Genomic DNA, 115,343 nt, shown 5'->3' with positions numbered 1-115,343 from the left:
AGCTTCACCTGCGCCGAGGACGTGGACTGACTGTCCTTCATGGCCTCCCGCTCGGCGGGCCAGTACGACAGCAGCTTCTCCTTCAGCTCCGCCGGGTCGTGGGGCAGGTCAAGGATCTCCCTCACGCTCAGCTTCGAGGTCGACTGTTCGAGGCCCTCTTCCTTACCGGTGACGAGGTATCGGGTCTTCCCTATGGGAATCATGTCGTTGCGGCAGTCGGTGTCCGATCCGCAGAGCCAGGGCGAGCCCGCCTTCTCCCACTCGGCCCTGTCGGCGGCGGTGAAGGGCCGGGTGCCGAGCCCGCTGAACACCATGACCTTGTTCCGGTCGATCCCGTTCCACAGGACATCCCTGACGCGGTCCTCGGCGACGAACTCGCGTCCCCCGACGCTGATCCGTTGCCGGTAGACCTGTTCCATCTCCCTGCGCCAGTACCGGCCGCCGGTCGCCTCCTGCCGACGGGCCATCCGGTCGGCGGCGGCGGAGAGCACCTCCTCGGCACTCGTCTGGGTCACCGTGGCGACCGGGCCGCCCCCCAGCCTGGGAACGACCGCGATCGCGCCGATCACGGCGACGGTCGCGGCCGACGCGACCAGGACCCCCGTCCACGCGGAGACCCGCCGGCGCCGCCCGCCGTTCAGCACCCTGGCCCTGGCCTCGGCGACCTTCCCCGGGTCGGAGGACGGCATATCCGGCATCACCGCGTCGATGAGCTCGAACTCGTTCATCGGATCTCCACTCCCAGCGACTTGTGCAGCTTGGCTCTGGCCCGGCTGAGCCGGGAGGCGACGGTGCCGTAGGCGACCCCGAGCGCCTCGGCGACCTCGTCATAGGTCAGCCCGCCGTAGGCGACGAGCAGCACCACGTCGCGCTCGCCCTTGGACAGCCCCGCCAGCGCCCCCGAGAGCCGGCCGACCGTCACCCCCGCCGCGACGCGGTCGACGACCCGCTGGTCGTGGGCGTCGTCGTCGGGTGGCGGGCCCGTCCTGGCCAGCGCCCGGTAGCGGCGCAGCTCGGCCCTGCGGTGGCGGCCGATCAGGTTGGTGGCGATGCCGTACAGCCAGGGCCGGATCGCGCCCCGGGCGGGGTCGAACCGGCTGCGCCGGCGGAAGGCGATCAGGAAGGTCTCGGCGGCCAGGTCCTCGGCGGTGTCGAGGTCGAGCCGCCGTCCGATGTAGCGGCGGATCTCCTCGTAGTGCGCGTCGAAGACGGTGCCGAACCGCTCGGGATCGACGACCGAGGCGGCGTCAGGGACAGCGATCATGCAAGGGTCTCCCCTGCCGGAAGGATCAGGACATCCCTTCTTGCCCGATGGTCGCACCCCCCTTCCCTGTTTTCCGGACCAGGACCTGTCCCCGGACATCGCCGGAGTCCGGCCGTCGTGAAGCGCCTCCTGACAAGGCATGCAGATTGCACACGGAAGACCGTGCAATCGCCGTGTCCGTGTACTTCATTAGTGCATGTCAGGAGGTGCGCCAGGCACTGGTGGGCAGCGGGCGCCGGGGAGCACGATGAACGTCATGAACGTTGACATCACCCCGTTCCGCATCGAGATCCCGCAAGCCGACCTTGACGATCTGCGGGAGCGGCTGCGCCGTACCCGCTGGAGCGGGGAGATCGGCGGGCAGGGCTGGAGCCGCGGAGTGCCCGTCGACTACCTCAGGCAGCTCGCCGACTACTGGGCTGACGGCTACGACTGGCGCAAGCAGGAGGCCAGGCTGAACGACCTGCCCCAGTTCACCACTGAGATCGACGGGCAGCGCCTGCACTTCGCGCACGTCCGCTCGGCCAACCCCGACGCCGTCCCGTTGCTGCTCACCCATGACTGGCCGGGCTCGTTCGTCCTGTTCCTCCAGGCTGTCGAGCCGCTCTCGCGGGACTTTCACCTGGTCCTGACCACCCTGCCCGGCATCGCCTTCTCCGGGCCGCTGGCTGGGCCGGGCTGGAACACCGGCAAGATCGCGGGCGCGTTCGTCGAGTTGATGGGGCGCCTCGGCTACGACCGCTATGGCGTTCAGGGGTCCGGCGGCGGCGCTGCGGTCGCCATCGAGATGGGCCGCCAGGCACCGGAGCAGGTGATCGGCGTCCACGGCAACGGTCACATCACCTTCCCCTCGGACGACCCGGCCGACTTCGCCGACCTGACCGAGGCCGAGCAGCAGCGCCTGGCCAGGCTGCAGAACTTCCGCGACGACAAGATGGGTTTCAACGTCATCTCCGCCACCAGGCCGCAGACCCTGGCCTACGGCCTGCACGACTCCCCGGTCGGCCAGCTGGCCTGGATCACCGAGAAGTTCAAGGAGTGGACCGACGACTCGGCCGATCTGCCCGAGGACGCGGTCGACCGGGACATCCTGCTGACCAATGTCAGCCTGTACTGGTTCACCGGCACCGCGGGCTCGTCCGCCAACCTGTACTACGAGGCGTCCCACGACCCCGACGCCTGGACGCCCAAGCCACGCAGCGGCGTTCCGACCGGCTTCACGGTGGCCATGAGCACCGACGTGACCATCCGCCGCTTCGCCGAACGCGACAGCGACGTGGTCCACTGGAGCGAACTCGAACGCGGCGGCAACTTCCTCGCCCTCGAACAGCCGGCCGCCTACGCCGCGGATGTCAAGAAGTTCTTCGACAGCCTCTGACTCCGCCCCGGCGGGGTACGCGCCGTGGTTGCGCGGCAGCCTGGCCGGCGACCTGACCCGGCCCTCCGCTCGGGTCCGTGGCACCAGTGGTGATAGCGGCCCGAGCACCGGGCCTGATCGTTCTGTTCCGCACCTAACTGTTCCGTTTCACACCTGACTGGAGTACATCACCATGACTTTCCTCGTCACCGGAGCCACGGGAACCGTCGGCCGCCTCGTCGTCGCCGAGCTGCTCGAAGCCGGTCAGCGGGTGCGCGCGCTCACCCGGAACCCGGCCAAGGCCGACCTGCCCGCGGGCGTCGAGGTGGTCGGCGGCGACCTGGGCGACCCCGGCACCCTGGGCCGGGCGTTCGACGGCGTCACCGGCGTTCACCTGATCAACTTCGCCGGTGACGACTACGCGCCCCTGCGGCACGGCGAGCAGATCGTGGAGCTGCTCGCCGAGGCGGGCGTCAAGCGGGTCACCGTGCTCGGCGGGCGGGTGGACGGTCCGCTGGAGACCGCGCTGGCCGCGAGCGAGCTGGAGTGGACGCTGCTCAACCCGGTGGAGTTCATGTCCAACACGCTCAAGTGGTGGGCCGACGGCGTGCGCTACCAGGGCGTCATCCGCGAGCCGTTCGGCGGGCGGCTCAGCGCGACGGTCCACGAGCGCGACATCGCGGCCGTGGCCGCCAGGGTGCTCGTCGAGGGTGGGCACGGTGGGCGCACCTACACGCTGACCGGCCCCGAGGCGCTGCGCACCACCGAGAAGGTCGAGCGGCTCGGCGTGGCGATCGGCAAGGAGATCGGCTTCGAGGAGCTGACCGAGGCGCAGGCGCGTGAGATGTGGGCCGGGTTCGGTATGGGTCAGGAGACGATCGAGTTCCTGATCGACGCGCTCGGCAACACCCCGGAGGTCGGCTACACCGTGGTGCCGACCGTCGAGGAGGTCACCGGGCGTCCGGCTCGGTCCTTCGCCGAGTGGGCGCGCGAGAACGCCGCGTCGTTCCGCTGAAGCCGGTGCCACGTGTCCATGACGTTCAGGACCTGGCCCGTACGGGCCAGGTCCTGTCCCCGGACATCGCCGGGGTCCGAGACCGCCGGAGGCGGGAGGGGGCCGCGCGGCGACCGCACGGTCTCGGACGCCATCACCGATCCACGGTCCGGCGGGGGTGGGTCAGCCGCTGAAGGACCACCTCTGCCCGGCCTCGCCGTCGCACTCCAGCAGATGGACCTCGGTGGCGGGCCGTTCGAGGGTGGCCGGGTCCGCGGTCAGGCACTTGTCCGGACGGATCCGGCTGTGGACCGTGCCGTCGCCCGGCATGTCCCACTTCTGCCGGGCCTCGTCGTCACACTCCAGTAGCTGGACCTTCGTGGCGGGACTGTTGAGGGTGCCCGGGTCCGCGGTCAGGCACTTGCCCGGAAGGATGCGGCTGTGGAGCGTGCCGTCGGTCGTCATGAACCACTTCTGCTGGGGCTGTTCGTTGCACTCCTCCCACAGCCGGACCGCCGTGGCGGGGTCTTCGAGGGTGGCCGGGTCCGCGTCCAGGCACTTGCCCGGAAGGATCTCGTTGCGGACCGTGACGTCGACGTCGGCCTCACGCGTGGGCCCCGTGTCCCCCAGGGCGGTGCCCGTGGTGAGGAGGGTCAGCGCCGAGACGGCGGTGGCGGCGGTGATGCGCGCGAAGCGATGACGTGCAGTGAGCCTTCGCATCTGGACCTCGTTCCTTCTGTCGCACTTACCGGAGAGGCGCGGAGTGCCGGGCAACGGAACGTCCGGCAGAGGAAACGGTGTCAGGAGCCACTGTCGCGCCGGTCACCTTACGGTCACTTATTGCTCACGCACCGTCATCAACAGGCGGCCGAACGCCAAGGATAAGTAACGTAACGTGATGTGACGGATGCGCAGCGGGAGAGCCCCCCGCCGGGGCCGGGTTTCGAGTTCGGGGTCCTGGGACCGCTCAGGGCGCTGCGCGGCGGCGATCCCGTGGCGATCGGGGCGGCCAAGCAGCGGGTGCTGCTGGCCTCGTTGCTGATCGACGCCAACCGGGTCGTCCCCGTCGAGACGCTGACGGCCCGGCTGTGGGGGGAGGCCCCACCCTGCGGCGCCCGGAACGCCCTGCAGAACTACGTGATGCGGTTACGCCGCGTGCTGGGCGGCGCCGGCGGGAGCGATCCGGTGCTGACCCGTCCGCAGGGCTACCTGATCGGCGTGGCCGACGAGGCGGTCGACCTGCACCGCTTCGACGCCCTGGTGCGCCGCGCCAGGACGGCCGTCGCCGCCGGCGGGGCGGAACAGGCGTCGGCGCTGCTGCGGGAGGCGCTGGGGCTGTGGCGCGGGCAGCCGCTCTCTGATGTGCCGTCGGAGCTGTTGCAGCGGGAGGTCGCGCCGGCGCTGGCCGAGCGCCGGCTGGGCGCCGTCGAGCTGCGCATCCAGGCGGACCTGGCCCTGGGGCGGCACGGGGACGTGCTCCCGGAGTTGCGGGAGCTGACCGCCGCGCACCCGCTGAGGGAGCGGTTCTGGGCACAGCGGATGCTGGCGCTGTATCGGTCGGGGCGCCGGGGCGAGGCCCTCCAGTGCTATCGCACCGTCGGCGAGCTCCTCTCGGAGGAGCTGGGCATCGACCCCGGCGCGGAGCTGCGGGAGCTGCACCGGCGGCTGCTGGACGCCGACCCCGCGCTCGCCGGCTCGGATCCGTCCGGTGGCGGCGCGCCCATCCGCCCGGGGGCGGGCGACGGTGACGCGCGGCCGGCCGGCGACCTTCCCGCCGGGATGACGACGTTCGCCGGGCGCGAGCGGCAGCTCGCGGAGGCCCAGCGGCTGCTGGCGCAGGCGCGGGACCGGTTCCGGCGGGACGGCGAGGTCGGCGACGCCCACACGGCCACGACGATGCGGGCCATGGCCGCGGCCCTCCTCGGCGCCTGGGCCCACATGGCCGCCTTCGAGCACGGCGCCCACCCCGATGACGTCATCGGCCCGCCCCTGGGCGAGCACCCGATCAGCGGGGGGCCGCCGGCCGGGAACCAGTAAAAACAGCTCCAACAGTTCACAAGCCAGACGGAGCCACTCTTAGTCACGGGAACACCTCATAATGTGATCAATCCACCGGACTGCAGCGTGGTCGTCATCACCTACAACGACGCCGTACGGCTGCCCAGGGCCGTGCGGTCCGTGCTCGGCCAGTCGCTGCGGAACATCGAGGTGATCATCTCCGACGACGCGAGCACGGACGACACCGAGCGGGTCGTGCGGGAGCTCCAGCGGGAGGACCCCCGGATCCGCTACCTGCGCGCCGACGTCAACAGCGGCGGCTGCGGCGGGCCGCGCAACAGCGGGGTGGCGGCGGCCCGCGCGCCGTACGTCATGTTCCTCGACAGCGACGACCGGCTGACCAGGCACGCCTGCAAGAGCATGGTGCTGGAGATCGAGCGGACCGGCGCCGACTTCGTCACCGGGCAGATCTCCCGGCTGTACGAATGGAGCGGCAGGACCCAGCGCTACTACCCCGACCTGTACGCCAGGCGCAGGACCGTCGAGGGGATCGCCCAGGAGCCCGAGCTGTTCCTCGACTCCTTCAGCACCAACAAGCTCTACCCGGCCGAGCTGCTGCGGCGGCTGCCCTTCCGGGAGGACCTGTACTACGAGGACCACGTCTTCACCACCGAACTCCTCTGCGCGACGCGGCGGTTCGCCGTGGTCCCGTGGGTCGTCTACCTCTGGCACCGGGCCCTGGAGAAGAACGAGGCGCGGCTGTCGATCTCGCTGAGCATCAAGGAGATGGACAACGTCCGGCACCGGATCAGGGCGGCTCGGCTGAGTGACGACATCCTGCGCGGCAACGGCCTCGCCCACCTGGTGCCCGAGCGCCAGCGCCGCTTCCTCCGCCAGGACCTGCGGGTCTACCTGAACCCGCTGCCCTCGCGTGATCCGGCGTGGGCCGAGGAGTTCTCCTCGCTGGTCCGGCCCTACCTGGCGGAGATCGACCCCGAGGCCTTCAGGCTGGCCGAGCCGGTCACCCGGGTCTGCTGCGGCCTGATCCTCGACGGCCGGAGCGACGAGCTCATGGTCGCCGCCCGGTCCTTGAACGGGCCGTATGCCGCGCCGCGGCGCGCCGTGCGGCAGGACGGCCGGACCTACTGGGGCAGCGCCCCCGCCGAGAAGATGGACATCACCCCGCTCCGGCTGGCCGAGCTGCCCTTCACCTCGGCCCGGCTCCGCCACGAGGCCGCCTTCACCGGCGAGGGCACCAGGGTCACGCTGACGATCAGGACCTACGACCCGTTCGGGGTGCTCGCCGCCAACCCGGGCTGGACCGCGTTCCTGCGGGTCAAGGACCACCAGGTGCCGCTGACGCCGCACGAGCAGGACGACGGCAGCCATCTGAGCGAGGCGACCGTCGACCTCGCCGCGTTCAGGCACGGCCCCCTGGGCTTCGGCGGCCACCACGACCCGCTGGTCGGGATCGTCCGCGCCGACGGCCGGGTCACCACCGACCAGCTGCTCGTCGAACCGTCCTGCGAGCCGTTCACCGCCGCCGTCCCCGGGCACCGGGTCACGGTCCGGGCGGAGGGGCCGGCCGCGTTCCTCCGGGTGCGGTGGCAGCGCGCGGGCCTGCTCCGGCCGGTGCCCCGGCTGGGCCGGATCGCCCGCAAGGTGATCCGGCGGGCGGGCCGGGCGGACGTGAAGCTCCGCGTCTACAAGGGCCTGATCAAGGTCGTGCCGCCCCGCCGGGACCTGGCGCTGTTCGAGTCCGACGTCGGCGCCGGATACACCGGCAACCCGCGCTACGTCTACGAGGAGCTCAGGCGGCGGCAGGCGCCCCTCGACATGGTCTGGTCCGTCGCCAGGGCCAGGCGGAACTTCCCCGGGGACGCCAGGCTGGTGCGGCGGATGAGCTGGCGCCACCTGTGGACCATGGCCAGAGCGGGCTACTGGGTGGACAGCCACGGCATGCCGCTGGCCTACCCCAAACCGGCCCGGACCCGCTACCTGCAGACCTGGCACGGCCAGGGCATCAAGTCGGTCGGCTTCAACTCGCCCGACCTGCGGGCCGACTTCCCCGGGCCGCGCGAGCAGTGGCGGGCGGCGGTGGCGCGCTGGGACGCGCTGGTCTCGCCGAGCGCCGAGTTCGAGCGGGTCTTCCTGCCCTCCCACGGGTACGAGGGGCCGGTGCTGCGCTACGGCTCGCCCCGGTGCGACGTGCTCGTCCACGGCGACGACGAGGCGGTACGGCGGGCCAGGGACAGCCTGGAGATCCCGCCGGGACGCAGGGTGCTGCTGTACGCCCCCACCTACCGGGACCAGGCCAGGTTCTCGGGGCGGTCGATCCGCGCCGACCTGGCCATGATGGCCGAGGCTCTGGCCGGCGAGTGGGTGGTGATCCTGCGCCCCCATCCGGTCGAGCGCTACCAGGTCCCCCAGCACCTGCGCCACTTCGTCCGCCCGGCCGGGAGCTACCCCGAGGTCAACGACCTGATGCTGGCCTCGGACGCGCTGCTGACCGACTACTCCTCGCTGATGTGCGACTACGCGATCACCGGCCGGCCGATGCTGTTCCTGATCGACGACTGGGAGGAGTACCGGCATGTCGAGCGGGGCGTCTACCACGACCTGCCGTCGATCGCCCCCGGCCCCTGCCTGGCCACCACGGAGGAGCTGATCGACGCGCTGCGCGACCTCGACGGCGTGGCCGCGTCGTTCGCCGCCAGATACATCGAGTTCCGCAGGATGTGGTGCGCCGACGAGAAGGGCCATGCCTCGGCGAAGGTGGTGGACGCCTTCTTCGGCCCGGCGCGGCCCGGGGCCGGGGCGCCGGCCACCCCGCCCTTCACCGCGCGGCGGCCGATCCGGCTGCCCCGGCCGGATCGGTCACCGGTCCGGCTCTCCCTGCCGGGATGGCTGATGCGGCTGTCCCTGCCGGAACGGCCGAGGTGAGCGGCCGATGAGTTCCGTGATGTTCGCCTGCATGGACGCCGACACGCTCGGCGGTACGCAGCGGGTCACCCACACCGTGGCGCAGGGCCTGGCCGAACGGGGACACGACGTGCACGTGGTGGGGCTGCACCGGGCCGAGAGCCCGTTCCGCTACGTGGACCGGCCCGGCTACCGGCACCACGTGATCCACCGCACGCCGGTCGGCAGGCTCTCCCGGCTGGGCGCGCGCCGGGAGCGCCGCAGGCTCGCCGAGCTGTTCCGGGAGTTGGGGGCGGGCTTCGCCGTCCTCGCCTCGCCGGGCGTGGTGACCCGGCTCGCGCCCCTGCTCCCGGAGCGCCTGCTCCCGATCGGGCAGTACCACGGGTCCTACGAGCACGCGCGGGGCTCCTGGCACCTCGGCTCGGTCCGGAGCCACTACGGCGGGCTGGAGAAGGCGGTGTTCCTCAGCGAGGACGACGCCCGGCTGTTCTCCGAGCACGCGCTGCTGCCCAACACCTGGGCCATCCCGAACCCGCTGCCCGCCTGGCCGTCGCGGACCGCCGAGCTGACCGGCCACCGGATGCTCGGGGTCGGCAGGCTGGAGGGGGTCAAGCGGTTCGACCGGCTGATCTCGGCCTTCGCGGAGGCCGGCCGTACGGCGGGCGAGGACTGGGAGCTGCACCTGATCGGCGAGGGCGACGAGCTGGAGCGGCTCCGCTCGCACGCGCGGGCGTGCGGGGTGGCGGACCGGGTGGTGTTCCGCGGCGGGGTGCCCGCCGCAGAGATGGGCCGCGAGTATCTGCGCGGGTCGCTGCTCGGGCTGGCCAGCGAGCACGAGGGACTGCCACTGGTGCTCGGCGAGGCCGCCTCCTACGGCGTGCCCTCGGTGGCCTTCGACGTGTCGGGCGGGGTGCGGTCGCTGATCCTCCACCAGGAGACCGGCCTGCTGGCGCCGCCGGCCGACGTGCCGGCCCTCGCCGCGGCCCTGGCCGGGCTGATGGCCTCCGTGGAGGAGCGGCGGCGGCTGGGCACCGCCGCTCGCGCGCACGTCGAGTCGTTCCGGCCGGAGCGGGTCATGGACCGGTGGGAGGCTCTGTTCGAGCAGGTCAGCCGCTGACCGCCGGTCCGGGGGGAATCCATGCCCGGCCGGGCGGCCGTCGGGGCGTCCGCGCCCGAGCGGGTCAGCCGCTGACCTTGACGGGCTCGGTGCGCGGCAGGGGCACCCCGGCCAGCACGAGCTGACCGGTGGTGAGCCGGGCGCCCAGCGGGTTCGGCTCGCGGAGCCGTGTCAACCGGTCGAAGGCCACCCGCTTGAACCGGGCCAGCTTCCGCTTGGCCGCGGTCCGCTCGTAGGCGACCATCCGCGAGGTTTCCGTCTTCGGCGCGCCGCTGAGCTCGTAGCCGTAGGTCTCCAGCCGGTCTCCGAGGACGCTCTCGCACAGCGAGATCTCCCAGGGGTCGAGCCGCTTCTTCCACGAGCCCGAGCGCGCGGTGGTCACATCCTCGTGCGTGCGCGAGTGCCAGGTCTTGTGCGCGGGGCAGGCGATGTCGGCCACCAGCTTCGGCTCGCACATGACCGGGTCGAAGTCCTCGCCGAGGAAATCGCACAGCCTGCGCAGATGGGCCTCGGGGTCCGTCGTCAGATCCTCGTAGCGCAGTTCGTGGTAGCTGCCCTCGGGGAGCTTCGGCGCGCCGTGCCGGGCGAAGTCGATCGCCTCGGCCCAGGCGGCGACCGCGCTGTAGACGCTCCCGCTGTACCAGGGCATCTCCTTCAGCGACGCCACGCAGTCACGGCCGTCCCTGATCAGGTGGATGAACTGGGCGTCGGGGAAGAGCCGCAGCAGCACGTCGATGTGCTGGAAGTACGACGGTCGCTTGTCACCCCAGCGCGGCTTGCCGTGCCGGGCCGCGTAGGCGCGGAGCACGATGCCCAGCGCCGAGCCGAGCGTCGACGGCCCGGCGACGATCTGCTCGATGACCTCCTCGCCGTCCAGCCCCAGGTCGTGGAAGCGCGACTGGCGGCGGTTGACCACCCACTCCGCCAGCTCGCGCCTGTGTGCCGGATCGTTCAGATCGCCGAAATGCAGCCGTCGCTGGTAGGCGGCGACCATGAACCGGGTCTCCGGAGGAATCGCGATGCGGGGGTGGGCGTGCGTCATGAGCTGCAGCATCGTCGTCCCCGAGCGGGGACAGCCTACGATGAAGATCGGTCGATCCGATTGCATGGTCAGACCTTCGCCAGCTCGCCCAGCTGCCGGGTGGTGAGCTGCGCGGCCACCGGACTCGGCTCGCGGAACCGGTTGATGCGGTCCCGGAACTCCTTGCGCCGGCGGGCCCAGCGCCGCTTGGACGCCGCGTTCTCGCACGCCTCGACATGCTCCTTGGCCGCCTTGGGGGCGCCGCTCAGCTCGTAGCCGTTGGCGGTCAGCCGTTCGGCCAGGACGGTCTCGCAGACCGACACCTCCCAGGGCTCCAGCCTGGACTTCCACGAGCCGGACCGGGCGGTGGTCACGTCGCCGTGGGTGTTCTGGTGCCAGACCTTGTGCTCCGGGATCGCCACCCGGGCCACGTGCTGCGGCTCGCTCATCGCCGGGTCGTAGTCCTCGCCGAGGAAGTCGCACAGCTTGCCGAGCTCGGTCTCCGGGTAGGCGGTCAGGTCCTCGTAGCGCATCTCGTAGTAGCTGTCGGCCGGGAGGTTCTTGGCGTGCCGGCGGCCGTAGTCGATCGCCTCGGCCCAGTTGGTCACCGCGTGGAAGACGTCCTTGGTGTACCAGGGCATCTCCTTCAGCGACGCCACGCAGTCACGGCCGTCCCTGATCAGGTGGACGAACTGGGCGTCCGGGAAGAGCCGCAGCAGCAGGTCCACGTGATGGAAGTAGCTCGGCCGCTTGTCGCCCCAGCGGGACTTGCTGTGCTGCTCGGCGTAGGAGCGGAAGGTGATGCCCATCGCCGAGCCCAGCGTCGGCGGCCCGGCGGCGATGTTCTCGATCAGCTCTTCCCCGTCGAGCTTGAGCTCCTTGAACTTGGTGTCCTTGTCGCTCACGATCCATCGGCCCAGCCTGCGCCGGTTCCCCTGCTCGCGCAGGTCACCGAAGACGAACCTGCGGTAGTAGCCGGGCACCAGGAACCGTGTCTCCGGAGGCACCGCGATGCGCGGATGCGAATGCAGCATGAGCTGCAACATGGTGGTGCCTGAGCGTGGGCAGCCGATCACAAAGATCGGTCGGTCGGACTGCATGACAACGAACCCCCGTAGAAGATGATCAAACAGGTACACGCTGCGCGTTTTCCGAGCGCGGCGCGGCGGGCGCGGCCCGGGTGAACAGCCACATTCGGTAGATCAGAAAGACCTCGTTGAGCAGGAGCAGCGCTCCTGCCACGATCGAGACGGGCAGCAGCGCCGCCACCCCGATCAGCGGGGCGACCACGAACACCGCCGCGTGAAACTCGATACCGCTGATCAGGTGCGTCCGCACCCGGTGGCGGATGAGGAACCGGCCGAGCCTGCGCCGCAGGGTGAGCGACCGGGGCGCCCTGGGCATCCGGGGATCCCTGGGCTCCCGGGGCGGCACCGGCCCGATCCTCACCGGGGGTTCCGGCCTGTTCTCCCTGACCACCTCGCGGACGCGCTTCATCTGCGGCGCGTTGACGTAGCGGAACAGGTCGAGGACGGCGACCCCGGCGCCGAGCATGATGTAGGCGACGTCCCCCGTCGCCATGTACTGCCCGAACGCCAGCCCGATCGCGCAGCAGACCACCCGGATCCGGTCGCCCACGTAGTCGAGCCACAGCCCGAACGCGGTCCCGGTCTCCTTGAGCCGTGCGATCTTCCCGTCCATGCAGTCGACCATGAAGCTCACGTAGAACAGCGCGGCCCCCGCCACGAGCTGTCCGAACGCGAAGCAGACCGCCGACACCATGCCGAGAACCAGCGACAGACGCGTGAGCCCGTTGGGCGTGATGGCTGTGTGGTTGGCGACGAGCAGTGTGAGCCTGCAAGCCACCGGATCGACCACGAAAACCGTCCACCAGGAGTCTCTTCGTTTGCGGGTCGCGTGAACGTCGTTCAACGAATAGGCCCTCATGCCTTCCAGCATGACCACCCTGCGTGATCGAAGGCTGACACTCGGGAGCCAAGAGAGAATCTCCATACCGGTTCTTGACCAGCAGCGTCAGTCAGGGGCTCCCGAAGGCGTGGCGGCGTCGGTCAGGGGCTCCCGAAGACGTGGTCGACGACGCGGGCGGCGGCCCGCCCGTCGTCGAGATGGCAGAAACGTTCCCTGAAGGCGCCGTAGGCGGAGGCGTAGGCCGGCACGATCCCGTCGAGACCGGCCAGCGCGTCGATCACCTCGTCGGAGGTCATCAGCAGGGGACCCGGAGCGTGCCCGGCCGGATCGAGGTAGAAGCCGCGCACCCGGTCGCGGTAGTGCTCCAGATCGTAGGTAAAGAAGATCATCGGACGGCCGGTGCCGGCGTAGTCGAACATGAGCGACGAGTAGTCGGTGACGAGGACGTCGGCGACGAGCAGCAGGTCCGTGACGTCCGGATACCCGGTGACGTCGACGCCCCCCCGGGTACGGCAGGCGGGCTTCAGCGCCTCGGACGTGTGCGGATGGCCCCGCAGGAGGAAGACGTGGCCGTCGCCGAGCGCCTGGAGCGCCCGGTCGAAGTCCAGCCGGATGTCCAGGTGGTACCTGCCTCCCGGAAGGACCTGGTCGTCCCGCCAGGTCGGCGCGTACAGCACCACGCGCCTGTCCGGGGAGAGCCCCAGGGCCCGTCGCACCCGCTCGACCTCCTGCCGGCTCCCGGGCCCGTGCAGCAGGTCGTTCCGGGGACGTCCGGCCTCCAGGACGGGCCCGCCGTACCGGAACGCGCCCGGCAGGATCGAGGTGCTGAAGGAGCTGGACGAGATCAGCAGATCCCAGGTCGCCACCTCCTGGGCGAGCCGCCGCCGATGGTCGGCTCCGCTGCCGAAACGGCCGTCGGCGATGTCGTGGCCGATCCGCTTGAGCGGGGTGCCCTGTCCCGTCTGCACGTAGAGCTGGCCCTCACGCCCGGTGAACCAGCCCGGCGCTCTCTCGTTGGAGAAGATGTGGCCGGCGCGGGCCAGCGCCTCGTAGTGGTCCCGGCTGTCGCGCAGCACGACCCGCGCGTCTCCGGGGGGCCGCAGCCGGCCGTCGGCGGAGATCCAGACGCACTCCCGGCCGTCGCCCCTGCGCCGCAGTTCCTCGTAGATCGCACGCGGGCCGTCGGAGTAGCGCCGCCCCCGCCAGGAGTCGAACACCACGAGCTCCCGGAGCGGCTCCTTCACGAAGGCCGGGTAGTCCCGCTCCATGAGACACCGCTGGGCGTGTGCCCCCCGGTCGGCGCCGAGCGCCGGCTGGACGTCGATGGCGACGCCGTTCGAGCGGTGGGTCCGCACCCGGAACGTCTGCATCCCGGCCGTCTGCACGGCGGGCAGGTCGGCGAGCAGGCTCCTGGTCGCCCTGACGGGAGACAGGTCCGCCCCGGACTCGACCAGGACCTCCCACCGGCCACCGGCGAGCGGCACGTGCTCGCCGTACAGCTCGAACCGGGTCAGCGGGATGACGCAGGAGAACCGCTCCTCCTCCTGCTCCAGCGGCACGTGATGGACCTCGCCGCCGCCCGCCTTCCGCAGGACGAGCCGGGCCTGCGGGCCCATCGCCCCGGTGCGCCGTCCCGTCAGGTGGAGGCTGTCGCCCGCCTCCGGCCGGATGCCGGTCACCGTCGGCCGGACCGGGCGGACCACCGCGCCGAGGGGGCCGAGCCTGGTCGCGGCCACACCGACCTCACGGTCCCCCACGGTCACGTACGCCTCGACGGCCGCGAGACCGGCGGTCAGCCTGCGGAGCTTGCCGTCGCCCACGACGACGAACAGGTCCCACCTGGGGTCGGGGTCGATCTGCGGGCCGGTCGTGTCGCCGGCCGTGTCGCCGGCCGGCAGGTCGGCCGGGAGCAGTTCCGCGGCGGGGAGGCGGGCGCTGAACCCGACCCGGCCGCCGCCGAGGGGCGCGCAGGAGGCGGGGACGCTCAGCTCCCCGCCGCCCCGGCGCAGCCGTGCCAGCAGCGTCACGCCCGCGTCGGCCGGGGCGTCGGAGGCCGTCCAGCCCGACACCTCGATCATGCCCTCCCCGACCGGCCGGGGCTCCGCCACGGTGTGGACCCGCTGGACCTTGAACAGGACCTCGTCGTCGGGGTTCACGTCCACGTACAGGCTGACCTGCGGGGTGACCGGGATGCCGGGGAAGCGGCGGACGTCACTGCCGGTGGTGGCGGTCAGCGGGCCGGACCGCCGCACGTCCTGCGCGACGACCTCGACCTCCAGCTGCCACCGGGCCTTCCGGGCGGCCCCGGCCAGCACCGCGAGATCGATGTCGACCTCGAAGCCCGACCAGTCGTAGCAGGTCGTGTCGCGGCCGGAGGCGGCGGTCACGTCCGGGCGGAGCAGCCGCCGGACCGGCAGCTCGACCACGCGCTGGTTCCGGGTGTTGCGCAGCGTCATCGTGATCTCCGACGAGTCCTCCGCCGGCAGGCCGATGCCCTTGATGTGGGCGCGACCGGTCACGCGGAGGCGGTCGCCGTCCTCCCAGTCGAGCCGGTCGACCCGGCAGACCAGGGTGAAGTCGCCGTCGCCCGCGCGGAAGACCTTCCGTGGCAGCACACCCCTGTGCATCATCGGGTGGTCGGCGTACCAGCCGAACACCCGGCGCGTCAGGCCGTGGAAGGCGCCCTCCCGCCGGTCGGCCAGCACCTCGATGACGTCGTCCGACTGCCGGCGCTTCAGCAGCTCGAACACCAGGCGCTGCTCCCAGGGGAGTTCGGCCAGGAGGTCGGGGTCCATGCGCTCGACGAGCGAGCCGGCGTTCTCCATCAGGCGCCCGCGGTAGTCCTCGCCGGCGTCCAGCGCCGCGTTGACATAGAGGGTGAGGTCGCTGCGGAGGACGAACTCGTCGAACTGGCGCCGGAGCGCGGGGGACGCGTGAGCGGCCAGGAAATCCCGGACCCGCGTGATCGACGCGATCCGGTCCTCCAGGTTGCCGGGCTCGGTCCGGCGCTGCGTGATCGACGGATCCCCCGGCTCCCGCTGCCGCCAGTAATAGATCACGTCGCTGAGCACGTCGACCGAGCGCGCCAGCACGTGGGCCGGGATGGTGACGGGCGCGTCCTCGTAGAGTCCCCCGGGAAAGCTGAACCCGTGCTCCCGGTAGAAATCGTGACGGAACACCTTGTTCCATGCCGTGCGGTCCAGGAGAAGTTCGGGACGTGTATTCACGTGAGTCCGCTGCACGGTCTCCCTGAAAGGCCGGGAGTGCAGGCCGGACCGCCAGGTCTCGGTCGAGTTGAGATAGAGGACATTACCGCACGCGAAATCGGAGTCCGACTCCGACAGCGAGGAGACCAGCAGCCCGTAGGCGTCGGCGGGCAGCACGTCGTCGCTGTCCATGAAGCACAGGTACCGGCCGGTCGCGTGGAGCGCGCCGGCGTTCCTGGCCGCTCCCAGCCCGGCGTTCTCCTGGTGGATCACCCGGAAGCGGCCGTCCTTGCCGGCGAACTCCTTGGCGATGACAGCGCTGCCGTCGAGCGATCCGTCATCCACGCAGATGACCTCCAGATCGCGGAGCGTCTGCCTGGCGATCGACGCCAGGCAGGCCCCGAAATAGGGTTCCACGTTAAAGAAAGGGACGATAACGCTCAGCAGCGGCGACAAAATGCCAGCCTCCAACATCGTCGAAATCCGGAATGACCGAAGTGATCCCATGAAAGGATCCGGAGCGGGTCCGGAGACGCTCCATCTCAATGAGATTGAGAATGAGGAGAAGGTCCGATAGACGCACGGGCCATGCGTTTAAATGACGCGGCTCTTGTCGAGCCTTGACCGCCTCGGACAGCCCGGCGGCTTGTCCGTGGGCACGGGCCGCCCGCGGTCGCCGTGACGCGCCGAGGCCCGCGGGCCGGCGGATTCGCCGGCCCGCGGGCCTCGGAACGCGCCGGATCGGCGCCGTGCATGGGCCGGATCAGATCCCAGGTGACATGTGTGGGTCGGATCAGATCCCGGGAGACATGCGTGGGTCGGATCAGATCCCGGGAGACATGCGTGGGTCAGATCAGATCCCAGGTGACGTGCGTGGGTCGGATCAGATCCCGGGAGACATGCGTGGGTCAGATCAGATCCCAGGTGAGCGGAGTGCCCCGCGGGGTGTCACGGTGAAAGGTCCGGCCGGCGACCGTCGTGATCGCGTCCGGCGGGAGCCCCCCGGCGGGGCGGATCGAGCGGACGTTGCTCGCCGACACCGTGTCACCGGCCCGGACGTCGGCCACGACGTACAGGGACCGGCGGAAGCGCATCCCCTCGCTCTCCGCGGAGACGGGGCGGACCGCCGCGCTGCCGAGCGCCTGCCACGCGCGGCCGCTCTCGACGACGAGCGCCGACAGCTCGTCCGGCTCCAGCGAGAACGCCGCGTCGACGCCCCCGCCCGCCCTGTCGAGGGTCACGTGCTTCTCGATCACGCACGCGCCGAGCGCGACCGCGGCCACCGCGGCGCCGATGCCCGGGGTGTGATCCGACAGCCCGACCGGCAGCCCGAACGCCTCCGCCAGCACGGGAAGCCTGCGCAGGTTGCTGTCGGAGACCGCCGCGGGATAGGCCGCCGTGCATCCCAGCAGGACCAGGTGCTCGCAGCCGGCTCCCCTGGCCGCCTGGACCGCGGCGTCCATCTCCCCCAGGCTCGCCATCCCGGTCGAGATGATCAGTGGCCTTCCGGTCCGCGCGACACGGCGGATCAGCGGCAGGTCCACGATCTCCGACGACGCGATCTTGTAGGCGGGCGCTCCCAGGCTCTCCAGCAGGTCCACGGCCGTCGGGTCGAACGGGCTGGAGAAGACGGTCAGCCCCGCCGACCGGGCCCGCTCGAAGATCGGCTCGTGCCACTCCCAGGGCGTGTGCGCGCGTTCGTAGAGGTCGTAGAGGCGCTCACCGCCCCACAGGTCGTGCCCTTCGGACAGCCGGAACGACGGCCCGTCCGCATCGATGGTGATCGTGTCCGCGCGGTAGGTCTGGAGTTTGAGCGCGTGCGCCCCGGACTCCGCCACCGCGTCGACGATCTTCAGTGCCCTGGCGAGATCCCCGTCGTGGTTACCGGACATCTCCGCGATGACGTACGGCGGGGCATCGGCACCGACGGGCCGCCCATTAATGATCATCTTCACTCCGTTGGACTCTCAGCGCCATGTTTCCGCGCGATGTGCGCGCCATCTGCATCTCCCACCCGTCCAGCTCCCACTCGGGGAGCTCGTGGAGGGCCACGGGCATCCGCAGCGGCCTGCCGTCGGCCATCCCGGACAGGTACATGTTCCAGACGGCCGTCTCCTCCTCGGGCCGCAGGTCCTCGACGGGAACGTCCACGGCGAACTCCCGCCGGTCCTCCCGCGCCGGGGCGGTCGTGACGGGGTAGGAACGCTCGGGACCGTCCAGGACGCCCATCACCAGGGTGACGCCCGCGGCGCTCTCCTGCTCGGCGTGCCACCCGAGGATCCGCAGCCGGCCCTCGGACGCCTCGCACCCGGTCACCGCCGCCCGCGGGCGCTTGACGGTGAGGACGGCGAACCCCTTGTCGTCCACGAGCGGCTGGATCCACATCCCGTCGTCCGTCTCACCGGGACCGAGCGCCGGAGTGTTCCCCCTCAGCCGCGCCTCCCGGACGATGCCGTCCACGGTGAGCCTGACCCACACCTCCCACTTGGAGGCCCGTACGGGAAGCGTGCCGGGATCGCAGACGAAGCCGAACCCCAGGTCGTAGCGCTCCACGGGCAGCTCCAGCACCGTGCCGCTCGCGCGCTCGCGTAGCCACAGGCTGATCGCGCAGGACGGAGCCGCCCCGACCATGACACCCGGCAGCCGCACCCCGCCCTCGCCGTGCAGCCGGCCCGCGCGCCACTCCCAGCCTTCCAGCCGGCCGACCATCGTGAGCTCTCGCGAGACGTCGAAGACCCAGCGGGGGATCCCGTAGCCGCGCCGGAAGGGATATTCGGCATACCACTTGCGCCGCGACAGCAGGCCCCGCCGCAGCCGGGCCTCGTCCATGCTCTCCCGCTCGAACCGGACCGCCTCGGCCAGCTCCGTGACCAGGCGCCGGTGCATCAGCTGGAGCTGCAGCCTGCGGATCGCGGGCAGCTCCAGATACGACCTCCGCTTCACCGTGTCGAGGTAGGAGCAGGCGGCGTCCAGCAGGAGATCGGGCTCGACGCCCGCCGCCAGCGCCTCGACCGCCACCCGCAGGTCGTTGTGGAGCGTGTCCCGCTCGTAGACACGGCGCAGCCCGGGGGCGTGCTCTTCGAGGAAGCGCGCGGTCTCCGCGACGGAGATCACGAGGTCGGTGACGTTCTCCGCGCGGAAGCGGCGCTCGGTGATGGACCCCTCGCGCAGGCGCCAGATGTAGACGACCTCGGAGAGCACGTCCACGGCCCGCGCGCGCACGTGGGCGGGGACGGTCACCGGCATGTCCTCGTACAGCCGGGCGGGGAACTCCATGCCCAGCTCGTCCCAGAACGAGCGCCGGAAGACCTTGTTCCACACCGACCGGTCGAACAGGAGGTGCACGTTCCGGGTGATGTGCGTGCCCACCTGGGTCTTCCTGAAGGCGTTGCGGTGCGCCCAGGACTGGACCAGCCCCTCGGAAGTGAGCCGCTGCACGTTGCCCGACGCGATGTCGGACCCGCTCCGCTCCAGGGAGCCCACCAGGAGCTCGTAGGCGCGCGGGGGGACGATGTCGTCGCTGTCGGCGAAGGCCAGGTAGTGCCCCGACGCGTGCGTCACACCGGTGTTCCTCGCCGGGCCGAGGCCCTGGTTCTCCTGGACCACCACCCGGAAGCGCGGGTCTCGTGACGCGTAGTCCTTGGCGATGACCGCGCTCGCGTCCATCGATCCGTCATCCACGCAGATGACCTCAAGGTCGCCGAGCGTCTGGCCCTGGATCGAGGCCAGGCAGGCGTCGAAATACCGTTCGACGTTGTAGTACGGAACAACCACGCTGAGTCGTGGCATACGGATCACCCCCAGAGATGTCGAACTAGCGTGCGGCGCTTCCATCCGATCCGGTGCCGAACATCCGCCGTACCGGCCGGAGAGCCGCCACCGGGGCCGTGATCACGCGCCCCAGCCGGGAGCCGTTCGGAGGCCGGGGCCTCTCGTCGCGCCGTTGCGCCTGCTTGGCGGCACGGACGGCCTTCGCCAGCTTGGCCTCGGCGGTCTCCAGATCGCGCTCAAGCATCGTGATCTTCTGCTGGGCCTCCTCCAGCCGCGCGCGGAGCCGCCCCCGGGCGGCGTACAGCTCCCGGTAGCTCTCCCGCCACTCCCCCGGCCCGCCCTCGCTCCCGTGCCGGCCCGGTCCGGCCCGGCCGGGCACGTCCGCGCCGATCTCCGCGTCCAGCTCGGCGCCCCGGCGGACGGTCTCCCTGTCGGCCGTGCCGCCCGCCATCGCCAGCAGCGTCAGCGTCAGCCGGTCGGCCCCGATCTGCCAGGACCACGGATGCCACTGCCCCGAATCGAGCAGGCGCGCGGCGAAGTGACGCAGGATCCTGGCCAGGGCCACGTCGAGGTCGAGCTCACCGGGGAGCTGCCAGCTCGCGTCGAGCATCGCGAACCCGGTGCCGTCGAAGACCACGTTGTCGGCCACGGCGAAGGCCGTCGACGCGGGCACCCGCCCGCCGGTGCCGTGCCCCTCCACCCACCGCCGGAAGAGGACGAGGAGCTCACGGATCGCGACGACGTCGTTGCGCGCGCAGGCCGCCATGAGGATCTCGGCCAGGAAACGGCCCTCGGGGACCGGCCCGTCGAGCAGCTCGGGTGTCCGTGTCACCCGCCCCGACACGCGTAGCGTCCGGTCCCCGCGCGCCCTGCGGGTCCACCCGCCCCGGGCCGCCGGAACCAGCTCGCAGGCGAGCCGCCAGCAGGCAGCGGCGTCGGCGTCGGCGGTCAGCGCCACCGGCGAGGTCACGGGGCGGCCGCCGGCGGCGTGCGCCATGACCACCCAGCGCGTCGCGACCCTGGCCCCGAGCCCGCCGGCTATCGCCATACGCCCCAGATGCCGGGCGTCGTAGCCCGCCGCGGGCGTGCCGAAGACCCCGACGCAGGCGGCCACGGCGAGGGCCGTCGGCGCCGAGGCGGTCTCCAGGACCGAGACGTCCAGCAGCAGGTGCGGTCCGGCCGGATGGCCGTACGCCGCGTAGCTCCTGCCCACCGTGAGGCCGGAGTCGTTCAGGAGGCCCGCGAGCCGCTCCAGGTTCACCGGGCGGGACTGGTCCAGCTCCACCGCGGCCCAGTCGTCGTCCGCGCGCTGATGGACCTCCGAGGGATCTCCGGCGAACCGGTGGACGCCCAGCGGGTTCTCCACGCCCAGCACGAGCGTTCCGCCGGGGGCGAGCATCGCGGTGAGCCGTCCCAGCGACTCGGCCCAGGAGCCGGCCGCGTGGTCGGAGGAGGTGAGGCGCTCGACCCCGTCGAGCGCGATCACCACGTCGAACGCCTCGGGGAACGCCGCCTTCTCCAGGCTGCCGCAGTAGACCGTCGCCTCGTACTGCTCCGCCAGGTGGCAGGCGTCGGAGTGGGAGCGCAGCAGCACGCTCAGCTCGCACGCGCCGGCGGCCGCCGCGTCGAGGAGCTCGGCGGGGTGCGGCCCCGCCACCAGGACCCGGCCGCCGGTGAGAAGGGGGCGCAGCAGCTCGCCGAGCACCTCCGCCCCGGGAGATCCGTCCGGTCCGGCGTCGGACCACTCAAGCATCTCTCCCCCCAGGAGGCGTATTCGGGCCGCCGCGTCGTCACAGGTCATTTGTCTCCCCCGACCATCCGAAAACGGTTCTGATCTCCTCGGGGGACACCCGGTACCTGACCCCCAGCTCCTCTGCCGCGATCTGCCGCGCGGTGACGAGATCGACCTCCGCGCCGTGCAGCTCCGGCCACAGCCGCCGGACGCGCGCGACTCCGCCGTGCATCGGGTCCTCCTCCGCCAGGACCATGGGGTCGCCGTAGACGGCGGGTTCGCATCCGGCCGCGATGCCGTGGAAGACGGCGGTGCTCAACCGGTTGGACGCCACCCGCCGGTGCCGGCGGAGCTCGGCGAGCTGCCTGTGCGGGAAGAGCGGGTCGGTCCCCTTCTTCATCCAGCCCCGGGCTCCGTGGCTGATCACCCGGAAGCCGGCGTTCTCGTAGACGCTCCGGATCTCGGGCTCGCCGAACTCCAGCCAGTAGAGGCAGACGGTGACCGGCCCCCGCTCGACCTCCCGGATCTCGTCGATCAGCCGCCGGTGGTCACCGTCCACGTGCTGGCGCTCCCAGCCGTGGAAGGGGTACCAGATCGTCCCCTCCCGCTCCGCCTCCGGCACGGCGGGGGGCTCCATCTGCGTCAGGTAGAGCCACGGGGCGCCGATCGGGTAGTAGTCGCGGCGCCCGCGCGCCCAGCCCCGGCGGCGCATCGTGTCCGTCCAGACGAACTTCGGCGTCACCGGGACGTATTTCTCGCGGGGGCCGAACCCGTCCAGGGCGTTCCATCCGTGCTGGAGGTAGCCGTTGATACGCGGCGGCCTCCGCCGGTCCAGTCCGCAGTACCGGGCGAAGATGTGGGCATGCCCGTAGAAGTGATTCGTGTGGTGCATCGTTTCTCCGCTCAGCCGAGAATGGCGTGGAGAGCTTCGATGACCCGGTCCTGGTCCGAGTCGGTGAGGTCGGGGAACAGGGGCAGCGACAGTTGCCGCGCGTAGAACTCCTCGGCCGCCGGGCACATGCCGCGCCGGTAGCCCATGTCCGCGAAGACGGGGTGCCGGTAGGCGGGCAGGTAGTTCACCTGGACCCCGATGCCCGACTGCCGCATCCGCTCGTAGACCTCGCGCCGCCGCCCGTCGAGGACCCCCACGGCGTACAGGTGCCAGGCGGGGTCCACGTGGGGGCGCCGGGCGGGCAGCCGCAGGCCGGCCAGGCCGGAGAGGGCCTCGTTGTAGCGCGCGACGAGCCGGGCCCGGCGCGCCTTGAACTCGCCCAGCCGCCGCACCTGGCTGACGCCGAGGGCGCAGAGCACGTCGGGCAGGCGGTAGTTCAGGCCGAACGCGTGGACCTCCTGGTGCCAGTGGCCCTCATCCGGCTCGCGCTGCTCCTCCGGGTCCCTGACCAGCCCGTGGTTCCTGAACCGCCGGGCACGCCGGAGAAGCTCCTCGTCGGCCGTGGCGACGGCGCCGCCCTCGGCCGTCGTGATCGTCTTGGTCGGGAAGAAGGAGAAGGTCGTCAGGTCCGCGAGCGCGCCGACCGGCCGGCCGCGGTAGCTCGACCCGACGGAATGGGCCGCGTCGCCCACGACCACGGCCCCGGCGCGCGCGGCGATCTCGCGCAGCGCGTCGTACTCGGCCGGGTGGCCGGCGTAGTCGACGGCGGTGACGGCCCGCGTGCGCGGGCCGGTCACCGCCTCCACGGCCGCGGGGTCGAGGTTGGCGGTGTCCTCCTCCACGTCGGCGAAGACGACACGGGCGCCGAGCATCGCGGCCGTGGCCGCGGTGGCGACGAAGGTGATCGGCGAGGTGACGACCTCGTCCCCCGGGCCGACCCCGGCTGCCGCGTAGGCCGTGTGCAACGCAGCGGTGCCCGAGGTCACGGACACGCACGGCACGCCGCCGGTCCAGGCCGCGAGCTCCGCCTCGAACGCGCCGACGGCCGGGCCGGTGGTCAGCCAGTCTCCGGTCAGGACGCCCAGGACGCCTTCGATGTCGCGCTCGTCGATCGACTGCCTGCCGTACGGAAGCATCAGACCCTCACCGCGAGCAGCTCGCGGATGCCCTCGACCGACAGCCACTGGTCGTTGCCGTCGGAACGGTAGGAGAACCCCTCGGGGACGTTCTGGCCGCCGGGCGGAGGGACGTAACCCCAGGTCGCGATGGTGGGCTGGACCACGTAGCGGGTGGCGAGCCGGATCGTCCTGCGGCTGTCGTCGGCGGCGATCATCTCTTCGTGGAGCTTCTCCCCCGGGCGGATGCCGACCTCGTGCATCGCGGCGCCCGGCGCGACGGCCTCGGCCAGATCCACGATCCGCATGCTGGGGATGCGCGGGACGTAGAGCTCGCCGCCCTGCATCAGGTCGAAGGAGTCGACCACGAAACGGACGGCCTGGTCCAGGGTGATCCAGAAGCGGGTCATCCGCTTGTCGGTGATCGGCAGGCTCTTGTCCTCGGCCGCCAGTTTCTGGAAGTAGGGGATCACCGAGCCGCGGCTGCCCATCACGTTGCCGTACCTGACCACGGCGAACCGGGTCACATGGTGGGAAGCGTAGTGATTGGCCGACACCAGCAGTTTGTCCGCTACCAGCTTGGTCGCCCCATAAAGATTGATAGGGCTGGAGGCTTTGTCCGTTGAAAGCGCGATGACTTTCCGGACACCGCAGTCAATGGCCGCCTCGACGACATTCTGGGAACCGCTGACATTCGTCAGAACATATTCGAACGGATTGTACTCGGCCGTGTCGACCTGCTTGAGCGCGGCCGCGTGCACCACGTGGTCGACACCGTGCATGGCACGGGTCAGGCGGCTACGATCGCGCACGTCGCCGATGAACCAGCGCAGCCTGGAGTCGTCGGCGAACAGCTGCCTGACCTCATACTGCTTGAGCTCGTCCCGAGAGAAGACGACGACCCGGCGCGGGTCGTGATGGTCGAGCACATGCCGGATAAAAGCCTTTCCGAACGACCCCGTCCCCCCGGTTACAAGGATCGACGCCCCTTCAAGCTCACCCACGCGAGCCCCCCCATATAAGACTTACGTAACTTACAGTAGTCATTCAGTGACAAGCTCGTAGCATAACGCAGCGTCATCATCACTCAACCGAGTTAGGAAATGTTTTGGCCGTTCACATCGCCGGAGTAATTCAGGCCCGCATGGGCTCCACCCGCCTGCCGGGAAAGGTCCTGCGGACGCTGGGCGGGCGCACCGTCCTCGAACGGGTCGTGCGCGCCGTACCGCACGGCGCCCTCGACGACCTCGTGGTGGCCACCACCACCGAGCCCGCCGACGACGCCGTCGTCGCGGAGTGCGAGCGGCTCGGCGTCGCCTGGCACCGCGGCCCGGTGGACGACGTGCTGACCCGCTTCCTGGGCGCCCTCGACCGGCTGGGGTGCGACGCGGTCATGCGCCTCACCGCCGACTGCCCCCTGCTCGACCCGGAGATCATCGCGATGGCGGCGGGCATGTGGCGGGCCGCCCCCGGGCTCGACTACCTGAGCACCAGCCCGCAGCCCAGGACCCTGCCCAGGGGGCTGGACGTCGAGATCGTCTCCGCGGAGGCGCTCCGGAGCCTCGACGGGATGGCCACCGGCCATCACCGCACCCACGTGACGTCGTACGTCTACACGCACGCGGAGCGCTTCCGCATCATCGGCCTCACATTCCCCCCGGGCGACGCCGACCTGCGCGTCACGCTCGACACCGTGGAGGACTGGGAGCTGATCAGGGCCGTCGTCGACCACTTCGGGGACGGCCCGGTGCCGCTGCGTACCCTGGTCGGCTGGCTGAGGGAGCGGCCCGAGGTCGTGGCGCTCAACTCCGCCGTGGAGCAGAAGGCCCTGGAGCTGGCGTGAGACGCGTCGGCATCCGCTGCGACGCGGGCGTCGGCCGCGGCGTCGGCCACCTGATGCGCTGCCTGGCCCTCGCCGAGGAACTGCGGGAGCGGCGGCTGGAGGTCGTCGTCCTCGGCGACATGGGCGGGCTGGAGTGGGCCGCGGAGCAGCTGGCCCGGCGCGGCCTGCGGCTGCTCCCCGGGCCGGGCGACGCGGCCGCCATGGTCCGGGCCGTCCGCCGCCTCGCGCTCGACGCCGTGGTCGTCGACTCCTACGATCTCGACCCCCGCTGCTCGGGAGCGCTCCGCCAGGCCGGGGTGCGGGTGCTGGCCGTCGTCGACGACGACGACCGCGGCCAGGACGCCGACATCTATCTGGACCAGAACCTCGGCGCCGAGCGCCGGGCCGGCCGCGTTCCCTCCGGATCGATCCGGCTCGCCGGGGTGCGCTACGCCCTCCTCCGCGACGACGTACGGCGTCTGCGCCAGGGACCGATGGAGCCCGGACGGCCGGACGGCGTGCTGACGGATCACCGGCAGCCGGACCCGGGGCCGGCGGAGCCTCAACGGTTGGACGGAGCACTACCGGACCACCGGCAGCCGGACCCCGGGACGGCGGAGCCTCAACGGTTGGACGGAGCACTGCCGGACCACCGGCAGCCGGACCCCGGGGCGGCGGAGCCTCAACGGTTGGACGGAGCACTACCGGACCACCGGCAGCCGGACCCCGGGGCGGCGGAGCCTCGACAGCCGGGCGGAGCGCTGACGGATCACCGGCAGCCGGGTGGAGTGCCGGTGGAGCCCGGACGGCCGCCTCGGGTGCTGTGCTTCTTCGGCGGCACCGACGCGGCCGGGGCGGCTCCCGTCGTGGTGGGAGAGCTCATCGCGACGGGCGTGCCGTTCCTGGCGACGGCCGTCACCCCGCGCGAGCGGGCGCTGGACCACCTCCAACCGGCCGGCGACCAGACGGTCCGCCGGATTCCCCCCACCGACGACCTTCCCCGGCTGATCGCGGCGGCGGACCTCGTCGTCACGGCGGCGGGGAGCAGCATGTGGGATCTCCTCTACCTGGGGAAGGCCGCCGCGCTCGTCTGGGTGGCGGCGAACCAGCGGCCGGGTTACGAGGAGGTGCTCTCGCGCGGGCTGGCCGCCGGGCTCGGGCACCTCGACGCCGTGGTCCGTACGGGTGGCCCCGCCCGCGCGTGCCTGCGGGAACTGCTCACCTCCGCACGGTCCCGCGAGGAGCTGGGCGCGCGGGGGCCCGCGCTGGTCGACGGCGAGGGCAGGGCGAGGGTCGCCGACGCCCTGCTCTCCCCGATCTCCCCGTGATCACCCCGGTCGCCGACGCCGGCTTCCCCCGGGGATCAACCTGATAGCCGACGCCGGCCTCCCCCCAGGGATCAACCTGATAGCCGACGCCGGCCTCCCCCCAGGGATCAACCTGATAGCCGACGCCGGCCTCCCCCAGGGATCGCCTCGGTAGCCGATGGCGCGTCCTCCCGTGATCCCCGGTCGCCGGCGCCCCGCCCCAGGCCGTGGTCGCCTGGGGCGCCGGCGCCGCGGCCGTCCCGTGATCACCTCGTCAGCTCCATGACGACGACGGGCTCCCGGACGCCTCCCACCTCGCGCGTGTAGGTGCCCACCTCGATGAACCCGTGGCGGCGGTGCAGGGTCCTGACCGCCTCGTTACGGGCCAGCACCTCGCCGCGCAGCGTGGCGATGCCCAACTCGGCGAAGGCGTACTCGATGGCCTCGCCCTCGATCCGCATCCAGGCGGCCAGCAGCTCGCCCCGCTCGCCGAGCCCGTCGACGTCGAGGTAGAAGCCCCATCCGGCCCGCCGCGCGCGGGCGTCGTGGTCGGAGAGGGTTACCACTCCGCTCGGCACGCCGCCGTGCTCGTAGACGAGGACCCGGCGCGTGCCGTCCGCCATCGCCGTCCGCCACCACCTGCGGTGTTCGACCTCGCCGATCTCGTGATCGGTGAAGCTGACCCCCCGCACCCGCGGGTGGTTGCGCCACCGCCGGATCATCTCGCACTCGCGCTCGACCGCTCCCCTGAGCACGGCGGTCAGCCGGTCCGTACCGTGAGGTACGCGGGAGGGTCCTGGATGCGCCCGAGGTCGGACTCCAGGATCCGGAGCTCACCCCGGCTCTCCACCTCCTGGAAACCCGCGAAGCGGTAGGTCACGAACATCACCCGGTTGCGGTCGTTGGGCAGGAACTCCGCCTGGAGCCGCACCCCGGCGTCCCGCGCCAGGCGCATGACGTGGTTCAGCAGGACCGTCCCGACGCCCCGGGACATCACCCGGCAGGACATCAGCAGGAGCTTGAGCGTCCAGACCTCGGCTCCGCGCTCGACGAGAGCGAGGCCGATCTTCCCGTAGGAGCCGAACCTGTCCTCAAGTCCGGCCACCAGCAGCAGGTGGCCGGGGGACTGCGCGAAATCGCGCAGCTCCTCGTAGGAGTAGGTGACGCCGGTGGAGTTGAGCTGGTTGGTCCGGACGCTGAGCTCCTCGGCACGCCGGAGGTCGGCCTCCGCCGCCGCGGAGATCGAGAAGGTCATGTCGAGGGTGGCCAGGAAGTCGTCGCTCGTCCCGCCGAACTCCCGCTCGGCGGCGTCCCTGAGCTCGGACCCCATGTACATGGAGCGCCGGTTGCGGGAGTCGTCGGTGACGAACCTCGGCGTGAAGACCGGCATCTCCGGAATCCTCGCCACCTCGCCGGCGTCCAGGCAGAGCACCTGGGGGTGGCTGAAGGCGACCTCCTCCAGCTCGAAGGGCTGGTCGTCGATGAGGGCCAGCGTGTCGATCCCGATGTTCAGGGACTTCGCGATGGCCGCCACGGACTCGGACTTGGAGTTCCAGCCGATCTGCGGGGCGAGGAAGTAGTCGCGCAGGCCGAACCGCTCCAGCTGCTCGATGGCGGCCGGGCCGTGGTTCCTGCTGGCGATCGACTGCAGGATTCCCCGCTCGTCGAGCACCCTGACGACCTCCGCGACCCCGGGCCGGAGCGTGACCTCCCCGTCCTCCAGGAGGACGCCGTCCCACAGGGTGTTGTCCAGGTCCCAGACGACGCACTTGATCGGGCCGGTCCCCCGCCCCTCGACGCCCGCGGTCATGCGGGCACCGCCCCCGTCTTCGGGCCGGCGGAGATCCGCCGGACCAGCGCGGCCATGGAGTGGACGCTGCGGAAGTTGTCCATGTGGAGCTCGTCGTTGGGCACCGTCACCGCGAAGGTCCGCTCGACGAACATCACGACCTCCATCGCGAACATCGAGTCGACGAACCCCAGGGCGAAGATGTCGTCGTCATCGCTCCAGCCCCGGCCGGGGAAGCGCGGCTCGATGAACGCCCTGATCTGCGTATCGATATGATCTTGCACCGATTTCGCCCTTTCGGTCACGGCAGGCAGTGGAGTAGCTCACGGTATCGTCGCGACAGCGTAGTGTAACTACGCGATGCGTGAGAGGCTGCCCGCCCATGTGCCCGTCGGGCCCGCCCGCGGCCACCGACCCGTCGGACGTGCTCGGCTCGCGGAGCGTGAAGCCCGGGACGGAGCCCTGTCCGCCGTGGCCCCGTCCAGCCGATGGCCTACCGGTCAGCAGGCGCCCGCCGCCAGAACACCACCCGCCGGAGGCGACGTGACGACGTCCTAACGGTGCGGGCCGCCACCAGCCTCGAAGAGGCGTTTGGCGTCGCCGAACAGGTCTCCCAGGTCGACGCCCCAGTCGGCACCCAGGTCGCCCGTCAGCGTGGCCCTCGCCTCACTCGCGGCCTGCTCGGCCTTGTGGATCGCCTCGACCAGGGCGTCGCCGAGCGTCACGCCGTCATGCCGCCGCTTGCTCAGCTGGCTGATGTCGAGGGCCAGCAGGTTTCCCGAGGCGTCCACGGTCGCCGTGATCCCGCCCCTGTCGACCTCGCCGGTGAACTCCCGCGTGGCCCACTGCTCCGCCGTCGCCTCGGTCTCGGCCAGAGCCGCCGACCGCCGCTCCAGCCGCTCCAGCCGCTCTGTGAACATCCGCAGTCTGTCTGTCTCATCCATGCCTAGCCCTCCCGCAGAAACGCGTCGAGGTAGGGCGCGAACGAATCGTCGTCCGGGTCGGGCCGCGGCCGGCCGCCGTTCAGCCTGTCCAGGATCTCGTCCAGCCCTTCCGCCGCGGCCCGGCGCGCCGCTCCGACCGCGTCCAGCACGGCCTGGCTCAGTGCCACATGGTCGAGGTCGCGCATCGCCCGCGGGTCGATGCGCACGCGCAGGAGCCGCGCCGAGCCCGTCACCGTGGCCACCACCCGGCCGCTGCCGTCGGCACCCGTCACCCTCCGCTCGTCCAGCTCTCGCGTCCCGTCTGCGAACGTGTCGGCCATACGCTCGACCTCGCGGAACAACCGCAGGAGGTCCTCCTCACCGCCCGCGCCGATGTGTGTCACTAGTTTTCCTTGGTGACGGGCACCCAGAGGTTGGGGTCGTAGCCCACCGGCTTCAGGTGCAGTTTGTTGTCACCCACGTTGAAGAGCCCCCGGAGTTCGAAGATCTTGTGGCCGAGGGTCTCCAGCTTGGCGTCGAGTGCTTTGATCTTTGCGGTGAACTGCTGTATCAGGTCCCAGAGCAGCTTGAAGACCACGAGGGCGGCCGCCCCCAAGGCCATCTGGCCGACCATGGTCGCCTTGATCGGCAGGAGTAACGTGAAGAAGCCGACGGACCCAACCAGCAACTCGGCGAGCTTCATGTCGTAATCCATGACATCCCAGGCCAGGCTGGTCAAGGTTCCGCTTATCTCGGTGGCGATGCGGCCGAGCTCGTCGAACATGCCGATCAACTCGAACCTGAGATAGCGCTGGACCGTTTCGGACGCGTGCCCCTTCCAGTACGGCGAGACCTCGCTGAAGTAAGTGATCCACACGTCCCAGGCGCTGAGCTTGAGATCGCCCAGCATTTCGTTCCACTTACTCCGATCGTCGAAGAACTCGCTGGGGTCGGCCATGTGCCTGATGGCGTAAAGGGCCAGCGCACCACCCACCACGAGAAGGCCTGCCCCGGCAAACCCCGTAAGGAGCCGGTGCTTGCTGGCATTGACCGTGTTCATCAATCTCTCGAAGAACTTCGGATCCAGCTTGATCTGGGTAGCCTTGGCCCACTCGGCTTCCCGGAGAGCCATGCTTCTCTGGGCTTGCCAGCCAATCCTGTCCCGCTCGATGAGCCCGCCGACTCTGGCCCTCTCAGCCAGCCCATCGGCCCTGGCAGCCTTGGCGGCCCTCTCAGCTTCAAGCCGCGCTGCGCGACTACGTAGTCCGTCGTTGTTGGGCAGATTGCCCGAGGGGGGCGGCATCTAGGACCTCCTTCACCGGTTGATCTGATCGGCGGCTTTTCCAGCGCCCTCGTTGGCGTCGCGATATGTCTTTGCCACGCGGATGAGGTTTGGCGCGTCCTCACCAAGCACTCGCTGCAGGGTTCCCGCGGCTTCGACCCATTCCCCGATGTAACCGTTGAGCCTGTTGACAAAAGGCGCAGCGACGTCGGGGATGCCGAACAGCGGGTTCCAGTGGTCGACCATGGGGGCCTTGACCTTGAGCCTGCCGACGTTCGCCTCGGCCTCAAGCATCACGTTGGCGAATGCGACGATCTTGCCGGTCCGCGCCTCGTAGCCGTCCTTGTCATCCGGTGCAGACTCGGCGGGCTGGGCCGGGGTGGGAACGTGGTCTTTCGGCTCAGGCCAAAGGGGGCTGCGCCCCTCACGGCCCAGTCTGTCTTCCGGCAGGCATGGGCGGATCAGGCACGGGGGATCGTGCGGGCACGAGGGTTGACCCGATGGAGAAGGGCTCGGGCTGCCGGTCGACGGGCTCGGTGACGGGCTGGGCGACCCGGAATCACTGGGTGACGGGCTGGGCGACCCGGAGCCACTCGGCGAAGGACTGGACGACCCGGAGCCGCTGGGGGACGGACCGGGCGTCCCAGAGGCACTCGGCGAAGGACTCGCAGATGAGTCCGGATATGTCGGGCTCGAAGAGACGCCGTCGGACACTCGATACACCTTCCATGCGCTCGGCGGGTTGAACGACAGCCCTCGGCGCAGGCGGCCGGCCGGCGGAGGAGGTGGCGTCCGGGAGGCACCGGGCACGAGTGCCTTCTCACCGCCGGTGCGATCGGCAAAGATCAAGTCTCAATGTAGGGGATGGAGCTCATTGGCGTCCACGAATAGCACATTCGCCATATATGCGACACACCGCCTGTGAGCTACCGACATGTCCCCGTGACCGATCGCGTGACACCGCGCGGACGGCGCGGCGCTCAGGAGAGGGTCGAGTAGACGGCGAACGATCCCCTCGCGTAGCGGAGCCGGGCGAACTGTCCGAGGTCCGGCGCGGTCAGGGGGCGCCTCCTGTCGACCATCAGCCAGCGCACGCCGTAGCGTCGCGCGAGCAGGTCGACCGCCCGCGCGGTGGGAGCGGTGAAGACGGCGTCGTTGGCCGCCAGCAGCTCCGCGTCCCAGAACGGGACCGCGCCCATGGGTTCCCGGTCGACGTCGGTCAGCGACGCCAGCGTCCGCGCCGTGTATCCCCAGCCCTCGACCAGGACCCGCCTCTCGGTATAGCCAGATATCCAGAAATGCCGGTTGTCACAGGAGTCGGAGACGGCGAACCGGCAGTGGGCGTTGGTCGCGACGACGTCGTCCGGGCCCGAGTGGTCCCGCAGCCAGCGCGCGACCGCCACCCCTTCCGCCGGGATCTCCGTCGTCTGCACCGGGACCCTGTAGGTCAGGCCCGCGACCACGGACTGGACCACCGTGGGCGCCGAGAAGCCGGCGAGCAGCAGGAGTACGCCCGCCCACCGCCACCGGAGCCGCCAGAGCAGGCAGATCGCGGCGCCCGCGACCGCGCACGGCACGATCACAGGCAGCACGAGGACGGCGACGGAACCCAGGCCGCCGAGCTCCGCGAGACCGGGCGGGGACTCCGGCCGCACCGCGGCGACCAGCAGCGCCACCGCGCCGCCGGCCGCCCCGCAGGCGCAGACCAGCCGGACGCGCGACCGCCGGGGGACGGCCGCCAGGGCGGCCAGGACGCCGGCCGCGGCGGCGATCGACAGGTACGGCCTGGCCGCGGTGAGGAAGTACATCTGGCTCATGCCCGGGTGCCCGAACACGGTCACCGCGCCGACGCCGCCCAGCCCGATCCCCAGGAACAGCGTCAGCGCCCGGTCCGGCCCGGAACCGGGCGCGGCCCGGCGCCCGAAGGCGCCCGCCCAGAGGGCGGCCCATGCCAGCAGGAAGACCAGGGACAGCAGCGCGGGAGCGATCTGGAGGTCGCCGGAGCCGCTGCCGGGGACGGACCACATGACGAACCTGACGGCCGTGGAGAACGGCGAGACCCGCAGCCCCTGCGAGGCCCCGCCGAAGAGGACGAGCTGCGCGAACGCCAGCGTCACGAGGGTGAGGAGGCCGAGCGCCACCAGGGTGCGGTCCAGCCGCCTCGACCGCGTCCACTCCACCGCGGCGAGCAGGCAGAGCCCGGCGGCCAGCAACGGGAGATAGGTGGCCTTCGCCCCCGCCAGCGCGACGAGCAGCACGGCCACCGGCACGAAGATCGATCTGCCCGGCGCCCTCCGCCCCAGCAGGGCGACCACCGGCAGGGTGAAAGCAGCGAAGAGCGCGGCTCCGAACGTCTGGGTGGGGCTCAGCCACGCCAGGGAGATGTTCGACGGGCCTCCCGGGAAGTCCGCCACCGTCCACGGGTAGGGATCCAGCGGGCCGGCGAAGCAGGTGATGAGCAGCCCCAGGACGCCTGCCCGCCACGTCCCGGTGATCATGAAGGCCACGGCCGGGACGAGCACGACGGAGATCGCGATCATCGGAAGGACCGCGAGGCGGTACAGGAGTGTCTGGGCCTCGATCCCGGTCGCCCAGCTCGTGGCGGCCATGTCCGCGTAGACGAACCAGTGGTAGGACAGCGGCTCGCCCAGCACGTGGGGGGTGGTCGGCGGCAGATGGTGGCGCAGCTCGCCGACGAGCCCCAGGTGGAAGGGCATGTCGACGTACGGGTTCCCGTTCTCCGGCCATCGCAGGCCGTGGCCGCCGAAGAAGGTGAGGCCGCTGGAGACGACGAGGAAGCAGAACACCGCGGCCATGGCGGCGGCGGCCCGGACGGGGATCCGCCTCTCCGTGGCGGTCCGCCAGTGGCGGCGCAGGCGGGGATGCGCGAGGAAGACCGCGATCACGGCCGGCGGGCCGAGCAGGATCAGTCCGGGATGGCCCACGGCGCGGGCCGCCAGGTAGAGCAGGACCTCCAGCGCGTATCCCAGCGCCGTGCCCGCGGCGAGGTCGACGGCCGGCGGGGACGGCAGCCGGGCGAGTGCACGCCAGAGCAGGGTCCCCGGGAGGGTGAGGCCGAACGCCACGTAGAGCGCGAAGAGCCCGATCGCCGACGGCGGGGTGCCGTAGGCCGTCAACGTGCAGACGGTCACCGCCGCGGCGGCCGTACCCGGGAGCACGGCGAGCAGCCGTGACCGTGGCCGTGATTCCGGCACCTCCTCATCGTGCTCCGCGCCCGCGGCCAGTGTCGCCGTATCCATGGATTCACCCGTCCCTCATGCACGACCCCGCCGGCTCGGGTGGCGCGCGGCCCGGATATGATGATCTTTCCGGGGATGGGCCGGGCTCCCGCGTATTCGCCTCCCGCACACCGTGCTCTTGCCGAGCTTTTAACGCCGCACGCAGGACGGCTCTCCCTGAGTGCGGGCTGGCAGAAGCCTGAACGTCGGCTGGCAGACAAGTGATCGCCCCACATTTGGGCGAAGTGTCCGGATAGGATGCTTTTTTCTGTCCCGCCCGCATCTCTCGTAACACCCGGAGCTCCCCTCATGAAGTCTCCTGCTCGAATGCTGCTGGCCGTCCCCTGTGCGCTGGCCTTGGCGGCCGCGCCGACCACCGCCTGGAGCGCGGACCAGCCCAAGCCCACCGCCACGGCCAAGCCCACCAGCACGGCCAAGCCCACCACCACCGCGGCCAAGACGACGGACAAGGCCAAGTCCGCCGCCAAGGTCGCGCCCGTGGACTGCGTGAAGGTCAAGTGCATCGCGCTGACCTTCGACGACGGTCCGGGCAAGTACGCCGACAAGCTGCTCGACACCCTCAAGAAGTACAAGGCCAAGGGCACGTTCTTCCTTGAAGGCCAGTACGTGAAGTCCCGCCCGGCCTTCGCCAAGCGGATGGCCGCCGAGGGCCACGACCTCGGCAACCACAGCTACACCCACCCGCACCTGCGGGAGGTCTCCGAGGAGAAGATCCGCGAGGAACTGACCAAGACCCAGGAGATCGTCAAGCAGGTCACCGGCAAGTCGCCGACCATGATCCGCCCGCCGTACGGCGAGATGGACGACCGGGTCAAGGCGATCGCGTCGGAGATGAGCATGCCGATCGTGCTGTGGAACGGCGGCTCACGTGACTGGGCGACCAAGAACGAGAAGGCCATCTACGACGAGGTGCTCAAGAACGCCAAGCGTGACGGCGTCATCCTCATGCACGACTGGGTCGAGCAGACCGTCAAGGTGATGCCCAAGCTGCTGACCGCGTTGCAGAAGCAGGGCTACCACGTCGTCGCGGTCTCCTCCCTGCGCGGCGCGAAGGACCTCAAGGCCGCCGACATCTACCCGGTCGGCAGCGAGAAGGACGAGGACTTGACGGGTGACACGCCCGCCGAGGGCGCCGAGAGCGCGGAGTCGCCCGCCGACGGCCAGTGAGCCACCCTCCTGCCCAGCCGCTGCATCGGCAGCTCGACGTAGCGATAGGTGAGCTGGCTCAGGCCGATCACCGCGACGACGAAACCCGCCGACAGTGACACCTGCACCACCGGCTGCATGGTACGGACGTCTCCCACGAGGGAGTTCACCAGCCTCAGCAGCGGGTGGTGCAGCAGGTAGAGCGAGTAGCTGATCAGGCCGAGCCGGACGAGGAAACCGGGCAGGCGGCGCCGGCGCAGGGCCATCGCACCCGCGAACGTCGCCCCCGCGAGCGCCATCGTGGTGAACCACACCCCCGGCTGCACCCACCACCAGCCCGCCTGGCCCGACCACACCGGGGCCAGCGCCACCAGGACGGTCGCGACGGCCACCGGCCAGAGCCCGCCCGTGCCCTGCTCCCACCGGCGGACGGCGGTCCCGATGAACATCACCGCGAGGATCGCCGCCCCGAGCCACGGCACGAAGCTGCCGAAGATCAGCAGCACCACGGACATCCCGCCGAGGACGTAGGCGGCCGCGGTCCGGAACCGGCCGCTGATCAGGCACACCATGCCGACGAGGAAGAGCGCGCCGGACACGTAGGCGGGCCAGGGGCCCTTGAGCAGCGGCGCGGACAGCACCAGCCCGGCGACGACCGCCACGGCACCGAACCCCACCGCGAAGGTCCCGCTCCGGTGGTGCAGGCCGCGGACGAACAGCGCGGTGACCAGCAGGTAGAAGACCATCTCGTAGGAGAGCGTCCACATGGTGTCGGCCAGGCCGCCCAGGTGGACCACGTCCAGCAACATCGTGACGTGCGCGGACACGGCCGACAGGTCACGGGGGACCTGCTCGCGGACCGGCACCCAGAAGGCCATGAGCAGGACGGCTGCCGCGACCAGCAGATAGATCGGGTAGAGCCGGAAGACCCGGCTGATCCAGAAGGCGCGGACGTCACCGCGCCCCTCCAGCGAGACCGGGATGATGTAGCCGCTGACCAGGAAGAAGACCAGGACACCGTACATACCGAGGTTGAACCAGTAGGGTCGCAGGGCGGGCATGAACCAGGGCAGCAGATGTTCCAGCAGCACCGCGACGGCACCGAGTCCGCGCAGCGCGTCCAGCCAGGCCAGCCGGCTGGCGGGCATGGCCTTGGAAGATCTGGCATCGATGTCTGTCGGGGGCACCCGCCCCAACTTACCTGGACAGACATAGTGAAACCGGTCTAACGGCTATCTATGCCGATACGGACGCTCTTCCTACCGTGCAGTGGACAGACCGCAACTCCGGCGATCACGCGCGGAGTCCGTCCCCCTACTGAAGCGGCCATCAGGTAAGGCACAGAACGCCCTCAAGCCGACCTATAGCGGGCCCCGGAAGTACCGGTGGATGACAGATTCCCCGGCCCGCCGATCTCCGTAACTTTGTGACCCGCAGGAACAACCGCGGACCACAAGGAGACGGACGACATGAACGACACCGCCAAGCTGGTCGAGCGCTACCTGGCCACCTGGAACATCACCGACGCCGCCGAGCGCCGCGCGGAGATCGACGCCATCTGGGCCGAGGACGGCCGCTACGTCGACCCCCTGGTCGACGTAGCGGGCCGCGACGCGATCGACGCCACCATCGCCGCCGTCCAGCAGCAGTTCCCCGGCCTGGTGTTCACCCCGGGCGGCGACGTCGACGCCCACCACGACCTGGCCCGCTTCACCTGGAACCTCGGCCCCGAAGGCGGCGAGGCCATCGTGATCGGCTTCGACGTCGCGGTCCTGACCGAGGACGGCCGCATCCGGACCGTCCACGGCTTCCTCGACCAGGTCCCCGCCGCCCTCTGAGCACCGGCCCCACCCCGTCCACCCGTCCAGAAAGGCTCTCCGAGATGACCGCCGCCGCCGTCCCCACCACCGACCCCTACCGGCTCGTGCGCCTGGCCCTGCGCCTGGACGCCGTCGTCACCGCCGTCAACGGCCTCGCCTACCTCGCCCTGGCCGCTCCGATCAACGACCTGCTCGGGCTGCCGGTCGGCCTCCAGTACGGCATCGGCGCGTTCCTCACCGTCTACGGCGTCGCGGTCTGGCTGATCGCGCGGCCGGCTCTCGTCAACCGGGCCGCCACCCTGGCCGTCGTCGCCCTCAACGTCCTGTGGGCCGTGGTCAGCGTCGCCGAACTGGCGATCGGCGGCCTGGAGGTCACCACCCTCGGCGCCGTCTGGGTCCTCATGCAGGCGGCCACCGTCGGCGGCTTCGCCGCCCTGCAGTGGTTCGGCCTCCGCAAGGCCGGGTGAGAACGGAGAACGGCGCGGCCCCCGGAGATCGACTCCGGGGGCCGCGCCGTAGGTGTCCTACTCCCACTCGATGGTGCCCGGGGGCTTGCTGGTCACGTCGAGCACCACGCGGTTGACCTCGCGGACCTCGTTGGTGATCCGGGTGGAGATGCGGGCGAGCACGTCGTAGGGGACGCGGGACCAGTCGGCGGTCATGGCGTCCTCGCTGGAGACCGGGCGCAGGACGATCGGGTGGCCGTAGGTGCGGCCGTCGCCCTGGACGCCCACCGAGCGGACGTCGGCGAGCAGGACGACCGGGCACTGCCAGATGTCCCGGTCGAGGCCGGCGCGGGAGAGCTCCTCACGGGCGATGGCGTCGGCCTCGCGGAGGATCTCCAGGCGGTCGCGGGTGACCGCGCCGACGATGCGGATGCCCAGGCCGGGACCGGGGAACGGCTGGCGCCAGACCATCGCGGCCGGCAGGCCGAGCTCCTCGCCCGCGCGGCGGACCTCGTCCTTGAACAGCGCGCGCAGCGGCTCCACCAGCGAGAACTGCAGGTCGTCGGGGAGGCCGCCGACGTTGTGGTGCGACTTGATGTTGGCGGTGCCGGTGCCGCCGCCGGACTCGACCACGTCGGGGTAGAGCGTGCCCTGGACGAGGAAGTCGACCGGACCGTCGGCGATGATGGCGCGCTGCTCGTCCTCGAAGACCCGGATGAACTCGCGGCCGATGATCTTACGCTTCTCCTCCGGGTCGGTGACCCCGTCGAGCGCCTTGAGGAAGCGCTCCTGGGCGTCCACCACCCGGAGCTTGACGCCGGTGACGGCCACGAAGTCACGCTCGACCTGCTCGGCCTCCCCCTTGCGCAGCAGCCCATGGTCGACGAACACGCAGGTCAGACGGTCACCGATGGCACGCTGCACCATGGCGGCGGCGACCGCGGAGTCCACTCCGCCGGAGAGCGCGCAGATGGCGCGGCCCTCCGGGCCGATCTGGGCGCGGACCGCCTCGACGGCGTCCTCGACGATGTTGAGCATCGTCCAGGAGGGACGGCAGCCCGCCGCGTCGAGGAAGTGCTTCAGCACGGTCTGGCCGTGCTCGGAGTGGAGGACCTCGGGGTGGAACTGCACGCCGTACAGGCCCTTGCCGGGGTGCTCGAAGGCGGCGACCGGCGTCTCGGAGGTCGCGGCGGTGACGAGGAAGCCCTCGGGGGCGGCGGCGACGCTGTCGCCGTGGGACATCCAGACCGACTGCTTGACGGGCAGCCCCGAGAACAGGACGCCCTCCTGGGTCACTTCGAGCTGGGTCCCGCCGTACTCAGCGATGCCGGTCCTGGCCACCTGACCACCGAGGGCCTGGGCCATGATCTGGAAGCCGTAGCAGATCCCGAAGGTCGGGACCCCGGTCTCGAACAGGCCGGCGGGCGCGGCCGGGGCGCCTTCGGCGTAGACCGACGAGGGACCGCCGGACAGGATGATGGCCTTGGGCTTCTTGGCCAGCATCTCCTCCACCGGCATCGTCGACGGGACGATCTCGGAGTAGACGTGGCATTCACGCACCCGTCGCGCGATCAGCTGCGCGTACTGCGCACCGAAGTCGACGACCAGGACCGTGTCGAACTCAGACACCAAGACCCCCAAAGGAAACACAGCGGTGCATCCAGTCTATCGGCGCCTGTCAGCATCGTTACTCGTAGGTGCGGAACACAGGTGGAGCACCCGGTCCGCCCACCCTGATCCGGGGAACTTCGGCCGCCCCGCCCGGCAATTCCGATATCTCGGCACATCGTCCCTGGTGACCGGTTGATCTACGGGTTAGCGTGAGGTCCACCACACGTCGAGGAGGCCGGCCATGCCCGACACCGGAGTAATCGTCACCGGCGGAGCGTCCGGCATCGGCCGGGCCTGCGCGCTGGCGCTCGCCGAGACCGGGCGGCCGGTCGCGATCTGGGACCGTGACGGGGCGGGCGCCAGGGAGACCGCGTCCTTCGCCGCGACGAACGGCGCGACCTCGGTCGGGGTGACCGTCGACGTCACCGACACCTCGGCCTTCGCCGCCGCGATCGCCACCACCCGCGAGGCCCTCGGCTCGATCGGCGGCCTGGTCCACGCGGCCGGGGTCGTGGCCCCCACCGCGGTCGGCAACCTCACCGAACCCCTCTGGGACGCGGTGCTCAACGTCAACCTGCGCGCCCACGCCCTGCTGACCAAGGCCCTCCTGGCCGACCTGCGGCAGCACGAGGGATCCGCGATCGTGGGCATCTCGTCGGTCGAGGGCCTGGTGGGACAGGCCTTCATCCCGGCGTACTGCTCCTCCAAGGCCGGCCTGCTCGGCCTCACCCGGTCCATGGCCCACGAGCTGCCGCCGATCCGGGTGAACGCGGTCTGTCCCGGCTACATCGACACCCCGATGCTCAACGGCGCCACCGGCGGCGACCCCGGCTTCATGGAGGCCTTCAGGAAGAAGTCGCCGTTCGGCCGCCTCGGCCGCCCCGAGGAGATCGCGACGGCCGTGCGGTTCCTGATGAGCGACGAGGCGTCCTTCATCACCGGGGCCCACCTGGTCGTCGACGGCGGGGCGACGGCCGTCGACCGCTGACCCGCCTGTCGCGACGGCCCCCGGCGCCCACCCGTCCGGATCGGCGAGTACGGCTAGGCCCGGAGCGCGTGGCCGAGCAGTCCCAGGGGCGGGGAACCGAGGTCGAGCATGGCCGCGTGGAAGCGCTTGAGGGTGAATCCGGCGCCCCACTCGGCCCTGGCCCGCTCGCGCAGGTCGAGGATCTCCAGCTTGCCCCAGGTGTAGCGGCCGTAGGTCGGGTCGAAGGTGGCCCGCGCCGCCTCCGACAGGGCCGCGGGGCCGGCGATGTGGGTGTCGGCCTCGAAGCGGCGGGCGCCCTCCTCGACGGTCATCGTCCCGGTGTGCACGCCGATGGCGCAGGCCATGCGGGTCACCCGGATCAGCGCCTCCAGCCACACGCCGATCTCGAAGCGCGGGTCGTCGGGCGCGAAGCCCTCCTCGACGCAGAGCTCCTCGGCGTAGTGCGCCCATCCCTCGGCGAACGCCATGGACATCAGCGTCCGCCGCACGTCGGAGGGGGCGTGGCGGAGGGCGCGGCCGTGGGAGAAGTGCCCGGGGGCGACCTCGTGCACGTTGATCGCGGGCAGGGTGGTCTCGCTGAAGACCTCCAGCCACTCCTCGATGTCGTGCTCCGGCCAGGAGGGGTCGGGCGGGGTGATGTGGTACCAGGACGGGCCGTCGGGCTCGCCGGGCGCCGACCAGCTCATCATCGCCATGGCCCACCGGCGCGACTCCGGCGCGAGACCGACCAGGCACTCGCCGTCGTGGTAGGGCACCAGGTCCTTCTCGCGGGTGAAGGCGATCGCCCTCTCGGTGCCGGTCCTGGCGGCGTCGATCACGCCGTCGATGCCGGGGTGCTGCCTGACCAGCTCGCGCGAGACCTCCAGCGGCGGCCGGCCGGCCGAGCCCAGCCTGGCGCAGGCCTCGGTCAGCCGGGCCATGAGCCGGTCGCGTTCGGCGTCGGCCCGCTCGGCGAGCCGGCCCAGGTCCACCGTGAGGCCGTCTCCCGCGCTCATCAGCCGGGTCAGTCCCCCGGCGCCCAGGGCCGCCTCCGGGTCGCCGGTGCGCGAGGCCTCCTCGACGTGCTCCACCAGGCGGGCGTGGGCCTTGAGCGCCGCCTCGCGCACGGACTCCTCCGCGTCCGCCGGCACCCCGGCCGCCAGGCCGCGCACGGCTCCCAGCAGCGCGCTCGCGACGGGGGCGCTGAGGCGGTCGAGCGAGGCGATCGCGTTCTCCACGGCCTCTGGCCACCGGGCGAGATGGGCGTGCTTGGCGGCGGTCCGCTCGGCCTCGGGGGCGTAGTCACGGTCGTAGGTGGCGAGGTCGAGGTTGTTCGCGTGTTCGAGCGGGCTGCCGCGGTGCAGCTCCAGTTCGCCGAACCGGACCCGGGTGGCCTCCTCGAAGATCTGCAGGTGCGCCGCGTCGTAGGGGTCGGCGGGCGGCGTCCCCCCGCCGAGTGCGGCCAGTCCCGCGCGCACGCCCTCGGGCGAGAGGTCCTGGATCCGGCCGTCGTACTCGTGCCGGCCGGCCGTCTCCCGGACATCGGCGACGGCCAGGTCACACACCGCGCGGAGGCGGCTGTCGAGTTCGGTCATGACCGCGACGCTATATCAGGACAGGTCCGGGTGATCGGGCCGGACGTGTCCCGGCGGAACGCCCCCCTCCGGCCACCGCCGGAACGCCGGCGGTCCGGCCCCGGCGCCGGGCGGACACCTCGTCGCGACGCCCGGACGGACACCCGGCGCGACGCCGGAGAAGACACCGGCCGCGAGCTCAGGCGGACGCGCGTACCGCGCCGGCGGTCCGGCCGCGAACTCAGGCGGACGCCCGCACCGCGTCGGCGACCAGGCCGCGCACCGGCCTCGGCGCGACGCCGAGCAGGCCGGGAAGATCGGTCCGCTCCCCCGCGAGCAGGCCGGCGCCGATGTTGGAGAAGATCGAGACCGCGTGCGCGACCTGGTACGGCGGAACGCCCTTCGCCGCGAGCGCGGTCCAGACGGCGCCCAGCGGGCTCGGCCGGTAGCTCACCGGCACGCCCCGGACGTCCGCCAGCGCGGCCGCGACGTCCTCGGCGCCGATGGTCTTCACTCCGTCCAGCTCGTACGTCCGCCCCGCGTGCCGGCTGCGCCGCCCGGCGGCGACGTCGTCCTGGACCTCGGCCACCACCCGGGCCGCGACGTCGGCGAGGTCCTCCCGCGCGACCACGGACACCTGACCACGCCCCCAGGGGGCGGCGAGGACGCCGGGGACGGCGCCGGACCCGGCCATCATCGTCAGGCCGACGGGCACCTCGGCGTAGAGCCCGTTACGCAAAACCGTCGTGTCGAAGGGCGCGGCGGCGAGGGCCGCCTCCGTCCAGCGGTGGGGGAGGGCGATGGTGAGGTGGTCGCCGGAGCCGGCGAGGCTGGTGTAGATCACGTGCTTGACCCCCGCGGTCGCGGCCGCCTCGATCGCCGCGCCGTGCCGGGCGATCACCACGTCGTCCTCGGCGTAACCCGCCGAGATGATCAACAGCGTCCGCACGCCGGCGAAGCCGCCGGCCAGGGAGGCCGGGTCGTCGAAGTCGACCCGGCGGACCGGAGGGCCGGCGGGCGACGGCTCCGGGCTCCGGGTGCCCGCGACGAGGTCGTCCCGCCCCGCCAGCCGTCCGGCGACCAGCTTCCCGAGGGCGCCCGACGCGCCGGTGACAAGAATCATCGAAATCTCTCCCCGAATGGGTGGTTCTCTCTGGTAACTGGGACCATCCTCGGTAACCAGGACAGATTCCATAAGGAGGCACTTCAATGTCAGTGGGGCACACCGCGGTAACCACCGAGCCGGTCGTCTCCTGCGGGGGCGAGGAGGAGGACTGCGGCATCCGCGAGGTCCTGGACCGGATCGGGGACAAGTGGTCGGTGCTGGTGGTCGTCGAGCTGGCCCAGGGCGTGCGCCGCTTCCGCCGGCTCCAGCGGGCGATCCCCGGGATCTCCCAGCGGATGCTCACCCTGACCGTCCGCCGCCTGGAGCGCGACGGGCTGGTCCGGCGGACCGTCTACCCCACGGTCCCCCCGCAGGTCGAATACGAGCTGACGGCGATGGGCCACAGCCTCACCCACCTGGTGAGGGCCCTCGCCGACTGGTCGGCCGACCACCGGTCGGCCATCGCCGACTCCCGGCACCGCTGGGACGCCGCCAATCCCGGCTCCGATATCCGCTGAAAACCAGTCGTACCGACCCGGCATCGGTGAAACGATGACCGGATGTCCGTCCGCGTCACCACACTCGCCGAACGTCCGGAGTTCACCGGGCAGCTGTGGGCCATGGACAACTCGTGGCCCGAGTTCATGTTCCACGACCGGATGGCGGCCCTCTACTTCGAGGTCTGCACGACGGTCTATCCGGAGTTCGTCCTGGTGGCCGACGACGACGCCGACCCGGGCCGCCTGGTCGCCAAGGGCCTCAGCGTCCCCTTCGCCTGGAAGCACGAGGACCTGCCCGACGACGGCTGGGACGCGGCGGTCCTGCGGTCCTGGAACACCCGGCGGACCGGTGAGAAACCCACCGTGGTCTCCGCGCTGGAGATCACCATCCGGCCCGACCGCATCGGCTCCGGGCTCTCGCCCCTCATGCTGGGGGCCATGCGGGACAACGCCGCCCGCCTGGGGTTCGGTGAGCTGATCGCCCCGGTGCGGCCCAACGCCAAGCATCTGGAGCCGCGCACCCCGATGGCGGAGTACGCCGCGCTGACCCGGCCCGACGGCCTGCCGGCCGATCCGTGGCTACGGGTCCACGTGCGCGCGGGCGGCACGATCGCGAAGGTGGCGCCCCGCTCGATGACTGTGGCCGGCACGCTCGCCGAATGGCGGAAGTGGTCCGGCTGCGCCTTCGACGAGAGCGGCCCGGTCGAGGTGCCCGGAGCCCTGGTCCCGGTCCACTGCGACGTCGACCAGGACCACGCCGTCTACGTCGAGCCCAACGTCTGGGTCCGCCACCGGCTGACCTGACGGACCCGTCACCCGCCGGGGCCGCGCTCCCCGCCGATCCGGTCGAGCAGCGCCTCCAGCGTCTTGTCGTCCGTGGCGGGGGCCATCACGGTGACCCGCAGGTGACGGACGCCGTCGATCTCGGCCGAGGTGAGCTGGAAGGCGCCGTCCGCCATCAGCCGCTCGCGGATCTCCGCCTGGTCGGCGCCGCCGTACCGGAAGCAGACGATGTTGCTCTCCGGCTCGTAGGGGCACTCGAAGCCGGGCCGTTCCCGGGCCAGTTCCCAGAAGCGGTGCGCTGTGGCGTACTGCCGCGCGACGTAGTCGCCCAGCCCCCGCTCGCCCCGCCAGGCCAGGTTGAGGAAGACCTTCAGGCCCAGCTCGGCCTTGCTGCACTCCACGGTCCTGCCGATCAGGTCGAAGCCCTGGTCGCCGTAGAACAGGTAGCTCGCCCGCTGCCGGAAGGCCGCGTCCAGGTCGCCCTCCCTCCTGGTCAGGACCGCCGCCGCCAGGCTGGAGGTCCGCAGCATCTTGTGCGCGTCCCAGATCAGGGAGTCGGCGAGCTCGATCCCGTCGAGCAGGTGCCGGTGCTCCTCGGCGAGCAGCGCCGACGCTCCGTGGGCGCCGTCCACGTGGAACCAGACACCGTTGGCGGTACAGAACTCGCCGATGCCGCGCAGGTCGTCGTAGAGCCCGGTCCCCGTCGAGCAGGCACTGGCCACCAGGGCCATCGGCCGCCGTCCCGCCCGCCGTACCCGATCCAGGGCCTCCGGCAGGCGCGCGACGTCGACCCTGCCCAGCCCGTCCACGTCCAGCGGCATGACGGCCCGCTCCCCCAGCCCGAGGATCGCGGCGGCGCGGGTGAGCGAGTAGTGCGCCGAGGCGGGGGCGAGCAGGGCGAGGTCGGCGGGGACCCCGTCGGTCCACGCCTCCGGTACGGCCGCCGCCCGCGCGGCCAGCAGCGCGGTGAGGTTGGCCAGCGAACCCCCGTGGGTGAGCACCCCTCCGCCGGTCTCCCCGAACCCCACCTTGTCCAGCATCCAGCGCAGGACCTCGAACTCGACCGTGGCCGCCGAGGCCCCCATCTCGTAGACCGCCATCGGGTTGTTGGTGGCGCCGTGGACGAAGTCGGCGAGCGCGGCGGGGAAGTCGGGGGCGGCGATCTGGTGGCCGAGGTAGGCGGGATGGTGCAGCCGGGTCCCCTCGTCCAGGTAGGCCGCCAGGAACTCCGCGTAGCTGTCCGGCGTCATCCCGCCCTCGCGGATCCACCGCACGAGTCCGAGCCGTTCGGCCACCTCGCGCGGCGGCCGGCGGCGGATGACGGGCGGCAGTCCGCGCTGGCTCTCGTCCACGTAGGCGGCCAGCCCGTCGGCGGTCACCGCGGCGGCGCGTGCGAACTCTTCAACATTCCAGATCACACCGGGATACTGGTCGAATCCACGACATATCGCCAACGGAGGCCGGGTTCCGGAGCGCGGCGCCCCGCTCTACGTGATGCCGACGATGGGCAGGCGGAGGGCGCCGGGGGCGGCGGCGGGGACGGCCGGACTCCTGGGGGCGACGGGCGGCAGCCGGACGTAGGGGGAGCCCGGGGCGGGCCGGGGGTCGGCCTCTCCCCTGTTGGGCCAGAGCGACATGGCGCGCTCGGCCTGGGCGGTGATGGTGAGGGAGGGGTTGACGCCGGGGTTGGCGGAGACGGCGGAGCCGTCGACGACGTGCAGGCCCTCGTGTCCGTGAACGCGGTGGTAGGCGTCGATCACCCCGGTGTCGCGGCCGGCGCCGATGGCGCAGCCGCCCAGGAAGTGCGCGGTGGCGGGGATGTCGAACAGGTCGAGCCAGGACCCGCCGGCCATGCCGCCGACCTCCTCGGCGGCGTGCCGGACGAACTCGTGGCCGGCCGGCAGCCAGGTGGGGTTGGGGTCGCCGTGCCCCCGCCTGGAACGGAGCCCCCAGCCGAACAGCCCCCTCCGGCCCGACAGGGTGATCGAGTTGTCCTTGGCCTGCATGACGAGGGCGATGATCGCGCGCTCCGACCACCTGCGGTGGTTGAACAGCCTCGGCACGAGATGGGGCCTGCGCACGGCCTCGCCGAGGAACTTGAGCCAGCGGGGCGCGCCGCCGCCGTCGATCAGGAGGGAGCGGAGCATGCCCATCGCGTTGGAGCCGTCGCCGTAGCGGACGGGCTCGATGTGGGTGTGGGCGTCGGGGTGGATGGAGGAGGTGATCGCCACGCCGCGGTTGAGCTTCTCCCCCTTGACGGACAGTCGCTCGAACCCGAGCAGCGCTTCGGAGTTCGTCCTGGTCAGGGCGCCGAGCCGGTCGGAGAGCCGGGGCAGGGCACCGGTGGCCTTGAGGCGGTGCAGCAGGCGCTGCGTGCCGTACGTGCCGGCCGCGAAGATCACTTGCTCCGCCGTGAGGGTACGGCGGCGCCAGGGCGCCCCCGTCTTGCTCACCTCGACCCGGTAGCCGCCGCCCGCCGGGCGGACCGAGGTGACCGTGGTCTCCGGATGGACCTTGGCCCCGGCCTTCTCGGCCAGGTAGAGGTAGTTCTTGACGAGCATGTTCTTGGCGCCGTGCCGGCAGCCGGTCATGCACTCGCCGCACTCGGTGCAGCCCCTGCGGCGCGGCCCGGCGCCGCCGAAGTAGGGGTCGTCGACCTCGACGCCCGGCTCGCCGAAGAAGACGCCGACCGGGGCCAGGTGGAAGGTGTCGCCCACGCCCATCCGGTCGGCGACCTTCCGCATCACCTCGTCGGCGCGGGTGACCGTCGGGTTGACCACCACCCCCAGCATCCGCCTGGCCTGGTCGTAGTAGGGGCCGAGCTCGGCCTTCCAGTCGGTGATGCCCGACCACTGGGCGTCCTCGAAGAACGGGTCGAGGGGCTCGTAGAGGGTGTTGGCGTAGACCAGCGAGCCGCCGCCGACCCCGGCGCCCGCCAGGACCATGACGCCGGTGCCCTTCTGGCCGCGCAGCACGTGGATGCGCTGGATGCCCCTGAGGCCGAGCCCCGGCGCCCACAGGAAGTCACGGACCCGCCAGGAGGTTCTGGGCAGCGTGCCCTCGTCGAACCGCCGCCCGGCCTCCAGCACGGCGACCCTGTAGCCCTTCTCCGTCAGCCGCAGCGCCGAGACGCTCCCGCCGAACCCCGAGCCGATCACCAGCACGTCGTAGTCGAACATCCGCAGACTCCCTTCGGGCGGCGACCGGGCCGCGGCGGGCGCCGCCGCGCCGCTCCGCCCCGCGGCGCCGTGACGGTCGCCCGCGGGGCGAGGCCGCCGCGGGCCTCACTTCAGGTGCAGTTTCTTCATGGTCTTGAGCAGGCCCGACAGGGTGTCGGCGTACTTGTCGTAGGTCATGCCGAGGATCGGCTCGAAGCCCATCCAGGACGCCTGGCTGGAGATGGTCTGCACCTCGGTGTACTTCAGCAGGCCCTCGGCCCCGTGGCGGCGGCCCAGGCCGGAGGACTTCATGCCTCCCATGGGGGCGTCGTAGGAGGCGTAGGCCGAGCCGTACCCCTCGTTGATGTTGACGGTCCCGGCCTTGATCCGGGAGGCCAGCGCCCGGCCGCGGGACAGGTCGCGGGTCCAGACGGAGGCGTTGAGACCGTAGACGGTGTCGTTGGCCCTCTCGACCGCCTCGTCCTCGTCGGCGAACCGGTAGACCGAGACAACTGGGCCGAAGGTCTCGTCGCGGCACAGGTCCATGCTCTCGTCCACCCCCGCCAGGATCGTGGGCTCGTAGAACAGCGGCCCGACGTCGGGGCGGGCCCTGCCGCCGGCGAGGACCTCGGCTCCCTTCGCGACGGCGTCGTCCACGTGGGCGCCGACCGCGTCGAGCTGGCGCCGTGAGGTGAGCGATCCCATCTGCACGCTCCAGTCGAGCCCCGCGCCGAGCTTCATGTTGCGGGCCTGGCGGACGAACTTCTCCACGAACGCGTCGTACACGGCCTCGTGCACGTAGAGCCGCTCGATGGAGATGCACAGCTGCCCGGCGTTGGTGAAGCAGGCGCGCAGCGCGCCCTGCGCGGCCACGTCCAGGTCGGCGTCGTCGAGGACGACCATCGGGTTCTTGCCGCCGAGCTCCAGCGAGCAGCCGATCAGCCGCCTGGCAGCCGCCTCGGCGATCTTCCGGCCTCCGCCGGTCGAGCCGGTGAACGCCACGTAGTCGGCGTCCTCGATCAGCGCGTCGCCGACCTCGGCGGGGTCGCCGAGGACGACCTGCCAGATCTCGCGGGGCATCCCGAGGGAGACCAGCAGGTCGATCGTCCACAGCGTGGACAGCGCGGTCTGGGTGTCGGGCTTGTGGACCACGGCGTTGCCCGCGATCAGGGCCGGGACGACGTCGGTGACGCCGAGCGAGAGCGGGTAGTTCCACGGGGAGATCAACGCCACGGTGCCCTTGGGCTGGCGTACCTCGACCGTCTTCGTCGCGACGGGGAAGATGCCCGCGCGGCGCCGGGGCTCCAGGAGGCCGGGCGCCCGCCGGACGTAGTAGAGCGTGCAGCCCGCCACGTCGAGGACCTCCTCGAAGGCGTGCCTGCGGGCCTTGCCGGTCTCCCACTGGACCACGTCGAGGATCTCCTCGCGCCGGTCGAGGATGGCGTCGTGCAGGCGGAGGAAGGGCTTGATCCGCTCTCGCACGGGCAGCTCGGCCCACGCCTCGCGCGCCGCGCGGGCCCTGGCGTGTGCGGCGCGGACGTCTTCGGCGGTGGAGACGGGCAGTTCGGCGAGGGGCTCGCCGGTGAACGGCGCGGTGATCGCCTGCGTCTTCCCGCTGGAGGTCACCTGCCGGACAATGCGTTCGATCATGGTCGGGTCGAGTGTCCGGGTAGCTCCGAGAGTGACAGCCATGCGCGAAGAATATTCTGGGGTGGCCGCCCGTGGCTACTGGTCGGTAACGGGTTGAACCGGACACGACATCGATCCGTCGTAGGGAGCATGAGGACATCCATTCGTACGGCCGGCGCCGTCACGCTCGCCGCCGCCCTGCTCGCCACGGCGTGCAGCTCGACAGAGACGGAGCCCGGCGCGAGCCGTACGACGCCGGTCGACCTGGGGAACATCAAGCTGGTCTCCTACAACGGCTGCGACGACATGCTGGCCGGGTTGCGGGCGGCGACGGCGAAACAGGTCGGGCCGTGGGGGCTGGGCGGCCCGCAGATCATGTACGCGGAGGCGCGCTCGGATGTCGCCACGGCCCGCGGCAAGAGCGCGGCGCCCGAGCACTCGACCACGAACGTGCACGAGGCCGGGGTCGACGAGCCGGACCTGGTGAAGACCGACGGCAACCGGGTGATCACCGTCAACCGCGGCGTGCTGCGGGTGGTCGACGCCGCGGCCAAGAAGGTCACCGGCACGCTCAAGCTGGTGGACCCCGAGCAGGCGTGGGCCCCGGCCGACCTGCTGGTCAGCGGGGACCGGGCACTGGTGCTGTTCTCCGGCGGCGGGATCATCCCGTTCGGCGCGATGGCCAAGCGGCCGGCGAGCCCGGGGCCGCGTTACGTCCTCATCGACCTGTCCGGGGAGCCGAAGGTGCTCGGCTCGCTCACGCCGAACGGCTCCCACGTGGACGCCAGGATGATCGGCTCGACGGTGCGGCTCGTGGTCCGCAGCCAGCCTGAGATCAACTTCCCGGACGCCGGCCCCGACGCCTCGGAGAACGAGCGGACCCGCCTGAACGCGGACACCGTCAAGAAGGCGCCGCTGGAGGCGTGGCTGCCGAAGTTCGAGACGACGGACGCCAAGGGCGTCACCTCGACCGGCTCGGTCAAGTGCGAACAGGTCAGCCACCCCGCGGAGTACACCGGCACCTCGATGCTGACCGTGCACAGCTTCGACCTGTCCCAGGGGCTCGCGGAGACCACCCCGATCAGCGTGGCGGCCGACGGCGACACGGTCTACGGCACCGGCTCCAGCCTGTACGTGACCAGCAACCCGCGCTGGTGGTGGCCCCGGCCGATCGAGTCGCCGGTGATCGATGACGCGCCGGCCGCCACGGCCACCGCGCAGGCCCCGCAGGTCGAGCCGACGCCGACGGAGCCGACGGTGACCGTCACGCCGGCCCCGGCCCCGGTCCCGACGGACACCTCGGTCACCGTCACCCCGGCACCGTCCCCCACGGACGCGCCGGTCACCGTCACCCCGGCACCGACCGGTTCCACGTCGACCTCCGAGCCGACTCCGGAGCCCGTGAAGACGCCGGTCGAGCCGCCGGAGGAGACCGAGGTCCACCGCTTCGACATCGGCGCGGCGGGCGCGCCCCGCTACGTCGCCTCCGGGAAGGTCCCCGGCCGGCTGCTCAACCAGTACTCCCTGTCGGAGCACGAGGGGCACCTGAGGGTCGCCACCACCTCGACCTCCGGGCAGGACAGCTCCAGCGCCGTCTACGTGCTCAAGGCCGACACCCTGAACAAGGTCGGAGAGGTCGGCGGCCTGGGCGCCGGCGAGCGGATCTACTCGGTCCGGTTCATCGGCCCGGTCGGCTACGTGGTGACGTTCAAGCAGGTGGACCCGCTCTACACCCTCGACCTGCGCGACCCGGCGGCCCCGAGGAAGACCGGCGAGCTGAAGATCACCGGCTACTCCGCCTACCTGCACCCGGCGGGTGACGGGCGGCTGATCGGGCTCGGCCAGGAGGCGAGCGAGAAGGGCCGCACGCTCGGCACCCAGGTCTCGCTGTTCGACGTCGGCGACCCGGCCAACCCGCGCCGCCTGTCGCAGCTGTTCCAGAAGGACTCCGGCTCCGAGGCCGAGTGGGACCCGCACGCCTTCCTCTACTGGGCCAGGACGGGCACCGCGGTCCTGCCGCTGAACACCTGGAACGGCACCGAGCAGACCAACGGCGCCGCCCTCGTCCTCAAGATCGACGAATCCGCCGTCACCAAGGTGGGCACCATCGTCCACACCAGGCCCAAGCCCGTCGACAACGCCCGCTTCGCCCCCTACGACCCGGGCATCCGCCGCTCGATCGTCATCGGCGACAGCCTCTGGACGGTCTCCGACCTGGGCCTCAAGGTCAACGCCATGAACGACCTCGCCGACCAGGCCTGGATCCCGTTCGAGCAGACCTCCTAGGAAGGCCCTCCCCGGCCGGGCCTCCGGGTTGCGGGCCGTCTCCCGCCGAAGGGCTCCCCGTACGGCTCCCGCCTCCGCGGCGGGAGCCGTACTCCGCTCACCCGTTTCCGAGGCCGGCGGGAGCCGTACGCCACTCGCCCGCTCCCGAGGACCTCCGCTCACCCGCTCCCGAGGCCGGCGGGAGCCGGGCTCAGGTGTTCTCGGGGCTCGCGACGGGGACGACGTCGGGAGCGCCGAGGCGGATCGCGTCGGCCTCCTGGTCGGTGTCCTGCTCCTGGGAGAGCCGCTCGGCCTCGACCCGCTTGGTGTAGTACTCCACCTCGCGCTTGACCTGATCGTCGTCCCACTCCAGCGGGCCGGCGAGCAGCCCGGCCGCCTCCTCGACCACGCCCAGCCCGCGGTGGAAGGTCTCGATCGAGATGTGCGTGCGCCGGGCCAGCACGTCGTTCAGATGGCGGGCGCCCTCGTGGGTGGCCGCGTAGACGATCTCCGCCCGCAGGTAGTCGTCCGCCCCGGTCAGCGGGAGGGCCAGCGACGGGTCCGCCTCGATCAGCGCGAGCACCTCGTCGATCATGGACCCGTACCGCTGCAGCAGGTGCTCGATCCGCGCCACGTGCAGCCCGGACGACTGGGCCAGCCGCTGCCGGGAGTTCCACAGCGCCTGGTAGCCCTCCGCCCCCGCCAGCGGGATCCGGTCCGTGCACGACGGCGGGACCCGCTGGTCCAGCCCGTGCGCCACCGCGTCCACCGCGTCCTGCGCCATGACCCGGTAGGTGGTGTACTTCCCGCCGGCCACCATGACCAGTCCCGGCACCGGATGGGCCACCATGTGCTCGCGGGAGAGCTTGGACGTCTCCTCCGACTCCCCCGACAGCAACGGGCGCAGCCCCGCGTAGACGCCCTCGACGTCGTCGCGGGTGAGCGGCACCGAGAGCACCTCGTTCACGTGCTCCAGCACGTAGTCGATGTCCGAGCGGGAGGCCGCCGGGTGGGCCCGGTTCAGGTCCCAGCGGGTGTCGGTGGTCCCGATGATCCAGTGGCGTCCCCAGGGGATCACGAACAGCACCGACTTCTCGGTGCGCAGGATGATGCCGGTGAGGGAGTGGATCCGGTCGCGCGGCACGACCAGGTGGATGCCCTTGGAGGCGCGGACGTGGATCTGCCCCCGGCCGCCGACCAGCTCCTGGATGTCGTCGGTCCACACGCCGGTGGCGTTGACCACCTGGCGGGCCCGCACGTCCATCGTGGTCCCGGCCTCCAGGTCGCGCACCCGGACCCCGGTGACCCGCTCGCCCTCCCGCAGGAAGCCCACCACCTGGGCCCGCGACGCCACGTGCGCCCCGTAGGAGGAGGCGGTCCGCAGCATGGTCATCACGTAGCGGGCGTCGTCGACCTGGGCGTCCCAGTACTGGACCGCGCCGGAGAACGCCGTCCGCCGCAGCGAGGGCGCGATCCGCAGCGCCCTGCTGCGCGACAGGTGCCGGTGCCCGGGCACGCCACGGGTGGAGCCGAAGGAGAAGCCCAGCGAGTCGTACATCACCAGGCCCGCTCCGACGTACGGCCTCTCCCACCCGACGTGGGTGAGCGGGAGCAGGAAAGGCACGGGCCGCACGAGGTGCGGGGCGATCCGCTGCAGCAGCAGGGCCCGCTCCCGGAGCGCCTCCCTGACCAGGTCGAAGTTGAGCTGCTCCAGATAGCGCAGCCCGCCGTGGATCAGTTTGGACGATCTGGACGAGGTGCCCGAGGCGAAGTCGCGCGCCTCCAGCAGCCCGACGCTCAGCCCGCGCGTCGCCGCGTCCAGCGCGACTCCGGCGCCGACGACGCCGCCGCCGATCACCACCACGTCGAGTTCCTGAGCGCCCATCTGCGTCAGTGCGGCGGTCCGCTCGGCAGGACCGAGCCGTGCCGTGCCCATTCGCGCCGTCATGCTGCATCCCCCTGGGGTACGGGTTGTCGCTTTGCATCAGGTATCTACCCATCCACCCTAGGCATCACTACCGACCGGTAAGGACAGCGGACGAGATTCGCGCCACAACCCCGTGGACAGCGGGAGACCCTCCGGGGAACGCTGATCGCCGAAGGAAAAAGGCCATCCGGTGAACCCCGGGACGGGTCCGGCGCTACACACCGGTCATGGATGGGGGAGCCGAGGGGATGGCGTTGCGCCGGTTCACGGTCGCGGGCCGCCGTGCCCGCGCGCGGGAGGAGGAGGCGCTCGTCCTGGCCCGGGTGGCCGACGGCGACGCGAGCGCGCTGACCGAGTTGTACGAGCGCTACGCCGGACCGCTGTCCGCCTTCCTCTACCGGCTCGCCGGGGATCGGGGCACGGCCGAGGAGATCCTCCAGGACACCCTGCTGGCCGTGTGGCGTTCGGCGGGCACCTACCGGAGCCGCTCCGCCGTCAGCACCTGGCTGTTCGGGGTGGCGCGCAGGCAGGCGCACAACCGGCTGCGCGGCGTCCCGCCCCCGCTCGCGGCCGAACCGCCCGACGGGGCCGACCCCCTGCCAGGGCCGGAGGAGCTGGCCGTGGGCGGTGAGCGGGTGCAGGCGGCGCTGGCCCGGCTGCCGCTGGCGCAACGCGAGGTCGTCGTGCTCTCCTTCCTCAACGACCTGAGCCACCGGGAGATCGCCGAGGTGCTGGAGATCCCGGTCGGCACGGTGAAAAGCCGCCTGCATCATGCCCGAGCGACCCTGAGGGGGTGCATCGATGAACGAATGGCCTGAACTGTCCGGGATCCGCGACGGCATTCCGCCTCCCCCCGGGCCGGAGGTCGTGCGCGCCGCTCTGATGAGGTCCGCGCTCGACGGTGTGGAGGCCCCGGCCTCGCCGAGGCCGTACCGGGTGTGGGCGCTGCTGGCGATGGAGGCCCGCATCCTGCATCCGGCGCTCTGGCTGGTCTCCGCGCTGGTCATGGCGGCCTCCGTGGGCTTCGTCCTGGCCAATGACGACACCGCCCGGCTCGTGCTCGCCCTGGCCGTCCCGCTGATCGCCGCGGCCGGTGTCGCCGGGTCCCAGGGGCCGGAGCAGGACGACGCCTTCGAGGTGGTCGCCGTCACGCCGACGTCGCCGCGCGTCGTCATGCTGGCCCGGATGACGCTGGTGCTCGGCTACGACCTGGCCCTGGCGCTGGCCGCCTCGGTGATGCTGTCCCCGCTGGGCCACACGCCCCCGGGGCTGACGTCGCTGGTCACGGCGTGGCTGGGCCCCATGGCGGCGCTCGCGGCGCTCACCCTGCTGCTGTCGGTGTGCTGGAGCCCGGCCGGCGCGATGGGGTGCGCGCTGACGGTGTGGAGCCTCTACGCGCTGACCGCCACCGACATACCCGTCCCGGACGGCCTGCGGCACTTCTGGACGACCAGCCCGGCCACGGTCGGCCTCGCCCTGGCCCTCACGCTCGCCGCCGTGATCGCGACGGGCACGGGTGAACCGATCCGGCGCGCCCGCGCAACCAACCGATCATGAAACCCCTCGACCTCTGGTCGCACGAGATACGCAGGGCCGGTCCCGCGGCCATGCTGGCGCCCCCGGCCCTCGTCGTGCTCATCGCGCTGCTCGCCGCGTTCGGCACGCGGCTCGGCTCCCGGGAGGGGAACACCGCGTGGTTCCTCCTTGGAGCCGTGGAAACGGGGATCCCGCTCCTGACCGGCACCGCGGCCGCCTCGCTGATCGGCCGGGACCGTGCGGTGGAACTCCAGCTCACCCTGCCCACGGGATACCGCTCGACCCTGCTGCGCCGCCTGGCCGTGACGGCCGGCTGGTCGTGCCTGTGCGCCCTGGCCGCCTCGGCGCTGCTCACCGTCACCGGCTGGTGGGACCTGATGCCCGGCGTGCCCGGCGGCCTGACCGGCCAGCTCACCTGGCTGTCTCCCATGCTCTGGCTGTCGGCGCTGGGACTGCTCGCCGCGGTCGCGCTCCGCAGCGCCTCGGCCGCCGCCGCCGTCGTCGGGGCCGTCTGGGTGTTCGGGCAGGTGTTCCACGGCGTCCTCCAGGCGAACCCGGTGTCACGGTCGCTCGCCCTGTTCGCCACCACATACGGGACGCCGCCCGGCGAGTGGCTGCCCAACAGGCTGACCCTGCTGTCGACCGCCCCGCTGTTCCTCGCGGCGGCCTGGCTCCTGCTCGGCGCCGCCGAGCGGACCCTCGGAGGTGAGACCGAATGATCGCGACCTTCCGCTACGAGTTCCGCATGCAGATCCGCCGGCCCGTCCTGTGGATCGTCTACGGCCTGACCTTCGCGGCGACCGTCGCCGCCTTCGGCCATACGTACCTGGACCTGAATCTGGGCGGCAATGAAGGGCGGGAACCGAGGCCGGCCATGATCGTGTCAGCCGTCCTGCTCACGAGCCTGCTGCCCATCGTCTACGGGTGCCTGCTCGCCGACCGGCTCGTCCGGGACCGGCGGCTCGGCATGAGCGACGTCCTGGACACGACGCCGGCCGGTCGCACCGGCCGGCTGGCCGGCAAGTATCTCGGCGCCTGCGCGGCCACCGCCGTGCCGTTCGTGCTCGCCTATCTCGGCCGGGCGGTGGCCTACGCGGTCACCGAGGGTGCGCCCGCCGCGCTGGGCTGGGCGGCGGTGATCCTCGTGACGGCCGTCGTCCCCGCGCTGCTCTTCGTGGGTGCGCTCGCCCTGGCCGGTCCGCTGCTGATGCCGACGTTGCTGTTCCGCGTGCTGTTCGTCGTCTACTGGTTCTGGGGGAACCTCATCCCCGCCACCATGATGCCGACCCTGTCCCACACCATCCTGGCGCCCAGAAACCAGTACGTGGCCTACGGCCTCCTCGGCTACGGCGACGACCAGACATATCCCCCCAACGTCATCCTGCCCCCCGAAGGCATCGTCTACGGCCCACGGCCCGGCGCCGCGCTGAACTTCCTGCGGCCCGAGGCGAGCCCGGCCGTCGCCCTGCTGTGGATCGGCGTGATGATCGCGCTCGCGGCCACCGTCCTCCTCCTCGCCCGCCTCCACACCGCCCGGACGGAGTCCTGACATGCGCATCGAGATCTCCCGCCTGACCAAGACCTACAGGGGCGGTGTCCACGCCCTCGACGGGCTCGACCTCGACGTGCCGACCGGCATGTACGGCCTGCTCGGCTCCAACGGGGCGGGCAAGACCACGCTCATGCGCATCCTGGCGGGGCTGCTCAGCCCCACCTCGGGGACGGTCCGCGTCGGCGGGCACGACGTCGCCACCGCCGACGGGCGGCTCGCCGTACAGCGGACCCTCGGCTACCTCCCGCAGAGCCTCGGGGTCTACCCGGACCTGACCGCACGGCAGTTCCTGGACTACATCGCGCTGCTCAAGGGGCTCGACTCCCGTCCCTCGCGGCGCCGCCGGATCGGTGAGCTGCTGGAGACGGTCGCGCTCACCCCGGACGCCGACCGCAGGCTCAAGGGCTTCTCCGGCGGCATGCTGCGGCGGGTCGGCATCGCGCAGGCGCTGCTCGCCGATCCCCGCCTGCTCGTCGTGGACGAGCCGACGACCGGACTGGACCCCGAGGAGCGGATCCGGTTCCGCATCCTGCTCTCCCGGCTCGCGGGGGACCGCACGGTCCTGCTCAGCACGCACATCGTCGAGGACGTGGCGCAGACCTGCCGGTCCCTGGCGGTGCTCGACAAGGGCCGGCTGGTGTTCCAGGGCGACGTCGGGGAGCTGGTCTCGCGGGCCGACCGGAGGGTGTGGACGCTGACCACCTCCGGCCCCGCGCCCTCAGAGGGCAGGATCGTGGCCGCGCTTCCGGAGGGCGCGGGGACGCGCTACCGGATCATCGCGCCCACCGCCCCCGGCCCCTCCGCCCAGCCGGCCGAGCCGACCCTCGAAGACAGCTACCTCGCGCTCATGGAGCCCGGCCGGTGACGCTCTCGCCGGGCGGGATCAGGCGCGGATGACCTTGACGCCCGCGTCGGCGAAGCGGGCCGCGTCCTCGTCGGGGAGGCCCTCTCCGGTGATCAGCGTGCCGATGGCGCCGAGCGGGCAGATGCGGGCGAAGGCGCGGCGGCCGATCTTGGAGGTGTCGGCGACCACGACGACCTGGGCGGCCCGGCTGATCAGCAGGTTGTTGACGCTGGCCTCCCCCTCGTGGTGGGCCGAGGCGCCCGCCTCGGCGTCGATCCCGTCCACCCCCAGGAACGCGATGTCGAGCGTGACCTGCTCCAGCACCCCCGACGCCAGCGGGCCGATCAGCTCGTAGGACTGCGGCCTGGCCACGCCACCGGTGAGCACGATCTTGACGTGCCGGCGCACGGTCAGCTCGGCGGCGATGTTCAGCGCGTTGGTGACGATGGTGAAGCCGATCTCCGGATCGGCCCGGGTGGCCAGCGCCCGCGCCACCTCCGAGGTGGTCGTGCCGCCGTTCATGCCGACGATGGCCCCGGGCGTCACCAGCCCGGCCGCGGCCTCCGCGATCCGCTGCTTCTCCCCGGCGTGGCGTGCCGTCTTGTAGCGCAGCGGCAGGTCGTAGCTCACGCTCTGGGCGACGGCGCCGCCGCGCGTGCGCATGAGCATCTGCTGCTGGGCGAGCTGGTCGAAGTCACGCCGGATCGTGGCGGTGGAGACGACGAGCGCCTCGGCCGCCTGCTCCACCGACAGGCGTCCTTCCTGCGAGAGCAGTTCGAGGATCGCGTTCCAGCGCTCATATCGACTCACGGTGAACAGCGTGGCACAGCAAGGGATCAAAACCTACCTCTGCACAATCATGCTCATTTCTGCTATAAATCACTCATAAACGAAGCAAATCGGGGAGGCACGCCGTGACCACGCACACCGAAGCCGAGATCGCGTCCCAGCCGGACTGCTGGCGCCGCGCCGTCAGCGAGGTGTCCACCGACGCCCTTCCCCGGCGGGGCGAGCGCGTGGCCGTCGTCGGCTGCGGCACCTCCTGGTTCATCGCCCAGGCCTACGCGGTCCTGCGCGAGCGGGCCGGGCACGGCGAGACCGACGCGTTCGCCGCGTCCGAGTTCCCCGCCGGCCGCTCCTACGACCGGGTGCTGGCGCTGACCCGGTCGGGCACCACCACCGAGGTGCTGGAGCTGCTCAGGAGCACCGGCACGGCGACCACCGCGATCACCGCCGACCCGGACACCCCGGTCATGGCGCTCGCCGACGAGGTCGTGGTGCTCGACTTCGCCGACGAGAAGTCGGTCGTGCAGACCCGGTTCGCCACCACCCAGCTCGCCCTGCTCCGCGCCCACCTCGGCGAGGACCTGACCGCCGCGATCGCCGACGCCGAGCGCGCGGTCGCCGACCCGCTCCCCGCCGAGCTGCTCGCCGCCGAGCAGTTCACCTTCCTGGGCCGCGGCTGGACGTACGGCCTGGCCGTGGAGGCCGGGCTGAAGATGCGCGAGGCCTGCCGGGCGTGGACCGAGTCCTATCCGGCGATGGAATACCGGCACGGCCCGATCAGCATCGCCGGGCCGAACCGGGTCACCTGGATGCTCGGCGAGGCCCCGGAGAGCCTGCGGGGCGAGGTCGAGGCCACCGGAGGAGCCTTCCTGGAGAGCGCCCTCGACCCGATGGCCGAGCTCATCAGGGTCCACCGGGTGGCCGTGGCCCGGGCGCACGCCCAGGGCCTCAACCCCGACGAGCCGCTCCACCTCACCAGGTCGGTGATCCTTCCCGCCTGATGACCGGTCCTCCCGAGAACCGGAGAGGATAGTGCCATGAGCATCACACTCGCCGACGCCCGCATCGTGACCCCCGAAGGTGTCCACGGAGGCTGGCTCACCATAGAAGACGGCCGCATCACCCACATCGGCCAGGGGTCCGCGCCCGGACCCGGCCACAGCCTCGCGGGCCGGTACGTCGTGCCGGGATTCGTCGACATCCACAACCACGGCGGGGCGGGCGGCTCCTTCCCCACCGGCGATCCGGACCAGGCGAGCCGGATCGCCGCCCTGCACGCCCGGCACGGCACCACCACCCTCATGGCCAGCCTGGTCACCGCGGCCCTCGACGACCTGGCCGGGGCGACCTCCGCCCTGGCCGACCTGTGCGAGGACGGCCTGCTGGCCGGCATCCACTTCGAGGGCCCCTACATCTCCAAGGCCCGCTGCGGCGCGCACAACCCGGCGCTGCTCCGCGAGCCCTCCCCGCGGGAGTTCGGCGACCTGCTCAGGGCCGGGCGCGGCCACGTGCGGATGCTCACCATCGCCGCCGAGCTGCCCGGCGCGCTGGACACCATCCGGGAGGCGGTCGCGAACAACGTGATCGCCGCGCTCGGGCACAGCGACGCCACCTACGAGCAGACCATCGCGGGCATCGACGCGGGCGGCAGCGTCGCGACCCACCTCTACAACGCGATGCCGCCGCTGCACCACCGCGACCCCGGCCCGATCGCCGCCCTGCTGCAGGACGAGCGCGTCACGATCGAGCTGATCAACGACGGCGTGCACCTGCACCCGGCGATGATGCGCCTGGCCTACGACGTCGCGGGGCCCGGCCGTACCGCGCTGATCACCGACGCCATGGCGGCGGCCGGCATGGGCGACGGCGTCTACGGGCTCGGCCCGATGAAGGTCGACGTCGTGGACGGCGTCGCCCGGCTGGCCGAGGGCGGCTCCATCGCGGGCAGCACCCTGACCATGGACGTCGCGTTCCGGCGCAGCGTCCAGCAGGTCGGGCTGTCGCTGCCGGAGGCGGCCGAGGTCGCCTCGCTCACCCCCGCCCGGGTGCTCGGCCTCGCCGACCGCCTCGGCTCCGTCTCCGTCGGCAAGCAGGCCGACCTGGTGGTGCTCACCGGCGACCTGGAGGTCGCCGGTGTCATGAAGCACGGAAACTGGATCACAGAACCCTGATGACCTCACCTCCCGCCGTTCGCGGCACGATCCTCACCGTCACGCTGAACCTGGCCCTCGACGTCACCTACACGGCCGGCGACGTCGACTGGGACGGTGTCAACCGAGTGCGGACCGTGCACCGGAGGGCGGGCGGCAAGGGCGTCAACGTCGCCAGGGTGCTGGCCGCCCTCGGCCGGGACGTGCTCGTCACCGGCCTGTCCGGCGGCCCGAACGGCCGCGCCGTCGAGGCCGACCTCGCGGCGGCGGGCCTGCCCGCCGCCCTCACCCCGATCGCCGCCGAGTCACGCGCCACCCTGGCCGTCTGCGACCTGGGCCCCGCCCCGTCCGATACGGCCGCCGCCGGGCGGGCCACGCTGCGCACGGCGCTGTTCAACGAGCCCGGACCGGTGGTGACGGACGAGGAGCTCGGACGCTTCCTGCGGGACTACGAGACGCGGCTCGGGAGGGCCGGGGCGGTCGTGATCTCCGGCAGCCTCCCCCGCGGGGTGCCCGTCTCCTTCTACGCCGAGCTCGCGGCCCTGGCCCGGCAGCGCGGCGTCCCGGCGATCGTGGACGCCGACGGCGAGCCGCTCAGGCACGCCCCCTCCGGCCGTCCCTCGATCGTCAAGCCCAACGCCGAGGAGCTCGCCCGCGCCCTGGCCGCGCAGGAGGACGGCCCGCGCGACCCCGGGGAGAACCCCGCGGGCGCGGGGACGGGCCCGGTCACCGGCCCGCGAGGGCACGGCGAGACCTTCGCGGGAGCCGAGGCGCTCCGGCGGGGCGGGGCCGAGGCGGTCGTGGTCTCCCTCGGCGCCGGCGGGCTGCTGGCCGTGACCCCCGAAGGGGCCTGGCGGGCCGCCATGCCGTACCGGGTGGAGGGCAATCCGACGGGGGCCGGTGACGCGCTCGTGGCGGGGCTGGCACTGGGCCTGGTGGAGGGCATGCCCTGGCCCGAGCGGCTGCGCCGCGCGGCCGCCCTGGGCGCGGCCGCCGTGGCCGCCCCGGTCGCCGGCGACTTCGACCGGGAGACGTTCCAGAGGATCCACCCGGAGATCGTGGTGGATCCGGCACGCCCGTAGAGCGGCCGGTGCTCGGCATCGGACCGGTAATCCCATATACGAAAGGGTCATCATGCCTGTTGTCGGTATCGGCGACATCATCCGCGACGCTCCGGCGGGCGTCGGCGCGTTCAACGTCATCCAGCTGGAGCACGCCGAGGCGATCGTCGCGGGGGCGGAGGCGGCGGGCGCGCCCGTCGTGCTGCAGATCAGCGAGAACTGCGTCCGCTACCACGGCGCCCTCGCCCCGATCGCCGCCGCCTCGCTCGCGGTGGCCAGGGCTGCGGCGGTGCCCGTGGCCGTGCACCTCGACCACGCCACCGATCGCGCGCTCGTCGAGGAGGCCGTGGAGCTGGGCCTGGGATCGGTGATGTTCGACGCCTCGGCGCTGCCCGACGAGGAGAACGTGACGCTCACGGCCGAGGTGGCCGCCCTGTGCCATCGGCGGGGCCTGTGGGTGGAGGCCGAGCTCGGCGAGGTGGGCGGCAAGGACGGCGTGCACGCGCCGGGGGCGCGGACCAGGCCGCACGAGGCGGTGGACTACGTGGCCAGGACGGGTGTGGACGCGCTGGCCGTGGCCGTGGGCAGCTCCCACGCCATGACGACCAGGGATGCCGTCCTCGACCTGGAGCTGATCGCCGCCCTGCGCGCCGCGGTCCCGGTCCCGCTGGTGCTCCACGGCTCCTCCGGCGTGCCGGACGAGACCCTGCGCGCCGCCGTACGGCACGGCATGAAGAAGATCAACATCTCCACGCACCTCAACAAGACCTTCACCCGTGCGATCCGCGACCGCCTGGCCGCCGACGAGAAGGTCGTGGACTCCCGCAAGTACGTCGGGGCCGGCCGTACGGCCGTCGCCACCGAGGTCACCCGCCTCCTCGGCGTGCTGGCCGGCTGATCACGGCCCGGCTGATCACGGCCCGGCTGGTCACGACCCGGCTGGTCACGACCACCTCCAGCGGATGCCGATCAGGCCGGGCTGGAGCGAGCCGGTCACCAGGTGGACCGCGTGGTGGGCGTTGAGAGTGAGCTCGCCCTGGTCGTGCTCGCCCGCGGCGGAGTCGTGGCGGGCGAAGCGGCGGACGCCGACCGGCAGGGCCGCGGCGGCGAAGCTCACCCGGAGCATGTACTGGCCCGCCGGGAAGCGGAAGCTCCGTTCGTACTCGGTGGCCTCCACGCCGCTCGGGTCGGCGAGCTCGTAGCGGATCACCTGGGTGTCCCCGGTCCGGAGCGCCCGGTCGAACAGCAGCTCGGCCACCACCAGGGCGGTCGGCCCGTCACGGCGGACCCGGCCGACCCGGCAGTCCTCCAGGGCCCGGATCCGCACGCGCTCCACGTCGCATCCGATGTCGCCCCGGTAGACCATGATGTAGCGGTCGGCGGCGTCCTCGTGCGCCTGCACCACCTGGAGCGTCTCGCGCCGGGTGGTGCTGCGGTCCGCCCCGATCTGCAGTGACTCGTACATCCCGGCGATGTGCAGCCGGCGGTCGTCGGCCACCCCGTCCAGCTCGTGCAGCAGGGTCGACAGGGCACGCGCCGGCTCCATGATCGAGGAGTGGGACGCCGCTTCCGGCTGCGACCCGGCGCTCTGGCCCCGGCCCCGTGGCCGGGGCGGGCCGAGCAGGCCCATCAGCGAGCGCGGCGGCAGGATGAGGATCTCCTCCAGCGCGCGTACGGCGCGCAGCGACTCCGGCCGTTCGGGACGGCGCAGGCCCTGCTGCCAGTAGCTCAAACTCGTCATCCCGACCCGCAGGCCGCGCTCTTCCAGGCGCTGGCGGAGCCGGTCCAGGGTCAGGCCGCGCGCCTCCACCGCGGCGCGGAGCGCGACGTGGAACGGGCCCTCGCTGAGAGCGCCCCGGAGCTCGCGATCATCCGACACATGGGCATGTTCACAGATTTTCCCCCATACGTCACTTTCGCGGATCCCTTACGTCTCCCCGCCGCCCGGCACGCCGTGCCCGCACGGGACGCACCGGAGGGACGGCGGACGCCCGGCCCGGCGGGCCGGGCGTCCGCGCGAGACGTCTGCCTGCGTCAGGAGGTGTGCGGGGCGACGACGACCTCGACCCGCTGGAACTCCTTCAGGTCGGAGTATCCGGCGGTGGCCATCGTGCGCTTGAGCGCGCCCATCAGGTTCATCGAACCGTCGGCCACCGAGGACGGGCCGTGCAGGATCTGCTCCAGCGTGCCGACCGTGCCGAACTCGACCCGCTTGCCCCGGGGCAGCTCGGGGTGCTGCGCCTCCGAACCCCAGTGGAAGCCGTGGCCGGGGGCCTCGACGGCCCTGGCCAGCGGCGAGCCGACCATGACCGCGTCGGCGCCGCAGGCGATCGCCTTGGCGATGTCGCCGGAGGTGCCCATGCCGCCGTCGGCGATGACGTGCACGTAGCGGCCGCCGGACTCGTCCATGTAGTCGCGGCGGGCCGCGGCCACGTCGGAGATCGCGGTGGCCATCGGCACCACCACGCCCAGCACCGTGCGGGTGGTGTGCGAGGCGCCGCCGCCGAAGCCGACGAGCACGCCGGCCGCGCCGGTCCGCATCAGGTGGAGCGCCGCGGTGTAGGTGGCACAGCCGCCGACGATCACCGGGACGTCGAGCTCGTAGATGAACTGCTTGAGGTTCAGCGGCTCGGCCCGGCCGGAGACGTGCTCGGCGGAGACCGTGGTGCCGCGGATCACGAAGATGTCCACACCCGCGTCGATCACGGCCTTGTGGTGCTGGACCGTGCGCTGCGGGGACAGCCGGACGGCCGTGGTCACCCCCGCCGCGCGGATCTCCTCGATCCGCCGGCCGATCAGCTCGTCCCTGATCGGCGCGTCGTAGATCTCCTGGAGCCGCTTCGTCGCGGCCTCACCCTTGAGCTCGGCCACCTCCGCCAGCAACGGCGTCGGGTCCTCGTAGCGGGTCCACAGTCCTTCGAGGTCGAGCACGGCGAGACCGCCGAGCCGGCCGACCTCGATCGCGGTCCTGGGCGAGACCACGCTGTCCATCGGGCTCACCACGACGGGCAGGTCGAACCGGTAGGCGTCGATCTGCCAGGCGATCGAGACCTCTTCCGGGTCGCGGGTGCGACGGGACGGGACGATGCCGATCTCGTCGAGGGCGTAGGCGCGACGGCCGTTCTTGCCGCGCCCGATCTCCACCTGAGTCATATTTCTGTCTTTCCCATTCCATGCGTGTACGGCTCACGCCAAGCGGGCGCAAGCCGTACAGTGCCGTTGTGGCCCGCCTGCTCGCCGAGCCTGGCGCGGATCCCCGGGTTCGTCCTCGGCATCCGCGACAGGACCCTATCGGCGGTGGTAGTTCGGAGCCTCGACCGTCATCTGGATGTCGTGCGGGTGGCTCTCCTTGAGACCCGCCGCCGTGATCGGCATGAGCTCGCAGCTGGTGTGCATGTCCGCGATCGTGCGGCACCCCGAGTACCACATGCCCTGGCGCAGACCGCCGACGAGCTGGTGGGCGACCGCCGCGACCGGGCCGCGGTAGGGCACCTGGCCCTCGATGCCCTCGGGGATGAACTTGTCCTCGCCGCCGACGTCGGCCTGGGCGTAGCGGTCCTTGCTGAAGGAGGCGCCGCCGCGCTCGCGGTTGCGGACCGCGCCGAGCGAGCCCATCCCCCTGTAGGACTTGAACTGCTTGCCGTTGATGAAGATCAGCTCACCCGGGGACTCCTCACATCCCGCCAGGAGCGAGCCCAGCATCACCGCGTCGGCGCCGGCCGCGATGGCCTTGACGATGTCGCCGGAGTACTGGAGGCCACCGTCGCCGATCACCGGCACCCCGGCCGGACCGGCGGCCAGGGAGGCCTCGTGGATGGCCGTCACCTGCGGCGCGCCGACGCCGGCGACCACGCGGGTGGTGCAGATGGAGCCCGGCCCGACGCCGACCTTGACGGCGTCGGCCCCGGCGTCGATCAGCATCTGGGCGCCCGCGCGGGTGGCGATGTTGCCGCCGATCACCTCGACCCGGCTGTTGGCCTTGATCGTGGAGATCATGTCGGCGAGTCCCTTGGAGTGACCGTGGGCGACGTCGACGATGATCACGTCGACACCGGCCTCGATCAGGGCCGCCGCCCGCTGCTCGGCGTCACCCCCGACGCCGATGGCCGCCCCCACGACGAGCCGGCCGTCGGCGTCCTTGGTGGCGAGCGGATACTGCTCGCTCTTGGTGAAGTCCTTGACGGTGATGAGCCCGCGGAGCCGCCCGCCGGCGTCGACCAGCGGAAGCTTCTCGATCTTGTTCTGCCTGAGCAGCTCGAACGCGCCGTCCCTGGAGACCCCCACCGGCGCGGTGACCAGCGGCATCGGGGTCATGACCTCGCGCACCGGACGGTGCTGGTCGGTCTCGAAGCGCATGTCGCGGTTGGTGACGATGCCGACGAGCACGCCGTCCGGGCCGGTCACCGGGACACCGGAGATCCGGTAGGTGGCGCAGAGGCGCTCGACGTCGGCGAGGGTGTCGTCCGGTGAGCAGGTGACCGGGTTGGTGACCATCCCGGCCTCGGAGCGCTTGACGAGGTCGGCCTGCTGCGCCTGGTCCTCGATGGAGAGGTTGCGGTGCAGGATGCCGATGCCGCCCTGACGGGCCATCGCCACCGCCATGCGAGCCTCGGTGACCGTGTCCATCGCCGCCGAGATCAGCGGGATACGCAGGGTGATCCCGCGTGAAAGCCGCGTACTGGTATCAGCCTCACCGGGCTGCAGGTCCGAATACGCGGGAACCAGGAGCACATCGTCGAACGTGAGCCCCGGCTCGGTGAACTTGGCCATCTGCAACCCTCCTGCCACGGCGCTCTCATAAGTGGGGAAAGGCGCCGGCCCCCTGAGTCTCAGTTTAGAGTCTGGCTCCAAACCTGGAGGACACCGGGGGAAAAGCGAGGGACCGAGCGGTCGGTGACCCGCCCGGTCCCCCGGTCACCGGCATCGTCACGGGGCGCCTGCGTGCCGCCGGACCCCCCTCCGCGTCCGGGCGGCGGCGTTGCCCGCATCCGATGCCGACGCTGCGTCAAGCCTGCGTCACCGTCCGTCCACGTCGCAATGGGCAAACGTGCAATTGCACGAAGTTGCACCCCGGAGACGAGGTGCCCGCGGCGGGATCCGCACTCCGGACATGACACCGCAGCACCGGACACGCCAGTCGGGGCAACGCCCGGACAGAGATGATTCGCCGGGTTATCCTCTCGGGATCGTGTCACCTCAGGAGTCCCTCCCCGATGCGCACTGACACATCCGCGCCGCCCGACCCGCTCGAAACCCTGGGCCTCACCCCGGGGCAGACCGCGCTGTACAACACGGTGCTGCGCCTGCACCGCGCCACCTGCGCCGAGCTCGCCGACGCCACCGACCGCTCGCCCGAGGCGCTGCGGCGCGAGCTGACCAGTCTGGTGCGGCTGGGCGTGGTCGACGAGCAGGGCGGGGAGTATCTCGCCAGGCACCCCGCCGCGGCCCTCGGCCACCTGGTCGCCGAGCGGCTGGACCGGCTCGCCGCGGAGAGCCGCAGGATCGACACCGTGCTCGGGTCCATCCGGGGCTTCATCCATCAGTACGACGCCGGGCTCGACTACCAGACCGGCCAGTTCGCGGTGGACCTGGTCGGCGGGGCCGACGAGCTCTACGAGAGCGTGGTCGGCATGGCGCTCCAGGCGCCGCCGCTGGAAATGCTGTCGGCCGTCCCCGACAGCCGGACGGTGAGCGACTTCGCGCACCGCTACGCCGACCAGTGGATCGCGGCCCAGCGCACCGGGCTGCTCTCCTCCCGGACCGTCATCCCGGTCCACACGCTGGAGATCCCCGGCCTGCGGGACAAGCTGGACCAGTTCGAGCGGGCTGGGGCCCAGGTCCGCACCCTCGACGTGGTGCCGAGCTGGTTCCTGGTCGCCGGGGACGACGCCGCGGGCATGCCCGCCCAGTGGGGCGGCACCCTCGCGGAGAACGCCTACAACTTCCACCTGGTCCGGGCGGCCATCGTGGTGGCCTCGCTGCGCTCGCTCTTCGAGGAGCTGTGGACCCGCGCGGCGCCGCTGCCGTGGACGCACCGCGGCGACGGCGTGGTGCGGGTGCTGCGGCTGGCGGCCCAGGGGGTCTCCGACGAGATGATCGCCCGGCAGCTCGGGCTCTCGGTCCGGACGGTGCGCTCCCGGTTCGCCGACGCCATGGCCGAACTCGGCGCGCAGTCGCGGTTCCAGGCGGGCGTGGAGGCCGCCCGCCGCGGGTGGCTGGTGTAGTTCCGGGCACGGTCGTGGGCGGCTGGTGTAGTTCGGCCCCTGTTGGCCGCATCCAGGTCATAAGGTGGGATCGTGCTCGACGATGTCCCTCGCGACCCGTTCGCGGATGACCCCGACGACCCGGCGGCGGCGCTGGGGGAGCCCGGCGATCCCGAACCGCTGACCTCGGCCGAACGCGACGAGGCCATGACCGACCTCGCCGACGTGGAGGTCTTCCGCTCCTTGCTGGAGCCCCAGGGGGTGCTCGGCCTGGTCCTCGACTGCCCGGAGTGCGGCGAGCAGCACTACTTCGACTGGGAGCTGCTGCGCGGCAACCTGCGCCAGATGATCGAGAACGGCCGGCCGCAGGTGCACGAGCCCGCCTTCCAGCCCACCCCCACGGACTACGTCACCTGGGAGTACGCCCGGGGTTACGTGGACGGGGTGATCGACACCGAGGAACGCCGCTGATCGACGTCGTCGATCAGGGCGGACAGCAGGTTCACCGCGACGTCGGACGTGGAGACGGCCTGCCTGCGGGAGAGCGCCTCCAGGAGGGCGTCGGTCTCGGCGATCGCCGGATCCTCCTCCGGCCCGTATCTCCGGGCCGGACGTCGCGGATGGACCGCCGTCATGACCCCGCCCGTTCGGGGCTCCCGCCGGGGCCGCGGGCGCCGCTCCGCGAGCCACGCCTCCGCCGGACCGGGCTCGGCTGCTCCGCGGTCAAGCTATCGACTCCAGCTCGGCCATCGCCCGCAGCCGGGCCAGCGCCCGATGCTGGGCGACGCGGACCGCACCTGGTGACATGCCCAGTACATTACCCGTCTCCTCCGCGGAGAGGCCCGACACCACACGGAGCATGAGCAGCTGGCGCTGGTTGTCCGGGAGCCTGGAGAGCAGCCTGCGGGCGTGCTCGGCCTCGATGTAGCGGACCACGGTCTCCTCCGGCCCCGGGCCCTCGTCAGGCCCGTCCGGGAGGTCCTGGGTGGGTACGGCGGAGCGCACGGAGCTGCGCAACGCGTCGGCCACCTTGTGAGAGGCGATGCCGAAGACGAAGGAGGCGAACGGGCGTCCCATGTCCCGGTAACGGGGCAGTGCGGACAGCACCGCGATGCATACTTCCTGGGCCACGTCGTCTGCGATGTGATATTGACCGGAAACCCGGCCGAGACGAGCACGGCAATAACGGACGACCATTGGCCGTAACTGCGCGATCAGGGTTTCGATCGCGGTGCGATCCCCCTGAACGGCGAGGCTTGTCAGATCCTTGAGATCATCCCTGTGGGCGACCCCGTCAGATCTCGTCGCAAGCCTTACCCCATTTTTGGCGTCGGCGACGCATCCCTCGGTCACGTTAGGCATGATGCCCGCCCTGATCCGGCCTGTCGTCATGGCAAACGGCTACGGATTGGTCACATTGAGGCGGAGATAACCGAGCGTAATCGAATGGCGACAGTAAAGACCTTGGTATGCGTAAATATTTCATTGGATAGCCGAATATGTCAGCTATTTGTCAGAAGAACGTTTGGTCTTCCGCGCGACAGACGGTGACGCTTTGGGACCCCTTTCGGTTTACCGGAAAACGGAACGGCCCGCGCCCCGAGGGGGCGCGGGCCGTACGGTCCCGTCGGGGATCAGTGGCCGTGGCCGTGACCGTGGCCGTGACCGCCGGCAGCGGCCGGGGCCTCGTCCTCGGGCTTGTCCACCACGAGCGCCTCGGTCGTCAGCAGCATGCCGGCGATGGAGGCGGCGTTCTGGACGGCCGAGCGGGTGACCTTGACCGGGTCGATGACGCCCTGGGCGATCAGGTCGCCGTACTCACCGGTGGCGGCGTTGAACCCCTGGCCGCCGGAGAGCTCGGAGACCTTGGTCGTCACGACGTAGCCCTCAAGACCGGCGTTCTCGGCGATCCAGCGGGCCGGCTCGATGAGCGCCTTGCGGACCACGGCGACACCGGTCGCCTCGTCGCCGGACAGGCCGAGGTCGTCCAGGACCTTCGCGACGTGGATGAGCGCGGAGCCACCGCCGGAGACGATGCCCTCCTCGATCGCCGCACGGGTCGCGGAGATGGCGTCCTCAAGGCGGTGCTTCTTCTCCTTGAGCTCCACCTCGGTGGCCGCGCCGACCTTCAGCACGGAGACACCGCCGGCGAGCTTGGCGAGGCGCTCCTGGAGCTTCTCGCGGTCCCAGTCGGAGTCGGACTGCTCGATGGCGTGCCTGATCTCCCGGACCCGGTCGGAGATCGCCTGCTGGTCGCCGGCGCCGTCCACGACCGTGGTGGAGTCCTTGGTGATCACGACGCGGCGGGCGGTGCCGAGCACCTCGAGGCCGACGTTCTCCAGCTTGAGACCGACCTCCTCGCTGACGACCTCGCCGCCGGTGAGGATCGCGATGTCCTGCAGCATGGCCTTACGGCGGTCGCCGAAGCCCGGCGCCTTGACGGCGACGGAGGTGAAGGTGCCGCGGATCTTGTTGGTGACCAGGACGGCCAGGGCCTCACCCTCGACGTCCTCGGCGATGACGAGCAGCGCCTTCTTGGTCTGCGCGATCTTCTCCAGCAGCGGCAGGAAGTCGGCGACGGAGGAGACCTTGCCCTGGGTGATCAGGATGTAGGGGTCCTCCAGGACCGCCTCCATCCGCTCCTGGTCGGTGACCATGTAGGGCGACAGGTAGCCCTTGTCGAACTGGAGACCCTCGGTGAACTCCAGGTCCAGGCCCATGGTGTTGGACTCTTCGACGGTGATGACACCGTCCTTGCCCACCTTGTCGAACGCCTCGGCGATCAGCTCGCCGATCTTGGAGTCCTGCGCGGAGATCGTCGCTACGTTCGCGATCTCCTTCTTGTCCTCGACCGGACGGGCGGACTCGATCAGCCTGTCGCTGACGGCCTTGGCCGCGAGGTCGATGCCGCGCTTGAGGGAGAGCGGCTGGGCGCCGGCGGCGACGTTGCGCAGACCCTCGCGGACCATCGCCTGGGCGAGGACCGTGGCGGTGGTCGTGCCGTCACCGGCGACGTCGTTGGTCTTGGTGGCGACTTCCTTGGCGAGCTGGGCGCCGAGGTTCTCGTACGGAGCCTCCAGCTCGACCTCGCGGGCGATGGTGACACCGTCGTTGGTGATGGTCGGCGCACCGAACTTCTTGTCGATGACGACGTTGCGGCCACGCGGGCCGAGGGTCACCTTCACGGCGTCCGCCAGGGCGTTCACACCACGCTCAAGAGCGCGGCGTGCGTCCTCCTCGAACGACAGGATCTTCGGCATGTCAATCCTCTCTGAAGTACGTCGGCGCATCAAAGCCCCGGGCGCTCACGCGACCCGGGGCTCGATACGTCATCTTTTATGAAGCTTGTTTACTTCTCGATGATGGCGAGCACGTCACGAGCGGAGAGCACCAGGTACTCCTCGCCGCCGTACTTCACCTCGGTGCCGCCGTACTTGCTGTAGAGGACGATGTCGCCCTCCTTGACGTCGAGCGGAATCCGCTTGTCGCCGTCCTCGTCCCAGTTGCCGGGGCCCACCGCGAGGACCTTGCCCTCCTGCGGCTTCTCCTTGGCGGTGTCCGGGATCACGAGGCCGGAAGCGGTGGTCTGCTCGGCCTCAAGCGGCTGGACCACAATGCGGTCGCCGAGCGGCTTAACGGGAACCTTGGTGGCGGTCGTCACGTCGGACCTCCCCTTCAGATTTGAATGATCTAGAAGAGGCGACCAGCGGTCTGCCGTCGCGGGAGTCAGACCTGCCTCGTCGCATATGATTTGGCACTCTCAAGGGGAGAGTGCCAATACGGAACAGTATGCAAGTAGGCCTTGACAGTCAACACGAACCGCCCTGATGCGCTTCCCGCGAACAACATCGCCCCCTCCGCCGGGCCGCCCGCCCCCTCCGGAGGGGGACACCGGAGGCCCGCGCCCGCAGGCCATCACCGTGAACTGCGCCGTTTCCGGACGTCACCCCCCCGATTCGGGGAACATACAGGGGGACGGGGCGGACTCCGACGGGAATGTGACTCAATGGCCACACACGGTGACGACGACGACGCTACGGTGGACGACGTGACCAGCACGATAAGCGAGGAAGCGGACACGCTGCGTAAGAACGGCGGCCTGCTCACCAACTGGCCGTATCCGCCGTCCGGCGGATGGGCGGCCGACGACCTCGACCGCCTCCCCGAGGAGGGCCCCAACGGCGAGCTGGACTTCTTCAAGCACGTCGAACTCGTCGATGGAGCCCTCATCTTCATGTCCCCCCAGAAGCGCTTCCACGATGTCGTGATCCGGAGACTCGCGAGCAGTTTCGAGGCCCAGGCGCCCGAACGCCTCGCGGTGGCCACGCAGATGGACGTCACCCTCGGTGTCAGGCAGCGCCCCTGCCCCGATGTGCTCCTCATCGACGCCACCCTGGACCATGACCACGACCGCACTTCGTACACCCCCGAGGAGGTCCACCTGGTCGTGGAGGTGGTCTCCCCCGAGTCCAAGCTCCGTGACCGCGAGGTCAAACCTCCCCGGTATGCGGCAGCCGGAATCGCGCACTTCTGGCGGATCGAAGAGGAAGGCGGCAAACCAGTGGTCTACGTCTACGAACTCGACCCCGCCACCCGCGCCTACGTACCCACCGGCATCCATCACGGCAGACTCTCGCTGGAGGTGCCGTTCCCCTTTGAGATCGACCTGGCCGACCTGCTGAGCTGAGGCGGTAGCGTCGGGTGGCGTGGACCTTGACGCATTCCGGGAGCTGCTGACACCGCGTGGCCAGGAGGCCCTCGGGGCGGCGGCCCAGCTCGTGGGCGACGACCCGGTGGCGGCGGTGACGCGGCTCAGGAAGACCTACGACGCCCACCTGACCTCGGCCGCGCTCACGCAGGCCATGCTCAGGCGGCGCGCGAGGGAGAAGTTCGGCGCCGACGCCGACCTCATGTACTTCACCTCCGGCGGCCTGGAGCAGGCCACCCGCCGTGAGGTGGCCGACCACCGGGCCCGCCGCATCGCCCCGGGCTCCCGGGTGGCCGACGTCTGCTGCGGTATCGGCGGGGACCTCCTCGCGCTGGCCAGGGCCGGATGCGAGGTGGAGGCCGTGGACGCCGACCCGCTCACCGCGGCGATCGCCCAGGCCAACGCCGACGCCCTCGGCTTCGGCGACCGGGTCTCGGTCCGTACGGCCGACGCCGCCACGGTCGACCCGGCCGCCTTCGACGTCCTGTTCGCCGACCCCGCCCGCCGTACCGCGCGGGGCAGGACCTTCGACCCGATGGCCTACTCGCCGCCGTGGCCCGAGGTGCTGGAGATGGTGGCGAAGGCGGGGGCCGCCTGCCTGAAGGTCGCCCCCGGCATCCCCTACGAGTTCATCCCCGACGGAGCCGAGGCCGAGTGGGTCTCCTACAAGGGCGACGTCAAGGAGGCCGTGATCTGGTGCGGCGGGCTGGCCGGCGACACCGGGCGCAGGGCCACGATCCTGCCGGCGGGCGCGACGGTGACGCCCGATCCGGCGCTGGGCCAGGCCGGGCACGGCCCCGTCGGCCGCTACGTGTACGAACCGGACGGCGCGGCCATCCGTGCCCATCTCGTCGCGGAGATCGCCGCGATGGTCGGCGGCCACCTGCTCGACCCGCACATCGCCTACATCACCGGGGACCTCGCCGTGGAGACGCCGTGGGCGTCCCGGTACGAGGTCCACGAGATGCTGCCGTTCTCGCTCAAGCGGCTGCGGGCGGCGCTCCGCGAGCGCGGGGCCGGCAACGTGACGATCAAGAAGCGCGGCTCGGCGGTCGACATCGAACGCCTGCGGAAAGACCTGAGACTTTCTGGCGACAAATCCATGGTTGTCATTCTCACCCGGATTATCGAGAGGCCCTTCGCCCTCATCTGCACCCCTTCTTGACCCGCCTGAACAGTTCTTGACCTGCCTGAACAGCGAATTCGGACATTGTGTTGGCAATCACGATCTTTTAAATTCCGCTCTGAAAAACCTTGATCCAGAGGCTAGGGTTGTCGCGCGGGAGTTCTTCCCCCGCCTGCGGTTGAAGCGCGTCTGATAGCAACGCGTCGATTAGCAAAAGGACCAACCCCACCGCGCGGCTGACCGTCGGCGAGTGAAGGAGCTTTCGGTGGATCACTCCGACCACACCCTGCTCCAGGCAGGCAGTCAGACCGCCATCTCCGACCGGATGCGCGAGCTCCTCGCCCGCGCCGCTCAGGACCACGTGTACGAACAGCGCACCCAGGGCGCCGTGCTGGACGAGATCCGCCAGCGCCTGGAGGGCATGGAGTGGCTGCTGCGGGAGGTCAGGGAGCGCGAGCTCGGCGGGCTGAGCGGCACGCTGGAGTCCGTCCACGGCCGTCTGGACGACATCGCCGTCCGCCCCCCGGCGTGGGCCGAGGGGCTCGCCCAGCACGTCGAGGCGGTCCGCGACCACGTGGACGCCGTGGGCGAGCGCGTCGGCTCCCTCGGCCAGCGGGTCGACTCCGTCCGCGACCGGGTCACGCCCGTGGGCGAGCTGCCGAGCCTCTGGGCCGACATCGGCACCGTCGGCGAGAGCGTGGACGAGGCACTCGTCCGCCTTCAGTCGATCACCGACGGCACCCGGGGGGTCGGCGACCGGGTGGGCGACGCCGTCAAGCGCCTCGGGCAGATCCAGGCGAACATGGAGGCCGCGGCCGGCCGCTTCACCCGCCTGGACAGGTCACTGGCCGACCTCGGCCAGCGCGCCGAACGCCTTGAGTCCGGGATGCTCGACCTGTCCGCGAGCGTGCGGGAGGCCGTCGGCGACGCGGCCGGCCGGCTGCTCGCCGCGGTCGAGCAGGTGAACGGCAAGGTCGATCTGCTCGACGAGCGTCTCGACGACGTCGAGGGCCGCGTCACCGGCCGGGTGGACGTCGTCGACTCCCGCCTGTGCGCGCTGGACGGCCACGTGGAGAAGATCGGGCTGCGGCTGGAGGGCGTCGACGACCGCGTCGAGGCGGTCGACCAGCGGGTCGGCCGCCTGCCGGCCGTCCTGAACATCAGCGAGATCGTCGGCGCCCAGACCGACGACCACGCCAGGCGGTTCGCCGCCCTGGACGAGCGTGTCGTCCAGAGCCAGGCGGCCCTCCTGCCCCTGGCCGACATGCTCGGCGCCCAGCCCGACCGCGAGCAGCTCGCCGAGGCCCTCAGCGAGACGATGGAGCCCACCCGCGCCGACCTCACCCGCCGCCTGGGCGCCCTTGAGGAGACCATGCTGGCCCTGGCCGAAGTGCTCCTGCGCCCCACGCGCAACGACAAGGACTGATCGTCCCGTACGGGCGGGCCCGCCCCCCTCCCGGCAGTCTCCGGAGCCGCCGGCAAGCCGCAGGCCCGCGCCCCTCTCAGCAGCTTCCCGGAGGGATCGGCCCCGCCGAACCGGCCAGCTCCGCCTCGCGGCAGATGTTGCCCCGGACGACCTCCAGCAGCGAGCAGAGCTGGTCCGTCTGCTCGGGCGTCAGCCCCCGGGTCATCCGCGCGTGGACCTCCGACAGCACCCGGTCTATCCGCGGTCGCAGCGCGTCGCCCTCCGGCGTGGTGTCGACGATGCTGACGCGCCGGTTGGTCGGACAGGGGCTGCGCCTGACGAACCCGCTGCGCTCAAGGCGCTGCAGGGACTTGGTCATCGTGGACACGTCGATGCCGACGATCCTGGCCAGGGCGTTCTGCGACTGCGGGCCGTTCTCCCAGATCGCGGTCATCACCCGCTCCTGCCCCGGGTAGAGGTCGATCTCCCCGAGGAGTGTGGCGAGCAGCACGCGGTGGCCGCGCGTCGTCTGGGCCATCAGGCAGTTCAGGCCGCCGTCCTCGCCCGTCTCCCGCACACCCTCCTCGAACATCGGCTCCGTCATCTCAGGCCTCCCGTTCCGCAGATGAGCCTACCGCTTGCAAGTTGGCCGGCCAAGTTGTAGAACTAACCATTGGCTGGCCAAGTTGGTCGGCCAAGAAAGGATCTCGCCATGCCGTTCGCACCGTTCAGACTCGGTGACCTGGAACTGCCCAACCGGCTCGTGATGGCCCCCATGACGCGCTCGCGGAGCTACGTCGACGGCATCCCCTCGTCGCTGACGGCCCTCTACTACGCCCAGCGGGCCTCGGCCGGCCTGATCGTCACCGAGGGCGTGCAGCCGAGCCCGGCGGGCAAGGGATACATGGACACGCCCGGCCTGCACACCGACGAGCAGGTGGCCGGCTGGCGCGAGGTCACCGACGCCGTCCACGCGGCGGGCGGGCGGATCTTCGCCCAGCTCATGCACTCCGGCCGGATCGGCCATCCCGACAACACCGGCGCGCCGCCGGTCGCGCCGTCCGCCGTACGGCCGGCCGCGCAGATCTTCACCCCGGCCGGCATGCAGGACGTCCCCACCCCGGTGGAGCTGTCCACCGCCGAGGTCGAGGCGACCGTCCGGGACTTCGCCGCCGCCGCCGTCCGCGCGATCGACGCCGGCTTCGACGGGGTCGAGCTGCACGGCGCGAACGGCTACCTCATCCACCAGTTCCTGTCCCAGAACGCCAACCTGCGCGACGACCGCTTCGGCGGGTCCGCGGACGGCCGGATCCGCTTCGCCGTGGAGACCGCCCGGGCGGTCGCCGACGCGATCGGCTCCTCCCGCGTCGGCATCCGGCTCTCCCCCGCCAGCGGCGTGCAGGACCTGCGGGAGGACGACGCGGACGTGGTCTACCCGGCGCTGGTCTCCGCGCTCTCCGAGATGGACCTCGCCTACCTGCACCTCGTCGCGGGCGGTTCGGGCGAGCTCAGCGACCGGATCCGCTCGCTGTGGCCGAACACGCTCATCGTCAACGACCCCTCGCTCGGCGACCCCGCCGCCAGGGCGTCCCACTGGCTGGGCAGGGGGGCCGACCTGGTCGCGCTGGGCGCGTCCTTCCTGGCGAACCCCGACCTGCCGCTCCGCCTCCGGCTCGGCGCACCGCTCAACGAGCCCGACTTCAGCACGGCCTTCGGCGGCGACCACCGCGGCTACACCGACTACCCGACGCTCGCCCTCCACCCCGCCCGCCCCGCGTGAGAGCCCGCCCCGGACGGGGCGGGAGCACACGCTGGTGAGAGCCCGCCCCGCGGAGGGCGGGAGATCACACGTGGACGGTGGTGATCGGCAGGGAGGAGTCGGCGGGGATGTCCAGCAGGGACGGGGCGACGCCGGCCGCCACCAGGTCGGAGCCGAGCGTGGCCACCATCGCCCCGTTGTCCGTGCACAGTCCCGGGCGGGGGACGCGCAGCCGTACGCCGGCCGCGTCGCAGCGCTCCTGGGCGAGGGCGCGCAGCCGGGAGTTGGCCGCCACGCCACCGCCGATCAGCAGGTCACGGACGCCGTGCCTGCGGCACGCCTGCAGGGCCTTGTGGGTCAGCACGTCGACCACGGCCTCCTGGAACGACGCCGCCACGTCGGGCACGTGGATCGACTCGCCGTTCCTCTCCCGCGCCTCCACCCAGCGCGCCACGGCGGTCTTCAGCCCGGAGAAGGAGAAGTCCAGCGTCCCGTCGTCGTGCTTGCCGCGCGGGAACGCGATGGCCGTGCCGGAACCGTCCTGGGCCGCCCGGTCGATGTAGGGGCCGCCGGGGAAGGGCAGGCCGAGCACCCGGGCCACCTTGTCGAACGCCTCACCCGCGGCGTCGTCGACCGTGGAGCCCAGGGAGACGATGTCCTTGGCGACGTCGGGCACCAGCAGCAGGGAGGAGTGGCCGCCCGAGACCAGCATGGCGATGCACGGCTTGGGCAGGGCGCCGTGTTCGAGCTGGTCCACGGCCACGTGGGCGGCGAGGTGGTTGACGCCGTACAGCGGCACGCCCAGGCCGAGCGAGTAGGCCTTGGCGGCGGCCACGCCGACCAGCAGCGCGCCGGACAGGCCGGGCCCGGCGGTCACCGCGATCGCGTCGATGTCGGCGAAGCGCAGGCCCGCCTGCTCCAGTGCCCGCTCGACGGTCGGGGTCATCGCCTCCAGATGCGCCCGGGAGGCCACCTCCGGCACCACGCCGCCGAACCGCGCGTGCTGCTCGACGCTGGAGGCGATCGTGTTGGCCAGCAGGGTGTGCCCCCGGACGATGCCCACTCCGGTCTCGTCACAGGAGGTCTCGATGCCCAGGACCAGGGGTTCGTCACGCATTGAGATCCTTCTTCATCGTGATCGCGTCGGTGCCGTCCTCGTAGTAACGGCGGCGCAGGCCGATCCGCTCGAATCCGAAGCGGTCGTACATCGCCTCCGCGGTCGGGTTGTCGGCACGCACTTCCAGGAAGACCGAGTGCGCGCCCCGTCGTACGGCCTCCGCCAGCAGCTCGGTCAGCAGCGCCGCGCCGATCCCCGCCCGCCGCCGGTCGACCGCGACGGCGATGGTCTGCACGTCCGCCTGGTCTCCCGCCGCGAAAAGCCCGGCGTAGCCGATGATCTCATCGTCCACCAGGGCGACCACGTAGTGCCGGGTCCGGGGCTGGTCGTCGAGCTCGGCGCGGAGCATGCCCTCGCTCCAGGCGTCGCGGGGGAAGGTCTCCCGCTCGATCTTCATGACGGCGGGCAGGTCGTCGAAGGTCATCTGACGTAGCACCGCGGTCATGTGGAGACCTTCTTCGGCGCCGAGGGCACCTGGGCGTCGGGACGGCGCAGGTAGATCGGGCGGGGCAGGCTCAGCACGGGGTGCGTGCCGCTCTCCACGACCTCCCGGACGTCGGGCTCGCCGAGCTGCTCGGCGGCCAGCGCCGCCAGCGCCCCCGCGAAGGGGTAGTCCGGCGCGTCGGTCACGCGGGAGGGCCCGACGGTCTCGGCGTACATCCGCGCGCCCGCGCCGACGAGCGGGAGCTCCCCGGGCAGGTCCTGCGGCCTGTCCACCGAGGGACCCGACAGGCGGACCCGCGGATCCTCGTAGTGGCCCCAGAACACCTCCTTGCGCCGCGCGTCGGTGGCCACCAGGAACGGCCCGGCCAGCCCGCTGCCGTAGGCGACGGCGTCGAGCGTGCACACGCCGTAGGCCGGCACGCCCAGCGACGTCGCCAGGGCCTGGGCGGTCATCAGACCGACCCGCAGGCCGGTGTAGGGGCCGGGACCGGAGCCCGCGACGACGGCGGTGACGTCGCCGAGCGAGACTCCCGCCTCTCGCAGGACCGTCTCGATCGTGGGCACGAGCAGCTCGCCGTGGCGACGCGCGTCAACGGTCGTCGACTCGGCGAGGACCCTCTCACCGTCGTGCAGCGCTGCGGTGACGGCGGGGGTTGCGGTATCAAAGGCCAGGACCAGCACGAACAGTTAGCCTAGTCCGTCGGGCGGCAGCCGGGCCCACTCCACCGGCCCGGAGGCGGTCAGGCCCTGGAGCCGGCCGGTGTGACCAGGGTGGCGTAGACGATCACGTTGTCGCGGTATTCGTGCTTGTCCCAGTCGAAGTTCCCGCCGCAGGTGATCAGCCGGAGGCCGTCCTCCAGGTAGACCTTGTCCGCCGGGAAGCTGTTCTTGTCCACCTGCTCGACGGAGTCCACGCGATACTGGGCGGTCCTGCCGTCACTGCGCACGACCTTGACGACCTGGCCCTCCCGGATGTCCTTGAGCTTGTAGAAGACCGCGGGGTCGGTCTTGGTGTCCACGTGCCCGAGGATCACCGCGGAGCCCGGGTCGCCGGGGATCGCGCTGTCCTTGACCCAGCCCGCCATGTCCGGCTTCTCGTACGGCGGAAGGTCGATCTGGCCGTCCGTCACGCCGAGTTTCATCAGCGGCGCCTTGATGCCGAGCGACGGGATGTCGATGCGGCTGGGCACGACCGAGGACCGGGCGGGCGGGGTGTCCTCGCCGCCCCTGTTGAACGCGACCATGACGGCGCCGGTGATGACGCCGGCCACGATGATCCGTGACCAGCGGGAGGATTCGGCCATCGGGGACTACGGACGGCGGCGGCGCACGACCGCGAAGCCGACGCCGCCGGCGAGGACCGCCGCCAGCAGGGCCCCTGCCACGCCGAACGGCATGCCCGAGTCCTGGGGGCCGCCGGCCGCGGTGCCGCCTCCGCCGGTGCCCGGCGCGTGGGTGCTGATGATGGTCCTGGTCGGCCTGGAGGTGGGGGTGTCCTTCGGGGTCGGCTTGACGTCCGTGACGATCCTGAGGCTGGCCTTGCCGGTGTCGTTGGTCCCCTCGCACCTGGCGTTGACGTCGTAGACGCCGGCCTTGCTGCCGGCGGCGACGGTGGCCTGGCCGCGGACCCACGGCTTCGCCACGGGGGTGGCGCTCGCCGACGGTGCCGGGCTGGGCGTCGTGAGGATCGGATCGAGGGTGACCGGGGTGCGGAAGATCTGCGACGACGCGGTGCCGCGGTGCTCGGGCCCCCCTTCGGGGATCGGGCAGTTGGCCAGCACCCACACCTTCTGTCCCGCCTTGACCCGGGCCGGCTGCAGCTGGACCTCGATGTCCTGCCGGCTGATCCCCGTCTCCGGCACGGCCGGCGAGGCCGTCCCTCCCGGATTGCCCGAGTTTGCCTCGGCCGTGCATCCGACCATGCCCGCCACCCCGAGAAGGGTGATGGTCCCTAGAACCGCGACACGCTTGACCCTTGGCACCGTCGCACTCCACTTCGCAGTCCGGCCGACGACCCTCACCCGGCACAACTTCCCGCCACTTCCCCATTAAACATGGGCAAAAGCGCAAGAGTCGATCTTCAACCCCGATGATCTATATCAACTGGGATGGAGTGCCAGCGTGTCAGGATTCCCGCGGCTACGGGGGCGAATCAGACGATGCCCTCCCATCGCGCACCGATCCCGCGGAGCCGCACCGTCCGCTCCTCGCCGGACTCGCCCCGCTCGATGGAGATCTCCAGCCGGTCGTCGGCGAGCCCCTCGACCAGACCCTCGCCCCACTCCACGACCGTCACCGACTCCTCCAGCGAGGCGTCCAGGTCGAGGTCGTCGACCTCCAGGTCGCCGCCCAGCCGGTAGGCGTCCGCGTGCACCAGCGCGGGGCCGCCCGACAGCGAGGGGTGCACCCGGGCGATGACGAAGGTCGGGGAGGTGATCGGCCCGCGCACCTTGAGCCCGTCGGCGATCCCCTGGACCAGGGTCGTCTTGCCCGCGCCGAGCGGCCCGGACAGCACCGCCAGGTCTCCCGGCCGGAGCAGCCCCGCCAGCTCCACGCCCAGCTCCCGCATCTCTTCGGCGGTTGCCACGATTCTCACTGCTCGATCACTCCCGTTGATGCTCGCGCGTGCTCAGGGTCCGTCTCACCGCTCCGGGTCGTCGGCGACGCCGTCGATGGCGCGGTCGGCGCCCCCGTCTGCGGCATTGCCGATGGCCCCGTCTGTGGCGCTGTCGGCAGCTTTGTCGATGGCCCCGTCTGCGGCGCTGTCGGCGGCCGCTCGCTTGAGCAGGTCGCGCAGCGCGTCGTTGACGACCGTCGGCCGCTCCAGCTGCACCAGGTGCGAGCTGTCGGGCACCTCGGTGAACTGGGCGCGGGGCAGCGCCTCGGCCATCGCCCTGCTGTGGTCCACCGGCGTCAGCCAGTCCTTGTCACCGACCATGATGGAGGTGGGCACGTCGTCCAGGACGCTCAGCGCGTTCAGCTTGTCGTGCGACATCAACGCCGGGTAGAAGTTGGCGATCACCTCGAACGGGGTGGAGCGGATCATCGACTCGGCGAAGTCCACCACCGTGGGGCTGACGTTCTTGGAGTCGCCGAAACCCAGGTGGCGCAGGGCCAGGAAGGCCACGTCGTTGCCCGCCTCACGGCCCCTGTCCACCAGCGTGCCGCCCCGGCTCAGCATCGAGACCGTGCCCGGGGTGACCTTGTGCACCGCCTTGGCCAGCAGCGCGGGCAGGCCCAGGGAGATCTCGGCCAGCTTGCCCGAGGAGGTGGAGATCAGCGCGACGCCCTTGATCTTGTCACCGAACAGCTCGGGGTGCCGGTCGGCCAGCGCCATGACCGTCATGCCGCCCATGGAGTGCCCCACCAGCACGCACGGGCCGGGCACCAGCGCGGCGATCACCTCGGCCAGGTCGTCGCCGAGCCGGTCGATGGTGGAGTCCTCGGCGGTGGTGCGCGGTGAGCGCCCGTGGGAGCGCTGGTCCCACAGGACCAGCCGGTAGGAGTCGCCCAGGTCGCGCCGCTGGTAGTGCCAGGAGTCGAGGTTGAGGGTGTAGCCGTGGCAGAACACCACGGTCAGCGGGGCGTCGTCGGCACCGTCCACCTCGGCGTAGAGGGACACGCCGTCGGAGGTGACGACCGTGGTGGGCCGGCCGCGCAGCTCGCCCAGCGGCTCGTTCGCCTCAAGGTCGGGCCGGAGCCTGATGCGACCGACGGCGTACCGCTTGGCGAAGGCCGCGGTGGCCAGCCCGGCTGACGCCACACCGACGATCGCACCCGCGATTCCGACCTTGCGCCGTGTGGTAGTACTCATGCGACCCCCTGAGATGCCTCTCACCGGTAAACGCGTGGGACCCGCGAACCGATTCTGGTCACGATCTCATGCGTGATCGTGCCAAGGGAATCCGCCCACTCCTGTGCGGTCGGCTCGCCCCGCGAACCGTCACCGAACAGGATCACCTCGTCCCCCTCCGCCAGCGGGTCGTCCCCCACGTCGATCACGAACTGATCCATGCAGACCCGTCCGGCGATCCGCCGTCGCCGGCCGCCCGCCAGCACCTCCGCCCGGTTGGTGGCGTGCCGCAGGATGCCGTCCGCGTACCCGAGAGGGACGAGTCCAAGCGTGGTCTCGCGTTCCGTCACGTACAGGTGCCCGTAGGACACTCCGGAACCCACGGGGACCCTCTTGGCCAGCGCGATCCGCGCCACCAGGGTCATGGCGGGGCGGAGGCCGAAGCCTCCGAGCTCGGGCACGGGGCTCAGGCCGTAGGTCGCGAGGCCCGGCCGGACCATGTCGTAGTGCGCCTGCGGCAGCAGCATCGTCGCGGCGGAGTTGGCGATGTGCCGGATCACGTGGGAGCCCCCGGCACCCGCCTTCTCCGCGATGGCCAGCGCGTCGTCGAAGGCGGTGAGCTGGGCGTGGACGGACGGGTGCCCCGGTATGTCGGCGCAGGCGAAGTGCGACCAGAGCCCGGCGACCTCGATCGTCCCCTCGAACTGCCGGGCCATGGCACGGTCCACCAGCGCGGGCCAGTCGGCGGGAGCCGCGCCGCCGCGGGCGAGGCCGGTGTCCGCCTTCAGGTGCACCCGGGCGGCCACGCCCGTACGGCCGGCCGCCGCGGCGATCTCGTCGACCAGGGCCGGGGTGCCGGCCGAGAGCTCCACGCCCTGGCCTACCGCCTCGTCCAGCGGCTCGCCGGGCGGGATGATCCACGACAGGATCGGCGCGGTCACCCCCGCGGCCCGCAGTTCCAGGGCTTCGCGGATGTAGGCGGTGCCCAGCCGGGTGGCCCCGCCCTCCAGGGCGGCCCGCCCGCAGGCGGCCATCCCGTGTCCGTAGCCGTCGGCCTTGACCACGACCATGATCTCGGCGCCGGGTGCGTGCTCTCCGAGCAGGGCGACGTTGTCCCGGATCGCCGAGAGGTCCACCCGCGCCTCGGCCGGGGTCATCGGGAAACTCATCTTTTCAGTCTGGCAGGTCAGGCGCCTTGCCGGAGCCGATCGGCGAGCGACCTGATGACCTCCGGGAGGGCTTCGACCACGTCCCAGGCGGCGAGCGGGCCGTGCCGCCCGGCGATTCCATGCAAATGGGCGGCGCAGGAGGCCGCGTCATATCCGCCGAGCCCGCCGGCCAGCAGCGCGCCCGCGAGCCCGGCCAGCACGTCGCCGGTGCCTCCGGTGGCGAGCCAGGGGCTGCCGGTGAGGTTGATCCTGACCGGCCGGCCCTCCTGCGCGACCAGGGTGGTCGAGCCCTTCAGCAGCACGGTCACGCCCAGCTCCGCCGCGGCCCGCCGTACGTGCTCCAGCCGCCGGGCCTCGATCCGCGCCCGGGGCACGTCCAGCAGCCGGGACAGCTCGCCCGCGTGCGGGGTGATCAGCACCGGCGCGGCGCGGCGGAGCAGCGACCTGTCCTGCGAGACCAGCGTCAGGGCGTCGGCGTCCACGAGCACCGGGACGTCGCTCGCCAGCACCGAACGGGCGACGGCGAGCGCCTCGGGCCCGGTGCCGAGCCCGGGGCCGAGCACCCACGCCTGTACCCGGCCCACCTCGCCGATCCCCTCGCCGGGCTCCAGCGGGGTGATCACTGCCTCGGGCCAGCGGGCGCGCACCTGGGCCACCGGCTCGGCGACCCCCGCGTAGCGGACCATGCCCGCCCCCGCCCGGATCGCCCCGCCGACGGCCAGCACCGCGGCCCCGGTGTACTGGTGGCTTCCGGCCGCGACGCCGACGACGCCCCTGCTGTACTTGTCGGAGCCCGCGCCGGGCCGGGGAAGCAGCGGCGCGACGTCGGCGTCGGTCAGCGCGGTTCCCTCGGGTCCCGGCAGGTGGGGCCCGAGCCCGATGTCGACGAGTTCCACCCGGCCCGCGTGCTCCGCGCCCGGGTCGACGAGCAGGCCGATCTTGTAGGCCCCGAACGTCACGGTGACGTCCGCCCGGACCGCCGCCCCGTCGACCCGCCCGCTGCCGGCGTCCACCCCGCTCGGCACGTCCACCGCGACCACCGCGCCGGCCGCCTCGGCGGTCAGCTCCACCAGGGTGGCGTACGGCTCGCGCAGGGCCCCCGCCCCGCCGATCCCGACCAGCCCGTCCACGACCAGGTCGGCCGCCCGGACCAGCTCGCCGGCCACCGCTTCCCCGCCGATCCCACCGGCCCCGGCCCCCGCGTCCCCACCGGCTCCGGCCGCTGTGCTCCCACCGATCCCGCCGACGCCGGCCGCTGTGCTCTCACCGACGCCACCGATCCCGCCGCCTCCGGCCGGGGCGGCGCGGAGATCCGTCACGCGGCCACCGGCCCGCCGCAGGGCCTCCAGCCCGGCTCCGTGGACCCGCGCCCCGGCGAGGATCGCGTCCACCCTGGCCCCTCTGGAGGCCAGGCGCGCGCCGGCGTAGAGGGCGTCGCCGCCGTTGTCGCCGCCGCCGATCAGCAGCACGACGCGGGAGCCGTACACCTGGCCGAGCGTCCCGGCGCAGATCGCCGCCAGCCCGGCGGCCGCCCGTTCCATGAGCGTGCCGTCGGGCAGCCTGGCCATCAGCGCCGCCTCGGCCGCTCTGATCTGATCGGTGGTGTACGCGGTCAGCATGATCCCGACGCTATCCCGCGCCGATCGTCCGCGCATGCTCCGGCACGGCCGGCCTCCGCCGATCGTCCGCGCCCCGGCACGGGCCGGGCATCGGAGCGGTTCGTCCGCGCCCCGGCACGGGCCGGCCTCCGGCGATCCTCCACGCGCCCCGGCACGGGCCGGCATCCGGCGGTCCTCCACGCGCGCCCCGGCGCGGGTCAGCCTTCGGCGATCACGTAGGCGACCGCCACGCCCCCGTCGTGCGTCAGCGACACGTGCCAGCGCGTCACGCCGAGCGCCGCCGCGACCTCGGCGACCCGGCCGCTCACGTGCAGCTCGGGGCGGCCGTGCGCGCCGGTCCGCACCTCGGCCTCCAGGTGGGCCAGGCCGGGAGGCGCGCCGAGCGCCTTGGCCACCGCCTCCTTGGCCGCGAACCTCGCGGCCAGGGACTGCACGGCCAGCACCCGCTCGACCTCGGTGAACAGCCGCATCCGCAGCTCGGGGGTCCGCTCCAGCGCCGCCTCGAACCGCGCCATGTCCACGACGTCCACGCCGATGCCCACGATCACGGCTCCAGGTTAGCGAAGCCCGCGCACCGCGTCCGTTTCCCACCGGTTGACGGGAAACGCCCGGCCCGTCTGGCGATCCAATCCCCTTCCCCCTTCCGTGCTCCGGTAATCCATAGGCGTTATCCACAGGCTGTGGATTACCGCCCGCCGGGCGGGGAGCGATCCCGGGCAGGCGGGGCGCGTGCGCTTACTCCACGGTGACGGACTTGGCCAAATTGCGGGGCTGGTCGACGTCGTGTCCCTTGGCCGCGGCCAGCTCGCAGGCGAAGACCTGCAGCGGCACCGTGGCGACCAGGGGCTGGAGCAGCGTCGGCACGGCCGGGACGCGGATCAGCGTGTCGGCGTAGGGCTCGACCGCGTCGTCCCCCTCCTCCGCGATGACGATGGTCTTGGCCCCTCTGGCCCGGATCTCCTGGATGTTGGACACGATCTTGTCGTGGATCACGCGCTGGCCCGACGGGGACGGGACGACGACCACGACCGGCAGGCCTTCGTCGATCAGCGCGATCGGGCCGTGCTTGAGCTCCCCCGCCGCGAAGCCCTCGGCGTGCATGTAGGCCAGCTCCTTGAGCTTCAGCGCCCCCTCCAGCGCCACGGGGAAGCCCACGTGGCGGCCGAGGAAGAGCACGCAGCGCTCGTCGGCCAGCGAGCGGGCCAGCGCGCGGACCGGCTCGACGGTCCCGAGGACCTCCTCCACCTTGGCCGGCATCTGCTCCAGCCAGTCGATGATCTGGGAGATCTCGTCGCCGAACTTGGTGCCCCGGACCTGGGCCAGGTAGAGCGCCACCAGGTAACAGGCCACGAGCTGGGTGAGGAAGGCCTTGGTGGAGGCGACGGCGACCTCCGGGCCCGCGTGCGTGTAGAGGACCGCGTCGGACTCGCGCGGGATCGTGGAGCCGTTCACGTTGCAGACGGCCAGCACCCGGGACCGCTGCTCGCGGGCGTGCCGTACGGCCATCAGCGTGTCCATCGTCTCGCCGGACTGGGTGATCACGATGATCAGCGTGTCCCTGGTGAGGATCGGGTCGCGGTAGCGGAACTCGCTGGCCAGCTCGACCTCGCACGGCACCCCGGCCCAGTGCTCGATGGCGTATTTCGCGATGAGCCCGGCGTGGTAGGAGGTCCCGCACGCGATCACGATGATCTTGTTGACGTCCCGCAGCTCCTGGTCCGACAGCCGCATCTCGTCCAGCACCAGCTGCCCGTCGGGCCCGACCCGGCCGAGCAGGGTGTCGGCCACGGCCCTCGGCTGCTCGGCGATCTCCTTGAGCATGAAGTAGTCGTGGCCTCCCTTCTCCGCGGCCGAGGCGTCCCAGTCCACGTGGTAGTCCCGCGTCTCGGCGGGGGCGCCGTGGAAGTCGGTGACCGTGATCCCCGATGTCCGCAGCTCGACCACCTGGTCCTGGCCGAGCTCGACCGCCTCCCGCGTGTAGGCGATGAACGCCGCCACATCCGAGCCGAGGAAGTTCTCCCCCTCTCCGCGCCCCACCACCAGCGGCGAGTTCCGCCGCGCACCCACCACCACGTCCGGCTCGTCGACCGAGACCGCCAGCAGCGTGAACGCCCCCTCCAGCCGCCGGCACACCCGGCGCATCGCCTCGGCCAGGCCGTCCCCGGCGAACCGCTCCAGCAGGTGCGCCACCACCTCGGTGTCGGTCTCGGAGGCGAGTTTGTGGCCGTCGTTCTCCAGCTCCGCCCTGAGCTCGGCGAAGTTCTCGATGATGCCGTTGTGGATGACCGCGATCCGCTCCTCGCAGTCGGTGTGCGGGTGGGCGTTGCGATCGGTCGGCGCGCCGTGGGTGGCCCACCGGGTGTGCCCGATCCCCGCCATCGCCGGCGGCGCGGGCCGCGCGGCCAGTATGGAGCGCAGGTTGACCAGCTTCCCGGCCCGTTTCTCCACGGTCAGCGCCCCGTCGGCCCCGATCAGCGCGATCCCGGACGAGTCGTATCCTCGGTACTCCAGGCGCCCGAGCCCTTCGATCGCGACCTCGACCGCCTGCCGACGGCCGACGTATCCCACGATTCCGCACATGGCCAACTCCCTCTGTCATGGGAAAGATCGGCCATTGAGCCTATGGAGAACCCCCCGGAGAACCCAAGATTCCTGCCCGGCATCGGGTAAAGCCCTACCCACACGGAAGCACTCCCGACCGATCAGTAGGCTTCGGGACTATGGCCAACGGGTGGGACGCGACGCCGTACGTCGAGCTGAGCCGGGCGCAGTGGAGCGAGCTCCGCAAGAACACGTCCCTGACGCTCACCGAGGACGAGCTTGAGGAGCTGCGCGGCGTCGACGATCCGATCGACCTGGCAGAGGTCACCGACATCTACCTGCCGCTCACCCGGCTGCTCAACCTGCACCTCACCGGTGCCAGGCAGCGCAGCGCGGCGCTCAACACCTTCCTGGGAGCCAGTCAGCGGCCCACGCCGTACATCCTGGGCATCGCGGGCAGCGTCGCGGTCGGCAAGTCCACCACCGCCCGGCTGCTCCACACCCTGCTGGCCCGCTGGCCCGAGCACCCCCGGGTGGACCGGATCACCACCGACAGCTTCCTCTACCCGAACAAGGTCCTCTCGGACAGGGACATCATGCACAGGAAGGGCTTCCCGGACAGCTACGACCGGCGGGCCCTGGTCAGGTTCGTCGCCGACGTCAAGGCCGGTCTGCCCGAGGTGAGCGCGCCCGTCTACAGCCACCTGGAGTACGACATCGTGCCCGGCGCCGTCCAGACCGTGCGCCGGCCCGACATCCTCATCGTCGAGGGCCTCAACGTCCTGCAGCCCGCCCCGCCCACCGCGCTCGCCGTCAACGACTACTTCGACTTCTCCATCTACGTCGACGCCAAGGTCGAGCACATCCGCGACTGGTACGTGGACCGCTTCCACAAACTCCGCCGCACGGCCTTCGAGGATCCCAAGTCCTACTTCAAATACCTCGCCGAACTGTCGGACGACGAGGCGACTGCGTTCGCCAGGAACGTGTGGCGCGATGTCAACGAGCTCAACCTCGTGCAGAACATCGCCCCCACCCGGGGCAGGGCGGGCCTGGTGCTGCACAAGGGCGCCGACCACTCGATCCGCCGCGTACGGCTGCGCCGCATCTGACCCCGGACCGCTCGGCCGCTCCCGCGGCGGTCCACCACCGAGGTCCAGGTCTCACCACCGAGATCCAGCGGCGCGACCGGTGGCGGTCCGGCCCGAGTCCGGGGAGCCGCGGACCGGTTCTAGGGTTGGCTGCGTGCTGCACTTACGCCTCATCAGTCCGCCCGAGCTGACCGACGACGTCCTGGCGCTGCTCGACGGGGCCGTCGGTGTGATCAACCTGGTCGTGCTCCCCGGCGTGGCCCGCTCCCCCCGAGGCGACCTGATCCAGTTCGACGTCGCCAGGGAAGCGGCCAACGAGGTGATCGAGCGGCTCCGGCGGCTCGGCCTGTACGCGGACGGCTCCATCGCGGCCGAGCAGGTCGACCTGTCGCTCTCGGAGGCGGCCGACCGCGCCGAGCGGGAGGCTCCGGGCGAGGGGGACGACGCCGTGGTCTGGGCGGAGCTCGCCCAGCGGGTCAGTGACGACTCCCGTCTCACCTGGGCCTTCCTGGCGTTCCTGGCGATCGCCACCCAGCTCGCGGGGATAGGCGTGGTCGTCGACTCACCCATCCTCATCGTCGGCGCGATGGTGCTGGGGCCGGAGTTCGGGGCCATCGCCGCCATCTGCTTCGGCCTGCTCCGCGGTAACCGGCACCTGATCGGCCGCGCTCTGCGCGCGCTGGCCATCGGCTTCGCGACCGCCATCGCGATCACCTTCGCCTGCGCGCTGGTCTCGCGCGGGCTGGGCTGGATCGGGCCGTCCAGCCTGAGCGGCCACAAGGAGATCGAGTTCATCGTCAAGCCCGACAGGTGGTCCTTCATCGTGGCGCTGCTCGCGGGCGCGGCCGGGGTGCTCTCGGTCACCGCGGGCAAGTCCTCGGCCCTGGTCGGCGTCTTCATCTCGGTGACCACGGTCCCCGCCGCCGGATACTTCGCGGTCGCCGCGGCGCTGACCCGCTGGGACGACATGGCGGCATCCGTCGCCCAGCTCGCGGTGAACATCGCGGGCATGGTCATCTCCGGCACGGTGACGCTGGTCGTCCAGAAGGCCTACTGGTCCAGGTACGGCACGCGACTTCCGGCGCGGCCGCCGCGACCCTGACCGGAAGTAGGGGTAGCGCCCTACCCCTCGGATGAGGGACGACTCCTTCGCTGGGCGGAGGAATTCACGCCATCCGGTAGGTAGTGTCCGACCATGACTATCCTCGCCACCGAGGGACTGACCAGACGTTTCCCCCGGGTGACGGCACTCGACCGGCTCACCGTCACCGCCGGCTCCGGCGTGACCGGCCTGGTCGGCGCCAACGGCGCGGGCAAGTCCACGCTGATAAAGATCCTGCTGGGCCTGCTCGATCCCTCCGCCGGAAGCGCGCAGGTGCTCGGCATGGACGTGACGACCCACGGCGCCGAGATCCGCCGGGCCGTGGGCTACATGCCCGAGCACGACTGTCTGCCACCGGACCTGTCCGCCACCGAGTTCACCGTGCACATGGCCCAGATGTCGGGGCTGCCGCGCACCGCCGCCCGGGAGCGCGCCGCCGACGTGCTGCGCCACGTGGGGCTCTACGAGGAGCGCTACCGCGCGATGGGCGGCTACTCGACCGGCATGAAGCAGCGGGTCAAGCTGGCCCAGGCCCTGGTGCACGACCCGCGCCTGGTCCTGCTGGACGAGCCCACCAACGGCCTCGACCCGCAGGGCCGCGACGAGATGCTCGCGCTCATCCGCAAGATCGGCACCGAGTTCGGCATCAGCGTGCTGGTCACCTCCCACCTGCTGGGCGAGCTGGAGCGGGTCTGCGACCACGTCATCGTGATCGACGGCGGCAGGCTGCTGCGCTCGTCGTCCATCGCCGAGTTCACCCAGACCACCCAGACCGTCACCGTGGAGGTCGAGGAGGGTCAGGAGGCGCTGGCGGCACGCCTCACCGAGCTGGGCGAGAACGTCACCGCCCATGGCCGGATGCTCCTGGTCCACGTCCGGGCGCCGGAGACCTTCGACACCCTCCGCGACGCCGTCTGCGATCTCGACCTCTGCCTCGTCCGCATGGAACAGGGCCGCCAGCGCATCGAGGACGTCTTCAGGGAGCCGGTCAATGTCTGAGCCCACGGGTGTCATCCACGACATCGGATACCGCCACTACGACGGAGTGCGGCTCGGCCGCGCCCACGCCACCCTGTCGCTGGCCCTGCACAGCCTGCGCGGGGTGTTCGGGCTGGGCCGCACGGCCCGCGCGAAGATCATCCCGTTCCTGCTCGCGGGCGTCATGATGCTCCCCGCGGTCGTCTCCATCGCGATCATGGCGCTGGTCAAGCAGGAGGCGATCGGCTACACCACGTACGCGGCCACCATGCAGGCCGTACTGGCGATCTTCCTCGCCTCGCAGTCGCCGTACACCGTGGCACCCGACCTGCGCTTCCGCGTGCTGCCGCTCTACCTGTCCCGCCCGGTGACGCTGATCGACTACATCGGGGCGAAGCTCGCGGCCATGGTCGTGGCGATGTTCCTGCTGCTGGCGGTCCCGCTCACCGTGCTGTTCGTCGGCGAGCTGGTCATCGACCTGCCCGGACCTGCGCACACCACCGCCTACCTGACCAGCATGGCCGGAGCCGTCGCCTACGCGGTGCTGCTGGCCTGCCTCGGCGTGGCGATCGCCTCCTTCACCCCCAGGCGCGGCCTGGGCGTGGCCTCGGTCATCGCCTTCTACCTGCTCACCTCAGCCGTCTCGACCGTCGTCGCGGCGACGATGGAGTCGGTGAACAACTACACCGCCGCCGCGTGGGCCTGGATGATCAATCCGTTCTTCCTCGTCGACGCCGCGGTGCAGGTGGGGCTCTTCGGCGCGGCCCCCTCGGCGCCCACCACCTACCCGTCGGGAGCGGGCGTCGCGGTGGCGATCCTGCTGATGCTCGCGCTGATCGCGCTGTCGGTGACCGCCCTGGTCCTGCGCTACCGGAAGGCGGCCGCACGATGAGAATCGAACTGGCCCAGGTCTCACGCTGGTACGGCAACGTGGTCGCCGTCAACGACGTCACCATGACCATCGGGCCGGGCGTCACCGGCCTGCTCGGCCCCAACGGCGCGGGCAAGTCCACGCTGCTGCACATGATGGCCGGGTTCCTCGCGCCCTCCGGCGGCACCGTCACCCTGGACGGCACGACGATCTGGCGCAACCACGAGATCTACCGCTCCATCGGATTGGTCCCCGAGCGCGAGGCCGTCTACGGCTTCCTCACCGGCTGGCAGTACGTGCTGTCCAGCGCCAAGCTCCACCGCCTGCCCAACCCCGACGACGCCGCGCGCAAGGCCCTCGCCATGGTCGAGATGGAGCCCGCCAAGGATCGCAGGGTGGAGACCTACTCCAAGGGCATGCGCCAGCGGGTCAAGGTCGCCGCGGCGCTCGTGCACGACCCGGAGGTGCTCCTGCTCGACGAGCCGTTCAACGGCATGGACCCGCGCCAGCGCCTGCACCTGATGGACCTGATCAGCGCGATGGGCACCGCGGGCAAGACCATCCTGTTCAGCTCGCACATCCTGGAGGAGGTGGAGCGGGTCGCCCAGCACATCGAGGTCCTGGTCGCCGGCCGGCACGCCGCCTCCGGCGACTTCCGCGAGATCCGCCGCAGGATGACCGACCGGCCCCACGTGTTCCGGGTCCGCTCCAGCGACGACCGCCGCCTGGCCTCGGCGCTGATCGCCGACGCGTCCTCGGGCTCGGTCTCGCTCACCGAGACGGGCCTGGAGGTGCAGGCCGTCGACTTCCGGCGCTTCACCTGGCTGCTGCCCAGGGTCGCCAAGGACGCCGGCGTGCGGATCTGGCAGATCTCCCCGGCCGACGAAGACCTGGAGAGTGTCTTCTCCTATCTGATCAACAGGAGCAGCTGACCATGAACGGTGTCATCGCCGGAATCTCCTACCGGGCGCTGCTCGGCCGTCGGCGGATCTGGCTGCTGATCATACTGCCGGTGGTGCTGATCGGACTGGCCGTGCTCCTGCGGTTGATCGGCAGCGACGGCGAGAACGCCACGATCACGCTCATGCGGACCTTCGCCATCGGCACCATGCTGCCGCTGCTGGGCCTGATCGCGGGGACCGGGGTGATCGCTCCCGAGATCGACGACGGCACGATCATCCACCTGCTGGCCAAGCCGATCTCCCGCCCGGTCATCGCGCAGACCAAGTTCCTGGTCGCCGCCTCGATAGTCGCGCTGTTCGCCGCCGTGCCGACCTTCGTCGCGGCCTACCTGCTGGTCGGCCTCGAATCCGGGGTCGCGTCCGGCTTCGCCTTCGGCGCCCTCGTCGGCGGCGTCGCGTACGCCGCGGTGTTCATGCTGCTGGGCGTGCTGACCCGGCACGCCGTGACGATCGGCATCGTCTACGCGCTGGTCTGGGAGGGCGTGGTGGGCAACTTCGTCCCCGGCGCCCGCAGGTTCTCCATCCAGCAGTGGGCCCAGTCGATCGCCGACCAGCTGTCGTCCTCGCCGTTCTTCTCCACCGAGATCACCCTCGGCTTCGCCGTACCCGCGCTGCTGATCGTCACCATCGGCGCCGTCGTCTGGGCCGGCCAGCGCCTGCGGAGCTTCTCCCTCACCGGCGACGAGTGACCCTGCGTGCGCCCCCTGCGGCTGGGGGCGCACATGTACGGTTCACGTATGAAGTCTCGCCTGCTGGAACTGCGCCTCACCGAGTTCAAGACCTTCCGGGACGCGACTCTTCCTCTGGGTGGCATGACGACGCTCATCGGCCGCAACAGCAGTGGAAAGTCGAACGCCCTCGACGGGCTTGAGGTGCTGTCCCGCCTGGCGTCCGGAGCCGACCTCGTTGACGCGCTGGACAGCAGGCGAGGTGACGAAGGACCCCTGCGTGGAGGCATAGAGGGATGTCCTCCCCATGGGGCGGACCAATTCCGACTTGGTTGCACCGTTATGTCCCCCAGCCGGGTCGGGAGCGGCTACATCCTCATATGGCTCGATGTCACCATTCAGGTGCGCCCGGAACCGGAGATCATCAGCGAGACCCTCCGCGGCCTGTCGGAGAAGCGCCGTTCGACGCGGAACCCGGCAGGCCAGATCGCACACGAGCTCCTCAAGACGGTGGACGCGGCCCCTGGCTCCGGCAGCATCGACGCCACCTGGTACAACGGCCGGCGAGGGCGGGACCCCAGAGCGCCGTTCCGATCCACCCGGCTGCTCACCAGCCAGCTCCCACTCAGGCTCGCGGGAGAGACGGAGGCCGAGCACCGCGTCACCACGGCCGCGGAGGATGTCCTGGAGGCGCTCCGCAGCGTCTTCCACCTGGACCCCGTGCCTCACCTCATGAGGCAGTACGTTCCCAGCCGTGACACGCGGCTACGTCGGACCGCCGAGAATCTCTCCGCCGTGGTCGGCCACATGAGGGAGAACGATCCCCAGCGGTTCCGGCAACTCGTCGCCGGCGTGCAGGGGCTCGTCGAACACGAGGTGACGGGGATCGAGGTCATCCGCTCACCGCTCAACGACGTGATGCTGGCCCTGCGGGAGGACGGGGCCGTCACGCCGGCCAGGGAGATGAGCGACGGCCTGCTGAGGTTCGCGGCCATCGCCACAAGCCTCCTCCGTCAGGGGCAGGACCTCGATCTCGGCGGGCGCGGCGCGGAGGATGACGGCCGCCCCCCGACTCTGGTGATCGAAGAGTTGGAGAACGGCCTGCACCCCTCCCAAGCCACCGAGATACTTGGCCTCGTCAAGCAGGCCACACAGGAAAACGCCTCCCAAGTGATCTTCACGACCCACAGTCCCGCCCTGCTTTCGGCTCTCGAAGCGGAGGATCATGAGCACGTCGTCGTCTGCTCCCGTGACCGCGACACCGGTCTTTCCCACCTTCGGAAACTTCCGGAGATGGAGGGCTACCCCAGCTTGATGGCTCAAGGCGATCTCGGCACGATCGTCTCCTCCGGCCTTCTGGAGCGGGCACCCGCTCCGGCCCGTGACTTCACCGAGTTCGACCGGCTCATGGGGATCGGCTGACGGTGGTCCGGAAAGTGGAGTTCGTCGACACCTCGATACTTTGCAATCTTCTCGACGTCCCCGGCAGAAACCAGGACTACGAGGCGGTCGCCCGAGAACTGAAGGAGAAAAGGCAGGAGTGTGATCTCATCCTGCCCATCACCGCCGTCATCGAGACCGGTAATCACATCGCCCAGCTCTCCGACGGCAGGGTCCGCAGGGACCGTGCCGACAAGCTGCACGCCCTCCTCGAACTCGTCATCACCGGCCGAGCTCCCTGGGTGCTCCACACCGTCGAGTGGGGCGAGGACTTCCTCCACTCGCTGCTTGCGGGAGCCGGGACCGGGACACCGTTCTCCGACCACGTGATGGCCAAGCTGGGTCTGGGAGACCTCTGCATCCTGGCCGAACGGGAGCTCTACCGCACCAGGGTCGTCAACGTGGAGGTCGGCATCTGGACCCTGGACACACAGCTTCGGTCCCATTCCTGAACAACGTGTACGGCCCGCACCGGGGTGCGGGCCGTACACGGGGGCTCGGAGCGTCAGGAGGGCGAGCGCCGCGGGCGGTCGCCGAGCTTCGTGAGGCGACCGGTCCACAGCCCGAACACCATCAGGACCAGCAGGCCGGCCCCCGCGAGGACGTACCACGGGCGGGCGGGCGCGGGCGTGGCGGACGGCCGGGCGGCGTCGGCCACCGCGGCGCCGGCCGGCAGCTGGTCGGAGTGGGTGGCGCAGACGATCGGCTTGTCGTCCGTCTCGGCGCTCGCGCAGGCGACGGTGGCCAGGCGCAGCAGGTCGTCCGGCGTGGCCTGCACCACGGCGGTGGTGTGGAAGGTGGCGTTCCTGCCGGCCTTCAGGTCGACGGTCCAGGTGACATGCCCCGCCTTCGCCTTGCCGTCGCGGTCGGCCGAGACGAGTTTCAGCCCGGCCGGCAGGCTCTGGGTGAGACGGAGGTCGCTCGCGTCGGTCGTGCCGATGTTGCGGACGGTCACGGTGTAGCTGAGCCTGTCTCCCTCCTTGGCGCTGGTGCGGCCGTTGTCGACGCTGATGCTCAGCGTGGGGGCCGGCTCCGCGGCCTTCTTCCCGCCCTCCTCGTGCGGGCGCGGCTTGTGCGGGGACGCCGCCGCGGGTGCGGCAAGGGCGAGGAACAGGGCCGCGCCGGCTCCGCAGACGGCGGCGGCACGCCGCGCGGTGCCGGGGGAACGGGTCTCTGCCATGGTTTCTCCTTCGGGTCACTCATGGATTCGGCTCATGAACTCTGGATTCGGGACTCATGGACTCGGGTGCGTGCGGGGGGACGTCGTCTGCGCCCCCGGTGGCACGTCATCTGGCCGTCGCGACGTAGTCGATCGTCACCGTGTAGCGGCCGGTCGGGACAAATGGGATGTCGACCTCGTAGTCGTTGCTGATGCCGTCCCCGCCCGGTGCCGACGGGAGCGGCTTGTCGTACACGAGCACCGGGTCGGTGGTGGACAGGGACCGGAAGGTCGAGGTGCCGTGCTCGCGCACGCGCAGGTTGGCGACGGGGATGCCGACGGTCACGCCGGGCTGCGCCGGGGAGAGCTCGGCCGCGGCCGCCCGCGCGGTGACGGTGTAGCCGTCGACGCTGTTGGTGACGACCGTCATCGTGACCACGTCCTCGCCCCGCACGGTCGTGTTCGGCGGGCCGGTCAGTGTGAAGTCCTCGGTCGCGCCGGTCAGGGTCATGCTCGTGGCTGCCACGGAGGTCACGACGGAGCAGCGCGGGTCGGTCCCACCGGCCGGGCAGGTGCTGCCGGTGGTCGTCGAGGTGACCTGGTTGTCCAGTTCGGCGTTCCCGGTGGCCGGGTCGGCGACGGTGACGCTGAAGGTGACGACGGCGCTGGCGTCCACGGGTAGCGCGCCCGTCCAGGTCAGCTCCGGTTCGGCGTAGGCCAGGACGCCGGTGGTGGCGACGGCGTCGCCGTTGTAGACCGCGTCATCCAGCACTCCCGCCAGCCGGTCCGTGACCGTGGCGGCGTCGTAGGGCGCCTCACCGGTGTTGGTGACGACGACCGTGTAGCGGAGGGTGCCGCCCGCGACGACCTCGCCGCCGGTGTCCGCGGTCTTGGTGATGCCGAGCGCCGGGACCAGGACGGTCGCCGTCGCCGTGCAGCGCGGGTCGGTCCCGCCCGCCGGGCAGGTCGAACCGGGTACGGCGGAGACGACGGTCCCGGACAGGAGCCGGTCACCCCGGGCCGGGTAGGCCACGGCGACCGAGTAGGTGATCGTCACCGTGGCGCCGACCGCGAGGTCGCCGGTCCAGGTCAGCTCCGGTTCGGCGTAGGCGAGCACCCCGGTGGTGGCGACGGCGTCGCCGTTGTGGACCGCGTCGTCCAGCGCCCCCGCCAGCCGGTCCGTGACCGTGGCGCCGGGGTAGCCGGTCTCGCCGGTGTTGGTGACCGTGATCGTGTAGCGGACGGTGCCGCCCGCGACGACGGTCGCCCGGTCGGCGCTCCTGACGATCGTCAACTCCGGCACGAGCAGGCGTACGAGCGTGGAGCACGCCGGGGCGGTGCCCTGGGCGGGGCAGGTGCTTCCCGGAGCGTCCGAGGTGACGACGTTGGTGAGGGTCTTGTCACCGGTGGCGGTGCCGTTCGCCGTGATGGAGTAGGTGATCGTGGCGCTCGCGCCGACCGCCAGGTCGCCGGTCCAGGTCAGCACCGGCTCCGCGTAGGCGAGCACCCCGGTGGTGGCGGCGGCGTCCCCGTTGTAGGCGGCGTCGTCCAGCAGGCCCTGCAGTGAGTCGGCGACGCTCGCCCCGGTGTACGGCGTCTGCCCGGAGTTGGTGACCGTGATCGTGTAGCCGACCGTGCCTCCGGGGACGGTGGCCGGCGCGCCGGCGGTCTTGACGATGTCCAGGGCGGGGATCAGCACGGTGACGGTCGCGCCGCAGGCGGGCGCGGTGGAGCCCACCGGGCAGGTACTGCCCGGTGCCGACGAGGCGACGGTACCGGTCATGACCTTGTCCCCGGTGTCGGGATCGGCGACGGTCACGGTGTAGGCGACGGTCACCGTCTCGCCTGTCGCCAGGTCGCCGGTCCAGGTCAGGACGGGACCGCTGAACACGACGGTGCCCGCCGTGGCGGTGGCGTCGCCGTTGTAGGCGGCGTCGTCCAGCACCTCCGTCAGCACGTCGCTGACGCTGATGCCGCTGTAGGCGGTCTGGCCGGTGTTGGCGATCGTGACCGTGTACCGCGCGGTGCCGCCGGGGGTCGTGGTCGCCCGGTCGGCGACGGTGGAGACGGCCAGGCCGGGGATCAGGACGGTGACCGTCGAGACGCACGCCGGGTCCGTGGTGCCCGCCGGGCAGGTGCTGCCGGGCGCGTTCGACGTGGCGGCGCCGGTGAGCAGCCTGTCGCCGGTGTCGGGGATGTCGACGGTGACCGAGTAGTCGACGGTCGCCGACGCCCCGGCCGCGAGGTCGCCGGTCCAGGTCAGGTCGGAGCCGGCGAAGGTGACCGTGCCGCTCGTCGCGACCGCGTCGCCGTTGTAGACCGCGTCGTCCAGCACCCCGGCCAGCGCGTCGGCGACGGTCGCCCCGGTGTACGGCGTCTGCCCGGTGTTGGTGACCGTGACCGTGTAGCCGACCGTCTCGCCTGGGGTGGCGACGACGGTGTTGGCGGCCTTGACGATCCTCAGGGCCGGGACGAGCACGGTGACGAGCGTCGTGCAGGCCGGAACGGACCCGGTGGACGGGCAGGTGCTGCCCAGGGTGTCGGAGAAGGCCCTGTTGACGATCTGCTTGTCGCCAGGATCGGGGTCGCGCACGGTGACCGTGTAGGTGATCGTGGCGCTCGCGCCGGCCGCGAGGTCACCGGTCCAGGTCAGGTCGGAGCCGGCGAAGGTGACCGTGCCGGCCGTGGCGGCCGCGTCGCCGTTGTATACGGCGTCCGGGAGCACCCGCGTGAGCCGGTCGGTCACCGTCGCCCCGGTGTACGGCGCCTGGCCGGTGTTGGCGACCGTGATCGTGTAGGCGATCGTGCCGCCGGGCGTGACCGTGCTCCTGTCCGCGCTCTTGGAGACGGCCAGGACCGGGGTCAGCACGGTCACCGCCGAGGCGCAGGCCGGGGCGGGGCTCCCGGCTGGGCAGTTGTTCCCCGGGGTGCCGGAGGTCATGACGGCGTTCATGACCTTGTCGCCGGGGTCCGGGTTCCGTACCGTCACCGAGAAGGTGACGGTGACGGTGTCGCCGACCGCGAGCGGGCCCTCCCATCTGGCCTGGCCGCTCCCGGGCACGAAGGTGAGGTTGCCCGCCGAGGCCGTCCCGTCGCCGTTGTAGGCGGCGTCGTCGAAGACGTCGGCGAGCAGGCCGTCCACGACGGCGCTGCCGTACGGCGTCTGCCCGGTGTTCGCGATCGTGACCGTGTGGTGGACCACCCCGGTCGGGATGGCCGTGGCGACGTCCGCCGAGGCCGTGATCGTGATCCTGGAGATCAGGACCGTGTTGGAGCAGCGGGTGTCGGTGCCGCCGGCCGGGCAGGTGGTGCCCGCGGTGGTGGAGGTGACCTCGCCGGTCAGCCGCTGGTCGCCGGTGCCCGGACTGCCGGTCGTGACGCTGTAGGTGACGGTGGCCCCCTGGCCGGGGGCCAGGCCTCCGGTCCAGCCGAGGGCCTGCCCGGCGAAGGTGACCGTACCGGTCGTCGCGGTCGCGTCGCCGTTGTAGACCGCGTCGTCCAGCACCCCGGCCAGCGCGTCGGCGAAGTCCGCCGCCGCGAAGGGGACCTGCCCGGTGTTGGTGACGTTCACCGTGTAGGTGACCGTGTCCCCGGGCGTGGCCGATGCCCTGTCGGCGGTCTTCACGATGGTCAGCGCGGGGGTGAGGACCACGACCCTCGCGCTGCACGCCGCGTTCGCGCTGGCGGGCGGGCAGGTGCTGCCTGCCTCGGTGGACACGACGGAGTTGGTCAGGAGCTTGTCGCCCACGTCCGGGGTGTCGGCGGTGGCCGAGTAGGTGACGGTCGCGGTCGCGCCCACCGCCAGGTCGCCGCTCCAGGTCAGGGTCTGGCCGGCGAAGCCGACCGTGCCGGTCGTCGCGGCCGCGTCGCCGTTGTAGGCGGCGTCGTCCAGCAGGCCGGCGAGCGAGTCGGTGGCGGTCGCCCCGGTGTACGGGGTCTGCCCGGTGTTGGCGATCGTGATCGTGTAGGCCACGGCGCCGCCGGGGACGGCGGCGTTCCGGTCGGCGGCCTTGGTGATCGTCAGTTCGGGGATCAGCACGTTGACGATGACGGTGCAGCCGGGAGCGGTGGCCACGGGGCAGGTGCTGCCCTGCGCCGCGGAGACCACGGTGAGGGGGATCACCCTGTCGCCCAGGTCGGGGTTGTTCACCGTGACGCTACCGGTCAGCGTCACGCTGCCCCCCACGGGAATGCTCCCGGTCCAGGTCAGCCCGTCGAGGCCCAGCGACAGCGACCCGGAGGTGGCGACCTGGTCGCCGCCGGGGACGGCGTCGTCGAGGCCGCCGTATCCGTTGAACAGGACGCTGGTCCCGTTGTACGGCGTCTGCCCGGTGTTGGTCATCACCGTGGTGTAGCGCACCACGTCGCCCGGTTCCGTGGTCGGCGCGTCGGCCGTGGTCACGATGGACAGCCTGGCCACGGTCACCGTGGCCGCGCAGCGCGGGTCGCCGCCGCCCGCCTCGCAGTTGCCGCCCGGGGACGGCGACACCAGGGTGCTGGTGAGGATGTCGTCGCCGGTGCCCGGGGTGCCGGCCGTCACCGAGTAGGTGACCGTGGTCGATCCGTTCGCCGGGACGTTCCCGGTCCAGCTCAGGAGCGGGCCGGCGACGCTGACGAGGCCCGTGCCGGCCGCGGCGTCGCCGTTGTAGGCGGCGTCGTCCAGCACCCCGGCGAGCGAGTCGGTGAACGCCGCGCCGTTGTAAGGGATCAGCCCGCTGTTGCTGATCGTGATGGTGTAGGTGACCACCTCGCCCTGCGCGACCGATCGGGTGTCCGCGGACTTGTCGAACGTCAGCGTGGTGGCCTGGGTGACCGGGACGCCGGTGCCGCAGCGCGGGTCGGTCCCTCCGGCGGGGCAGGTGGTGCCGGGGGTGGCGGAGGTGATCGTGCTCGCCAGGTTCCTGTCGCCGGTCACCGGGTTGTCGACGGTGACCGTGTAGGTGATCGTGGCGCTCGCGCCGACCGCCAGGTCACCGCTCCAGCTCAGATCCGTCCCGGCGAAGGTGACCGTACCGGTCGTCGCGGCCGCGTCGCCGTTGTAGACCGCGTCGTCCAGCACCCCGGCCAGCGCGTCGGTGAACGCCGCCCCCGTGTACGGGAGCTGCCCGGTGTTGGCCGCCGTGATCGTGTAGGTGAGTGTGCTTCCCGGCACCGCCGTCGTGGGAGTGACGCTCTTGGTGATCGTCAGGGCGGGGATGAGGACGATCACGCTGCTGGTGCATCGCGGGTCGCCGCTCGCCGGGGCGCAGTTGTTGCCGGTGGTGGGCGAGGAGACGGTGCCGGTCAGGCTTCTGTCGCCGGGGTCGGGGGCGCGCACGGTGACGGAGTAGGTGATCGTGGCGCTCGCCCCGACCGCCAGGTCACCGCTCCAGCTCAGATCCGTCCCGGCGACGCCGACAGTACCGGTCGTCGCGGCCGCGTCACCGTTGTAGACCGCGTCGTCCAGCACCCCGGCCAGCGCGTCGGTGAACGCCGCCCCCGTGTACGGCGTCTGCCCCGAGTTGGTGACGGTGACCGTGTATCCGACGGTGCCGCCCTGGACCGTGGCCGCGGTGTCGGCGGCCTTGGTGATCGTCAGACCGGGGACGAGCACGTCGAGGCGGGACGTGCAGCGGGGGTCGGAGCCGCCCGGGGGGCAGGTGGTGCCCGGCGCCTCGGAGACCAGCGTGCCGGTGAGGGTCCGGTCGCCCGTGGGCGGGTTCTTGAGCGTCAGGGTGCCGGTGATGTTGACGACGCCCCCGACGGGGATGTTGCCGGTCCAGGTGATGCCCTGGGCGTCGAGGACGAGCGTGCCGGAGTCGGCGACCTGGTCGCCGTTGGGGATGGCGTCGTCGACGGTGTCGCCGCTGGCGCTGAAGACCCTGATCCCCGTGTAGGGCACCTGCCCGGTGTTGGTGAAGGTGGCGTTGAGGCGGACCACGGAGCCGGGTGCCGCACCGGTCCGGGTGTAGCCCTGCTCCAGCACGAGGCGCGCCACCGGCACCGAGACGGTGCACCGGGGGTCGGTGCTCCCGGCCTGGCAGTTGCTCCCCCGCGCCGGCGAGACGGCGGTGCTCGTCAGCAGCGCGTCGCCGGGGTCGGGGTCGCGCACGGTGACGGAGTAGGTGATCGTGGCGCTCGCCCCGACCGCCAGGTCACCGCTCCAGCTCAGGTCCGTCCCGGCGACGCCGACGGTGCCGGTCGTCGCGGCCGCGTCGCCGTTGTAGACCGCGTCGTCCAGCACCCCGGCCAGCAGGTCGGTGACGGTGGCACCGGTGTACGGCGTCTGCCCGGAGTCGGTGACGGTGACCGTGTACTGGACGGTGGACCCGGGTGCCGCCGTCGTCGCGTCCGCGCTCTTGGAGATGGTCAGCTCCGGTACGAGGACGGCCACCGCCGCGGCGCACCGGGGGTCGGTGCCGCCGGCGGGGCAGTTGCCGCCCTGGGTGGGCGAGATCACGACGGCGGCGATCTGCCGGTCGCCGGGATCGGGGTCGCGCACGGTGACGGAGTAGGTGATCGTGGCGCTCGCGCCGACCGCCAGGTCACCGCTCCAGCTCAGATCCGTCCCGGCGAAGGTGACCGTACCGGTCGTCGCGGCCGCGTCGCCGTTGTAGACCGCGTCGTCCAGCACCCGGGTCAGCGACTCGGTCACCCGGGCACCGGTGTAGGGGGTCTCTCCCGTGTTGGCGACCGTGATCGTGTAGGTGACCGTGTCTCCCGGTGTGGCCGACTGGGTGTCGGCGGTGTTCGTGATCGTCAGGGCCGGGACCAGGACGGTGACCACGGTGAAGCAGCCGGGCGACGTCGCGCCGATGACCGGGCAGGTGCTGCCGGGCGCGGCGGAGGTGACGGAGGTCCTCAGCACCTTGTCGCCGGTGACGGGGGCGTGCACGGTGACCGAGCCGGTGATGGTGACCGTCGCGCCGGCCGCGATGTCCCCGGCCCACAGGATCGCGCCGTCCGGGGCCACGCTGAGGCTGCCCGCGTCCGTGGTGAGGTCGCCGTTGTAGGTCGCGTCGTCGAGCACGTCGGCGATGACGAACCTGGCGCCGGCGCCCGTGTACGGGGTCTGCCCGGTGTTGGCGAGCGTGACGGTGTACGGCACGACGGCACCCGGGGTCGTGGTGGCCCCGCCGGTCGCGGTGGTGATCGTCAGCTGCGGGACGAGGACCGTCACGCTGCCGGCGCACCGGGAGTCGCCGCTCCCGGCGGGACAGTTGCTGCCGGTGGTCGGCGAGGAGACCGTGCCGGTGAGCGTCATGTCACCGGGATCGGGGTCGCGCACGGTGACGGAGTAGGTGATCGTGGCGCTCGCCCCGACGTCCAGGTCGCCGACCCAGGTCAGCGTGGAGCCGGCGTAGCCGACCGAACCGCTGGTCGCGGCGGCGTCCGCGTTGTAGGTCGCGTCGTCCAGCACCCCGGCCAGCGCGTCGGCGACCGTCGCGGCGGTGTACGGCGTCTGCCCGGAGTTGGTGACCGCGATCGTGTGGCGCACGACCGATCCGGGGGTCGTGGCCGACACGTCGGCCGTCTTGGTGATCGTCAGACCGGGGACCAGGACCGAGACGCCGGTGAGGCACGCGGGTGACTGGTTTCCCACCGGGCAGGTGCTGCCCGGCGCGCCGGAGGTGACGGAGGTCCTCAGGACCCTGTCTCCGTTGTCGGGGGATTTCACCGTGACCGAGCCGGTGACCGTGACCGCCGCGCCGACGGCCAGGTCTCCGGTCCACGTGATGGTGCCGTCGGGGTTGAGGACGGCGCTGCCCGACGTCGCGGCGAGATCGCCGTTGAACGCGGCGTCGTCCAGCGCGCCCACCAGAGAGGTGGTGAAACTCGTCCCGGCGTACGGCGTCTGCCCGGTGTTGGAGGCCGTGAAGGTGTAGCGCACGACCGATCCGGGGGTCGTGGTGGTGGCGTCCGCGCTGCTGGTGATCGCCAGGGCCGGGACCAGGACGGTGACCACGGCGGTGCACTGCGGGCCGGGGTTCCCCTGCGGGCAGGTGCTTCCCGGGGTGCCGGACAGGACCGTGCCCGCGAGGCTGCGGTCTCCGGGGTCGGGGTTGCGCACCGTCACCGTGTAGGTGACGGTGGTGCTCGCGCCGACCGCGAGGTTCCCGGTCCAGGTCAGGGTGGAGCCGCTGAACGACAGGCTGCCGCTGGTCGCGGTCGCGTTGCCGTTGTAGACCGCGTCGTCCAGCACGCCCGCCAGGGCGTCGCCGAAGGTCGCCCCGGTGTACGGGGTCTGGCCGTTGTTGGTGGCCGTGACGGTGAAGCGGACCGTCCCGCCGGGTGTCGCCGTCGTGACGTCGGCGGTCTTGACGATGGACAGCCCGGCGACGGTCACCGTGGCGGAGCATCGGGGGTCGCCGCCGCCGGCCGGGCAGGTGCTGCCGACCGTCGGTGAGGTCACCGCGTTGGCCAGCACCTTGTTGCCGGTGCCGGGGCTGTTCACCGTGATCGAGTAGGTGATGGTCACGGTCGTGCCGGCGGCCACGTCGCCGGTCCAGGTCAGGGTCTGGGCGGCGAAGGAGACCGCGCCGGCGGTGGCGGCCGCGTCGCCGTTGTAGGCCGCGTCGTCCAGTATCCCCGCCAGCGCGTCGTTCACCGTCACACCGGTGAAGGCGCTCGGCCCGGTGTTGTTCACGGTGATCGTGTAGCCGACCGTGCCGCCGGCGACCGCCGAGGAGGCGCTGGCCGTCTTGACGACGACCAGGGGCCCGGACGTGACGACCAGCGTCACCGCCCTGGTGGTGGCCTGGCCGTTCGCGTCGACCGCCCGGAAGGTGACCGGGTGGCTGCCCGTCGCGGCCGGGGTGCCCGACAGCTCTCCGGTGGAGGCGTTCAGGGTCAGGCCCGGCGGCAGACTGCCCGCGCCGACCGACCACGTGTACGGCGCCGTGCCGCCGCTGACCGTCAGCGGGACGCTGTAGGTCACCCCCACCTGCGCGGCCGGCGGCGCGGGGAAGGTGAACGCCGGCTGCGGCACGATCGTCAGGCTCACCGCCGTGGTGTCGCTCTGGTTCTGGGCGTCGAGCACCTTCACCGTGAAGGAGTAGCCGCCCGCCGCGGTCGGCGTGCCCGACAGCACGCCGGTGGAGGCGTTCAGGGTCAGGCCCGGCGGCAGACTGCCCGCGCCGACCGACCACGTGTACGGCGCCGTGCCACCGCTGACCGTCAGCGGGACGCTGTAGGCGACGCCCACCTCGCCGCCCGGCGGCGCGGGGAAGGTGAACGCGGGTCTCGGCGCGATGACCAGGGTGACCTCCCGGGTGGTGCTCACATTGCCGGCATCCGTGACCCGGGCGGTGAAGGAGTAGCCGCCCGCCGCGGTCGGGGTGCCCGACAGCACGCCGGTGGAGGCGTTCAGGGTCAGGCCCGGCGGCAGGCTGCCCGCGCCGACCGACCACGTGTACGGCGCCGTGCCGGCGCTGACCGTCAGCGGGACGCTGTAGGCGGCCCCCACCTCTCCGGCCGGCGGCGCGGGGAAGGTGAACGCGGGTGGGGAGTTGGGGGTGGCGGTGGCCGAGGGCTCGGACGGCTGGCCGGGGCCGGCCGCGTTCACCGCGGTCACGGTGAACGTGTACGCGGTCCCCGGGGTCAGTCCGGTGACGCTCTGGGTGGTCGCGGCGCTGTTGAACGTCTGGGTGGGCTGCGCGACGCCGTTGACGTAGGGCGTGACGACGTAGCCGGTGATGGCGCTGCCGTTGCCCGCCGGCGCCGTCCAGGTGAGGGTGGCGGAGGAGGTTCCGGCGGTGGCCGCGGTGATGACGGGCCGGCCGGGGACGTTGTAGGGGACGACCGGGTTGGAGGCCGGGCCGGCCGAGCCGGTGCCGATCGCGTTCACCGCGGCGACGGTGAAGGTGTACGGCACGTCGGCGGTCAGCCCGGTAAGCGTCCTGCTGGTGGCCGAGGCGTCGAAGCTCACCGGGGTCTGGGCCACGCCGTTCCGGTACGGGGTCACGATGTAGCCGGTGATGGCGCCGCCGTTGCCCGCCGGCGCCGTCCAGCTCACCGTCGCGCTGGTCACCCCGGCCACGGCCGTGGGCGTGGTGGGCGTGCCGGGGCTGGCGACGTAGGTGTAGGTGGCCGCCGCGTCCAGTCCGCGGGTGACGATGTTGATGTTCACCGCGCCGTTGGTGGCCCTGGCGGGCATGGAGGGGATGGTCAGCGTGCCGTTGGCGTTGATCGTGAAGCAGCCGGTGGTGACCCCGGCCGCGCAGGGCAGCAGGACGACCGGGGTGCCCGCCTCCTGCTGGGCGGTGGTGCCGATCTCGACGGCGGTGGCGTTGGAGATGTTCGTGCCGCTCACGGTCACGGTGTTGCCGCCGGCGATCGAGCCCAGTGCCGGGCTCACGGCGATGCCGCCCGGTGCGGCCGGGAGCGTGCCGGCGGTCGTCGACGACGAGTAGGCGGGGCTGGCGTCGATCGACGAGGCCGTGGCCACGGTCGCGCTCTGGACCAGCGCCGGCGTGACGTTGCCCCCGGTGACGATGCCCACCACGGTGAGCGCCGGCAGCGCCGCCCCGGCCGCGAACGGGCCGTTGCCGTTGGTGCAGGTTATGGAGCGCCCGGACGGGGCGTCGCAGACCCATCCCGTCCCGTAGGCGCCCACGGGCACCGTCCCGGCCGGCATGGTCTGGGTGATCGAGACCGGGGAGGTCTCCGGGAGGCCCGCGGCGACGCCGGCGACGACGTTGTAGGTCACGGGGTCGCCCGGCGCCAGCGTCGAGGCAATGTAGCCGGTCTGCGCGACCGTCAGCTCGGGGACGGCGCTGATCGTGGAGACCGCGGCCTCGTCGATCTCGTGGAAGTCGGTCACGCCTCCGGTGGAGGCCACCCAGCCGAACGCCAGCTGCCGGGGGATCCCGCTGGCGTTCAGCCAGCTCGACGGGTAGAGGCCCGAGGTGACCGAGGGGAGGGTACCGGTCAGCGTCCTGGTCGCACCGCCCACCAGGGTGACCACCATCCGGTAGCTGTTGGCCGGGACCGCCAGGCCGGCGGCGGTGGTGAGGACCGAGCTGGTGGGGTTGATGCCGATCTGGACCGGGACGGCCGTACGGGCGCTCGCCCGCAGGGCGAGGGCGCTGGAGCTGGTCGAGGTGGCCGTGCTGTTGAGCGCGCAGTATCCGACGGTGCCGTTCCCCGGCCCGCGGACGAGGACCTGGCCGGGCACCCGGACGCTGCCCGTCCCGATGTAGGCGGGGTTCGTGCAGCCGCTCCCCTGGTAGGTGCTGTTGCTGAAGTTTCCGTACACGTCGAAGCCGATGCCGAGGTAGCCGTAGGCCAGGCCGGGAGAACCGCCGTTCGCGGAGTAGCCCAGCGCACCGCCGAGCTGGCCGATGTTGGCCGGGGACTGGGGGTTGGCCGGGTCGACCGCCGCCAGCACGAAGGTGATGCCGTCGGCGCCGCCTCCGCCGTACTGGTAGGTGTTGAACGTGACGTCGAGGCCCTGGGAGGTGGGCACGCTGGTGGCGCTGAAGACGCCGCCCGCCTTGCTGGTCGTCGCGTTCGTGAGGCGCAGCTTGCCGGAGCCCGCGCTGTCCGTGCTGGTGGTGCAGCTGCGCAGGACGCCGGTGCTGGTGTTACCGGAGGCGGTCAGGCACGCGAAGTTCGTCGTGCCCGTGCCGCTGGGCAGCGCGGGCAGCACCACGGCGCCGGTCCCGTTGGCCGTGTTGTTGCGGAAGGGCTGGCTGAACAGGAGCGTGCCGGCCGCCGCGGCGGCGGCTGCCTGCGTGCCGGTCAGCGCCGAACCGGTCAGGGCCAGGGCCATGATCCGGGCGACCCTTCTTCTGTGGCGGGGCGTCCATGCCACCGCGCCGACGACATCCCGGCCCCGCCGTCCGGGGCGCGTGCCCGCCCGGACGCCCGGCCACTCGCTCATGCGGCACTCCCGGCGCGCCGGAACGGCCCGCACGAGCTTCGCGACGGCGGCCGGGACCGGCCGATGAAGGAACGGGGCGCCTGCGGGTCCGTCACCTCGGCCAAGTCACAGGCGGGGACGGGGACAGCGATGGACAAAGGAACGCCAATCCCTCGATTGATCGTGATGGTGGCGACGTTCCACCTGCGAGTTCCCTCGAGAGCGGGGCACTGCGACGGATCACCGTTGACGCCGCCCGGCGCGGGCGCGCTCCCCGGCGGGACGCGTCCTACAGTGCGGGCGTGGCGTACCCGGCTGTGGCCGGAGCCGGACGGACGGGCCGTACGCCGGACGGACGGGCCGTACGCCGGACGGGGTCCCGGCCCCGGAACCGTCACCGGGCCCGCCACGCGGCTGGGCGGCCGAGCGGTTCACGGCCCTCCGCGCGCCCGTCGTGGCCGTGGAACCCGTCATGACCACGGGCCCGCCTCCCGGTGCGGGCCCTCTGGAATGCACCCGTCGAACTCTGCAGGATGCCAGCATTCGTCCCTCATCTGTTCGCCAGCGGCATCCCCTGGAAGGGAGCCTCACTTCTGTCCGCCGGCGGCCTCCCCGAAAGGGAGCTCCGCCGCAAACACTCAGAGTGTCTGATCAACTACTTGGAGTGTCAATGAAGGAGAAGTGTCGGCGTGGCGTCAGATGAGGCATTTCGCCGGGCACGGTCCGGGCGGCGATCAGGGCCGTGGCGCTACGGCAGAAGTAAGGGCAATGCGCTCTCAACCCGCCCGAATGGCACCGCGCTCCGGCCATCCGCCATAGTGGGCGCGCCCCTGCGCCTCCGCGGGCCGAGGTGAGGCGGGGACCGGCAGCCGGCTCCCCTGCTCCGCACCTTGACCGATCAATGTACTTCACGTGTGCGGGGATGGCGCTGGACCCGCGACCGGAACCCCGCGACCGGGCCGTCGGGCTCCGTGCGCGCGGGGACGACGATGGGCCCGCGGCCGGAGTCCGGCCGCCGCCGTCACCGGACCGGCGCGCTCCAGCCGGCCCCGCCCCCGCCCGGCGCGCGTGGAGCACGCCGGGCGAGGGTCACGGCCGCGTTCAGACGCAGGCCGTACGGACGACGTCCGCCAGACGGCCCGCCATCAGCTCGGCCTGCTCCGCCGAGGCGGCCTCGACCATGACGCGGATCATCGGCTCGGTGCCGCTCGGCCGGATCAGCACCCGGCCGGTCTCCCCCAGCTCCGCCTCCGCCGCCGCGACCGCGGTGGACAGCTCCGGAATCGAGGCCTTTGCCCGATCCACGCCCTTGACGTTGATCAGGACCTGCGGCAGCCGGGTCATCACCGACGCCAGCTCCGCCAGTGACCTGCCCTCACGGGCCATGACCGCCAGCAGCTGGAGCGAGGTCAGCAGACCGTCTCCGGTGGTGGCGTGATCGAGCATGAGGACGTGGCCGGACTGCTCGCCGCCGAGGTTGTAGCCGCCGGCCTTCATGGCCTCCAGCACGTAGCGGTCACCCACGGCGGTCTCGACCACGTCGATGCCCGCGTTCTTCATCGCGATCTTGAAGCCCAGGTTGGACATGACCGTGGCGACCACGGTGTCCCCCGCCAGCTTCCCCTCGGCGTGCATCGCCATGGCGAGCACGGCCATGATCTGGTCGCCGTCGACCACCTCGCCGGTGTGCGAGACCGCCAGGCAGCGGTCGGCGTCCCCGTCGTAGGCGATCCCGACGTCCGCGTTGCGGGAGATGACGATCTGCTGGAGTTTGTCGAGGTGGGTGGAGCCCACGCCGGCGTTGATGTTGAGCCCGTCGGGGCGGGCCCCGATGGTCTCAACCGTCGCCCCGGCCCTGGTCAACGCCTCGGGGGCCACCATGTGGGCGGCACCGTGGGCGCAGTCGATGACCACGTTCAGGCCGTCCAGACGGCCGGAGACGGTGGACAGCACGTGGGACACGTAACGGTCGGCCTCGCCGTGCGCTTCGCGCACGCGACCGACCGAAGCGCCGACAGGGCGCTCCCACTTCTCGCCGACCCGTTGCTCGATCTCGTTCTCCACCGCATCGGGCAGCTTGTAGCCGCCGCGGGTGAGGAACTTGATCCCGTTGTCCGGGGCGGGATTGTGGGAGGCGGAGATCATCACGCCCATGTCGGCTCCGAGAGCCGTGGTGAGGTAAGCGACCGCCGGGGTGGGCAGCACGCCGAGCCGGAGAACATCCACGCCAGACGACGCAAGGCCGGCGACCACAGCGGCCTCCAGGAATTCTCCTGAAGCCCGAGGGTCCCGGCCTACGACGGCGACGGGACGGCCTTGCCGCCCGACGCTGGCATTGAACGCCCCGGCATCGCCGAGGACATGAGCCGCGGCCACGGACAGGTCCATGGCGAGCTCGGCCGTGAGGTCGCGACCAGCGACCCCACGTACCCCGTCGGTGCCGAAAAGGCGCCCCAACTTAACGCTTGCTGTACTGCGGAGCCTTGCGAGCCTTCTTGAGGCCGTACTTCTTGCGCTCGGTGGCGCGGGCGTCACGGGTCAGGAAGCCGGCCTTCTTCAGCGGGGCGCGGTTGACCTCGACGTCCAGGATCGCCAGCGCGCGGGCGAGGCCCATGCGCAGGGCGCCGGCCTGGCCGGTCACGCCGCCGCCGTTGATGCGGGCGATGACGTCGAACTGGTCCTCGGCGCCGAGAACCACGAAGGGCTCGTTGACGATCTGCTGGTGGACCTTGTTCGGGAAGTAGCCGTCGAGCGGGCGACCGTTGATCGTCCACTTGCCGGTGCCCGGCACGATGCGCACGCGGGCGACGGACTCCTTGCGACGGCCGGTGCCGTAGGAGTTGCCCGTCGTGATGGGCTTACGGACGGCGGCCTCGCCGCTGACAGTGGACTCGGAGGTGTACTCGGAGGGGAACTCCTCCGGGGAGTACTCCTGCTCGCCCTCGATGGGCGTCTCGACACCGGTGGACTCAGCCACGGTTCTCCTCTAACTTTCCTACTCGGCGTCGGCCGTAGGCCAACGCTGCTGGCGATAAGCAGCTAGCGACTACTGGGCGATCTGGGTGAGCTCGAAGGGCACCGGCTGCTGTGCCTGGTGCGGGTGCTCGGAGCCGGCGTAGACCTTGAGCTTCTTGATCATCTTCCGGCCCAGGGCGTTCTTGGGAAGCATGCCCTTGACGGCCTTCTCGACGGCACGGTCGGGACGCTTCTCCATGAGCTCACCGTAGGTCACGGAACGCAGACCGCCGGGGTAGCCCGAGTGACGGTACGCCTTCTTCTGCTCGAGCTTGTTGCCGGTCAGCGCGACCTTGTCGGCGTTGATGATGATGACGAAGTCACCGGTGTCGACGTGGTTGGCGAAGGTCGGCTTGTGCTTACCGCGAAGCAGGATCGCGACGTGGCTGGCCAGCCGGCCAAGCACGATGTCGGTGGCGTCGATGATGTGCCACTGACGCTCGACTTCGGCAGGCTTGGGTGTGTACGTGCGCACGGTCGTATGCCTTCTTTGCTCGCGTCTTCGGCGCTGTCGGAAGTGACAGCAACGTGGTCGGTAGGTGCGGGCACACGACAGCCCGGACCTTCCGTCTCCCTAGGACCGAGGAGATGACGCCGGACGCGCCGCGCATCGGTCTGCAGAGGAGACCAATTCGCACACAACGAACTAGCAGGATACCGGCGCGGACGAGCATGGGTCAAAAAGACGCGACTCTTCGCCGGTGTCCCTGGGCAGTCTACCGGCGCCGGGACACTGGTCGGGAATCGACGCACTCAGCCTTCACAGAACGGTTCCGACACGTTCTCGACATTCTCTTCTTCCACAATGCAAACATCTCTATCTTTAACAGCGGTATGTGGCAGCCCCTTCACCCCCGCCATACCCAGCGGACCAGCCTGCGCCGCATGGGACTGTTCGCGTGTCTGATGACGGTGCTGCTGCTCGGATTCCTCATCGGCCGGGGAAGCCGCGACGAGGAGACCCCGAGCCAGATCTACCTGAACAACGCCGGGCCGGCGAAGCCCACCCCCACCGCCACGACCGCCGGCGGGCGTGACGGCCATCGCGCCCCGCTCTCCCGGGTCGTCCGCCCCTCCGCCACCCCCGTGACGACCCTGCCGCAGCCCACGCCGCGCGCCACCAGGGCCCCTCACGACTCGATCGACGACTTCGGCGACGACGACTCCCGCTACGTCCTCAACGGGGAGGGAGGAGAGGACAGCCCCGCCGTCTCCACCCCCCTGACCCCGATGGAGAGGGGGATCATCCGGCTCACCAACATCGAGCGCGGGCGGCACGGCTGCGCTCCGCTCCGGGTCGACAGGCGGCTGGTCAAGTCGGCCAGGGCCCACTCGGAGGAGATGGCGAAGAACGGCACCTTCTCCCACAACTCCCCCGGCGGTGAGTCACCCTGGGACCGGATGGAGGCCGCCGGCTACCGCGACGGAGGCGCGGAGAACATCGGCCGCGGCTACGCCACGGCCGCCGAGACGGTGCGGAGCTGGATGGCGACCCCCAGCCACCGGGGCAACATCCTCAACTGCAAGCTGACCGCCACCGGCGTCGGGACGATGGAAGGTCCGGGCGGTCCCTGGTGGACGCAGGACTTCGGTTACTCCTGAGCCAATCGGCTCTGATACAGGACTAGTCTCGGCGCATGGGTTTTCCCGGGGAGCCGCCACGCCGCCAGCCGTACGTCCAGCCTGACGCGTCGCCGCCCGCGCAGGGCGAGCACTGGTTCGAGCCCGCCCCGCACGGGCGCGGCCCGTACGGCCCCGATCCCACGGCCACGGCCGCCGCCGGGCCCCCGCAGCCCCCCCGGCCCGCACAGCAGCCCGAGCAGCTCCAGCAGCCCGCGCCGCCCGAGCGCCGGGCCGCGCCGCCGGAACAGCCCAGGCAGGCGATGTGGAGCCCCTACGACGAGGGCCCGCGCTCCCGGCGGCCGATCTTCATCGCGGCCGGCGGGCTCGGCGTGCTGGTCGCCGGAGGGATCGGCCTGGCCATGCTCGCCAACTCCGACCCGACCCCGCAGTCCGGTACGGCGAGCCCCCCGGCGCGGGCCTCCGACGCGCCGATCCCCAACAATCCGGGAGGCAAGTTCGGATTCGCCGCCTCCCGGGCGACCGACCGCCACCCGCTCGGGCTGAAGGAGGTGTTCAGGAGCAGAAAGGTGACGTTCGACGGCCAGAGCTACCTGATGACCACCAGCAGGCTCGACAAGAAGTGCAAGGACGCCGTGGTGGGCAGCAAGCTGCAGAAGGCACTCACCGCGGGCAAGTGCACCCAGTTCCTGCGCGCCAGCTTCCGCGACGCCTCAGGAAAGATCATCGGAACCGTGGGGGTGGCCAACCTCAAGACGTCGGCGGCGGCCTCCAAGGTCGCCTCGGTCGGGGCCGGCAAGTCGCGGGAGGAATACCTCAAGGCGCTTCCAGGCAAGGACAAAGTCACCAAATTTCTCGGCACGGGTGAGGCATTCGCGGGCGGGTGGAGCCACGGGCACTATGCCGTAATGGTCTGGTTCCAGTACAAGGACGGGCACCTGCCGAAGAAGACCGAGGTCAAGAAGCTCAACCAGGCGGCTTTCGGGGCCACCGACGCGACGGTCACCCCGGCGCTGGAGTCCCGTTCGCTGACCGGGAAGCGCCCTTGAGCAAGGGTTCATCCGGCCGATTTCCCGCACAAAACCGGCGGGCGATACGGCCAGGAACGCCCATACCCGCATGACGATCTCCGGCTATCGCTACGCTTCGACGTATGCGTGGCCAGGAATCCGGGTCCGAGCACGAACGCGAAGCCGAGGGTTCGGCTGCACCGGCGACGCCTCCGCCGAGTTTCGGCCAGCCTTCGCCTCCCGTGCTCCGGACCGATCTCACAGGTGACGATCAGCCCTACGACCCCTCGGCGTGGCCGGCGCCGGCGCCCGGGACAGCCCAGCCGTGGACGGTTCCCGGTGACGGCGGCGCCCCCTACGACTGGTTCGCCGACCCCGAGGACGAAGTCCCCACCCCATGGCCCGGCTCCCCGCAGCCCGGGCCGCGCCCCGACCATCCCGCGTCTCCGGAGCCACCGGGGACGACATGGTCCGACTCCCCCGGCCCGGACCCCCGGCTCTCCCCATGGGCCGGCTCCCCTCCCCCCACCGGACCTCCCGGCCCGCCCTGGGCCGGTCCCCCCACGCCCGGCGGGCCACACACCACACCGTGGGCCGGGCCACCCGGCCCCGAAGGCCCCTCCGGCCCGCCCTGGGCAACCCCTCCCATGCCCGACGGGTCGCACCCCGCGCCCTGGACCGGGACACCCGGCCCCGAAGGGCCGTCCGCTCCGCCGTGGGCGGGAGCCGCCGCTCCCGCGGGGCCACCGGGACCGCCGGCGTGGCCCGGTCCGGCGCCCGCCGGGGAGGCTCCGGCGTCGTCCGGCTCCGTTTCCCCGGCCCCGGTGTCGCCGGACAGCCCGCCGCTGTCCACCGCGCCGATCGTTCCCGGGGCACCGCCGTGGCAGCCGCCTCCGGCCTTCACCGCCGCCGCTGCGGGCATGCAGGTGTGGCCCTCGTCCGCACCGGACGCCCATGGCGCCCCGCAGTGGCCCGCGGCCACCGGGGAGCCGGTCTGGTCCGACCAGGAGGAGACGGCCCCCCGCCCGGGTGAGCCCGGTGACGTCGCCGTCTGGCCGCCCTCCGCGGCCTTCCCCGACAGCCCGGACGAGAACACCGTCAACGTCCGCACATCCGAGCCCGCCGTACCGATCCGTCAGGAGCCCGCGGGGCCGGACACGCACGTCCCCGTCCCGGGGCCCGTCCTCGGCCCGCCCCCACCGCCGGGAGCAGGCCACGTCCCAGGCCCGGAACCGCTCCCCGGACCGGGCCATGCCTCAAGCCCGGCGCCGGCGCCCCGCCCGGCCCATGCCACGACACCGCCATCCGGACCCGATGCCTTCCCCTCCGGCCCGACGCCGCCCGGAGCAGGCCCGTATCCCGCCGGTCCGGCGACCCCGGCCGAACCGGGTCCTCCCCCCTCCGGGCCTGCGCCCGTCGCGCAGATCCCGGCCTCCCAGCCGGAGCTGATGCCACAGGTGCCCCCGCCACCCCCCGAATCCGTGACCGACGCCTCGATGCCCTCCCCCGCTCCGGCGGCACAGGACTCCGAGTCCGGGATGCCGGCGCTGCCTCCGCCCCCCGGCGACCAGGACACCCCGCCGGGCGGCATACCGGTGATCGTGGCGTCGATCCCGCCCGCCCCGGCGACGCCGTCGGCCGAGCAGTCGGGTCCCTCGACCGGGGTCATGGAGTTGCGCGGCCCGTTCACCCCGCCCTCGGCGGTCGTGATGGAGGTCGCACCGCCTCCGCCCGCCCCGCCGCGCCGCAGCAAGGCCGGCACCTTGCTGATCGCGGCCGTGGTGACCGTCGTGGTGGGAGGCATCGGCACCGGCGCCTTCTTCGCCTACCAGTCGTTCAACGCCAAGAAGGCGGCCAGCGCGGCCGATCCGATCCCCAGCGCGGAGCCCATCGATCCCACCGAGGATCCGGCCCCGGCCGAACCGGAGCCGGTCAACACCACGATGCTCAACTCCGAGAAGACCGACCCGGGCAAGATGACCGTGGCCGACGCCTTCACCAAGAAGGTGACCCTGGCCGGGACGACGTTCGTCCGGGTCAAGACCGAGGTCACCCAGCAGTGCCAGAAGGCGGCCGCCGGCAAGTTCGCCAGCGCGCTGCGCAGCAAGGACTGCCGCCGGGTGCTGCGGGCCACATACGTCGACAGCAAGCGGAAGTACGCCGTGACCACCGGGATCGCGGTGCTGCCCACCAGGGAGTCCGCGGTGGAGGTCGACCAGGCCAAGAACCTGAACAGCAACCTGTGGTTCCGTGGCCTGCCGGGCACCCCGGGGACCGGTGCCGAGCGCGTGCACATCGCGGGCGGCTACGCGGCCGGGCTGGTGTGGGGCCGCTACATCGTGTTCAGCTACGCCACCTTCAGCGACGGGCACACCCCGACGGCGAAGGAGAAGAGCCTCGGCAAGGTCAGCGGCGCCTTCCGTGACCAGACGGCCAAGGTCGTCGAGCGCCGGGTGACGAGCTGACGGGAGAGGCAGCCGAGCCGGCCGGGGCGGGAGGGCGCGGGCCGTACCGGAAGGGTGCGGGCGAGGCCCGATCGGCCCGGCCGGCTGAGGCGCCCGTCACGCGCTGAGCGTGCGCACCCGGCGGGTCTCCGTGGCCCGCCGGGCCAGCTCCCCGGCCTCGGGGTATCGCACTTCCTCAAGGCAGAGGCCGTGCGCCGGTGCGACGTGCACCCCGGAATCCCGTACGGCCCGCGTCAGCACCCGGCCGGGCCAGTCCACCGCGAGGCGCCCCTCCCCTACGGGGAGCAGCGATCCGACGAGGGCCCGGACCATCGAGTGGCAGAAGGCGTCGGCCACCACCGTCGCGACGAGGATGTCGTCCTGCCGGACCCAGTCGAGCCGCTGCAGCTCGCGGATCGTGGTCGCGCCCTCGCGCTTCTTGCAGAAGGCGGCGAAGTCGTGCTCGCCCAGCAGGACGGCCGCGGCCGCGTTCAGCCTGTCGACGTCGAGCGGCCGGCCGTACCAGATGACCTCGCGGCGGCGGAGCGGGTCCACCCCGCCGGGCGCGTCGGAGACCCGGTAGGCGTACCGGCGCGACATCGCGGAGAAACGGGCGTCAAAGCCCCTAGGAGCCACCGTAACGCGATAAACCCTTACATCAGGGGGCAGAACCCCCGCCAGCCTTCTACGGAGGCTGGAGAGCCGCTCATCCATGTCGGCCGGCGACCCGGCGTC

Annotated in this window: 96 protein-coding genes (2 of these 96 running past the window's edge); 40 read left to right on the top strand and 56 right to left on the bottom strand. The window is 71.6% G+C overall.

Features of this window, described 5'->3' with window-relative positions:
- Positions 1–728: the 5' portion of a CU044_5270 family protein gene (locus SROS_RS05835; protein WP_012887959.1), read on the bottom strand. It extends 394 nt beyond the left edge of the window; the window shows 728 of its 1,122 coding nt (coding positions 1–728); the start codon lies at positions 726–728; its stop codon lies off the left edge, out of view.
- A complete protein-coding gene (locus SROS_RS05830) occupies positions 725–1,264 on the bottom strand; it encodes an RNA polymerase sigma factor (protein ID WP_012887958.1) in 540 nt (179 codons plus the stop codon). Before SROS_RS05830 ends, SROS_RS05835 begins: the two co-directional genes overlap by 4 nt.
- 247 nt (positions 1,265–1,511) lie before the next feature.
- Between SROS_RS05830 and SROS_RS05825 the strand changes: the two genes are divergently transcribed.
- On the top strand, positions 1,512–2,642 hold the full coding sequence (locus SROS_RS05825; RefSeq protein WP_012887957.1) for an epoxide hydrolase family protein: 1,131 nt from the start codon (positions 1,512–1,514) through the stop codon (positions 2,640–2,642).
- A gap of 172 nt (positions 2,643–2,814) precedes the next feature.
- Complete coding sequence (locus tag SROS_RS05820; RefSeq protein WP_012887956.1) at positions 2,815–3,636, top strand: NAD(P)H-binding protein; 822 nt, start codon at positions 2,815–2,817, stop codon at positions 3,634–3,636.
- A gap of 162 nt (positions 3,637–3,798) precedes the next feature.
- On the opposite strand, the gene SROS_RS05815 is transcribed toward SROS_RS05820, so the two are convergent.
- The gene (locus SROS_RS05815; RefSeq protein WP_012887955.1) at positions 3,799–4,335 is read right to left on the bottom strand and encodes an RICIN domain-containing protein; all 537 of its coding nucleotides are present in this window, start codon (positions 4,333–4,335) and stop codon (positions 3,799–3,801) included.
- Between the two features lie 180 nt (positions 4,336–4,515).
- On the opposite strand from SROS_RS05815, the gene SROS_RS05810 reads away from it, so the two are divergent.
- The 3 genes from SROS_RS05810 (at position 4,516) to SROS_RS05800 (ending at position 9,652) form a co-directional block, all read left to right on the top strand.
- Positions 4,516–5,652 carry an AfsR/SARP family transcriptional regulator gene (locus tag SROS_RS05810; protein WP_012887954.1) on the top strand — a complete coding sequence of 379 codons (1,137 nt, stop codon included), beginning with the start codon at positions 4,516–4,518 and terminating at the stop codon, positions 5,650–5,652.
- Positions 5,653–5,715: 63 nt separating this feature from the next.
- Entirely contained in the window at positions 5,716–8,556 is a 2,841-nt protein-coding gene (locus SROS_RS05805; RefSeq protein WP_012887953.1) for a bifunctional glycosyltransferase/CDP-glycerol:glycerophosphate glycerophosphotransferase, read from the top strand.
- A gap of 7 nt (positions 8,557–8,563) precedes the next feature.
- Positions 8,564–9,652 carry a glycosyltransferase gene (locus tag SROS_RS05800; RefSeq protein WP_012887952.1) on the top strand — a complete coding sequence of 363 codons (1,089 nt, stop codon included), beginning with the start codon at positions 8,564–8,566 and terminating at the stop codon, positions 9,650–9,652.
- A 64-nt stretch (positions 9,653–9,716) separates the two neighbouring features.
- On the opposite strand, the gene SROS_RS05795 is transcribed toward SROS_RS05800, so the two are convergent.
- The 10 genes from SROS_RS05795 to pseB form a co-directional block, all read right to left on the bottom strand.
- Positions 9,717–10,760: a sulfotransferase family protein gene (locus SROS_RS05795; RefSeq protein WP_012887951.1), complete on the bottom strand. Its 1,044-nt coding sequence runs from the start codon at positions 10,758–10,760 to the stop codon at positions 9,717–9,719.
- Positions 10,761–10,762: 2 nt separating this feature from the next.
- Positions 10,763–11,773: a sulfotransferase family protein gene (locus SROS_RS05790; RefSeq protein WP_012887950.1), complete on the bottom strand. Its 1,011-nt coding sequence runs from the start codon at positions 11,771–11,773 to the stop codon at positions 10,763–10,765.
- 25 nt (positions 11,774–11,798) lie between these two features.
- Positions 11,799–12,620, bottom strand: a complete 822-nt coding sequence (locus tag SROS_RS05785) for a CDP-alcohol phosphatidyltransferase family protein (RefSeq protein ID WP_043654833.1) — start codon at positions 12,618–12,620, stop codon at positions 11,799–11,801.
- 122 nt (positions 12,621–12,742) lie between these two features.
- Complete coding sequence (locus SROS_RS05780; RefSeq protein ID WP_281048007.1) at positions 12,743–16,282, bottom strand: bifunctional glycosyltransferase/CDP-glycerol:glycerophosphate glycerophosphotransferase; 3,540 nt, start codon at positions 16,280–16,282, stop codon at positions 12,743–12,745.
- A gap of 434 nt (positions 16,283–16,716) precedes the next feature.
- Complete coding sequence (pseI, locus tag SROS_RS05775) at positions 16,717–17,757, bottom strand: pseudaminic acid synthase (RefSeq protein WP_012887947.1); 1,041 nt, start codon at positions 17,755–17,757, stop codon at positions 16,717–16,719.
- Complete coding sequence (locus tag SROS_RS05770; protein WP_012887946.1) at positions 17,747–19,597, bottom strand: glycosyltransferase family 2 protein; 1,851 nt, start codon at positions 19,595–19,597, stop codon at positions 17,747–17,749. The genes pseI and SROS_RS05770 overlap by 11 nt, the downstream gene beginning before the upstream one ends.
- Before the next feature lie 25 nt (positions 19,598–19,622).
- Complete coding sequence (locus SROS_RS05765) at positions 19,623–21,332, bottom strand: class I SAM-dependent methyltransferase (protein ID WP_148268963.1); 1,710 nt, start codon at positions 21,330–21,332, stop codon at positions 19,623–19,625.
- 37 nt (positions 21,333–21,369) lie between these two features.
- Positions 21,370–22,203 (bottom strand): hypothetical protein, encoded by an 834-nt coding sequence (locus tag SROS_RS05760; RefSeq protein WP_012887944.1) that lies wholly within the window; start codon positions 22,201–22,203, stop codon positions 21,370–21,372.
- An 11-nt stretch (positions 22,204–22,214) separates the two neighbouring features.
- Complete coding sequence (locus tag SROS_RS05755) at positions 22,215–23,339, bottom strand: DegT/DnrJ/EryC1/StrS family aminotransferase (RefSeq protein ID WP_012887943.1); 1,125 nt, start codon at positions 23,337–23,339, stop codon at positions 22,215–22,217.
- Positions 23,339–24,322 (bottom strand): UDP-N-acetylglucosamine 4,6-dehydratase (inverting), encoded by a 984-nt coding sequence (gene pseB / locus SROS_RS05750; RefSeq protein ID WP_012887942.1) that lies wholly within the window; start codon positions 24,320–24,322, stop codon positions 23,339–23,341. Before pseB ends, SROS_RS05755 begins: the two co-directional genes overlap by 1 nt.
- A gap of 104 nt (positions 24,323–24,426) precedes the next feature.
- Here pseB and SROS_RS05745 point away from each other — a divergent pair, with 104 nt between their 5' ends.
- Entirely contained in the window at positions 24,427–25,161 is a 735-nt protein-coding gene (locus tag SROS_RS05745; RefSeq protein ID WP_012887941.1) for a cytidylyltransferase domain-containing protein, read from the top strand.
- Positions 25,158–26,468: a PseG/SpsG family protein gene (locus tag SROS_RS45710; RefSeq protein WP_012887940.1), complete on the top strand. Its 1,311-nt coding sequence runs from the start codon at positions 25,158–25,160 to the stop codon at positions 26,466–26,468. The genes SROS_RS05745 and SROS_RS45710 overlap by 4 nt, the downstream gene beginning before the upstream one ends.
- 245 nt (positions 26,469–26,713) lie before the next feature.
- Here the strand turns inward: SROS_RS45710 and pseH are convergent, their stop codons facing one another.
- From pseH to SROS_RS05695, 9 genes are all read right to left on the bottom strand, one after another.
- Positions 26,714–27,202, bottom strand: coding sequence for a UDP-4-amino-4,6-dideoxy-N-acetyl-beta-L-altrosamine N-acetyltransferase (gene pseH, locus SROS_RS05730; protein WP_012887939.1), 489 nt, complete (start codon positions 27,200–27,202; stop codon positions 26,714–26,716).
- A 5-nt stretch (positions 27,203–27,207) separates the two neighbouring features.
- Positions 27,208–28,257, bottom strand: coding sequence for an HAD-IIIC family phosphatase (locus SROS_RS05725; protein ID WP_012887938.1), 1,050 nt, complete (start codon positions 28,255–28,257; stop codon positions 27,208–27,210).
- Positions 28,254–28,520, bottom strand: coding sequence for an acyl carrier protein (locus SROS_RS52705; RefSeq protein ID WP_012887937.1), 267 nt, complete (start codon positions 28,518–28,520; stop codon positions 28,254–28,256). Before SROS_RS52705 ends, SROS_RS05725 begins: the two co-directional genes overlap by 4 nt.
- 270 nt (positions 28,521–28,790) lie before the next feature.
- The gene (locus SROS_RS05715) at positions 28,791–29,180 is read right to left on the bottom strand and encodes a YbaB/EbfC family nucleoid-associated protein (protein ID WP_012887936.1); all 390 of its coding nucleotides are present in this window, start codon (positions 29,178–29,180) and stop codon (positions 28,791–28,793) included.
- 2 nt (positions 29,181–29,182) lie between these two features.
- Entirely contained in the window at positions 29,183–29,563 is a 381-nt protein-coding gene (locus SROS_RS05710) for a YbaB/EbfC family nucleoid-associated protein (protein ID WP_012887935.1), read from the bottom strand.
- The gene (locus SROS_RS05705; RefSeq protein ID WP_012887934.1) at positions 29,563–30,462 is read right to left on the bottom strand and encodes a hypothetical protein; all 900 of its coding nucleotides are present in this window, start codon (positions 30,460–30,462) and stop codon (positions 29,563–29,565) included. The genes SROS_RS05710 and SROS_RS05705 overlap by 1 nt, the downstream gene beginning before the upstream one ends.
- Positions 30,463–30,474: 12 nt before the next feature.
- Entirely contained in the window at positions 30,475–30,738 is a 264-nt protein-coding gene (locus SROS_RS50760; RefSeq protein ID WP_169369196.1) for a hypothetical protein, read from the bottom strand.
- A 262-nt stretch (positions 30,739–31,000) separates the two neighbouring features.
- The gene (locus SROS_RS51610) at positions 31,001–31,171 is read right to left on the bottom strand and encodes a hypothetical protein (protein ID WP_012887932.1); all 171 of its coding nucleotides are present in this window, start codon (positions 31,169–31,171) and stop codon (positions 31,001–31,003) included.
- A gap of 250 nt (positions 31,172–31,421) precedes the next feature.
- Positions 31,422–33,701 carry a hypothetical protein gene (locus SROS_RS05695; RefSeq protein ID WP_012887931.1) on the bottom strand — a complete coding sequence of 760 codons (2,280 nt, stop codon included), beginning with the start codon at positions 33,699–33,701 and terminating at the stop codon, positions 31,422–31,424.
- A gap of 288 nt (positions 33,702–33,989) precedes the next feature.
- Between SROS_RS05695 and SROS_RS05690 the strand changes: the two genes are divergently transcribed.
- Positions 33,990–34,868 carry a polysaccharide deacetylase family protein gene (locus SROS_RS05690; RefSeq protein WP_012887930.1) on the top strand — a complete coding sequence of 293 codons (879 nt, stop codon included), beginning with the start codon at positions 33,990–33,992 and terminating at the stop codon, positions 34,866–34,868.
- Here the strand turns inward: SROS_RS05690 and SROS_RS05685 are convergent.
- Entirely contained in the window at positions 34,775–36,034 is a 1,260-nt protein-coding gene (locus SROS_RS05685) for an acyltransferase family protein (protein ID WP_245564566.1), read from the bottom strand. The genes SROS_RS05690 and SROS_RS05685 overlap by 94 nt on opposite strands.
- Before the next feature lie 282 nt (positions 36,035–36,316).
- On the opposite strand from SROS_RS05685, the gene SROS_RS05680 reads away from it, so the two are divergent.
- On the top strand, positions 36,317–36,685 hold the full coding sequence (locus SROS_RS05680) for a nuclear transport factor 2 family protein (protein WP_012887928.1): 369 nt from the start codon (positions 36,317–36,319) through the stop codon (positions 36,683–36,685).
- Between the two features lie 44 nt (positions 36,686–36,729).
- Positions 36,730–37,134, top strand: coding sequence for a hypothetical protein (locus SROS_RS05675; protein ID WP_012887927.1), 405 nt, complete (start codon positions 36,730–36,732; stop codon positions 37,132–37,134).
- A 57-nt stretch (positions 37,135–37,191) separates the two neighbouring features.
- Here the strand turns inward: SROS_RS05675 and guaA are convergent, their stop codons facing one another.
- Entirely contained in the window at positions 37,192–38,763 is a 1,572-nt protein-coding gene (guaA, locus tag SROS_RS05670; protein WP_012887926.1) for a glutamine-hydrolyzing GMP synthase, read from the bottom strand.
- Positions 38,764–38,965: 202 nt separating this feature from the next.
- Between guaA and SROS_RS05665 the strand changes: the two genes are divergently transcribed.
- Positions 38,966–39,712, top strand: coding sequence for an SDR family NAD(P)-dependent oxidoreductase (locus SROS_RS05665; RefSeq protein ID WP_012887925.1), 747 nt, complete (start codon positions 38,966–38,968; stop codon positions 39,710–39,712).
- Positions 39,713–39,765: 53 nt separating this feature from the next.
- Here the strand turns inward: SROS_RS05665 and SROS_RS05660 are convergent, their stop codons facing one another.
- Positions 39,766–41,286: a DUF885 family protein gene (locus SROS_RS05660; protein WP_012887924.1), complete on the bottom strand. Its 1,521-nt coding sequence runs from the start codon at positions 41,284–41,286 to the stop codon at positions 39,766–39,768.
- Between the two features lie 220 nt (positions 41,287–41,506).
- Positions 41,507–42,388, bottom strand: coding sequence for an NAD(P)H-binding protein (locus SROS_RS05655; protein WP_012887923.1), 882 nt, complete (start codon positions 42,386–42,388; stop codon positions 41,507–41,509).
- A gap of 86 nt (positions 42,389–42,474) precedes the next feature.
- On the opposite strand from SROS_RS05655, the gene SROS_RS05650 reads away from it, so the two are divergent.
- Both SROS_RS05650 and SROS_RS05645 read left to right on the top strand, forming a co-directional pair.
- The gene (locus tag SROS_RS05650; protein WP_012887922.1) at positions 42,475–42,888 is read left to right on the top strand and encodes a winged helix-turn-helix transcriptional regulator; all 414 of its coding nucleotides are present in this window, start codon (positions 42,475–42,477) and stop codon (positions 42,886–42,888) included.
- A 42-nt stretch (positions 42,889–42,930) separates the two neighbouring features.
- Positions 42,931–43,674, top strand: coding sequence for a hypothetical protein (locus tag SROS_RS05645; protein ID WP_012887921.1), 744 nt, complete (start codon positions 42,931–42,933; stop codon positions 43,672–43,674).
- An 8-nt stretch (positions 43,675–43,682) separates the two neighbouring features.
- Here SROS_RS05645 and SROS_RS05640 read toward each other — a convergent pair whose 3' ends face one another.
- The 3 genes from SROS_RS05640 to SROS_RS05630 all read right to left on the bottom strand — a co-directional run bounded on the left by SROS_RS05640 (position 43,683) and on the right by SROS_RS05630 (position 48,503).
- Positions 43,683–45,071 carry a pyridoxal phosphate-dependent decarboxylase family protein gene (locus SROS_RS05640; RefSeq protein ID WP_052316878.1) on the bottom strand — a complete coding sequence of 463 codons (1,389 nt, stop codon included), beginning with the start codon at positions 45,069–45,071 and terminating at the stop codon, positions 43,683–43,685.
- A gap of 69 nt (positions 45,072–45,140) precedes the next feature.
- A complete protein-coding gene (locus tag SROS_RS05635) occupies positions 45,141–46,832 on the bottom strand; it encodes an FAD-dependent oxidoreductase (protein WP_012887919.1) in 1,692 nt (563 codons plus the stop codon).
- A gap of 105 nt (positions 46,833–46,937) precedes the next feature.
- Positions 46,938–48,503 carry a succinic semialdehyde dehydrogenase gene (locus SROS_RS05630; protein ID WP_012887918.1) on the bottom strand — a complete coding sequence of 522 codons (1,566 nt, stop codon included), beginning with the start codon at positions 48,501–48,503 and terminating at the stop codon, positions 46,938–46,940.
- A gap of 87 nt (positions 48,504–48,590) precedes the next feature.
- On the opposite strand from SROS_RS05630, the gene SROS_RS05625 reads away from it, so the two are divergent.
- Entirely contained in the window at positions 48,591–50,726 is a 2,136-nt protein-coding gene (locus SROS_RS05625; RefSeq protein ID WP_012887917.1) for a beta-propeller domain-containing protein, read from the top strand.
- 190 nt (positions 50,727–50,916) lie between these two features.
- Here the strand turns inward: SROS_RS05625 and SROS_RS05620 are convergent, their stop codons facing one another.
- Positions 50,917–52,653 carry a glycerol-3-phosphate dehydrogenase/oxidase gene (locus SROS_RS05620; RefSeq protein WP_012887916.1) on the bottom strand — a complete coding sequence of 579 codons (1,737 nt, stop codon included), beginning with the start codon at positions 52,651–52,653 and terminating at the stop codon, positions 50,917–50,919.
- A gap of 206 nt (positions 52,654–52,859) precedes the next feature.
- Between SROS_RS05620 and SROS_RS05615 the strand changes: the two genes are divergently transcribed.
- Genes SROS_RS05615 through SROS_RS05595 form a run of 5 tightly spaced genes read left to right on the top strand, consistent with a single transcriptional unit; the run spans position 52,860 to position 56,585 of the window.
- On the top strand, positions 52,860–53,450 hold the full coding sequence (locus tag SROS_RS05615) for an RNA polymerase sigma factor (RefSeq protein ID WP_245564565.1): 591 nt from the start codon (positions 52,860–52,862) through the stop codon (positions 53,448–53,450).
- Positions 53,434–54,189 (top strand): hypothetical protein, encoded by a 756-nt coding sequence (locus SROS_RS05610; protein ID WP_012887914.1) that lies wholly within the window; start codon positions 53,434–53,436, stop codon positions 54,187–54,189. The genes SROS_RS05615 and SROS_RS05610 overlap by 17 nt, the downstream gene beginning before the upstream one ends.
- Entirely contained in the window at positions 54,186–54,887 is a 702-nt protein-coding gene (locus SROS_RS05605; protein ID WP_012887913.1) for a hypothetical protein, read from the top strand. Before SROS_RS05610 ends, SROS_RS05605 begins: the two co-directional genes overlap by 4 nt.
- On the top strand, positions 54,884–55,717 hold the full coding sequence (locus SROS_RS05600) for an ABC transporter permease (protein WP_012887912.1): 834 nt from the start codon (positions 54,884–54,886) through the stop codon (positions 55,715–55,717). The genes SROS_RS05605 and SROS_RS05600 overlap by 4 nt, the downstream gene beginning before the upstream one ends.
- A 1-nt stretch (position 55,718) precedes the next feature.
- The gene (locus SROS_RS05595) at positions 55,719–56,585 is read left to right on the top strand and encodes an ABC transporter ATP-binding protein (protein ID WP_012887911.1); all 867 of its coding nucleotides are present in this window, start codon (positions 55,719–55,721) and stop codon (positions 56,583–56,585) included.
- Between the two features lie 18 nt (positions 56,586–56,603).
- Here the strand turns inward: SROS_RS05595 and SROS_RS05590 are convergent, their stop codons facing one another.
- Positions 56,604–57,374 (bottom strand): DeoR/GlpR family DNA-binding transcription regulator, encoded by a 771-nt coding sequence (locus SROS_RS05590; RefSeq protein WP_012887910.1) that lies wholly within the window; start codon positions 57,372–57,374, stop codon positions 56,604–56,606.
- 104 nt (positions 57,375–57,478) lie between these two features.
- Here SROS_RS05590 and SROS_RS05585 point away from each other — a divergent pair, with 104 nt between their 5' ends.
- Genes SROS_RS05585 through SROS_RS05570 form a run of 4 tightly spaced genes read left to right on the top strand, consistent with a single transcriptional unit; the run spans position 57,479 to position 61,459 of the window.
- Complete coding sequence (locus SROS_RS05585; protein ID WP_012887909.1) at positions 57,479–58,351, top strand: SIS domain-containing protein; 873 nt, start codon at positions 57,479–57,481, stop codon at positions 58,349–58,351.
- 36 nt (positions 58,352–58,387) lie between these two features.
- Positions 58,388–59,521: an N-acetylglucosamine-6-phosphate deacetylase gene (gene nagA, locus SROS_RS05580; RefSeq protein WP_012887908.1), complete on the top strand. Its 1,134-nt coding sequence runs from the start codon at positions 58,388–58,390 to the stop codon at positions 59,519–59,521.
- Positions 59,521–60,582 (top strand): 1-phosphofructokinase family hexose kinase, encoded by a 1,062-nt coding sequence (locus tag SROS_RS05575; protein WP_012887907.1) that lies wholly within the window; start codon positions 59,521–59,523, stop codon positions 60,580–60,582. Before nagA ends, SROS_RS05575 begins: the two co-directional genes overlap by 1 nt.
- Positions 60,583–60,634: 52 nt before the next feature.
- Entirely contained in the window at positions 60,635–61,459 is an 825-nt protein-coding gene (locus SROS_RS05570; protein WP_012887906.1) for a class II fructose-bisphosphate aldolase, read from the top strand.
- Positions 61,460–61,504: 45 nt separating this feature from the next.
- On the opposite strand, the gene SROS_RS05565 is transcribed toward SROS_RS05570, so the two are convergent.
- The 3 genes from SROS_RS05565 to guaB all read right to left on the bottom strand — a co-directional run bounded on the left by SROS_RS05565 (position 61,505) and on the right by guaB (position 65,331).
- Positions 61,505–62,440, bottom strand: a complete 936-nt coding sequence (locus tag SROS_RS05565; RefSeq protein ID WP_012887905.1) for a hypothetical protein — start codon at positions 62,438–62,440, stop codon at positions 61,505–61,507.
- Positions 62,441–62,595: 155 nt separating this feature from the next.
- Positions 62,596–63,714 carry a GuaB3 family IMP dehydrogenase-related protein gene (locus tag SROS_RS05560; RefSeq protein WP_012887904.1) on the bottom strand — a complete coding sequence of 373 codons (1,119 nt, stop codon included), beginning with the start codon at positions 63,712–63,714 and terminating at the stop codon, positions 62,596–62,598.
- 135 nt (positions 63,715–63,849) lie between these two features.
- A complete protein-coding gene (gene guaB / locus SROS_RS05555; protein ID WP_012887903.1) occupies positions 63,850–65,331 on the bottom strand; it encodes an IMP dehydrogenase in 1,482 nt (493 codons plus the stop codon).
- Positions 65,332–65,774: 443 nt separating this feature from the next.
- On the opposite strand from guaB, the gene SROS_RS05550 reads away from it, so the two are divergent.
- Together SROS_RS05550 and SROS_RS05545 are read left to right on the top strand one after the other, a co-directional pair.
- Entirely contained in the window at positions 65,775–66,785 is a 1,011-nt protein-coding gene (locus SROS_RS05550; RefSeq protein ID WP_012887902.1) for a helix-turn-helix transcriptional regulator, read from the top strand.
- Positions 66,786–66,857: 72 nt separating this feature from the next.
- Positions 66,858–67,235: a DUF5319 family protein gene (locus tag SROS_RS05545; RefSeq protein ID WP_012887901.1), complete on the top strand. Its 378-nt coding sequence runs from the start codon at positions 66,858–66,860 to the stop codon at positions 67,233–67,235.
- Here SROS_RS05545 and SROS_RS05540 read toward each other — a convergent pair.
- The 4 genes from SROS_RS05540 to groES all read right to left on the bottom strand — a co-directional run bounded on the left by SROS_RS05540 (position 67,196) and on the right by groES (position 70,425).
- Entirely contained in the window at positions 67,196–67,399 is a 204-nt protein-coding gene (locus SROS_RS05540; RefSeq protein WP_043651405.1) for a hypothetical protein, read from the bottom strand. The two genes, SROS_RS05545 and SROS_RS05540, sit on opposite strands and share 40 nt — an antisense overlap.
- A gap of 88 nt (positions 67,400–67,487) precedes the next feature.
- Positions 67,488–68,126 (bottom strand): sigma-70 family RNA polymerase sigma factor, encoded by a 639-nt coding sequence (locus tag SROS_RS05535; protein WP_012887900.1) that lies wholly within the window; start codon positions 68,124–68,126, stop codon positions 67,488–67,490.
- Between the two features lie 272 nt (positions 68,127–68,398).
- Positions 68,399–70,024: a chaperonin GroEL gene (gene groL, locus SROS_RS05530; RefSeq protein ID WP_012887899.1), complete on the bottom strand. Its 1,626-nt coding sequence runs from the start codon at positions 70,022–70,024 to the stop codon at positions 68,399–68,401.
- Between the two features lie 89 nt (positions 70,025–70,113).
- Positions 70,114–70,425: a co-chaperone GroES gene (gene groES / locus SROS_RS05525; RefSeq protein WP_012887898.1), complete on the bottom strand. Its 312-nt coding sequence runs from the start codon at positions 70,423–70,425 to the stop codon at positions 70,114–70,116.
- Positions 70,426–70,812: 387 nt separating this feature from the next.
- Between groES and SROS_RS05520 the strand changes: the two genes are divergently transcribed.
- The 3 genes from SROS_RS05520 to SROS_RS05510 all read left to right on the top strand — a co-directional run bounded on the left by SROS_RS05520 (position 70,813) and on the right by SROS_RS05510 (position 74,024).
- Positions 70,813–71,451, top strand: coding sequence for a Uma2 family endonuclease (locus SROS_RS05520; protein ID WP_245564564.1), 639 nt, complete (start codon positions 70,813–70,815; stop codon positions 71,449–71,451).
- Between the two features lie 19 nt (positions 71,452–71,470).
- Positions 71,471–72,637, top strand: coding sequence for a class I SAM-dependent methyltransferase (locus tag SROS_RS05515; RefSeq protein WP_012887896.1), 1,167 nt, complete (start codon positions 71,471–71,473; stop codon positions 72,635–72,637).
- A 226-nt stretch (positions 72,638–72,863) separates the two neighbouring features.
- A complete protein-coding gene (locus SROS_RS05510) occupies positions 72,864–74,024 on the top strand; it encodes a hypothetical protein (protein WP_012887895.1) in 1,161 nt (386 codons plus the stop codon).
- A 76-nt stretch (positions 74,025–74,100) separates the two neighbouring features.
- On the opposite strand, the gene SROS_RS05505 is transcribed toward SROS_RS05510, so the two are convergent.
- Positions 74,101–74,607: a MarR family winged helix-turn-helix transcriptional regulator gene (locus SROS_RS05505; RefSeq protein ID WP_012887894.1), complete on the bottom strand. Its 507-nt coding sequence runs from the start codon at positions 74,605–74,607 to the stop codon at positions 74,101–74,103.
- A gap of 108 nt (positions 74,608–74,715) precedes the next feature.
- Here SROS_RS05505 and SROS_RS05500 point away from each other — a divergent pair, with 108 nt between their 5' ends.
- Positions 74,716–75,783, top strand: a complete 1,068-nt coding sequence (locus tag SROS_RS05500) for an alkene reductase (protein ID WP_012887893.1) — start codon at positions 74,716–74,718, stop codon at positions 75,781–75,783.
- 64 nt (positions 75,784–75,847) lie between these two features.
- Here SROS_RS05500 and tsaD read toward each other — a convergent pair whose 3' ends face one another.
- From tsaD to glmS, 11 genes are all read right to left on the bottom strand, one after another.
- A complete protein-coding gene (gene tsaD / locus SROS_RS05495; RefSeq protein ID WP_012887892.1) occupies positions 75,848–76,879 on the bottom strand; it encodes a tRNA (adenosine(37)-N6)-threonylcarbamoyltransferase complex transferase subunit TsaD in 1,032 nt (343 codons plus the stop codon).
- Positions 76,872–77,324, bottom strand: coding sequence for a ribosomal protein S18-alanine N-acetyltransferase (gene rimI / locus SROS_RS05490; protein WP_012887891.1), 453 nt, complete (start codon positions 77,322–77,324; stop codon positions 76,872–76,874). The genes tsaD and rimI overlap by 8 nt, the downstream gene beginning before the upstream one ends.
- The gene (gene tsaB, locus SROS_RS05485) at positions 77,321–78,004 is read right to left on the bottom strand and encodes a tRNA (adenosine(37)-N6)-threonylcarbamoyltransferase complex dimerization subunit type 1 TsaB (RefSeq protein WP_012887890.1); all 684 of its coding nucleotides are present in this window, start codon (positions 78,002–78,004) and stop codon (positions 77,321–77,323) included. Before tsaB ends, rimI begins: the two co-directional genes overlap by 4 nt.
- A 59-nt stretch (positions 78,005–78,063) precedes the next feature.
- Positions 78,064–78,627 carry a class F sortase gene (locus tag SROS_RS05480; RefSeq protein WP_012887889.1) on the bottom strand — a complete coding sequence of 188 codons (564 nt, stop codon included), beginning with the start codon at positions 78,625–78,627 and terminating at the stop codon, positions 78,064–78,066.
- Between the two features lie 6 nt (positions 78,628–78,633).
- Positions 78,634–79,305 carry a hypothetical protein gene (locus tag SROS_RS05475; protein ID WP_012887888.1) on the bottom strand — a complete coding sequence of 224 codons (672 nt, stop codon included), beginning with the start codon at positions 79,303–79,305 and terminating at the stop codon, positions 78,634–78,636.
- A gap of 170 nt (positions 79,306–79,475) precedes the next feature.
- A complete protein-coding gene (gene tsaE, locus SROS_RS05470; RefSeq protein WP_012887887.1) occupies positions 79,476–79,919 on the bottom strand; it encodes a tRNA (adenosine(37)-N6)-threonylcarbamoyltransferase complex ATPase subunit type 1 TsaE in 444 nt (147 codons plus the stop codon).
- A gap of 45 nt (positions 79,920–79,964) precedes the next feature.
- Complete coding sequence (locus tag SROS_RS05465) at positions 79,965–81,137, bottom strand: alpha/beta fold hydrolase (protein WP_012887886.1); 1,173 nt, start codon at positions 81,135–81,137, stop codon at positions 79,965–79,967.
- 20 nt (positions 81,138–81,157) lie between these two features.
- Entirely contained in the window at positions 81,158–82,285 is a 1,128-nt protein-coding gene (gene alr, locus SROS_RS05460; protein WP_148268962.1) for an alanine racemase, read from the bottom strand.
- Positions 82,286–82,302: 17 nt separating this feature from the next.
- Positions 82,303–83,904: an NAD(P)H-hydrate dehydratase gene (locus SROS_RS05455; RefSeq protein WP_012887884.1), complete on the bottom strand. Its 1,602-nt coding sequence runs from the start codon at positions 83,902–83,904 to the stop codon at positions 82,303–82,305.
- A 197-nt stretch (positions 83,905–84,101) separates the two neighbouring features.
- Positions 84,102–84,452: a holo-ACP synthase gene (locus SROS_RS05450; protein WP_043651395.1), complete on the bottom strand. Its 351-nt coding sequence runs from the start codon at positions 84,450–84,452 to the stop codon at positions 84,102–84,104.
- Positions 84,453–84,639: 187 nt separating this feature from the next.
- Entirely contained in the window at positions 84,640–86,484 is a 1,845-nt protein-coding gene (gene glmS, locus SROS_RS05445) for a glutamine--fructose-6-phosphate transaminase (isomerizing) (protein WP_012887882.1), read from the bottom strand.
- A gap of 140 nt (positions 86,485–86,624) precedes the next feature.
- Here glmS and coaA point away from each other — a divergent pair, with 140 nt between their 5' ends.
- The 8 genes from coaA (at position 86,625) to SROS_RS05405 (ending at position 94,009) form a co-directional block, all read left to right on the top strand.
- On the top strand, positions 86,625–87,557 hold the full coding sequence (gene coaA, locus SROS_RS05440; protein ID WP_012887881.1) for a type I pantothenate kinase: 933 nt from the start codon (positions 86,625–86,627) through the stop codon (positions 87,555–87,557).
- Positions 87,558–87,690: 133 nt separating this feature from the next.
- Positions 87,691–88,638 (top strand): DUF389 domain-containing protein, encoded by a 948-nt coding sequence (locus SROS_RS05435; protein WP_012887880.1) that lies wholly within the window; start codon positions 87,691–87,693, stop codon positions 88,636–88,638.
- Between the two features lie 93 nt (positions 88,639–88,731).
- The gene (locus tag SROS_RS05430) at positions 88,732–89,637 is read left to right on the top strand and encodes an ABC transporter ATP-binding protein (RefSeq protein WP_012887879.1); all 906 of its coding nucleotides are present in this window, start codon (positions 88,732–88,734) and stop codon (positions 89,635–89,637) included.
- Complete coding sequence (locus SROS_RS05425; RefSeq protein WP_012887878.1) at positions 89,630–90,508, top strand: ABC transporter permease; 879 nt, start codon at positions 89,630–89,632, stop codon at positions 90,506–90,508. The genes SROS_RS05430 and SROS_RS05425 overlap by 8 nt, the downstream gene beginning before the upstream one ends.
- The gene (locus SROS_RS05420) at positions 90,505–91,419 is read left to right on the top strand and encodes an ABC transporter ATP-binding protein (RefSeq protein ID WP_012887877.1); all 915 of its coding nucleotides are present in this window, start codon (positions 90,505–90,507) and stop codon (positions 91,417–91,419) included. The genes SROS_RS05425 and SROS_RS05420 overlap by 4 nt, the downstream gene beginning before the upstream one ends.
- Before the next feature lie 2 nt (positions 91,420–91,421).
- Positions 91,422–92,138 carry an ABC transporter permease gene (locus SROS_RS05415; protein WP_012887876.1) on the top strand — a complete coding sequence of 239 codons (717 nt, stop codon included), beginning with the start codon at positions 91,422–91,424 and terminating at the stop codon, positions 92,136–92,138.
- Positions 92,139–92,186: 48 nt separating this feature from the next.
- Positions 92,187–93,539: an AAA family ATPase gene (locus SROS_RS05410; protein WP_012887875.1), complete on the top strand. Its 1,353-nt coding sequence runs from the start codon at positions 92,187–92,189 to the stop codon at positions 93,537–93,539.
- Positions 93,540–93,541: 2 nt separating this feature from the next.
- Positions 93,542–94,009, top strand: a complete 468-nt coding sequence (locus tag SROS_RS05405; RefSeq protein WP_012887874.1) for a hypothetical protein — start codon at positions 93,542–93,544, stop codon at positions 94,007–94,009.
- Between the two features lie 53 nt (positions 94,010–94,062).
- Here the strand turns inward: SROS_RS05405 and SROS_RS05400 are convergent, their stop codons facing one another.
- The 5 genes from SROS_RS05400 to rplM all read right to left on the bottom strand — a co-directional run bounded on the left by SROS_RS05400 (position 94,063) and on the right by rplM (position 110,048).
- Positions 94,063–94,737, bottom strand: a complete 675-nt coding sequence (locus SROS_RS05400) for a DUF11 domain-containing protein (RefSeq protein WP_012887873.1) — start codon at positions 94,735–94,737, stop codon at positions 94,063–94,065.
- Between the two features lie 106 nt (positions 94,738–94,843).
- Positions 94,844–106,579, bottom strand: a complete 11,736-nt coding sequence (locus SROS_RS52700; protein ID WP_012887872.1) for a DUF7927 domain-containing protein — start codon at positions 106,577–106,579, stop codon at positions 94,844–94,846.
- A 1,080-nt stretch (positions 106,580–107,659) separates the two neighbouring features.
- Entirely contained in the window at positions 107,660–109,015 is a 1,356-nt protein-coding gene (gene glmM, locus SROS_RS05390) for a phosphoglucosamine mutase (protein ID WP_012887871.1), read from the bottom strand.
- A gap of 1 nt (position 109,016) precedes the next feature.
- Positions 109,017–109,535, bottom strand: a complete 519-nt coding sequence (rpsI, locus tag SROS_RS05385; RefSeq protein ID WP_012887870.1) for a 30S ribosomal protein S9 — start codon at positions 109,533–109,535, stop codon at positions 109,017–109,019.
- A gap of 69 nt (positions 109,536–109,604) precedes the next feature.
- The gene (gene rplM, locus SROS_RS05380) at positions 109,605–110,048 is read right to left on the bottom strand and encodes a 50S ribosomal protein L13 (RefSeq protein WP_012887869.1); all 444 of its coding nucleotides are present in this window, start codon (positions 110,046–110,048) and stop codon (positions 109,605–109,607) included.
- Positions 110,049–110,407: 359 nt separating this feature from the next.
- On the opposite strand from rplM, the gene SROS_RS51975 reads away from it, so the two are divergent.
- The 3 genes from SROS_RS51975 to SROS_RS45705 all read left to right on the top strand — a co-directional run bounded on the left by SROS_RS51975 (position 110,408) and on the right by SROS_RS45705 (position 114,629).
- Complete coding sequence (locus SROS_RS51975) at positions 110,408–111,175, top strand: CAP domain-containing protein (protein WP_012887868.1); 768 nt, start codon at positions 110,408–110,410, stop codon at positions 111,173–111,175.
- A gap of 35 nt (positions 111,176–111,210) precedes the next feature.
- A complete protein-coding gene (locus tag SROS_RS05370; RefSeq protein ID WP_012887867.1) occupies positions 111,211–112,203 on the top strand; it encodes a hypothetical protein in 993 nt (330 codons plus the stop codon).
- Positions 112,204–113,645: 1,442 nt separating this feature from the next.
- Positions 113,646–114,629, top strand: coding sequence for a hypothetical protein (locus tag SROS_RS45705; protein WP_052316877.1), 984 nt, complete (start codon positions 113,646–113,648; stop codon positions 114,627–114,629).
- A gap of 96 nt (positions 114,630–114,725) precedes the next feature.
- On the opposite strand, the gene SROS_RS52695 is transcribed toward SROS_RS45705, so the two are convergent.
- Positions 114,726–115,343 carry the 3' portion of a tRNA pseudouridine synthase A gene (locus SROS_RS52695; RefSeq protein ID WP_012887864.1) on the bottom strand. It continues 465 nt past the right edge of the window, so 618 of the gene's 1,083 nt are visible here — the last part of the coding sequence; its start codon lies beyond the right edge, outside the window — the gene reads right to left on this strand; it ends in the stop codon at positions 114,726–114,728.

It is taken from the genome of Streptosporangium roseum DSM 43021 (genome assembly GCF_000024865.1).
Lineage (GTDB): Bacteria > Actinomycetota > Actinomycetes > Streptosporangiales > Streptosporangiaceae > Streptosporangium > Streptosporangium roseum.
This window is presented reverse-complemented; position numbering and strand designations above follow the sequence as displayed.

What these genes read in the sequence shown, in the direction of transcription:
- SROS_RS05830 (WP_012887958.1), bottom strand. Translation starts at nt 1,264, where the DNA reads ATGATCGCTGTCCCTGACGCCGCCTCGGTCGTCGATCCCGAGCGGTTC.
- SROS_RS05825 (WP_012887957.1), top strand. Translation starts at nt 1,512, where the DNA reads ATGAACGTCATGAACGTTGACATCACCCCGTTCCGCATCGAGATCCCG.
- SROS_RS05820 (WP_012887956.1), top strand. Translation starts at nt 2,815, where the DNA reads ATGACTTTCCTCGTCACCGGAGCCACGGGAACCGTCGGCCGCCTCGTC.
- SROS_RS05815 (WP_012887955.1), bottom strand. Translation starts at nt 4,335, where the DNA reads ATGCGAAGGCTCACTGCACGTCATCGCTTCGCGCGCATCACCGCCGCC.
- SROS_RS05800 (WP_012887952.1), top strand. Translation starts at nt 8,564, where the DNA reads ATGAGTTCCGTGATGTTCGCCTGCATGGACGCCGACACGCTCGGCGGT.
- SROS_RS05795 (WP_012887951.1), bottom strand. Translation starts at nt 10,760, where the DNA reads ATGCAATCGGATCGACCGATCTTCATCGTAGGCTGTCCCCGCTCGGGG.
- SROS_RS05790 (WP_012887950.1), bottom strand. Translation starts at nt 11,773, where the DNA reads ATGCAGTCCGACCGACCGATCTTTGTGATCGGCTGCCCACGCTCAGGC.
- SROS_RS05785 (WP_043654833.1), bottom strand. Translation starts at nt 12,620, where the DNA reads ATGAGGGCCTATTCGTTGAACGACGTTCACGCGACCCGCAAACGAAGA.
- SROS_RS05780 (WP_281048007.1), bottom strand. Translation starts at nt 16,282, where the DNA reads ATGTTGGAGGCTGGCATTTTGTCGCCGCTGCTGAGCGTTATCGTCCCT.
- pseI (WP_012887947.1), bottom strand. Translation starts at nt 17,757, where the DNA reads ATGATCATTAATGGGCGGCCCGTCGGTGCCGATGCCCCGCCGTACGTC.
- SROS_RS05770 (WP_012887946.1), bottom strand. Translation starts at nt 19,597, where the DNA reads ATGCCACGACTCAGCGTGGTTGTTCCGTACTACAACGTCGAACGGTAT.
- SROS_RS05765 (WP_148268963.1), bottom strand. Translation starts at nt 21,332, where the DNA reads ATGCTTGAGTGGTCCGACGCCGGACCGGACGGATCTCCCGGGGCGGAG.
- SROS_RS05760 (WP_012887944.1), bottom strand. Translation starts at nt 22,203, where the DNA reads ATGCACCACACGAATCACTTCTACGGGCATGCCCACATCTTCGCCCGG.
- SROS_RS05755 (WP_012887943.1), bottom strand. Translation starts at nt 23,339, where the DNA reads ATGCTTCCGTACGGCAGGCAGTCGATCGACGAGCGCGACATCGAAGGC.
- SROS_RS05725 (WP_012887938.1), bottom strand. Translation starts at nt 28,257, where the DNA reads ATGACCGCGGGCGTCGAGGGGCGGGGGACCGGCCCGATCAAGTGCGTC.
- SROS_RS05715 (WP_012887936.1), bottom strand. Translation starts at nt 29,180, where the DNA reads ATGGATGAGACAGACAGACTGCGGATGTTCACAGAGCGGCTGGAGCGG.
- SROS_RS05705 (WP_012887934.1), bottom strand. Translation starts at nt 30,462, where the DNA reads ATGCCGCCCCCCTCGGGCAATCTGCCCAACAACGACGGACTACGTAGT.
- SROS_RS51610 (WP_012887932.1), bottom strand. Translation starts at nt 31,171, where the DNA reads ATGGAAGGTGTATCGAGTGTCCGACGGCGTCTCTTCGAGCCCGACATA.
- SROS_RS05695 (WP_012887931.1), bottom strand. Translation starts at nt 33,701, where the DNA reads ATGGATACGGCGACACTGGCCGCGGGCGCGGAGCACGATGAGGAGGTG.
- SROS_RS05690 (WP_012887930.1), top strand. Translation starts at nt 33,990, where the DNA reads ATGAAGTCTCCTGCTCGAATGCTGCTGGCCGTCCCCTGTGCGCTGGCC.
- SROS_RS05680 (WP_012887928.1), top strand. Translation starts at nt 36,317, where the DNA reads ATGAACGACACCGCCAAGCTGGTCGAGCGCTACCTGGCCACCTGGAAC.
- SROS_RS05675 (WP_012887927.1), top strand. Translation starts at nt 36,730, where the DNA reads ATGACCGCCGCCGCCGTCCCCACCACCGACCCCTACCGGCTCGTGCGC.
- SROS_RS05665 (WP_012887925.1), top strand. Translation starts at nt 38,966, where the DNA reads ATGCCCGACACCGGAGTAATCGTCACCGGCGGAGCGTCCGGCATCGGC.
- SROS_RS05660 (WP_012887924.1), bottom strand. Translation starts at nt 41,286, where the DNA reads ATGACCGAACTCGACAGCCGCCTCCGCGCGGTGTGTGACCTGGCCGTC.
- SROS_RS05655 (WP_012887923.1), bottom strand. Translation starts at nt 42,388, where the DNA reads ATGATTCTTGTCACCGGCGCGTCGGGCGCCCTCGGGAAGCTGGTCGCC.
- SROS_RS05650 (WP_012887922.1), top strand. Translation starts at nt 42,475, where the DNA reads ATGTCAGTGGGGCACACCGCGGTAACCACCGAGCCGGTCGTCTCCTGC.
- SROS_RS05645 (WP_012887921.1), top strand. Translation starts at nt 42,931, where the DNA reads ATGTCCGTCCGCGTCACCACACTCGCCGAACGTCCGGAGTTCACCGGG.
- SROS_RS05635 (WP_012887919.1), bottom strand. Translation starts at nt 46,832, where the DNA reads ATGTTCGACTACGACGTGCTGGTGATCGGCTCGGGGTTCGGCGGGAGC.
- SROS_RS05630 (WP_012887918.1), bottom strand. Translation starts at nt 48,503, where the DNA reads ATGGCTGTCACTCTCGGAGCTACCCGGACACTCGACCCGACCATGATC.
- SROS_RS05625 (WP_012887917.1), top strand. Translation starts at nt 48,591, where the DNA reads ATGAGGACATCCATTCGTACGGCCGGCGCCGTCACGCTCGCCGCCGCC.
- SROS_RS05620 (WP_012887916.1), bottom strand. Translation starts at nt 52,653, where the DNA reads ATGACGGCGCGAATGGGCACGGCACGGCTCGGTCCTGCCGAGCGGACC.
- SROS_RS05615 (WP_245564565.1), top strand. Translation starts at nt 52,860, where the DNA reads ATGGATGGGGGAGCCGAGGGGATGGCGTTGCGCCGGTTCACGGTCGCG.
- SROS_RS05610 (WP_012887914.1), top strand. Translation starts at nt 53,434, where the DNA reads ATGAACGAATGGCCTGAACTGTCCGGGATCCGCGACGGCATTCCGCCT.
- SROS_RS05605 (WP_012887913.1), top strand. Translation starts at nt 54,186, where the DNA reads ATGAAACCCCTCGACCTCTGGTCGCACGAGATACGCAGGGCCGGTCCC.
- SROS_RS05600 (WP_012887912.1), top strand. Translation starts at nt 54,884, where the DNA reads ATGATCGCGACCTTCCGCTACGAGTTCCGCATGCAGATCCGCCGGCCC.
- SROS_RS05595 (WP_012887911.1), top strand. Translation starts at nt 55,719, where the DNA reads ATGCGCATCGAGATCTCCCGCCTGACCAAGACCTACAGGGGCGGTGTC.
- nagA (WP_012887908.1), top strand. Translation starts at nt 58,388, where the DNA reads ATGAGCATCACACTCGCCGACGCCCGCATCGTGACCCCCGAAGGTGTC.
- SROS_RS05575 (WP_012887907.1), top strand. Translation starts at nt 59,521, where the DNA reads ATGACCTCACCTCCCGCCGTTCGCGGCACGATCCTCACCGTCACGCTG.
- SROS_RS05570 (WP_012887906.1), top strand. Translation starts at nt 60,635, where the DNA reads ATGCCTGTTGTCGGTATCGGCGACATCATCCGCGACGCTCCGGCGGGC.
- SROS_RS05560 (WP_012887904.1), bottom strand. Translation starts at nt 63,714, where the DNA reads ATGACTCAGGTGGAGATCGGGCGCGGCAAGAACGGCCGTCGCGCCTAC.
- guaB (WP_012887903.1), bottom strand. Translation starts at nt 65,331, where the DNA reads ATGGCCAAGTTCACCGAGCCGGGGCTCACGTTCGACGATGTGCTCCTG.
- SROS_RS05550 (WP_012887902.1), top strand. Translation starts at nt 65,775, where the DNA reads ATGCGCACTGACACATCCGCGCCGCCCGACCCGCTCGAAACCCTGGGC.
- SROS_RS05540 (WP_043651405.1), bottom strand. Translation starts at nt 67,399, where the DNA reads ATGACGGCGGTCCATCCGCGACGTCCGGCCCGGAGATACGGGCCGGAG.
- SROS_RS05535 (WP_012887900.1), bottom strand. Translation starts at nt 68,126, where the DNA reads ATGCCTAACGTGACCGAGGGATGCGTCGCCGACGCCAAAAATGGGGTA.
- groL (WP_012887899.1), bottom strand. Translation starts at nt 70,024, where the DNA reads ATGCCGAAGATCCTGTCGTTCGAGGAGGACGCACGCCGCGCTCTTGAG.
- SROS_RS05505 (WP_012887894.1), bottom strand. Translation starts at nt 74,607, where the DNA reads ATGACGGAGCCGATGTTCGAGGAGGGTGTGCGGGAGACGGGCGAGGAC.
- SROS_RS05500 (WP_012887893.1), top strand. Translation starts at nt 74,716, where the DNA reads ATGCCGTTCGCACCGTTCAGACTCGGTGACCTGGAACTGCCCAACCGG.
- tsaD (WP_012887892.1), bottom strand. Translation starts at nt 76,879, where the DNA reads ATGCGTGACGAACCCCTGGTCCTGGGCATCGAGACCTCCTGTGACGAG.
- rimI (WP_012887891.1), bottom strand. Translation starts at nt 77,324, where the DNA reads ATGACCGCGGTGCTACGTCAGATGACCTTCGACGACCTGCCCGCCGTC.
- SROS_RS05480 (WP_012887889.1), bottom strand. Translation starts at nt 78,627, where the DNA reads ATGGCCGAATCCTCCCGCTGGTCACGGATCATCGTGGCCGGCGTCATC.
- SROS_RS05465 (WP_012887886.1), bottom strand. Translation starts at nt 81,137, where the DNA reads ATGAGTACTACCACACGGCGCAAGGTCGGAATCGCGGGTGCGATCGTC.
- alr (WP_148268962.1), bottom strand. Translation starts at nt 82,285, where the DNA reads ATGAGTTTCCCGATGACCCCGGCCGAGGCGCGGGTGGACCTCTCGGCG.
- SROS_RS05455 (WP_012887884.1), bottom strand. Translation starts at nt 83,904, where the DNA reads ATGCTGACCGCGTACACCACCGATCAGATCAGAGCGGCCGAGGCGGCG.
- glmS (WP_012887882.1), bottom strand. Translation starts at nt 86,484, where the DNA reads ATGTGCGGAATCGTGGGATACGTCGGCCGTCGGCAGGCGGTCGAGGTC.
- coaA (WP_012887881.1), top strand. Translation starts at nt 86,625, where the DNA reads ATGGCCAACGGGTGGGACGCGACGCCGTACGTCGAGCTGAGCCGGGCG.
- SROS_RS05430 (WP_012887879.1), top strand. Translation starts at nt 88,732, where the DNA reads ATGACTATCCTCGCCACCGAGGGACTGACCAGACGTTTCCCCCGGGTG.
- SROS_RS05425 (WP_012887878.1), top strand. Translation starts at nt 89,630, where the DNA reads ATGTCTGAGCCCACGGGTGTCATCCACGACATCGGATACCGCCACTAC.
- SROS_RS05420 (WP_012887877.1), top strand. Translation starts at nt 90,505, where the DNA reads ATGAGAATCGAACTGGCCCAGGTCTCACGCTGGTACGGCAACGTGGTC.
- SROS_RS05415 (WP_012887876.1), top strand. Translation starts at nt 91,422, where the DNA reads ATGAACGGTGTCATCGCCGGAATCTCCTACCGGGCGCTGCTCGGCCGT.
- SROS_RS05410 (WP_012887875.1), top strand. Translation starts at nt 92,187, where the DNA reads ATGAAGTCTCGCCTGCTGGAACTGCGCCTCACCGAGTTCAAGACCTTC.
- SROS_RS05400 (WP_012887873.1), bottom strand. Translation starts at nt 94,737, where the DNA reads ATGGCAGAGACCCGTTCCCCCGGCACCGCGCGGCGTGCCGCCGCCGTC.
- SROS_RS52700 (WP_012887872.1), bottom strand. Translation starts at nt 106,579, where the DNA reads ATGAGCGAGTGGCCGGGCGTCCGGGCGGGCACGCGCCCCGGACGGCGG.
- SROS_RS51975 (WP_012887868.1), top strand. Translation starts at nt 110,408, where the DNA reads ATGTGGCAGCCCCTTCACCCCCGCCATACCCAGCGGACCAGCCTGCGC.
- SROS_RS05370 (WP_012887867.1), top strand. Translation starts at nt 111,211, where the DNA reads ATGGGTTTTCCCGGGGAGCCGCCACGCCGCCAGCCGTACGTCCAGCCT.